The organism is Streptomyces sp. NPDC014006, assembly GCF_043088925.1.
In the GTDB taxonomy this organism is placed as follows: Bacteria; Actinomycetota; Actinomycetes; order Streptomycetales; family Streptomycetaceae; genus Streptomyces.
On record NZ_JBICAJ010000005.1, the window covers coordinates 333,605 to 418,255 of the forward strand.

73 protein-coding genes (1 of these 73 running past the window's edge) are annotated in these 84,651 nt (G+C 72.9%); 42 read left to right on the forward strand and 31 right to left on the reverse strand.

The window, feature by feature from the left end:
- Both ACF1GV_RS19760 and ACF1GV_RS19765 read right to left on the reverse strand, forming a co-directional pair.
- Positions 1-1,541 carry the 5' portion of an HAD-IC family P-type ATPase gene (locus ACF1GV_RS19760; protein WP_391682385.1) on the reverse strand. It extends 2,758 nt beyond the left edge of the window, so the window shows 1,541 of its 4,299 coding nt (coding positions 1-1,541); the start codon lies at positions 1,539-1,541; its stop codon lies off the left edge, out of view.
- A 7-nt stretch (positions 1,542-1,548) separates the two neighbouring features.
- The gene (locus tag ACF1GV_RS19765) at positions 1,549-2,328 is read right to left on the reverse strand and encodes a hypothetical protein (protein WP_391682387.1); all 780 of its coding nucleotides are present in this window, start codon (positions 2,326-2,328) and stop codon (positions 1,549-1,551) included.
- 355 nt (positions 2,329-2,683) lie between these two features.
- On the opposite strand from ACF1GV_RS19765, the gene ACF1GV_RS19770 reads away from it, so the two are divergent.
- Together ACF1GV_RS19770 and ACF1GV_RS19775 are read left to right on the forward strand one after the other, a co-directional pair.
- A complete protein-coding gene (locus tag ACF1GV_RS19770; protein WP_391682390.1) occupies positions 2,684-3,661 on the forward strand; it encodes a polysaccharide lyase family 1 protein in 978 nt (325 codons plus the stop codon).
- A 49-nt stretch (positions 3,662-3,710) separates the two neighbouring features.
- Positions 3,711-4,517, forward strand: a complete 807-nt coding sequence (locus ACF1GV_RS19775; RefSeq protein ID WP_391682394.1) for a pectate lyase — start codon at positions 3,711-3,713, stop codon at positions 4,515-4,517.
- A 66-nt stretch (positions 4,518-4,583) separates the two neighbouring features.
- Here ACF1GV_RS19775 and ACF1GV_RS19780 read toward each other — a convergent pair whose 3' ends face one another.
- Complete coding sequence (locus tag ACF1GV_RS19780; RefSeq protein ID WP_391682397.1) at positions 4,584-5,348, reverse strand: PaaX family transcriptional regulator C-terminal domain-containing protein; 765 nt, start codon at positions 5,346-5,348, stop codon at positions 4,584-4,586.
- A 74-nt stretch (positions 5,349-5,422) separates the two neighbouring features.
- Here ACF1GV_RS19780 and ACF1GV_RS19785 point away from each other — a divergent pair, with 74 nt between their 5' ends.
- Positions 5,423-7,087 carry an acyl-CoA dehydrogenase family protein gene (locus ACF1GV_RS19785; RefSeq protein ID WP_391682400.1) on the forward strand — a complete coding sequence of 555 codons (1,665 nt, stop codon included), beginning with the start codon at positions 5,423-5,425 and terminating at the stop codon, positions 7,085-7,087.
- A 158-nt stretch (positions 7,088-7,245) separates the two neighbouring features.
- Here ACF1GV_RS19785 and ACF1GV_RS19790 read toward each other — a convergent pair whose 3' ends face one another.
- Entirely contained in the window at positions 7,246-7,815 is a 570-nt protein-coding gene (locus ACF1GV_RS19790; protein ID WP_391682402.1) for a hypothetical protein, read from the reverse strand.
- Between the two features lie 210 nt (positions 7,816-8,025).
- Between ACF1GV_RS19790 and ACF1GV_RS19795 the strand changes: the two genes are divergently transcribed.
- The 4 genes from ACF1GV_RS19795 to ACF1GV_RS19810 all read left to right on the forward strand — a co-directional run bounded on the left by ACF1GV_RS19795 (position 8,026) and on the right by ACF1GV_RS19810 (position 12,290).
- Positions 8,026-9,168 (forward strand): WD40/YVTN/BNR-like repeat-containing protein, encoded by a 1,143-nt coding sequence (locus ACF1GV_RS19795; protein ID WP_391682404.1) that lies wholly within the window; start codon positions 8,026-8,028, stop codon positions 9,166-9,168.
- Positions 9,169-9,279: 111 nt separating this feature from the next.
- Positions 9,280-9,957 carry a uracil-DNA glycosylase gene (locus tag ACF1GV_RS19800; RefSeq protein ID WP_391682406.1) on the forward strand — a complete coding sequence of 226 codons (678 nt, stop codon included), beginning with the start codon at positions 9,280-9,282 and terminating at the stop codon, positions 9,955-9,957.
- 251 nt (positions 9,958-10,208) lie between these two features.
- Positions 10,209-11,213: an N-acetylglucosamine kinase gene (locus ACF1GV_RS19805; RefSeq protein WP_391682956.1), complete on the forward strand. Its 1,005-nt coding sequence runs from the start codon at positions 10,209-10,211 to the stop codon at positions 11,211-11,213.
- A gap of 153 nt (positions 11,214-11,366) precedes the next feature.
- Positions 11,367-12,290 carry a sirohydrochlorin chelatase gene (locus ACF1GV_RS19810; RefSeq protein WP_391682408.1) on the forward strand — a complete coding sequence of 308 codons (924 nt, stop codon included), beginning with the start codon at positions 11,367-11,369 and terminating at the stop codon, positions 12,288-12,290.
- A 103-nt stretch (positions 12,291-12,393) separates the two neighbouring features.
- Here the strand turns inward: ACF1GV_RS19810 and ACF1GV_RS19815 are convergent, their stop codons facing one another.
- Together ACF1GV_RS19815 and ACF1GV_RS19820 are read right to left on the reverse strand one after the other, a co-directional pair.
- Positions 12,394-13,422 (reverse strand): lactonase family protein, encoded by a 1,029-nt coding sequence (locus tag ACF1GV_RS19815; RefSeq protein WP_391682411.1) that lies wholly within the window; start codon positions 13,420-13,422, stop codon positions 12,394-12,396.
- Between the two features lie 191 nt (positions 13,423-13,613).
- Positions 13,614-15,110: an FUSC family protein gene (locus tag ACF1GV_RS19820; RefSeq protein WP_391682413.1), complete on the reverse strand. Its 1,497-nt coding sequence runs from the start codon at positions 15,108-15,110 to the stop codon at positions 13,614-13,616.
- A gap of 263 nt (positions 15,111-15,373) precedes the next feature.
- Here ACF1GV_RS19820 and ACF1GV_RS19825 point away from each other — a divergent pair, with 263 nt between their 5' ends.
- From ACF1GV_RS19825 to ACF1GV_RS19845, 5 genes are all read left to right on the forward strand, one after another.
- Positions 15,374-15,850, forward strand: a complete 477-nt coding sequence (locus ACF1GV_RS19825; RefSeq protein ID WP_391682416.1) for an Lrp/AsnC family transcriptional regulator — start codon at positions 15,374-15,376, stop codon at positions 15,848-15,850.
- 311 nt (positions 15,851-16,161) lie between these two features.
- A complete protein-coding gene (locus ACF1GV_RS19830) occupies positions 16,162-16,308 on the forward strand; it encodes a hypothetical protein (protein ID WP_391682419.1) in 147 nt (48 codons plus the stop codon).
- A gap of 333 nt (positions 16,309-16,641) precedes the next feature.
- Complete coding sequence (locus tag ACF1GV_RS19835; RefSeq protein WP_391682421.1) at positions 16,642-18,456, forward strand: biotin carboxylase N-terminal domain-containing protein; 1,815 nt, start codon at positions 16,642-16,644, stop codon at positions 18,454-18,456.
- Between the two features lie 23 nt (positions 18,457-18,479).
- Positions 18,480-19,778, forward strand: coding sequence for an acyl-CoA carboxylase subunit beta (locus ACF1GV_RS19840; RefSeq protein WP_391682424.1), 1,299 nt, complete (start codon positions 18,480-18,482; stop codon positions 19,776-19,778).
- A 128-nt stretch (positions 19,779-19,906) separates the two neighbouring features.
- The gene (locus ACF1GV_RS19845) at positions 19,907-22,693 is read left to right on the forward strand and encodes a beta-L-arabinofuranosidase domain-containing protein (protein ID WP_391682426.1); all 2,787 of its coding nucleotides are present in this window, start codon (positions 19,907-19,909) and stop codon (positions 22,691-22,693) included.
- Between the two features lie 43 nt (positions 22,694-22,736).
- On the opposite strand, the gene ACF1GV_RS19850 is transcribed toward ACF1GV_RS19845, so the two are convergent.
- On the reverse strand, positions 22,737-23,537 hold the full coding sequence (locus ACF1GV_RS19850) for a LysR substrate-binding domain-containing protein (RefSeq protein WP_391682428.1): 801 nt from the start codon (positions 23,535-23,537) through the stop codon (positions 22,737-22,739).
- 59 nt (positions 23,538-23,596) lie between these two features.
- Between ACF1GV_RS19850 and ACF1GV_RS19855 the strand changes: the two genes are divergently transcribed.
- Positions 23,597-23,989 carry a DUF5997 family protein gene (locus tag ACF1GV_RS19855; protein WP_391682431.1) on the forward strand — a complete coding sequence of 131 codons (393 nt, stop codon included), beginning with the start codon at positions 23,597-23,599 and terminating at the stop codon, positions 23,987-23,989.
- Between the two features lie 157 nt (positions 23,990-24,146).
- Here ACF1GV_RS19855 and ACF1GV_RS19860 read toward each other — a convergent pair whose 3' ends face one another.
- The 3 genes from ACF1GV_RS19860 to ACF1GV_RS19870 all read right to left on the reverse strand — a co-directional run bounded on the left by ACF1GV_RS19860 (position 24,147) and on the right by ACF1GV_RS19870 (position 30,064).
- The gene (locus tag ACF1GV_RS19860; RefSeq protein ID WP_391682433.1) at positions 24,147-27,521 is read right to left on the reverse strand and encodes a pyruvate carboxylase; all 3,375 of its coding nucleotides are present in this window, start codon (positions 27,519-27,521) and stop codon (positions 24,147-24,149) included.
- Between the two features lie 78 nt (positions 27,522-27,599).
- Entirely contained in the window at positions 27,600-29,153 is a 1,554-nt protein-coding gene (locus ACF1GV_RS19865) for an MFS transporter (RefSeq protein WP_391682436.1), read from the reverse strand.
- Between the two features lie 143 nt (positions 29,154-29,296).
- Entirely contained in the window at positions 29,297-30,064 is a 768-nt protein-coding gene (locus ACF1GV_RS19870) for a GntR family transcriptional regulator (RefSeq protein ID WP_391682439.1), read from the reverse strand.
- Between the two features lie 308 nt (positions 30,065-30,372).
- Here ACF1GV_RS19870 and ACF1GV_RS19875 point away from each other — a divergent pair, with 308 nt between their 5' ends.
- The 4 genes from ACF1GV_RS19875 (at position 30,373) to ACF1GV_RS19890 (ending at position 35,213) form a co-directional block, all read left to right on the forward strand.
- Entirely contained in the window at positions 30,373-31,650 is a 1,278-nt protein-coding gene (locus tag ACF1GV_RS19875; RefSeq protein ID WP_391682442.1) for an extracellular solute-binding protein, read from the forward strand.
- A gap of 210 nt (positions 31,651-31,860) precedes the next feature.
- On the forward strand, positions 31,861-32,862 hold the full coding sequence (locus ACF1GV_RS19880; protein WP_391682444.1) for a carbohydrate ABC transporter permease: 1,002 nt from the start codon (positions 31,861-31,863) through the stop codon (positions 32,860-32,862).
- Positions 32,859-33,689 carry a carbohydrate ABC transporter permease gene (locus ACF1GV_RS19885; RefSeq protein WP_391682446.1) on the forward strand — a complete coding sequence of 277 codons (831 nt, stop codon included), beginning with the start codon at positions 32,859-32,861 and terminating at the stop codon, positions 33,687-33,689. The genes ACF1GV_RS19880 and ACF1GV_RS19885 overlap by 4 nt, the downstream gene beginning before the upstream one ends.
- A gap of 6 nt (positions 33,690-33,695) precedes the next feature.
- Positions 33,696-35,213: a glycoside hydrolase family 3 protein gene (locus ACF1GV_RS19890; protein WP_391682449.1), complete on the forward strand. Its 1,518-nt coding sequence runs from the start codon at positions 33,696-33,698 to the stop codon at positions 35,211-35,213.
- A gap of 74 nt (positions 35,214-35,287) precedes the next feature.
- On the opposite strand, the gene ACF1GV_RS19895 is transcribed toward ACF1GV_RS19890, so the two are convergent.
- From ACF1GV_RS19895 to ACF1GV_RS19910, 4 genes are read right to left on the reverse strand one after another with little or no spacing between them, the layout of a single operon-like run.
- Positions 35,288-36,448: an XdhC family protein gene (locus ACF1GV_RS19895; protein ID WP_391682451.1), complete on the reverse strand. Its 1,161-nt coding sequence runs from the start codon at positions 36,446-36,448 to the stop codon at positions 35,288-35,290.
- Positions 36,441-38,558, reverse strand: coding sequence for a xanthine dehydrogenase family protein molybdopterin-binding subunit (locus tag ACF1GV_RS19900; protein ID WP_391682454.1), 2,118 nt, complete (start codon positions 38,556-38,558; stop codon positions 36,441-36,443). The genes ACF1GV_RS19895 and ACF1GV_RS19900 overlap by 8 nt, the downstream gene beginning before the upstream one ends.
- Positions 38,555-39,547, reverse strand: coding sequence for an FAD binding domain-containing protein (locus tag ACF1GV_RS19905; protein WP_391682457.1), 993 nt, complete (start codon positions 39,545-39,547; stop codon positions 38,555-38,557). Before ACF1GV_RS19905 ends, ACF1GV_RS19900 begins: the two co-directional genes overlap by 4 nt.
- Positions 39,544-40,110 carry a (2Fe-2S)-binding protein gene (locus tag ACF1GV_RS19910; RefSeq protein ID WP_391682460.1) on the reverse strand — a complete coding sequence of 189 codons (567 nt, stop codon included), beginning with the start codon at positions 40,108-40,110 and terminating at the stop codon, positions 39,544-39,546. The genes ACF1GV_RS19905 and ACF1GV_RS19910 overlap by 4 nt, the downstream gene beginning before the upstream one ends.
- A 197-nt stretch (positions 40,111-40,307) precedes the next feature.
- Between ACF1GV_RS19910 and ACF1GV_RS19915 the strand changes: the two genes are divergently transcribed.
- The 3 genes from ACF1GV_RS19915 to ACF1GV_RS19925 all read left to right on the forward strand — a co-directional run bounded on the left by ACF1GV_RS19915 (position 40,308) and on the right by ACF1GV_RS19925 (position 42,152).
- A complete protein-coding gene (locus ACF1GV_RS19915) occupies positions 40,308-40,907 on the forward strand; it encodes a TetR/AcrR family transcriptional regulator (protein ID WP_391682462.1) in 600 nt (199 codons plus the stop codon).
- A 180-nt stretch (positions 40,908-41,087) separates the two neighbouring features.
- The gene (locus tag ACF1GV_RS19920) at positions 41,088-41,291 is read left to right on the forward strand and encodes a cold-shock protein (RefSeq protein ID WP_361626142.1); all 204 of its coding nucleotides are present in this window, start codon (positions 41,088-41,090) and stop codon (positions 41,289-41,291) included.
- 186 nt (positions 41,292-41,477) lie between these two features.
- Positions 41,478-42,152, forward strand: a complete 675-nt coding sequence (locus tag ACF1GV_RS19925; RefSeq protein ID WP_391682464.1) for an esterase/lipase family protein — start codon at positions 41,478-41,480, stop codon at positions 42,150-42,152.
- Between the two features lie 58 nt (positions 42,153-42,210).
- On the opposite strand, the gene ACF1GV_RS19930 is transcribed toward ACF1GV_RS19925, so the two are convergent.
- Both ACF1GV_RS19930 and ACF1GV_RS19935 read right to left on the reverse strand, forming a co-directional pair.
- Positions 42,211-43,521 carry a glycoside hydrolase family 3 N-terminal domain-containing protein gene (locus tag ACF1GV_RS19930; RefSeq protein WP_391682466.1) on the reverse strand — a complete coding sequence of 437 codons (1,311 nt, stop codon included), beginning with the start codon at positions 43,519-43,521 and terminating at the stop codon, positions 42,211-42,213.
- 151 nt (positions 43,522-43,672) lie between these two features.
- Complete coding sequence (locus ACF1GV_RS19935) at positions 43,673-44,095, reverse strand: YjbQ family protein (protein ID WP_391682468.1); 423 nt, start codon at positions 44,093-44,095, stop codon at positions 43,673-43,675.
- Between the two features lie 123 nt (positions 44,096-44,218).
- Between ACF1GV_RS19935 and ACF1GV_RS19940 the strand changes: the two genes are divergently transcribed.
- From ACF1GV_RS19940 to ACF1GV_RS19965, 6 genes are all read left to right on the forward strand, one after another.
- Positions 44,219-44,302 (forward strand): putative leader peptide, encoded by an 84-nt coding sequence (locus tag ACF1GV_RS19940; RefSeq protein WP_363265707.1) that lies wholly within the window; start codon positions 44,219-44,221, stop codon positions 44,300-44,302.
- Positions 44,303-44,414: 112 nt separating this feature from the next.
- Positions 44,415-45,290 (forward strand): ABC transporter permease, encoded by an 876-nt coding sequence (locus tag ACF1GV_RS19945; RefSeq protein ID WP_391682470.1) that lies wholly within the window; start codon positions 44,415-44,417, stop codon positions 45,288-45,290.
- Complete coding sequence (locus ACF1GV_RS19950; protein ID WP_391682472.1) at positions 45,263-46,024, forward strand: ABC transporter ATP-binding protein; 762 nt, start codon at positions 45,263-45,265, stop codon at positions 46,022-46,024. Before ACF1GV_RS19945 ends, ACF1GV_RS19950 begins: the two co-directional genes overlap by 28 nt.
- Positions 46,025-46,038: 14 nt before the next feature.
- The gene (locus ACF1GV_RS19955; protein WP_391682474.1) at positions 46,039-47,067 is read left to right on the forward strand and encodes an ABC transporter substrate-binding protein; all 1,029 of its coding nucleotides are present in this window, start codon (positions 46,039-46,041) and stop codon (positions 47,065-47,067) included.
- A 1-nt stretch (position 47,068) separates the two neighbouring features.
- Positions 47,069-48,217 carry an LLM class flavin-dependent oxidoreductase gene (locus tag ACF1GV_RS19960; RefSeq protein ID WP_391682477.1) on the forward strand — a complete coding sequence of 383 codons (1,149 nt, stop codon included), beginning with the start codon at positions 47,069-47,071 and terminating at the stop codon, positions 48,215-48,217.
- A gap of 97 nt (positions 48,218-48,314) precedes the next feature.
- A complete protein-coding gene (locus ACF1GV_RS19965; protein WP_391682480.1) occupies positions 48,315-49,400 on the forward strand; it encodes an NAD(P)-binding domain-containing protein in 1,086 nt (361 codons plus the stop codon).
- A gap of 24 nt (positions 49,401-49,424) precedes the next feature.
- On the opposite strand, the gene mltG is transcribed toward ACF1GV_RS19965, so the two are convergent.
- Together mltG and ACF1GV_RS19975 are read right to left on the reverse strand one after the other, a co-directional pair.
- Complete coding sequence (gene mltG, locus ACF1GV_RS19970) at positions 49,425-50,348, reverse strand: endolytic transglycosylase MltG (protein ID WP_391682482.1); 924 nt, start codon at positions 50,346-50,348, stop codon at positions 49,425-49,427.
- A gap of 65 nt (positions 50,349-50,413) precedes the next feature.
- A complete protein-coding gene (locus tag ACF1GV_RS19975) occupies positions 50,414-52,225 on the reverse strand; it encodes an ABC transporter ATP-binding protein (RefSeq protein ID WP_391682484.1) in 1,812 nt (603 codons plus the stop codon).
- Positions 52,226-52,342: 117 nt separating this feature from the next.
- Here ACF1GV_RS19975 and ACF1GV_RS19980 point away from each other — a divergent pair, with 117 nt between their 5' ends.
- Positions 52,343-52,792 (forward strand): MarR family transcriptional regulator, encoded by a 450-nt coding sequence (locus tag ACF1GV_RS19980; protein WP_363265521.1) that lies wholly within the window; start codon positions 52,343-52,345, stop codon positions 52,790-52,792.
- A gap of 15 nt (positions 52,793-52,807) precedes the next feature.
- Here ACF1GV_RS19980 and ACF1GV_RS19985 read toward each other — a convergent pair whose 3' ends face one another.
- Positions 52,808-54,526 carry a peptide-N4-asparagine amidase gene (locus ACF1GV_RS19985; RefSeq protein WP_391682487.1) on the reverse strand — a complete coding sequence of 573 codons (1,719 nt, stop codon included), beginning with the start codon at positions 54,524-54,526 and terminating at the stop codon, positions 52,808-52,810.
- A gap of 65 nt (positions 54,527-54,591) precedes the next feature.
- Complete coding sequence (locus tag ACF1GV_RS19990; protein ID WP_391682490.1) at positions 54,592-55,332, reverse strand: L,D-transpeptidase family protein; 741 nt, start codon at positions 55,330-55,332, stop codon at positions 54,592-54,594.
- A 215-nt stretch (positions 55,333-55,547) separates the two neighbouring features.
- Here ACF1GV_RS19990 and ACF1GV_RS19995 point away from each other — a divergent pair, with 215 nt between their 5' ends.
- The 4 genes from ACF1GV_RS19995 to ACF1GV_RS20010 all read left to right on the forward strand — a co-directional run bounded on the left by ACF1GV_RS19995 (position 55,548) and on the right by ACF1GV_RS20010 (position 60,298).
- Positions 55,548-57,368, forward strand: a complete 1,821-nt coding sequence (locus tag ACF1GV_RS19995) for an ABC transporter transmembrane domain-containing protein (protein WP_391682493.1) — start codon at positions 55,548-55,550, stop codon at positions 57,366-57,368.
- Positions 57,365-59,146, forward strand: a complete 1,782-nt coding sequence (locus ACF1GV_RS20000) for an ABC transporter ATP-binding protein (RefSeq protein WP_391682496.1) — start codon at positions 57,365-57,367, stop codon at positions 59,144-59,146. Before ACF1GV_RS19995 ends, ACF1GV_RS20000 begins: the two co-directional genes overlap by 4 nt.
- Positions 59,147-59,512: 366 nt before the next feature.
- Positions 59,513-59,983 carry a DUF5709 domain-containing protein gene (locus tag ACF1GV_RS20005; protein WP_391682499.1) on the forward strand — a complete coding sequence of 157 codons (471 nt, stop codon included), beginning with the start codon at positions 59,513-59,515 and terminating at the stop codon, positions 59,981-59,983.
- A 60-nt stretch (positions 59,984-60,043) separates the two neighbouring features.
- A complete protein-coding gene (locus ACF1GV_RS20010; protein WP_363265526.1) occupies positions 60,044-60,298 on the forward strand; it encodes a type B 50S ribosomal protein L31 in 255 nt (84 codons plus the stop codon).
- A gap of 71 nt (positions 60,299-60,369) precedes the next feature.
- Here ACF1GV_RS20010 and ACF1GV_RS20015 read toward each other — a convergent pair whose 3' ends face one another.
- On the reverse strand, positions 60,370-61,164 hold the full coding sequence (locus tag ACF1GV_RS20015; RefSeq protein WP_391682502.1) for a metal-dependent hydrolase: 795 nt from the start codon (positions 61,162-61,164) through the stop codon (positions 60,370-60,372).
- 145 nt (positions 61,165-61,309) lie between these two features.
- Between ACF1GV_RS20015 and ACF1GV_RS20020 the strand changes: the two genes are divergently transcribed.
- Positions 61,310-63,823 carry a DEAD/DEAH box helicase gene (locus ACF1GV_RS20020; RefSeq protein ID WP_391682504.1) on the forward strand — a complete coding sequence of 838 codons (2,514 nt, stop codon included), beginning with the start codon at positions 61,310-61,312 and terminating at the stop codon, positions 63,821-63,823.
- Between the two features lie 19 nt (positions 63,824-63,842).
- Entirely contained in the window at positions 63,843-64,709 is an 867-nt protein-coding gene (locus ACF1GV_RS20025) for an acyl-CoA thioesterase (RefSeq protein ID WP_391682506.1), read from the forward strand.
- A gap of 1 nt (position 64,710) precedes the next feature.
- On the opposite strand, the gene ACF1GV_RS20030 is transcribed toward ACF1GV_RS20025, so the two are convergent.
- Positions 64,711-65,754 carry a DUF6397 family protein gene (locus ACF1GV_RS20030; RefSeq protein WP_391682509.1) on the reverse strand — a complete coding sequence of 348 codons (1,044 nt, stop codon included), beginning with the start codon at positions 65,752-65,754 and terminating at the stop codon, positions 64,711-64,713.
- 137 nt (positions 65,755-65,891) lie between these two features.
- Positions 65,892-66,305, reverse strand: a complete 414-nt coding sequence (locus ACF1GV_RS20035) for a roadblock/LC7 domain-containing protein (RefSeq protein ID WP_391682511.1) — start codon at positions 66,303-66,305, stop codon at positions 65,892-65,894.
- A 93-nt stretch (positions 66,306-66,398) separates the two neighbouring features.
- Here ACF1GV_RS20035 and ACF1GV_RS20040 point away from each other — a divergent pair, with 93 nt between their 5' ends.
- Positions 66,399-66,827: a PPOX class F420-dependent oxidoreductase gene (locus ACF1GV_RS20040; protein WP_391682514.1), complete on the forward strand. Its 429-nt coding sequence runs from the start codon at positions 66,399-66,401 to the stop codon at positions 66,825-66,827.
- Positions 66,828-66,950: 123 nt separating this feature from the next.
- Here ACF1GV_RS20040 and ACF1GV_RS20045 read toward each other — a convergent pair whose 3' ends face one another.
- The 5 genes from ACF1GV_RS20045 to ACF1GV_RS20065 all read right to left on the reverse strand — a co-directional run bounded on the left by ACF1GV_RS20045 (position 66,951) and on the right by ACF1GV_RS20065 (position 71,878).
- Positions 66,951-67,550 carry an ATP/GTP-binding protein gene (locus tag ACF1GV_RS20045; protein ID WP_391682516.1) on the reverse strand — a complete coding sequence of 200 codons (600 nt, stop codon included), beginning with the start codon at positions 67,548-67,550 and terminating at the stop codon, positions 66,951-66,953.
- Between the two features lie 62 nt (positions 67,551-67,612).
- The gene (locus ACF1GV_RS20050) at positions 67,613-68,023 is read right to left on the reverse strand and encodes a DUF742 domain-containing protein (protein WP_391682519.1); all 411 of its coding nucleotides are present in this window, start codon (positions 68,021-68,023) and stop codon (positions 67,613-67,615) included.
- Positions 68,024-68,045: 22 nt separating this feature from the next.
- Positions 68,046-68,471, reverse strand: coding sequence for a roadblock/LC7 domain-containing protein (locus ACF1GV_RS20055; protein WP_391682522.1), 426 nt, complete (start codon positions 68,469-68,471; stop codon positions 68,046-68,048).
- On the reverse strand, positions 68,468-71,044 hold the full coding sequence (locus ACF1GV_RS20060) for a nitrate- and nitrite sensing domain-containing protein (protein WP_391682525.1): 2,577 nt from the start codon (positions 71,042-71,044) through the stop codon (positions 68,468-68,470). Before ACF1GV_RS20060 ends, ACF1GV_RS20055 begins: the two co-directional genes overlap by 4 nt.
- Before the next feature lie 60 nt (positions 71,045-71,104).
- Positions 71,105-71,878 (reverse strand): MHYT domain-containing protein, encoded by a 774-nt coding sequence (locus tag ACF1GV_RS20065; protein ID WP_391682528.1) that lies wholly within the window; start codon positions 71,876-71,878, stop codon positions 71,105-71,107.
- A gap of 161 nt (positions 71,879-72,039) precedes the next feature.
- Here ACF1GV_RS20065 and ACF1GV_RS20070 point away from each other — a divergent pair, with 161 nt between their 5' ends.
- Positions 72,040-72,639 carry a class I SAM-dependent methyltransferase gene (locus tag ACF1GV_RS20070; protein ID WP_391682531.1) on the forward strand — a complete coding sequence of 200 codons (600 nt, stop codon included), beginning with the start codon at positions 72,040-72,042 and terminating at the stop codon, positions 72,637-72,639.
- A 4-nt stretch (positions 72,640-72,643) separates the two neighbouring features.
- Here the strand turns inward: ACF1GV_RS20070 and ACF1GV_RS20075 are convergent, their stop codons facing one another.
- On the reverse strand, positions 72,644-73,399 hold the full coding sequence (locus ACF1GV_RS20075; RefSeq protein WP_391682533.1) for an alpha/beta fold hydrolase: 756 nt from the start codon (positions 73,397-73,399) through the stop codon (positions 72,644-72,646).
- Between the two features lie 119 nt (positions 73,400-73,518).
- Here ACF1GV_RS20075 and ACF1GV_RS20080 point away from each other — a divergent pair, with 119 nt between their 5' ends.
- Positions 73,519-74,043, forward strand: a complete 525-nt coding sequence (locus ACF1GV_RS20080; RefSeq protein ID WP_391682536.1) for a PadR family transcriptional regulator — start codon at positions 73,519-73,521, stop codon at positions 74,041-74,043.
- Here the strand turns inward: ACF1GV_RS20080 and ACF1GV_RS20085 are convergent.
- On the reverse strand, positions 74,029-74,925 hold the full coding sequence (locus ACF1GV_RS20085; protein WP_391682538.1) for an oxygenase MpaB family protein: 897 nt from the start codon (positions 74,923-74,925) through the stop codon (positions 74,029-74,031). The two genes, ACF1GV_RS20080 and ACF1GV_RS20085, sit on opposite strands and share 15 nt — an antisense overlap.
- 124 nt (positions 74,926-75,049) lie before the next feature.
- On the opposite strand from ACF1GV_RS20085, the gene ACF1GV_RS20090 reads away from it, so the two are divergent.
- The 3 genes from ACF1GV_RS20090 to ACF1GV_RS20100 all read left to right on the forward strand — a co-directional run bounded on the left by ACF1GV_RS20090 (position 75,050) and on the right by ACF1GV_RS20100 (position 78,096).
- On the forward strand, positions 75,050-75,346 hold the full coding sequence (locus ACF1GV_RS20090; protein WP_391682540.1) for a hypothetical protein: 297 nt from the start codon (positions 75,050-75,052) through the stop codon (positions 75,344-75,346).
- A gap of 146 nt (positions 75,347-75,492) precedes the next feature.
- Positions 75,493-76,440: a hypothetical protein gene (locus ACF1GV_RS20095; RefSeq protein ID WP_391682542.1), complete on the forward strand. Its 948-nt coding sequence runs from the start codon at positions 75,493-75,495 to the stop codon at positions 76,438-76,440.
- A gap of 270 nt (positions 76,441-76,710) precedes the next feature.
- Positions 76,711-78,096 (forward strand): tannase/feruloyl esterase family alpha/beta hydrolase, encoded by a 1,386-nt coding sequence (locus ACF1GV_RS20100; protein WP_391682545.1) that lies wholly within the window; start codon positions 76,711-76,713, stop codon positions 78,094-78,096.
- A gap of 4 nt (positions 78,097-78,100) precedes the next feature.
- On the opposite strand, the gene ACF1GV_RS20105 is transcribed toward ACF1GV_RS20100, so the two are convergent.
- Positions 78,101-78,283, reverse strand: a complete 183-nt coding sequence (locus tag ACF1GV_RS20105; RefSeq protein ID WP_030316648.1) for a hypothetical protein — start codon at positions 78,281-78,283, stop codon at positions 78,101-78,103.
- 240 nt (positions 78,284-78,523) lie between these two features.
- Here ACF1GV_RS20105 and ACF1GV_RS20110 point away from each other — a divergent pair, with 240 nt between their 5' ends.
- From ACF1GV_RS20110 to ACF1GV_RS20120, 3 genes are all read left to right on the forward strand, one after another.
- Entirely contained in the window at positions 78,524-81,607 is a 3,084-nt protein-coding gene (locus ACF1GV_RS20110; RefSeq protein WP_391682548.1) for an SNF2-related protein, read from the forward strand.
- Positions 81,604-82,851, forward strand: coding sequence for an SWF or SNF family helicase (locus tag ACF1GV_RS20115; protein WP_391682551.1), 1,248 nt, complete (start codon positions 81,604-81,606; stop codon positions 82,849-82,851). Before ACF1GV_RS20110 ends, ACF1GV_RS20115 begins: the two co-directional genes overlap by 4 nt.
- A 340-nt stretch (positions 82,852-83,191) precedes the next feature.
- Complete coding sequence (locus ACF1GV_RS20120; protein ID WP_391682554.1) at positions 83,192-84,532, forward strand: esterase-like activity of phytase family protein; 1,341 nt, start codon at positions 83,192-83,194, stop codon at positions 84,530-84,532.
- The last annotated feature ends 119 nt before the right edge of the window (positions 84,533-84,651 follow it).

The window sequence follows — 84,651 nt, forward strand, 5'->3', positions numbered from 1 at the left end:
CGCGCCACGGGCACGGCCCGCAGCAGCCGCCACAGGTCGGGCAGGCCGCCCGGGGCCACCAGGTCCGCGCCCCACACCACCGCGGCGTCGCCGTCGGCCAGCGCCACGGCCACATCGCCGGCGAGCAGCCCGGTCAGCACATCGTGGTCCTCGGCCGCGGCCGCGCGGGCCACGGTGAGCACCGCGCCGCGTTCCCGCAACCGGTCCACGGCCTCCCCGAGCGGCCGGTCGGCGGGCACCAGGTGGTCGGCGAGTCCGGTGAAGTCCGCGAGCGCGGGGTCGTCGACCATCACCACCCGCAGGCCGGCGGCGCGCGCGGCGTCCAGCACGGCCTCGGCCCACGGGTCGGCTCCTGCGCCCCGGGTGCGCAGCGCGCTCGGGTGCAGCAGCACCGACTCGACCGTCTCCAGCTGCCGCAGCCGCTCGCTGTCCCGTACGAGGACACCGGTGCGGGCGAGGGCCAGGCCCAGGACGGCGTTGAAGGCGGCGGGGCCGTAACGGGCGGCCTTGGGGGAGCCGGCGAGGACCGCCTCGGCCGCCTCGTTCACATCGTGTTTGACGAGCAGGGTCGCCACGGCGCCCAGCACACTGCCGGTGCCCGCGTGTGCGGCGTAGTCCTGGGCCGGGGTGCCGCGCAGCGGGGGGCGCGGCCGGGCGCTCGCGTGCACACCGGTGCGGTCGGGCGTGCACAGGCGGTCGTGGACCGTGTCGAACGCCGCCGAACGCGCCACCGTCTCCGCCAGCTGGCAGGAGCGCAGCGTGCCGTCGAGCAGCAGCGCGGTCGGCGTCTGCCCGGCGCCGTGCGCGGCCGCGTTGGCGGCGGCCAGCAGCAGGTCCATCCGGGAGCGGCCGAAGCGGCGGTGCAGCCAGGCTCGGACGCGTGGGTTCTCGCGCAGCAGGGTCACGCCCGCCGTCACCAGGCGCGGCGAGGGAGGAAGGTGCAGCGCGTACGCGGCCAGCGCGGCTCCGGTTCCGGCCGCGTCGGTCAGCAGCGCCGCCATGGCGGTGCGCACGCCGGCCGGGTCACCCGGGTGCGGGAACTCCTCGATGTCCACGTCGGAGGCGTCCGCGGTGCCCAGGCCATGGCGTTCGGCCAGGGCGGTGGCGTGCTCGACGACCCGGTCGGTCAGGGCGTCCTCGGTCGCCGTCACCACCAGCCGGGCCAGTCCGCCGTCCCAGTACGCGAAGGCGACGTCGGGCCGTTCGGCGAGGGTGCGCGCCACGCGTCGTGCCGCTTCCTCCAGCCCGCCCGCACGACGTACGTGGTCCTCGGCGGCCGGCCGCAACGCGAGGTGCGCCCGGCGGCCGGACCGCCAGTGGCTGCCCGCGCCCGGCAGCGCGGCGCGGGTGACACGGCCGACCCGGACCGCGGTGTCCGCGCTGCGCACCCCTGCCCGGGCCGCCCCGGCGACCGCGCCCGCGGCCAGGCCGACGGCGCCGGCGGCCAGGTCGGCAGCCGGTGCGACACCGCGGGCGAGCAGCCGGGGTCCGGCCAGGACGGCGGCGGCCGCCGCGGGGAGCTTCAGCAAGCCCAACGCCATGGAATCCTCACTCTTCGCCGTGTCGCGGCCGGACGTCCTGGGTGGACGTACCCGTCCTGGTCCTCGTGGGTGACGCCGTGGTGCGCCGCGCCCGGGTGCCGGAGTGGTGCGCGGTCGATGCCCTGGACGCGCTGAGCGCCGCGTTCTTCGCCACCTGCTTGGCGGCGCTCTTGGCCACCGCCGCCTCGTGCCGCGAGGCGGTGGGACCGGGTCCGGGAGGGCCGGTACGCGGGGGTCCGGACGACTCCGGCGGCGCGTGCCGGGGCGAGGCGGCGGCGCCCTCGGGCGCCGGCGTACCACCCGTCGCATACGTGGCCCCACCGCCCGCCGCGTGCCCCGCACCGCCCGGGACCTGCCCCGGCTGACTGCCCGTGGCGGGCGCCGACATGCCGCCCGTGGCGTGGACCGACGTACCGTCCGCCTCGTCCGCCCCGTCAGCCTTGTCTGCGTCGTCCGCCTTCGGTGCGGCCCGGCCCGCCGCCTCGGGTCGCGGCGCGCCGGAGGTCGCCGCGGCGCCTTGCTGTTCCCCGGACCATGGCTGGGTCAGCCAGGCCACCGCCGCTCCGGTGAGGGCGACGGGCCACTCCACCACCCCCGTGACGCCGAGCACCCCGGCGCCGGTGTACACCGCCAGCCGTCGGCCACGCGGCGACACGGCCCCGATTCTGTCCAGCGCCCCGCCGGCCGCCCGGCCCACAAGCCCCGCGCCGGGCACCCTCCGCAGCGCCGACGCAGCGGCGCGCAGCGGTTGCGGGGGCGTCGCCGTGGGCGACTGCTGCGTTGCCATGACTGTCCTCACCTCGCCGTGACCTCGCCTTCCGGACTGCCGGGTTCCCGCAAAATGCCTAGTCATCACGTGGTCCCCGGACGAGTCGGGACGGGGACATCCGGGCGCAAGGAGCATGCCCGTCCGCGGAAGCCGCAGACTCCTGTGGAAGCGCTCCCATCGCCTGACCAGCGACGCTCGCCGAGTGGCCGAATCCCGCCCCCGCGAGGCGTTGACCAGAAAGCGCTTGCCCTCTACGGTCCGTTCAGCGATGCGACCGATCGACGCCTCAAGAGGCGGAGAACCCAGCACTACATCCACAAGGATGAACGACATTCACATAGTCGAACCGCCATCCCCCTGAAGGGACACCCGCATGCGCACTCTCCCCCCACGTTTGCCGCGACGATCGGCTCCGGCGGCTGCCGCGGCGGTCGCCCTCACCACGGCCGCCCTGCTCGCCCTGTCCCAGCCCGCCGGGGCCGCGGACGCCTCCCCCGTCGGCTTCGGTGCCGGCACGACCGGCGGCGGCAGTGCCACGGCGGTCACCGTCTCCTCGCTCGACGCCTTCAAGGCGGCCGTGAGCGGCAGCACCGCGAAGGTCGTGAAGGTCAAGGGCCTGATCTCGCTCAGCGGCCAGGTCGATGTCGGCTCCAACACCACGGTCCTCGGCGTGGGCCCGTCGTCCGGGTTCACGGGCGGCGGGCTGCGGCTGAAGAAGGTGACGAACGTCGTCATCCGCAACCTGAACATCAGCAAGCCCGTCGCCCCCGCCGACGGCATCACCGTGCAGGCGTCGACGAAGGTCTGGATCGACCACAACTCCTTCTCGTCCGACCGCGGCCACGACAAGGACTACTACGACGGCCTGCTCGACATCACCCACGCCTCCGACTTCGTCAGCGTGTCCTGGAACACCTTCAAGGACCACTTCAAGGGCTCCCTGGTCGGGCACAGCGACAACAACGCCGACGAGGACACCGGGCACCTGCGGGTGACGTACCACCACAACTGGTTCAACAACGTCAACTCGCGTATCCCCAGCCTGCGCTTCGGCACCGGGCACTTCTACGACAATTACGTCGTCGGCGCCGAGACCGCCGTGCACTCGCGGATGGGCGCGCAGATGCTCGTCGAGAACAACGTCTTCCGCTCGACGAAGGTCGCCGTCACCACCACCCGGGACAGCGACGTCGACGGATACGCCAATCTGCGCGGCAACGACCTCGGCGGAGCCGCGACCGAGGTCTCGCAGGTCGGCACGTTCGCCACTGCGCCCTACGGCTACACCGCCGAGCCGGCCTCCTCCGTCGTCGCCTCGGTGACGTCCGGGGCGGGCGCCGGAAAGCTCTGACCCGCTCCCGCAACAGGACACCTCCCACCGAAAGGAAGGCATTCGGGACATGACCTCAGCGACCCGTCCACGCGCCCGCCGGCGCCCGGCGACCGGCGCCCTGGCCGCCACCGGCCTCGCGATTGGCATGCTCATGGCTAGCGGCGTGCTCTCCCCGGCGAGCGCGGCCACCTGGCCCACCGCCAACGGCAGCCAGGCCGTCTCCTCCACCATCCAGCTGTCCGGCACCAAGGACTACGGGATGAAGCGCCTGTACGGCACCGGGGACCTGGGCTCCAGCAGCCAGGACGAGGACCAGGGCCCCATCCTGGAACTCTCCCCCGGCACCGTCCTGAAGAACGTCATCATCGGCTCCCCCGCCGCGGACGGCATCCACTGCCTGGGCAGCTGCACGCTGCAGAACGTCTGGTGGGAGGACGTGGGCGAGGACGCGGCGACCTTCCTCGGCTCGTCGTCGTCCAACGTCTACACCGTCTCGGGCGGCGGGGCGAAGGAGGCCAGTGACAAGGTCTTCCAGTTCAACGGCGCCGGGACGCTCAACGTCTCGGACTTCGCCGTGAAGAACTTCGGCAAGCTCGTGCGCAGCTGCGGCAACTGCAAGACGCAGCACAAGCGGACGATCAACCTCAACACCATCGAGGCGACCTACAAGGGCACCGCGCTCGTCGGCATCAACACCAACTACGGCGACAGCGCGACACTGCGGAACATCACCATCGTCGGCGACACCAGCAAGAAGATCGTCCCGTGCCAGAAGTACATCGGCAACAACACGGGCAAGGAACCGACCACCAACGGCTCCGACCCCGACGGCACCTACTGCAAGTACTCCGCGTCCGACATCACGTACAAGTGAGCGATGCGGGGTGAACGGCGGCCGTACGGGGAGGTGTCCGACCTCCCCGTACGGCCGTCGGTGCCGTCACCCGGTGCGGCCGTGGCCCACCGAGGCGGCCAGCTCCTCCTGGTACGCGGCGTACGCGGTGCGCAGGGCGAGGGCCGGCCAGTCCGCGGGGAGCAGCTCGGGCGGCAGTACCGGGTCGGCGAGCAGGTGCCGTACGAGCGCGGCGAAGGCGGTGAGCCGGTCGGCCGGGCACTCGGCCTCGTCCGCGTGCGCGAGCAGGGCCCGTGCGGTGGTGGACCAGGCGTCCAACGGCCAGAGGTCGGCGGCCAGTTCGGGTGCGGGCCGGTCCGGGCGGGCGGTGTAGGTCTGGGCGACCTCGGCGAGTCCTGCGGGCAGCGGTCGGTCCAGATTGGCCGGGCGCAGCCAGACGCCCTCGCGCAGCTCGGCCAGGCGCAGGGCGGTCAGCCGGGTACGCAGGTCGGCTCGTTCGGCGGGGCCGCGGCCGGTCGCGGTGATCACGAACATCTCCCAGTCGCCGTGCCACGCGCGCGTGCGGGGCCGGACCGCCTCGTCCTGGCGGCGCTGGCGTTGCAGGAGGCGGTCGCCGATCCGGTAGCCGGTGCCGGTGCGCCGCAGATCGCCGGCGGACGTCATCCGGCTGAGCGCGGCCCGCAGCGTGGAGCCGCCGACACCGAACGGCTCGAGCGCGCGGGTCAGCTCCCTGACGGGCAGCTCCGGCGGATGCGCGCCGAGCAGCAGGCTCAGGACGACCGAACGCGCGGACAGCGGACGCAGGCCGAGGCCACCGCCGGGCGGATCTTGCGAGACGTGCCTGCTGCGCATGGGAACGTACTGTAACCGCGCCCTAGGGTGTTGCACTATTGCTGCGATCGCAGAGTAAGTGCAACATGACGCGTATGACTTCGCTCCCGGGCTCCGCATGGCCGCAGCCGTACCGCACGCACGACGTCACCAACCAGCCGCCGCCGCTCGCGCCGTACGACGCCTCCGACGACGCCGCACTGCTCGAGGGCCTGCGCCGGGAGGGCGCCGGCTGGGCCGAGGCGGACATCAGACGGCTCGGCGAGCGGGCGGGCGGTGTGCAGGCCCAGGAGTGGGGCGAGCTGGCCAACCGGCACGAGCCCGAGCTGCGCACGCACGACCGGTACGGCGACCGGATCGACGAGGTCGAGTTCCATCCGGCGTGGCACGAACTGATGCGGGTCGCGGTCGCCGAGGGTCTGGCCGGGGCGCCGTGGGCGGACGGGCGTCCCGGCGCGCACGTGGCGCGGAGCGCGGGCGGCCTGGTGTGGGGGCACAGCGAGGCCGGTCACGGCTGCCCGACGTCGATGACCTACGCCGCCGTGCCCGCGCTGCGCCGCGAGCCGGAGCTGGCCAAGGTGTACGAACCGCTGCTGACCAGCCGCGTGTACGAGCCCGGGCTGCAGGTGCCGACCGAGAAGCGCGGGCTGCTCGCGGGCATGGGCATGACGGAGAAGCAGGGCGGCTCCGACGTCCGGACGAACACGACGACGGCCACGCCGACCGCCGAGCCGGGCGTGTACACGCTGCTTGGGCACAAGTGGTTCACCTCGGCGCCGATGTGCGACGTGTTCCTGGTGCTGGCCCAGGCTCCGGAGGGGCTGTCGTGCTTCCTGGTGCCCCGGATCCTGCCCGACGGCAGCCGCAACCCGTTCCGGGTGCAGCGGCTGAAGGACAAGCTCGGGAACCGGTCCAACGCGTCCTCGGAACCGGAGTTCGACGGGACCGTGGCCTGGCTGGTCGGGCCGGAGGGCCAGGGCGTGAAGACGATCATCGAGATGGTCAACTGCACGCGGCTCGACTGTGTGATGGCCTCCGCGACACTGATGCGCAAGACCCTGGTGGAGGCCGGTCACCATGTCCGGCACCGGAGCGCCTTCGGGGCGCGGCTGCTGGACCAGCCGCTGATGCGCAACGTGCTGGCCGACCTGGCGCTGGAGTCCGAGGCGGCGACGACACTGACACTGCGGCTGGCCGGGGCGGCCGACCGGGCGGTGCGCGGTGCCGAGGGCGAGCGGGCGTTCCGCCGGATCGCCACGGCCGTCGGCAAGTACTGGGTGACCAAGCGGGGTCCGGCCTTCACCGCGGAGGCGCTGGAGTGCCTCGGCGGCAACGGCTACGTGGAGGACTCGGGCATGCCGCGGCACTACCGTGAGGCGCCGCTGCTGTCGATCTGGGAGGGGTCCGGAAACGTCAACGCGCTCGACGTGCTGCGCGCCCTGGTCCGCGAACCGGAGACCGCGGAGGCCCTGTTCGCCGAGTTCGCCCTGGCCCGGGGCGCGGACGCCCGTCTGGACGCGGCCGTGACACGGCTGCGGGACGACCTGCGGGACGCGTCACCGGTCCGGGCCCGCCGCCTGGTGGAGCGGATGGCGCTCACCCTCCAGGCGTCCCTCCTGGTCCGACACGCCCCGCCCGCGGTGGCCGACGCCTTCTGCGCGACCCGCCTGGGCGGCGACTGGGGGCACGCCTTCGGCACCCTGCCGGACACGGCGGACCTCGACGGGATCCTGCGCCGGGGGCTGCCGGGCGACGCGTGAGGTCGGCGTGCCGCGTCGGGAGCGGGGCGTGTGGATCGGTCCGGGCGTCACGGCGGTGCAGATCCGTCGGGGTGTGACGGCGGGGGTGGATCGGTCACCGGCGGTCGGACGGACGCAGCCGGTCCCGGACGGTCGGACGCGGGCCGGTTCCGCTGTCGTCAGCCCGTCCTGCCCCTCCCCCACAGCGGGCCGAAGCGGGCCCACTCCGCCTCCCACTGATCCAGTCGGCGCTGCTCCAGGCGGATGCGCAGGGCGCGGCCGGCGACGAAGGGGACGATCGCGGTGCTCAGCCCCGCCAGGGCGCCGAGCAGCACGGCGCGCAGGTGGGCCTGTCCGGCGGTTGCGGGCCGGGAGACGAGGCGGCCCCGTTGGTCGGTCCACACCGTGACCTGACCGCCCGTCGCGCTGCCCGGCCGCACCCGGACCTGACCGGTGTGCGCGGAGCCGTCCGCCGCACGCCAGGACACCTCCGCCCACACGCGGTCGCTGCCGGTGCCGGCCGTGGGCGCCCGCTGGGTCAGGCGGGCGACGACGGGACGCCACTCGTCGCGCTCGCGGGCCAGTCCCTGTTCGACCGACCGGGAGGCGCCCAGCCCGGCGAGCACCCCGGCCACGACGGTGCACATCCACACCACGAGCACCACCCAGGCCTCCACCTTGTCGGCGCGGCGCCTGAGCGGATTGCGCCGCCAGCGCCACAACCAGACCTCGGGACCACGGACCGCCATCGACGGCACCCTCCTCATCAGCGCGAGCATCCCCGGCGCCCACCAGTACGGCGGACGATCGCCCGATGCTCAGGACGAGCCCTGCGCTTCGACGGTCCCACGGCCGTCCACGCCCCGCACGCGTTGCCGGGAAACACCCCGCGCATCGCCCGCATCTGCCACAATCGCCGCTCTGACCTGCGGCGACACAGTCCGGAGAGGCCGCTGTCAGTGGTGGGGTGCACACTGGCCGATGTCTGGGACAAAGACGTCGCGGAGGTGTTCGGCATGACCGAGGTACTACTGGCCGTGGGGACCCGCAAGGGCCTGTTCATCGGGCGCGGGCGGAACGGCGGCTGGCAATTCGACGAGAGCCCGTACTTCAACGCACAGGCCGTGTACTCGGTCGCGATCGACACGCGCGGCGGCACTCCGCGGCTGCTGGCCGGGGGCGACAGCGCGCACTGGGGGCCGTCGGTGTTCCACTCCGACGACCTGGGTCGCACCTGGAAGGAGCCGTCCAAGCCGGCGGTCAAGTTCCCCAAGGACACGGGCGCTTCACTGGAGCGGGTGTGGCAGCTGCATCCGGCGGCGGCCGAGGACGCCGTGGTGTACGCGGGCACGGAACCGGCGGCGCTGTACCGCTCGGAGGACCGCGGGGAGACCTTCGAACTGGTACGCCCGCTGTGGGAGCACCCCACGCGGTCGAAGTGGGTGCCCGGCGGCGGCGGGGAGGGGCTGCACACGGTGCTCACCGACCGGCGGGACGCACGGGCGGTGACGGTGGCCGTGTCGACGGCCGGCGTGTTCCGCACCACCGACGGCGGCGCCAGCTGGGTCCCGTCCAACTCCGGTGTCTCCGCGGTGTTCCTGCCGGATCCGAACCCCGAGTTCGGCCAGTGCGTGCACAAGGTGACGCGGGACGCGGGCAATCCGGACCGGCTGTACCTGCAGAACCACTGGGGGGTGTACCGCAGCGACGACGCGGGCGCCCACTGGACGGACATCGGTGAGGGCCTGCCGTCGACGTTCGGATTCGCCGTGGCCGCCCATCCGCACCGCGGTGACACGGCGTACGTGTTTCCGATCAACGCCGACTCCGACCGGGTCCCGGCCGGCCGGCGCTGCCGGGTCTACCGCACGGCGGACGCGGGCAAGAGCTGGGAGCCGCTCACGGCGGGCCTGCCGCAGGAGGACCACTACGGCACGGTGTTGCGGGACGCGCTGTGCACCGACGACGCCGATCCGGCGGGCGTCTACTTCGGCAACCGCAACGGCGAGGTGTTCGCCTCGGCCGACGACGGCGACAGCTGGCGCCAGTTGGCGTCGCATCTGCCGGACGTGCTGTGCGTTCGGGCGGCCGTGATCGGATGAGGCCCACGGGGGACGGGGGAACGGGGGGGACAGGACAGTGAACACGGTGTGGCAGGCGGGTGTTGGCCACCGGTTGATCGTCACCTTGTGTACGGCAGTAGGGTGACGCCCGTGGCACCACGACCGTTGCATGAAATCGTCGAAGCAGGCTGGGCGAAGGCCCTGGAACCCGTGGCCGGGCGCATCGCCGCGATGGGTGACTTCCTCCGGGGGGAGATCGCCGCGGGGCGCACCTACCTCCCCGCGGGCGCGAACGTCCTGCGGGCCTTCCAGCAGCCGTTCGACGAGGTCCGCGTCCTGATCGTCGGGCAGGACCCCTATCCGACCCCGGGGCATGCGGTGGGGCTGTCGTTCTCGGTCGCGCCGGACGTGCGGCCGCTGCCCGGCAGCCTCATCAACATCTACCGCGAACTGCAGGCCGACCTGGGGCTGCCTGCCCCGTCCAACGGCGACCTGACGCCGTGGACGCGGCAGGGGGTGCTGCTGCTGAACAGGGCGCTCACCACGGCCCCGCGCAAGCCGGCCGCGCATCGCGGCAAGGGCTGGGAGGAGGTCACCGAGCAGGCGATCCGGGCGCTGGCGGCCCGGGGCAAGCCCCTGGTGTCGATCCTGTGGGGCCGGGACGCGCGCAATCTGCGTCCGCTGCTCGGGGACCTGCCGAGCGTGGAGTCTGCGCACCCCTCCCCCATGTCCGCGGACCGCGGCTTCTTCGGCTCCCGTCCCTTCAGCCGGGCCAACGACCTGCTGATGCGCCAGGGCGGCCAGCCGGTGGACTGGCGCCTGCCGTGACCACGGCCGACGCGGCGCCCGGCGCCCGCGGCGCGGCGGTGCCGGAAGCTCCCGCCGGGGACCGGCGGCGAGCCGGGATCGGCGGGAGCCCGGAGCGGGCCACCGGGCCCGCGGGACGTGCCCCGCAGCCGGCCGGGGCCACCGGCGCGGCGGTGCCGCACGGTGCGCCTGGTGCCGGCACCGCCGACCCCGCCGGCCCCGGCGCGCGCGAGGCCCCGCACGGAGCCGTCGACGCGGTGGGACACCACCGGGTGGGCGGTGTCACAACGGACCGGGGCGGCGCCGATCCCGTCGTCCTGGCCGTCGACTCCGGTGGTTCCGGGCTGCGCGTGGCCGTCGGCACGGTGGCGCGCGGGGTGCTGGGGCAGCGGGCCTCGCGGGAACCGGTGCGCACCGGTGACCGGGGCATCGACGCGGACCATCTGCTGGCGCAACTGCTGCCGCTCACCAGGGCGTTGCTCGCCGAGACCGGGCTGCCGGCGCCGGTCGCGGCGACGGTCGGGGCGGCGGGGCTCGCCACCCTGGGGGACGCGTTGCGCGCCGAACTGCCCGGCGCGCTGCGGCGGGAGCTGGGGACGGGGCGGCTGGCGCTGGCCGCGGACGCCGTCACGGCGTACACCGGCGCGCTGGGCCCGCGCCCCGGCGCGGTGATCGCGGCCGGTACGGGTCTGATCGCCATCGGCACGGATCTGACCGGCTGGCGACGGGCCGACGGCTGGGGTCATCTGCTCGGCGACTGCGGTTCGGGCGCGTGGATCGGGCGGGCCGGCCTGGAGGCCGCGCTGCGCGCCCACGACGGCCGGCCCGGCGGGTCGGCGGCGCTGCTGGCCTGCGCCGAGAAGGCGTTCGGTCCGGTCGCCGGGCTGCCCGGCGCGCTGTACCCGCGCCCCGACCGCCCGGCCGTCCTCGCCTCCTTCGCACCGCAGGTGGGGGCGTGCGCGGCCGACGGCGACCCGGTGGCCGTGGCGGTCCTGCGCGAGGCGGCCCGGCACATCGCCGACTCCGCGGCCGCCGTGTGCCCCCCTTCGGGGGAACCGTGGGTGGCCCTCACCGGTGGTCTGTTCAAGGTGGGCGAGCCCCTGCTCGTCCCCCTGGAGGAGGAACTGGCCGCACGGCTGCCGCACGCACGCCGGGTGCCCGCCGAGGGCGACCCGCTGCACGGCGCGGTCCGTGTCGCCACCGCCCTCGCCACGGGCACCCTGCTCCTGCCCACCGACGGCACGATGCTGCAGGTGGTGGACACGGCGGGGACATGAGGCGGCATTCCCGCCCGCACGGGGCAAGTCGCCCGGAACAGAAGCCGATCACTTCCAAAGCGTACGTAACTCATCAGACAAAACCGGACGGATACCGCTCACCTGCACCCTCCCCGAACAGGGGAGCCCCGGAAGCCAGTAACATGCGGCGCCATGAGCTCCCCCACTGGGCCCGCGTCCGGCCTGCCAGTACGAATGCCGCGCCCCCGCCAGCCCGGGCGGCACCGCCGACCCGAGCCCCTGGCGGCTCCCGAGGGCGCGCCCGCGCTCGTCCTCGCGGTTCCGGGCACGACCGGCGCCGCCACACGCAGCCTCGCCGAGGAGGTCGTGAGCATCGCTCGCTCCGAGCTGCCCGGCCTGGACGCGCGGATCGGGTACGTGGACGGGGACGACGCGGAGTTCCCGACGGTGCAGTCGGTGCTCGTGCACGCCGCAGAGGAGCGCACCGCCCGCTACGAGCAGGCGCTCGCCGCGGGTGTCGAGGTCCAGGAGCCCGAGGGTCCCGTCGCGGTCGTCGTGCCGCTGCTGGCCGGTCCGGACAACGCGCTGCTGCGCCGCATCCGTCAGGCCCTGATGGACAGCCGGGTCGCCGCCGAGCTGACCGACGTCCTCGGCCCGCACCCGCTGCTCGCCGAGGCGCTGCACGTGCGCCTGTCGGAGGCCGGTCTGGCCCGCGCCGACCGTGCCCGCCTGTTCACCGTGGCGACGGCCGCGGACGGCATCATCCTCGCGGCCGTGGGCGGCGAGGAGGCCGTGCAGGCGGCCGGGATCACGGGCATGCTGCTCGCCGCGCGCCTCGCCGTGCCGGTGATGGCGGCCGCGCTCGACCAGGAGGGTTCGATCGCGAACGTCGCCGAGCAGCTGCGGTCCTCCGGCTCCCAGCAGCTGGCCCTCGCGCCGTACCTGATCGGTCCGGAGATCGACGCCTCGCTGGTCGAGGGGGCGGCCAAGGAGGCGGGCTGCCCGGCGGCCGAGGCGCTCGGCGCCTACCCGGCGATCGGCAAGCTGGCCCTGGCCAAGTACACGACGGCGCTGGGCATCGCCCCGCAGCAGGCCCAGGGCGCCCCGGTCCGCTGACCCGCACCGCACCACCCCGCAGACACCCGGATCGAAGCCAAGGGCCCGCTTCCCACGAGGGAGCGGGCCCTTCGGTATGGCGTCCGACGGCCGGGCGGGGCGGTCAGGCGAGGACCACGCAGGACGCCGCCGTGACCGCGAGGGAGCCGCCGCGCCGGGGCAGGCCGGTGGCCGGCTCCACCGTGAACCAGGTGACGTCGCCGGAGCGCTCGTTGGCGACGTACAGAACGCCGCCGGCCTCGGTGAGCGCCCGCGGCCAGCGGCCGCCGCACGGCACCGTCCCGACGAGCCGCAGGACCTCGCCGCCGGCCTCCACCGCGAACACGGACAGCACGTCCTCGCCGCGGGTCGCGATCCACAGGAAGCGGCCGTCGGGCGAGGCGACGATCCCGGACGGGTAGGCGTCGCCGGCCGGGGCGTGCGGCAGCACGGGCGTCTCGGCGAGCGGGGTGAGGGCGCCCCCGGTGGCGTCCCAGCGGCAGACGGTGACCGTGGGCGTCAGTTCGTTGACGACGTAGGCGTACCCGCCGGACGGGTGGAACGCCAGGTGGCGCGGGCCGGAGCCGGGCCGCAGCGCGAACTCCCCGTGCACGCGGGGGCCGCCGTCGACGAGGGTGCACACCCGCACCGAGTCCGTGCCGAGGTCGACGCTGACCGCCCAGCGGCCGCTCGGGTCGGGCTGCACCTGGTGGGCGTGCGGGGCCCGCTGGCGCTTGCTGTGCGGACCGGAGCCGGTGTGCCGCAGCACACCGGAGGCGGCGGGCGCGAGGGTGCCGTCGGAGCGGACGGGGACGGCGGTGACGCTGCCGGAGCCGTAGTCGGCGGTCAGGACGTGGCCGTCGTACAGGCTGAGGTGTGTGGGGCCGCCGCCGACCGCGACGCGGTGGCCGGCCGGCTCGGGCTTGTCGCCGTCCACCCGGAACGCTGCGACCCCGCCCTGTGAGGTCTCGCTGACCGCGTAGAGCGTGCGGCCGTCGGGCGACAGGGCCAGGTAGGAGGGGTCGGACAGGCCGTCGACGCTGCCCAGAAGCGTCAGCGCGCCGCTGTCGGCCGCTACGGCCGCCGTGAGGATGCCGGGGCCGCCGGCCGCCGTGAACGACCCGATGAACGCCCGCCGCACGCTGTCTGCCACCGCTGTCCCCTCTCGTCACCCAGTACGGGGCCCGACGCTAGCAGCCGACGGGACCGGTCTAGACCAAGGGCGACCGGACCCGCCGTGGAGGAGGAAGGGAAGGTTGCGGGCGGACGCGGACAACCGGCCCTGCCGGGTCCCCGGGGCTCCGCCTCCGTGCGGGAGCGCCCCCGCGCTCCCGTCGGCCACCCTCACGCGCCGACCAGCGGTGAGCCCGACGGGGTCCGCAGCGGGGTGGCCAGTTCGGCGAGGGCGCGCTCCAGGCCGTGCAGGTGGGCGAGGGCGGCCGGTTCGGTGGCCGGCGGGTGGGCGAAGACCGTGAGTTCGCGGGCCTCGCCCTCGGTCAGCGCCTCCACCGCGGCCTGCACCCGCCAGCACGCGGCGGCCAGGCGGGCGTCGTGGGAGGCCTCGGGATCGGCGGCGACGGCGACCAGGCCGCGGACCTCGCGGGCGCAGTCGTCGAGCAGGGCGAGCACGGTCCGGGCCCGCTGCTTACGGCCGCGCATGGGGTTCAGCGGGTGCACAAGCGGCGCGATGGACAGCCGGACCCGGCCGAGCAGCTGCTCCAGCTCGGCCACCCGCGGCGCCGGGTCGGCGTCGGGCGTGCCGGCGAGGCGCGCCGCGGCCTCGGCGGTGCACGCGTGGACGCAGCGCAGGGCGCGCTGGATCCACGCGTCGGTGACGGCGTGGGTGGTCACCGGCAGCACGAACAGCACCGCGAGCACGGCGCCGAGCGCCCCCACGGCGGTCTCCGTCAGCCGCAGCGCCAGCAGCCCGGGGGTGAGGACGCCGAGAAGGCCGTAGAGCAGCTCGGCCAGCAGCGTCACGCACAGCATCATCCAGGTGTAGGAGACGGCCGCCGAGTAGAAGATGCCGAAGACGCACGCCGCGACGAGCAAGGCCGTGGGGACGGGCGCCCCGTGCACGGGTACGGCTACGAGCAGGCCGAGCCCGATGCCGATGACGGTGCCCAGCACCCGGCGGAAGCCGCGCACCAGAGTCTCGCCGCGGGAGGCGGTGTTGACGAAGACCCACCAGGTGGCGCCGACGGCCCAGTACCAGCGCTGTCCGCTGACCAGCTGGCCGACGACCAGGGCGAAGCCGGCGCCGGTGAACGCCTGGACGGCCTGCCGGGTGGTCACCCGGGCCAGCCCGCTGCCGCCGGGCGGGGCGGGCGCGGCCGCCGGGGGCAGGCGGCGCTCATAGCACCACAGGCCGAAGCGGACGGCGGCCGCGGACGCCACGGACAGCAGCAGCGCCACGAACAGCTCGGGCAGCTGCTCGGGGCCGGCGTGCAGGAACTGTGCGATGAAGAACATCATGAACGCGAACACGCCGAGGCTGTGCCCGCGCGGCCCCCACCGGCGCGCGTACACGCCAGCACCGACGACGGCGAGGAAGGTGACGTCGCGCAGGACGGGCAGGTCGTGCAGCGCGGCCGCGGCCGCGAGCACCGGCAGTCCGACGACGGGCAGCAGGGCCGTGGTGACGGCCTGCCGGGGCACGGTGGCGTCGGCGACGGTGAACAGGGCGAGCAGCGCGGCGAGTCCGCCGGTGACGGCGCCGGGGAGGGAGTGTCCGGCCAGGCCGCACACGAGGACGGCCAGCCCGATACCGAGCACCGCCCGCGTCGCGAAGCGCAGCCGCACCCGTCCCGGGTCCGGTGCCACGAACACCCTCTTCAGCACTGCCTACCGCCCCCTTGGCTCACTCGCACGAAAAAGGCGCCGCGGGGTTCCGCAGCGCCATCGACCCGACCATGAGAGCATCAACGCCACCCCTGGCTCAAGTCAGCCCGATCCACCTGAGCCATTGGCTCAGAAAAAGGGGGCAGTCATCGGCCGATGCCGGACCAACGGACCAGCCTCCGTGGTACGCCCCGCCGCCAGGCAGCTGAGCCATTGGTACAGTCGATGTCGATCAACGCACGACCTGGAAGACCGGTGGCACCATGACCGTGGACGAGCTCGACACCCGCATCCTGCGGTTGCTGCTCGAGCAGCCGCGCACGAGCGTGCGCGAGTACGCCCGGATCCTCGGCGTGGCCCGCGGCACGCTCCAGGCGCGGCTGGACCGCCTCGAGCGGGACGGCGTCATCACCGGCACCGGCCCCGCCCTCTCCCCCGCCGCGCTGGGCCACCCGGTCCTGGCGTTCGTGCACATCGAGGTCACCCAGGGGCACCTCGACGACGTGGGCGACGCCCTGGCGGCCGTACCGGAGATCGTCGAGGCGTTCTCGATCACCGGCGGCGGGGACATGCTGACCCGGGTCGTGGCGCGCGACAACGCCCACCTGGAGGACGTGATCCAGAAGGTGATCAGCCTGCCCGGCGTGGTGCGCACCCGCACCGAGGTCGCCCTGCGCGAACGCGTCCCGCACCGCCTGCTGCCCCTGGTGGAGTCGATCGGGCGCCAGAGCGCGCCCTGACGGTCACGGCAGCCTGCGACCGGCCCGTACGCTCAGCCCCGTTCCATGACGTCGGTGATACAGGCCGATACGGGTGAAACCGGGATGCCTCGACGGGCATCGGTCGGGTAGCGTGCGGGCCATGTCGAGTCCTGAGTCGGACAAGGCGGGGGCTTTCGGTCACGCCGTCAGCCCCCTGAGTCACTGAACTGAGTCACTGAACCCGTAGCCCTGTCGTCGCGCCGCATTCCGCGGTGGGACGAGTGTGCGCTGGGGCTGGCCGCGGTGACGAGATGTCCTTCTCGTGCTTCTCCTCACCTCGGAGCCACTCGATGCCTTTCCCGCTGCACCTGCTTTCCATGGCCGTCTTCGCCATGGGCGCCTCGAAGTTCATGCTCGCCGGCCTCTTGCCGAACGCGGCGACGGATTCCCGGGCGACGGCGCGCACGTCGCCGGTGTCCACGCCGGGCACCTCCTGAGAGGAGAGGAAGGCGTCCCGTACTGGGGCCGCGAGGACACGGAAGACGTCCTCCTCGGACGCGACGCACACGTAGAAGCCGGCCCGGGAGACCTCGGCCTCGGCGGTGAGGTCGGCGACGGTGGCGGGGCCGTAGCCGAGCGGGGCGGAGGCCGCCTCTGCGGCGTCGAGCAGCCGGGCCCGAAAGGGGCCTCGGTGCGGTCACGGGCGGTGCGGACCGCCCAGGTCTTCTGAGTGCGCGCCACGCCGCCGGCGTATGGACGTTGATGTTGACGTCAATGTCAACATCAATGAGCATGGCACGGCCGGTCGTCCGCGCGCTCAGGGAGCTGCCATGGGTTCTGCCGCCGTCCTCGTCGCCAACCGTGGGGAGATCGCCGTCCGCGTGCTGCGGGCCGCGCAGGAGGCGGGGCTGCGCACGGTCGCGGTGTACGCCGACGGCGACGACGCCCATGTGGGGCTCGCGGACGAGGCCGTGCCGCTCGCCGGCGGCTACCTGGACGCCGGCGCGCTGATCGAGGCGGCCCTCCGCACCGGCTGCGGCTGTCTGCACCCGGGGTACGGCTTCCTGAGCGAGGACGCGGACTTCGCCGGCCGCTGCGCCGAGGCCGGTGTCCGGTTCGTGGGCCCTTCGGCGAAGACCCTGCGCCTGCTCGGCGACAAGGTGCGCGCCCGTGAACTGGCCGCGCGGGCGGGGGTGCCGGTGCTCGACGGCGCCTCGGGCCTCGCCGAGGCTCGCGCGCTGCTGGCCGGCGGGCCGCTGATGGTGAAGGCGGTCGGCGGGGGCGGCGGCCGCGGGATGCGTGTGGTGCGCTCGGCCGGGGAGCTGGCGGAGGCCTGGGAGCGGTGCCGTTCGGAGGCACGGCAGGCCTTCGCACGGGACGAGGTGTACGCGGAGCGGCTGCTGGAGGGTGCCCGGCACATCGAGGTGCAGATCGTCGGCGACACCACCGGCGCGGTGACGCATCTGTGGGACCGCGACTGCAGCGCCCAGCGCCGCCACCAGAAGCTGATCGAGATCGCACCCGCACCCGAACTTCCCGATTCTCTCAGGGAGAAGGTCCTCGACAGCGCGCTGCGACTGGCGCGCGCCGCGGGCGTCACCAGTCTCACCACGGTCGAATTCCTGCTGCATGGCGGGGAGTTCCGCTTCATCGAGGCCAATCCCCGGCTCCAGGTGGAGCACACGGTCACCGAGGAGGTGACCGGCGTCGACCTGGTCGCCGTCCAGTTGCGGCTCGCGGCCGGGGACACGCTGGCCGACGTGGGGCTCGCGGGCCCGCCCCCGGCGCCGCGCGGGGTGGCGGTGCAGGCCCGTGTCAACGCGGAGGTGACGGCGGGCGACGGCAGCGTGCTGCCGCAGTCGGGCCGGATCACTCGGTTCGACGTGCCCACGGGTCCGGGCATCCGGGTCGACACGGCCCTGCGCGCCGGGAGGGAGGTCGGCACCCGCTACGACGCCCTGCTGGCGAAGGTGATCGCGCACGCCCCGCACGGCGGGGTGGAGGCGGCCTGCGCCCGGGCCCGGCGGGCGCTGGCGGAGTTCGCCGTGGACGGCGTGCGCACCGGCATCCCCCTGCTGCGCGAGGTCCTGGACCGCCCCCGGTTCTGGGCGCACACCGGCGTGGTCGCCGAACACGTCCGCGCGACGGAGCCCGGGGCCCCCACGTGGCAGGACGGATCGGTCACCGCGCCGATGAGCGGCACGGTCGTCTCCGTGGACGTGGCACTCGGCGAACCGGTCCGCGCCGGGCAGCAGGTGCTGGTGATCGAGGCGATGAAGATGGAGCACGTGGTGCGCGCGCCCGCCTCCGGTGTCGTACGGCGGCTGCACGCGCGCGTGGGCGGGACGGTCACCGCTGGAGCGCTGCTCGCGGAGCTGGACGAGGTCGCCGGCGCGGATCCGTCCGAACCCGAGGACGCGCGGGCCGACCTGGACGCCGTCCGTGCCGACCTGGCCGAGACCGAGCGCCGGCACGGTTTCACGCTGGACGCGAACCGGCCCGAGGCCGTGGCCAAGCGGCACGCCCTGGGCCGTCGTACCGCCCGGGAGAACATCGACGACCTGTGCGACAAGGACTCGTTCACCGAGTTCGGCGCGCTCGCGATCGCCGCGCAGCGGCGGCGCGCCGGCCCCTGGACGAGCTGATCCGCTCGACCCCGGCCGACGGCATGGTCACCGGCACCGGGCGGATCGACGGCAGGGCGTGCGTGGTGATGTCGTACGACTACACGGTCCTGGCGGGCACGCAGGGGCTCAACAACCACCGCAAGACCGACCGGATGCTGGAGCTCGCGGAGCAGCGGCGGCTGCCGGTGGTGCTGTTCGCGGAGGGCGGCGGGGGCCGTCCCGGGGACACGGACACCACGTCGGTCGCGGGCCTGGACGTCACCACCTTCCATCGCATGGGGCGGCTCAGCGGCCGGGTGCCGCTGGTCGGCATCGCCTCCGGCCGTTGCTTCGCCGGGAACGCCGCACTGCTGGGCTGCTGCGACGTCGTGATCGCCACACCGGAGGCGAGCATCGGCATGGGCGGGCCGGCGATGATCGAGGGCGGCGGGCTCGGCGTGTACCGGCCGGAGGAGGTCGGCCCGCTGTCGGTGCAGCTCCCGAACGGCGTGGTGGACCTGGCGGTGGCCGACGAGGCGGAGGCGGTACGCGTCGCCAGACGCTATCTGTCGTACTTCCGCGGGCCGCAGGGCGACTGGCAGGAGCCGGACGCGCGGCTGCTGCGGCACGTCGTGCCCGAGAACCGGCGGCGGGCCTACGACATGCGGGCGGCCGTGCGCGCCTTGGCCGATGTCGGCTCGGTGCTGGAGCTGCGCCCCGCCTTCGGGGTGGGCGTACTGGCCTTCCTGGTGCGCATCGAGGGCCGGCCGCTCGGTCTGATCGCCAGCAACCCGGCGCATCTCGGCGGGGCCGTCGACCGGGACGCCGCCGACAAGGCGGCCCGTTTCCTGCAGTTGTGCGACGCGTTCGGCCTGCCGGTGGTCTCCCTGTGCGACACGCCGGGTTTCATGGTCGGCCCGGACGCCGAACGCACTGCGACGGTACGGCACTTCGCCCGGCTCTTCGTCATCGGCGCCAACCTGCGCGTGCCGCTGGTGAGTCTGGTGCTGCGCAAGGCGTACGGTCTCGGGGCGATGGCGATGATGGGCGGTTCGACCCGCGCCCCGCTGGCCACCGCGGCCTGGCCCAGCGGTGAGTTCGGCGGCATGGGCCTGGAAGGCGCGGTCCGCCTCGGCTACCGCAGGGAACTTGAGGCCATCGCCGACCCGGCACAGCGGCAGGCCGCGTTCGAGGCGCGGGTCGCCGAACTGTACGAGCGCGGCAAGGCGGTGAACGCGGCGGCGGCGCTGGAGATCGACGCGGTGATCGATCCGGCTCGGTCCCGGGCGTGGATCTGCGCGGCCCTGGCGGACTGGACCGAACCGGCCGAGGAGCGACGGACGTTCGTCGACACCTGGTGAGACGGCGCGGCGGACCGAGCCGTCGGGCGCGAACTCGTCGGTACCGTTGACGCCCTGCTTCAGCGCCTCTACCGTCTGGTCGACGTGCCGTACGTCGTTCGTCATATCGAACATTCGTGGAGGAGCACATGACCCCGCCCCTCACCCGAAGGACCCTTCTGCGCTCTGCCGTCCTCGCCGCCTCCGCGTCCGGGCTGGCGGCCGGGACGACCGGTGAGGCGCGGGCGGCCCCGCTGCCCACGCCCGGCACCTGGGCGCTGCATCCCTTCGCGCTCGACGAGGTCGCCCTCGGCCCCGGACTCTTCGCCGAGAAAAGGGAGTTGATGCTGCGGCACGCCCGCGGTTACGACGTGGACCGGCTGCTGCAGGTCTTCCGCGCGAACGCCGGGCTGTCCACGCGCGGCGCGGTCGCCCCCGGCGGGTGGGAGGGCCTGGACGGGGAGGCCAACGGGAATCTGCGCGGGCACTACACCGGGCACTTCCTGACCATGCTGGCGCAGGCGTACGCGAGCACGGGCGAGCAGGTGTTCGCGGAGAAGATCCGCACCATGGTCGGCGCGCTGGGCGAGGCGCGCGAGGCGCTGCGGCACGATCCCGCGGTGCTGAGCGTGGAGGGCCGCTTCGGGCCCGCCGCGGAGAACGTCCGCGGGTCCTGCCGGTACGTCGACCTGCCGCCGCAAGTCCTCGGCGGCGCCGCCGAACTCACCCTGGCCGCCTGGGTGAAGCCCACCCACGACGCCGCCTGGGCCCGCGTCCTGGACTGCGGCGACGACACCACCCGCTATCTGTATCTGGCCGCCCGCAACGCCGACGGTGTGCCCCGGTTCGCGATCACCACCGCGGGGCCGGGCGGTGAGCAGGCGCTGAACGGCACGGCGCCCTTGCCGCTGAACCAGTGGAGCCATGTGGCGGTCACTCTCGGCGCGGGCACGGGAACGCTGTACGTCGACGGCACCGCCGTGGCCCGGAACACGGCCATGCCCCTCACCCCCGCCGCCCTCGGCGCGCTCGCCCACCACTGGCTCGGGCGCTCCGCCTTCGCCGCCGACCCCGTGTTCGCCGGCGCCCTCGGCGGCTTCGACGTGTGGTCGCGGGCGCTCCGCCCGGACGAGATCGCCGCCCTGCAGCACCGCCGCGGCTCCGGCGACCTCGCCTCGTACGCCTTCGACGAGCAGACGCGCGGGACCTTCGCCGACGCCTCCGGACGCGGACTCACCGCCACCCTGCGGCGCACCTGGGGCGGTCCCAGCCACCCCGGGTTCCTCGCGGCCTACCCCGAGACGCAGTTCATCCAGCTGGAGTCGATGACCAGAAGCGACTACACCACGGTGTGGGCGCCCTACTACACCGCGCACAAGATCCTGCGCGGGCTGCTCGACGCGCATCTCGCCACCGGCGACGCCCGCGCGCTCGACCTCGCCGCCGGAATGGGCGACTGGATGCACAGCCGTCTGTCGAAGCTGCCCGCCGCCACGCTCCAGCGCATGTGGGGCATCTTCTCCAGCGGCGAGTTCGGCGGCATCGTCGAGGCGATCTGCGATCTGCACGACCTCACCGGACGGCCCGAACACCTCGCGCTGGCCCGGCTGTTCGACCTGGACCGGCTCATCGACGCGTGCGCGGCGGACACCGACGTCCTCGACGGACTGCACGCCAACCAGCACATCCCGATCTTCACCGGTTACCTCCGGCTGTACGACGCGACCGGCGAGGAGCGCTACCTGAAGGCCGCGCGCAACTTCTGGCGGATGGTCGTACCGCACCGCATGTACGCGATCGGCGGCACCAGCACGGGCGAGTTCTTCAGGGGCCGGGACGTCATCGCGGGCTCGATCGGCGCCACCACCGCCGAGACGTGCTGCGCGTACAACATGCTGAAGCTCAGCCGGGCCCTGTTCCTGCACGAGCAGGACCCGGCCTACCTGGACTACTACGAGCGCGCCCTGTACAACCAGGTACTCGGCTCCAAGCAGGACCGGCCGGACGCCGAGAAGCCGCTCGTCACCTACTTCATCGGGCTGACACCCGGCCATGTCCGGGACTACACCCCGAAGCAGGGCACCACCTGCTGCGAGGGCACCGGCATGGAGAGCGCCACCAAGTACCAGGACACGGTGTACTTCGCGCGGGCCGACGGCAGCGCCCTGTACGTGAACCTCTACAGCCCCTCCACCCTGACCTGGGCGGCGCACGGTGTGACCGTCACGCAGGTCACCGGCTTCCCGCGGGAGCAGGGCAGCACACTGACCGTGCGGGGCCGCACCGCCGCCTTCGCGCTGCGGCTGCGGGTGCCGGCGTGGGCGACGGCCGGTTTCCGGGTGACGGTCAACGGCCGCCCGGTGGGCGGCGCTGCGGCCCCGGGCAGCCACCTCACCGTGGAGCGGACCTGGAGGGACGGGGACGTCGTCCGCGTGGCGATGCCGTTCCGGCTGCGGGTGGAGAAGGCCCCCGATGACCCGTCCCTGCAAGCGCTGTTCCACGGCCCGGTCAACCTCGTCGCACGCAACCCGGCCACGTCCACCCTGGAGTTCGGGCTGTACCGCAACGCCGCACTCTCCGGCGATCTGCTGCCCACGCTCACGCCCGTGCCCGGCGAGCCGCTGCACTTCACCCTCGACGGCACACGGTTCGCGCCGTTCTTCGAGGGCACCGAGGACCCGACGCACGCCTACCTGCGGCGCGTCGAGCCGCGAGTGGTGTTCGGCGGCGTCGACTCGGGCGTGGCCAACCCGGCGCGGGCGGACGGCACCACCCTGCTCGACGCGGTGTGGGCCGGGGCACCCTTCGCCGGGAAGGAGGCACTGGTCGCGCGGGTGCGGTCGGTGGTGGACGCCTGGGTCGCCGACGGACTGCTCGGGCGGGCCGACGGCGAGGCCGTGGTGCGTACGGCGCGGTCGGCGTCGTACGCACGCTGAACAGGCCGTGTCCGCAATGCGGGGATGATCCCGTCGGCCGGGTCTAGGAGCGGCGGCGGGGCTTGCCTCCGCTGCCGCGCCGGCCGCCGGTCTTGGCGCCGGCGCCGCGGGAGCCGGCCGCGCGCGAGCCGCCGCCACGGGCTGCACCCCCGCTCTTTCGCTCACCGCCCCCGGAGGTCTTGCGTCGCTCCCCCTTGGCCGGCGTCTGCTGCTCGGCCTGCTGGGTCCGGCCGCGCCCCCGGGTGCTGTTGACCGTGCGGCCACGCACGATGCCGATGAACTCCTCGACCAGGTCGGTCGTGGTCTCCTCCGGCCAGGACAGGACGACGCTGGACTGCGGCGCGTCGGTGACCGGCCGGTAGGTGAGGTCCCGCCGGTGGTACAGCCGGGCCAGCGACTGCGGCACGAGCAGGACGCCGATCCCGGCCGCCACCAGCTCGATCGCGTCCTCGGTGGTCTCCGGGCGCTGGAAAGCGGGCTCCCCGGGCGGGGCGTCGTCCCAGCCGAGGACGTCGTCGAGGGGGTGCAGGACGACCTCGTCGGCGAGATCGCCGAGGGTGACCTCGTCGGCCGCGGTCACCACGTGGTCCTTGGGGACCACGACGACCGTCGTCTCGGTGTAGAGGGGGATCGCGCTGAAGAACGTCCGGTCCACCGGCAGCCGCAGCAGACCGATGTCGGCGCCCTGCTCGCGCAGCACGCCCGGAGCCTCGGCGGCCGGGACCTGCCGCAGGGTGAGGGGGACGTCGGGCAGGCGCTCGTTCCAGACCCGCGCCCACTTCGCGGGCGTCACCCCGGGGACGTAGGCGAGCCGGAACGACGGGGAGTCTTCGGAGCCTGTCACGCCCGCAAGGCTACCGGCTGTGGTCGGAGCTCTCCGCCCGGGCGGATAGTCTGGACTGCATGAAGTCGCAGCAGAACACCCAGACGATGAAGCCGGCCACGGCGGCGAAGAAGCTGGGTGTGTACCTCCCCGCCACCCCCAAGGAGTTCCAGGAGGGTGTCGTCTCGCGTGCCGAGCTCGACGAGCTCCAGGCCAGCCCGCCGGAGTGGCTGCGCGAGCTGCGACGCACCGGCCCGCACCCGCGTCCCGTGATCGCGGCGAAGCTCGGCGTGTCCAACGCGGGTCTCCTCCGTGCCGGGATCACCGGCGCCCTCACCACCGAGGAGATCGAGGCGCTCAGGCAGGAGATGCCGGAGTGGCTGGTGAAGGAGCGCGCCACCCAGGCCGAGGTGCGCAAGGAGGCGGCCCGGCTGAAGGAGCGCGACGCGGAGCGGGCGCAGCAGGCGAAGTGACCCCCGGGGCGACAGCCCCGGAACCCGGTGCGGCGGCTCGCAGGGTGAAGGGGCTTCCTTCTGCGAACCTCCTCGAATAAGCCCTTTCGCTTCCCTCGCCCTCGACGTCGGCCCCCTGACACCTGTCCGGTGCCGGGGGGCCGTGGTCATTGCCGGGTCAGCCGATCACGACGAGCAGGTCGCCGCCCTCCACCTGCTGAACCCGGTTGATCGCCAGCCGGGACACGGTGCCCGCCTTCGCCGCGGTGATCGAGGCCTCCATCTTCATCGCCTCGATGGTGGCGACCGTGGCGCCCGCCTCCACCTGGTCGCCCTCGGCGACGGAGAGCGTGACCACACCGGCGAAGGGTGCCGCGACATGGCCGGGGTTGGCGCGGTCCGCCTTCTCCGTGGCCGGGATGTCGGCGGACGCGGCCGCGTCGCGGACCTGGATCGGCCGCAGCTGGCCGTTGAGCGTCGACATCACGGTGCGCAGGCCACGCTCGTCGGCCTCGCCGATCGCCTCCAGGCCGATGAGCAGCCGCACACCGGGCTCCAGGTCGACGGCGTACTCCTTGCCCGGGCGCAGGCCGTAGAAGAAGGCCTTGCTGTCGAGGATGCTGGTGTCGCCGTAGGACTGGCGGTGCGTTTCGAACTCGCGGGTCGGGGCGGGGAAGAGGAGCCGGTTGAGGGTGGCGCGGCGGTCCTTCTCCAGGCCCTCGCGGTCCTCGCCGCCCAGTTCCGGCGCCGGCTTGGCCTCCGCGCGGCCCTTGAGGGCCTTGGTGCGGAACGGCTCCGGCCAGCCGCCGGGCGGGGTGCCCAGCTCGCCGCGCAGGAAGCCGATCACCGAGTCCGGGATGTCGAAGCGGTCCGGGTTCTCCTCGAAGTCCTTCGGGTCCACACCGGCGCCGACCAGGTGCAGGGCGAGGTCGCCGACCACCTTGGACGACGGGGTGACCTTGACCAGGCGGCCCAGGATGCGGTCGGCGGCGGCGTACATCGCTTCGATGTCCTCGAAGCGGTCGCCGAGGCCGAGGGCCACGGCCTGGGTGCGCAGGTTGGACAGCTGACCGCCGGGGATCTCGTGGTCGTAGACGCGCCCGGTCGGGGAGGCGAGGCCCGCCTCGAAGGGGGCGTAGATCTTGCGGACGCTCTCCCAGTACGGCTCCAGGTCGCCGACCGCCTTCAGGTCGAGCCCGGTGGGCCGCTCGGAGTGGTCGGTGGCGGCGACGATCGCCGACAGCGACGGCTGCGAGGTGGTGCCCGCCATGGACGCCACCGCCCCGTCGACCGCGTCCGCGCCCGCCTGGATCGCGGCGAGGTAGGTGGCGAGCTGGCCGCCCGCGGTGTCGTGGGTGTGCAGATGGACCGGCAGGTCGAACTCGCGGCGCAGCGCGGAGACGAGCTGCCCGGCGGCCGGGGCGCGCAGCAGGCCCGCCATGTCCTTGACGGCCAGGACGTGCGCGCCGGCGTCGACGATCTGCTCGGCGAGGCGCAGGTAGTAGTCGAGGGTGTAGAGGCGCTCGCCCGGGTCGCTGAGGTCGCCGGTGTAGCAGAGGGCGACCTCGGCGATCGCGGTGCCCGTCTCGCGGACGGCCTCGATGGCCGGGCGCATCTGGCCGACGTCGTTGAGGGCGTCGAAGATGCGGAAGATGTCGATGCCGGTGGCCGCGGCCTCCTGCACGAAGGCGTCGGTGACCTCGGTCGGGTACGGGGTGTAGCCGACGGTGTTGCGGCCGCGCAACAGCATCTGCAGACAGAGGTTGGGCACGGCCTCGCGCAGAGCGGCCAGCCGCTCCCAGGGGTCCTCGGCGAGGAAGCGCAGCGCGACGTCGTAGGTGGCGCCGCCCCAGCACTCGAGCGACAGCAGCTCGGGCAGGGTTCGGGCGACGACCGGGGCGACGGCGAGGAGGTCCTTGGTGCGCACGCGGGTGGCGAGCAGCGACTGGTGGGCGTCGCGGAAGGTGGTGTCGGTGACGCCGATGGTCGGCGACTCGCGCAGCCAGCGGGCGAAGCCCTCCGGACCCAGTTCGGTGAGCTTCTGCTTGGAGCCGGCGGGCGGCTCCCCGGCGGGCAGCGCGGGCAGCTTGCTCACCGGGTCGATCAGCTCGGGGCGCTCGCCGTGCGGCTTGTTGACGGTGACGTCGGCGAGGTAGGTGAGCAGCTTGGTGCCGCGGTCCGCGGAGTGGCGCGAGGTGAGCAGGTGCGGGCGCTGCTCGATGAACGACGTGGTGACGTTGCCGTTCTGGAAGTCCGGGTCGTCGAGGACGGCCTGCAGGAAGGGGATGTTGGTGGCCACACCGCGGATGCGGAACTCGGCGACCGCGCGCCGGGCCCGGTTGACGGCGGTGGTGAAGTCGCGGCCCCGGCAGGTCAGCTTGACCAGCATGGAGTCGAAGTGGGCGCTGATGTCCGTACCGGCGTGGGTGGTGCCGCCGTCGAGACGGATGCCGGAGCCGCCGGGCGAGCGGTAGGCGCTGATCCGGCCGGTGTCGGGGCGGAAGCCGTTGGCGGGGTCCTCGGTGGTGATACGGCACTGCAGCGCCGCGCCGCGCAGGGTGACCGTGTCCTGGGACAGGCCGAGGTCGGCGAGGGTCTGCCCGGCGGCGATGCGCAGCTGGGACTGGACGAGGTCGACGTCGGTGACCTCCTCGGTGACCGTGTGCTCGACCTGGATGCGCGGGTTCATCTCGATGAAGACGTGCCTGCCCTGGCGGTCGAGGAGGAACTCCACGGTGCCGGCGTTGCGGTAGCCGATGTGCCGGGCGAACTTCACGGCGTCTTCGCAGATCCGCTCGCGCAGCGCCGGGTCCAGGTTGGGCGCGGGCGCCAGCTCGATGACCTTCTGGTGGCGGCGCTGCACCGAGCAGTCGCGTTCGAAGAGGTGGATGACGTTGCCCTCGCCGTCGGCGAGGATCTGCACCTCGATGTGGCGGGGCTCGACGACCGCCTGCTCCAGGAAGACCGTCGGGTCGCCGAACGCGGAGGCGGCCTCGCGGGAGGCGGCCTCGATGGCCTCGCGCAGCTGGGCGGGGTCCTCGACCCGGCGCATGCCTCGCCCGCCGCCGCCCGCGACGGCCTTGACGAAGACGGGGAAGCCGATGCCCTCGGCGGCGCGCACGAGGTCGTCGACGTCGTTGGAGGGCTGCGAGGAGCCCAGCACGGGCACGCCCGCCTCGCGGGCGGCGGCCACGGCGCGGGCCTTGTTGCCGGTCAGTTCGAGGATCTGCGCGCTCGGACCGACGAAGGTGATGCCCGCTTCCTCGCACGCGCGGGCCAGCTCGGGATTCTCGGACAGAAAGCCGTAGCCGGGGTAGACGGCGTCGGCGCCGGCCAGCCGGGCGGCGCGGATGATCTCGTCGACGGAGAGATAGGCGCGCACCGGATGCCCGGGTTCACCGATCTCATAGGCTTCGTCGGCCTTGAGCCGGTGCAGCGAGTTGCGGTCCTCGTGCGGGAAGACGGCCACGGTACGCGCGCCGAGCTCATATCCGGCTCGGAAGGCGCGAATCGCGATCTCGCCACGGTTGGCGACCAGTACCTTGCGGAGCATCCCCGATCCCTTCGGCCTGCGGGTGATTCCCACCATGGTCGCGGCAACCTCCCCGGCTGGCCATGAGACGCGGGTCACTCATCCCGGCGGCAGCCCCGTCTGGCCCTGCAGCCGTTCCAGGTCGGCGGGGCGGACCTGGATCGCGATGAGGGCGATCAGCGCGGCGAGCACCGTGAAGACGGCGGCGACGACGAACGCGGCCGACACTCCCGCGGTGAGGACCTCGTCGGCGAAGGGCTTGGGCAGCTGCCCGGTGTGCTGGAAGCGCAGCCGCTCCAGGGGCGTGGCCTGGGACAGGAAGCGCGGGATCTGCTTGCGCGCCTCGTCGGTGCTGGCCGTGCCGAACATCGTGACCAGGATCGACAGCCCGAGGGAGCCGCCGACCTGCTGGGTGGCGTTGAGCAGTCCGGAGGCCGCGCCGGTCTCCCGGGGGGACACGTTGGACAGGGCCATCAGGGTCAGCGACACGAACTCCATGCCCATGCCGAGGCTGAAGACGAGCATCGGGCCGAGGATGCTGCCCGCGTACGTGGAGTGCACATCGGTCAGGGTGAGCCAGGCGAGACCCGCGGCCGCGAGGATCGCGCCGGTCACCATGAACGGCTTGGGTCCGAAACGGGGCAGGAACCGCGAGGCGAGCCCGGCGCCGATCGCGATGACCGCGCTGACCGGCAGGAAGGCGAGTCCCGCCTGCAGCGGGCTGAAGTCCAGGACGTCCTGCACGAACAGGGTCAGGAAGAAGAACATCCCGAAGATCGCCGCGGCCAGGCACAGCATGATCCCGTAGGTGCCGGCCCGGTTGCGGTCGGCGAACATGTGCAGCGGCGTGATCGGTTGCTTGGAACGCCGCTCGATCAGCACGAATGTCACGAGCACCACGACCGCGGCGGCGAACGAGGCCAGTGTCAGCGCGTCCCGCCAGCCCTCCTGTGCGGCCCGGATGAACCCGTACACCAGCAGCACCATGCCGACGGTGGAGGTCAGCGCGCCGGCGATGTCGAAGTGGCCGGGATGGCGTTCGGACTCGCGGATGAAGCGGGGGGTGGCGAGGATGATGAGCACGCCGATGGGCACGTTGACGAACAGCACCCAGCGCCAGTTCAGCCACTCCACGAGGATGCCGCCCATGAGCAGGCCGATGGCGCCGCCGCCGGCGGAGACCGCGGCGAACACGCCGAAGGCCCGGTTGCGCTCGGGCCCCTCCTTGAAGGTGGTGCTGACCAGCGAAAGCGCGGTGGGGGAGGCGATGGCTCCGCCGACGCCCTGCAGGGCGCGGGCGGCGAGCAGCTCGCCGGGGTTCTGGGCGAGGCCGCCAAGCAGGGAGGCGACGGCGAAGAGGGCGACGCCGAACATGAAGACGCGCCGTCTGCCGAGGATGTCACCGGTGCGCCCGCCGAGCAGCAGCAGACCGCCGAAGGTGAGGGTGTAGGCGTTGACCACCCAGGCGAGGCTGGTGGTGGAGAAGTCCAGCGCGCTCTGGATGTGCGGCAGGGCGATGTTCACGATGGTGATGTCGAGGACCACCATCAGCTGGCAGGAGGCGATGACCAGCAGGGCCATCGCGTTCCCGCCACCGCTTCGCCGGCCGGTGGCGGGCTGCGTCGTGGAGATCGGTTGCGGACTGGTGCTCATGTCTGCCCCAGGGTGCCGGGTCCGTCGTCGACGCTACGCCCGCCGGTGCGGGGCCACCACTCGATCAGGCGCGTCGCGTCAGGCGGTGACGCGCACCGCACGCAGGGTGTTCCCAGGCACCGGAACGCTGTGCCGGGCGGGCTTCAGTGCGCGGGGCGCGTCAGTGTGGCCGTGAACTTGTAGCGGGAGCCGCGGTAGACCGAGCGCACCCACTCCACCGGCCTGCCCTGCGCGTCGCGGGAGTGGCGGGAAAGCAGCAGCATCGGCAGGCCGACGTCCGTGCCGAGCAGCCCGGCCTCGCGCGGGGTCGCGAGCGAGGTCTCGATCGTCTCGTCGGCCTCCACGAGCCGTACGCCGTACTGCTCGGCGAGGGCCGTGTAGAGGGAGGTGTACTTCGCCAGGTTGCGGCGCAGCCCCGGAAAGCGGCGGTCCGGCAGGTGGGTCGCCTCGATCGCCATCGGCTCGCCGCTCGCCAGGCGCAGCCGCTCCACCCGCAGCACACGCTCACCGGCCGTCACGTCGAGCAGTCCGGCCAGCACGGCGTCGGCGCTGACATAGCCGATGTCCAGCACCCGGGAGGCGGGGCGCATGCCCTGGGCCTCCATGTCCTCCGTGTAGGAGGTCAGGTCCAGCGTGCGCGACACCTTGGGGCGGGCGACGAACGTGCCCTTGCCCTGGACGCGGTCCAGCCTGCCCTCGCCGACCAGTTCCTGCAGGGCCTTGCGGACGGTGGTGCGGGAGGTGCGGAAATCCAGGGCGAGCAGCCGTTCCGCCGGCATGGGCGCGCCGGGCTGGCGCGCCTCGGTCATCTCCAGCAACCGCTTCTTGATCCGGTAGTACTTGGGCACCCGTGCGACGCGCCCGGGTTCACCCCGTCGCTCCCTCTGGGCATTGCTGACGTCGGTGCTCATGACCCGCCTTCCCGGCTCCGTTGGCCCGATACGGCCGACGGCAGCGGGCCGCTCGGCGGTTCTCCGTTATAGCGACGGAACCGACACTTGGTCTAGTCCAACCCCGTCAGGGCGCACGGCGCCGCGGCCGGTGACGTTCCGGTCACGACGGACATCACCTCCTGGAACACCCCTTGACAGCCCCATAGGTCTAGGCCAAGCTCGCGGTGCTGGTCTACACCATTGGGGCCAGGTTCCCCAGCCCACCGTGCAGGAGCGCAGGTCACCGCCGAGGGCGTGGGTGAGAGGTATTCCTTAGGAGGGGTGGCGTGAAGCGCAAGCTGGTTGCCGCGATCGGTATCGCGGGCATGATGATGTCCATCGCGGCGTGTGGGGGCGACAGCGACGACAACGGCAAGGACGCCGGGCAGGACAGCTCCAAGGGCCAGACGCTGGTCGTGTGGACGATGGACGGCTCGGCCCCGGCCCAGTGGACCAAGGACGTGCAGACGGCGTTCGAGGCCAAGACCGGCGCCAAGGTCAAGTTCGAGATCCAGAAGTGGGACGGGATCCAGCAGAAGATCACCACCGCCCTGTCGGAGTCCACCCCGCCGGACGTCATCGAGGTCGGCAACACCCAGACCCCGGCCTACGCCGCCACCGGTGGACTCGCCGAACTCGGCGACCTGAAGCAGGAGATCGGCGCCGACTGGACCCCGGCCGTGTCCGCCTCCTCCGTCTACGAGGGCAAGCAGTACGCCGCCCCCTGGTACTTCGCCAACCGCATCGTCGTCTACAACAAGAAGATCTGGGCCCAGGCCGGGATCAAGGACACGCCCAAGACGCGGGACGAGTTCTTCAAGGACCTGGAGACCATCGGTAAGAAGACCGACGCCGAGCCGATCTACATGCCCGGCCAGAACTGGTACTTCCTCGACGGCCTGATCATCGGCCAGGGCGCCGACCTGGTGAAGAAGGACGGCGACAAGTACGTCTCCAACCTCGGCGACCCGAAGGTCTCCGCGGCCATGGAGATCTACAAGAAGTACGCCTCCTACTCCAAGGCCCCCAAGGACAAGGACGAGGCCACCCCGCAGCAGGCCGAGGTGTTCGCCAAGGGCAAGACCGGCGCGTTCATCGGCATGGGCTGGGAGGCCGGCACCGCGGTCACGGCCAACAAGGCCATCGAGAAGGACCTCGGTTACTTCACCATCCCCGGCGCCACCGCCGGCAAGCCCGAGAGCGTCTTCCTCGGCGGCTCCAACTTCGCCGTCGCCGCAGGCAGCAAGAAGCAGTCGCTGGCCAAGGAGTTCCTGAAGATCGCCCTGTCGGACAAGTTCGAGGGTGAGCTGGCCAAGCTCAACGGCATCGTGCCGAACAAGCAGTCCCTGCAGAGCAACCTCCAGGGCAACGCCGTCGCCGAGGCCGCCGCACCGGCCGCCGCGGCCGGTGGCACCACGCCGCTGATCCCGGAGTGGGCCGCGGTGGAGAACACCCCGAACCCGATCAAGAGCTACATGACGGCGGTCCTGAACGGCAAGACGCCCGCGGAAGCGGCCAAGGACGTCGAGCCCGAGATCAACAAGCGCCTGTCGCAGAAGAACTGACGGGCGGTGGAGGGGGCGGGGGCCACGCCGTCCCGCGCGGAGCCGATGGCTCCCCGCCCGCACGTGCGGGGTCTCGGGGCCCCGCACGCCGGAGGACCGCCTCGGCCCCACCCGCGCCGGGACGGCCCCGGCCTCCCCTCGCCGGGGGCGCACGCCCCGCCCCCTTTCCCACTTGTGTTGCTCGTACGGCCACGGAAGAGACGGCAAGCCATGCCAGTGCAGACCGAAGGCACGGACACGGCCGGGGGGCCCGGTGTCCGCAAGGCCCAGGCTCCCTCGCCCCCGCGTGACGGGACACGCACCACCAGCGCGCCCGCACGCGGCCGACGCAAGGCCGCCCCCTACCTGCTCCTGCTGCCCGCGCTGCTCGCCACCCTGGTCCTGCTCGGCGTGCCCCTGGTGAAGAACGGCATGCTGTCGTTCCAGAACCTCAACCCGCGCCAGCTCATCCTCCACCTGACCGAGTGGAACGGCATCGACAACTACCGTGACGTTCTCACCGGTTCGGACTTCTGGCGCGTCGTCAAGCGCTCGGTGCTGTTCACGCTCGCCAACGTCGTGCTGATCATGCTGCTGGGCACCCTGACCGGGCTGCTGCTGGCCCGGCTCGGCAAGAGGATGCGGCTGCTGCTCCTGCTGGGTCTGGTGCTCGCGTGGGCGATGCCCGTCATCGCCGCGACCACCGTCTACCAGTGGTTGTTCGCCCAGCGCTTCGGTGTCGTCAACTGGGTGCTGGACAAGCTCGGCTGGCACTCGATGGCCGACTACAACTGGCTCGGCACCCAGTTCTCGACGTTCTCCGTGATCACGCTGCTGATCGTGTGGCAGTCCATCCCGTTCGTGGCGATCAACCTCTACGCCGCCACGACCACCATCCCGCGCGAGCTGTACGAGGCGGCCTCCCTGGACGGCGCCGGCACCTGGCAGAGCTTCACCTCGGTGACGTTCCCGTTCCTGCGGCCGTTCCTGTACTCCACGACGTTCCTCGAGGTCATCTGGGTCTTCAAGGCCTTCCCGCAGGTCTTCGCGATGAACGAGGGCGGCCCTGACCGGCTCACCGAGACCCTTCCGGTGTACGCGTTCGTCGAGGGTGTGGGCAACCAGCACTTCGGCATGGGCGCCGCCATCTCGTTCCTGACCGTCCTGGTCCTGCTCGCCCTCACCTCGTACTACCTGCGCATGGTGCTCAAGCAAGAGGAGGACGAGCTGTGAAGCGCTCGATCTTCGGCCGCATCTGGCCCAACGCGACCGCCGTCATCCTCTTCGTGGCCTTCGCGTTCCCCGTCTACTGGATGTTCGCCACGGCCCTGAAGCCGACGGGCGACATCATCGCCGAGGACCCGGTGTGGTTCCCCACCGACGTCACCTTCGCGCACTTCGACAAGGCGGTGCACGCCGACCACTTCTGGACGCTGGTGCGCAACTCCGTCACCGTGACGGTGCTTGCGGTGCTGATGTCGCTGGCCATCGCCCTGTTCGCGTCGTTCGCCCTGGCGCGGATGCGGTTCAAGGGGCGCGGGGTGTTCGTGGTGACCTTCATGCTGGCGCAGATGGCGCCCTGGGAAGTCATGATCATCGCCAACTACATGCTGGTCCGCGACAGCGACATGCTCGACAGCCTCGTGCCGCTGACCGTCTTCTACATGATGATGGTGCTGCCGTTCACGATCCTGACGCTGCGCGGCTATGTGGCCGCCGTGCCGAGGGAGCTGGAGGAGTCCGCGATGGTTGACGGCTGCACCCGCGCCCAGGCCTTCGTCAAGGTGATCTTCCCGTTGCTCGCGCCCGGTCTGATGGCCACCTCGCTGTTCGGCTTCATCACCGCCTGGAACGAGTTCCCGCTGGTGCTGATCCTCAACAAGAGCATCGAGAAGCAGACGCTCCCGCTGTGGATCTCCCAGTTCCGTACCGCCTTCGGTGACGACTGGGGCGCCACCATGGCCGCCTCGACGCTGTTCGCCCTCCCGATCCTGGTCCTCTTCGTCTTCCTGCAGCGCAAGGCCGTCAGCGGCCTCACCGACGGCGCCGTGAAGGGATAACGCCCGATGACGACATTCACCAGCACCGCGTCCGGCAGCGGCTCCGCCGCGGGTGACGCCGTCACCCGTGACGCGCTCGCCGTGCTGCAACCGGGCTTCGCCGGCACGACCGCGCCGGACTGGGTGCGCCGCCGGCTCGGCGAGGGCCTGGTCTCCGTCGGCCTGTTCGGCCGCAACGTCGCAAGCGCCGAGCAGGTCGCGGAGCTGACCGCGCAGCTGCGGGCGGAGCGGGACGACGTGCTGGTCGCGATCGACGAGGAGAGCGGCGACGTCACCCGCCTGGAGGTGCACACCGGTTCCTCCTTCCCCGGCAACAACGCCCTCGGCACGGTCGACGACACCGAGCTGACCCGGCGCGTGGCCCGGGAGCTGGGCCGCCGGCTCGCCGCGTGCGGCGTCACCTTCAACTGGGCGCCGTCCGCCGACGTCAACGCCAACCCCGACAACCCGGTGATCGGCGTGCGCTCCTTCGGCGCCGATCCCGCTCTGGTGGCCCGGCACACCGCGGCCTACGTCGAGGGCCTGCAGTCGGTGGGGATCGCCGCGTGCACCAAGCACTTCCCCGGCCACGGCGACACCGGTGTCGACTCCCACCTCGCCCTGCCGCGCATCGACGTCGGCACGGCCACGCTGCACGCACGGGAACTGGCGCCCTTCCGGGCGGCGATCGCGGCCGGCACGCGCGCGGTGATGAGCGCGCACATCCTGGTGCCCGCGCTTGATCCGGAGCACCCGGCCACCCTGTCCCGCCCCATCCTGACCGACCTGCTGCGCGGTGAACTCGGCTACCAGGGCCTGATCGTCACGGACGGCATGGAGATGCGCGCCATCTCCGGTACGTACGGCATCGAGCGGGGCACCGTGCTGGCCCTCGCGGCGGGCGCGGACGCGATCTGTGTCGGCGGCGGGCTGTGCGACGAGGACATCGTGCTGCGGCTGCGGGACGCGCTCGTCGCCGCCGTCCGCTCCGGCGAACTGCCCGAGGAGCGGCTGGCCGACGCGGCCGCCCGGGTGCGGGAGCTGGCCGCGTGGACCGCGAGGGCGGCCCGCGGGGCGGACCCGGGTGCGGCGTCCGACCCGGAGGTCGGCCTCACCGCCGCCCGTCGCGCGGTGACCGTGACCCGGTGTACGGCCGAGGCGGGTGCGGTGACCGAGCCCGTGTACGTGGCCACGTTCAGCCCGACGCCCAACATCGCCGTCGGCGACGAGACGCCGTGGGGCGTGGGCGCCGAACTGGCCCGCCTTCTGCCGGGCACCGCGACCGGCGTGTTCACCGGCGACGGGGCGGGCGAGGCGGCGCTCGCCGCGGCGCGCGGCCGGCGACTGGTCGCCGTGGTGCGCGACGAGCACCGGCACCCGTGGATGGGGTCCGCCCTGGACACCCTGCTCACCGCCCGTCCCGACACGGTGGTGGTGGAGATGGGCGTCGCCCAGGCCACCCCGCGTGGCGCCCTGCACCTCGCCACGCACGGCGCGGCCCGGGTGTGCGCGATCGCGGCGGCGGAACGGATCGCCGGGGCCTGACCGTTCGGGCGAGGCAGCTGCCGGCATCCGGCGACGGTCCGCCCGAAGAGCACGGCCGTACGGCGGCGGGGCGCTCAGGCCGCCGCCGTACGGCCGTCCGATGCGCTCGCCCGGTGGATCGGCGTGTCGGTCGCCGTCAGCGGCAGCCCCGTGCCGCCGCGGCGCTCGGCGACGATCTCCGCCGCGATGGACAGCGCGGTCTCCTCGGGCGTACGGGCGCCGAGGTCGAGGCCGATCGGAGAGCGCAGCCGGGCCAGCTCCCGCTCGCTCAGCCCGGCCTCGCGCAGCCGCTTGTCGCGGTCGTCGTGGGTGCGGCGCGAGCCCATCGCTCCGACGAAGGCAACCGGCATCCGCAGCGCCACGGTCAGCAGCGGTACGTCGAAACGGGGATCGTGGGTGAGCACGCACAGCACCGTGCGCGCGTCGGTGCGGGTGGACTGCAGATAGCGGTGCGGCCAGTCGACGACGACCTCGTCCGCGCCGGGGAACCGGGCAGCGGTGGCGAAGACCGGGCGCGCGTCGCACACGGTGACGTGGTAGCCGAGGAACTTCCCGGCCCGGACCAGGGCGGCGGCGAAGTCGATGGCGCCGAAGACGATCATCCGGGGCGGCGGCACGGTCGACTCGACGAGCAGGGTGAGCCCGCCCGGGCAGTGGGTGCCGTCCTCGGCGAGCTCGACGGTGCCGGTGCGGCCGGCCTCCAGCAGGGCGTGGGCCTGGGCGGCGGCCGTACGGTCCAGTTCCGGGTGACCGCCGAGGGTGCCGCGGGCCGTGCCGTCGCTGCGGACCAGCAGGGCGTGGCCGAGCAGCGCGGCCGGGCCGCGCGCGACCCGGGCCAGGGCGACCGGCTCGCCACGGCCGGCGGCGGCGAGGGCGGCCCCCAGCACCGCTCGCTGCGCGTCGTGCGCACGGACCGGGGTGACCAGGATGTCGATCACCCCACCGCAGGTCAGCCCAGCCGCGAAGGCGTCCTCGTCGCTGTATCCGAAGCGTTCGAGGACGCTTTCGCCGTCGGCGCCGTCGGCGCCGTCTGCGAGTGCCTGCACGCACAGCTCGTACACCGCGCTCTCGACGCAGCCGCCGGAGACCGAGCCGATCACCGTGCCCTCGCCGTCGACCGCGAGCGCGGCGCCGGGTCCGCGCGGGGCGCTGCCGCCGACGGCGACGACCGTGGCGACGGCGAAGTCGCGGCCCTCCTCGGCCCAGCGCTGCAGGTCGGCGGCGATGTCAAGCATGCGGCGACTCCGCGCGGATGACACGGTCGGGCCGGATCGGCAGCCGGCGGTGGCGCACGCCGGTTGCGTGCCAGACCGCGTTGGCGACCGCGGCCGCGGCTCCGACGATGCCGATCTCGCCGACGCCCCGGATGCCGATCGGATCGTCGGGGTCGACGTCCTCGATCCAGTCGGCCTCGACCTGGGGAACGTCGGCATGGGTGGCGACGTGGTAGCCGGCGAGGTCCGCGCCGACGACCCCGCCGGAGGCCCGGTCACGGGCGGCCTCCTCGTGCAGGGCCATGGACAGGCCCCAGATCATGCCGCCGACGAGCTGGTTGCGCGCGGTGAGCGGGTTGACGATCCGGCCCGCCGAGAAGATCCCGAGCATGCGCCGCACGCGCACCTCGCCCGTGGCGACGTCCACGGCCACCTCTGCGAACTGGGCGCCGAAGGAGTGCCGTTCACGCGGGGGCAGGGCGCCGACGGCATCGGTGATGTCGGAGCGCACGGTGATGCCCTCCGGCGGGACGCCGGTGCCGAGGGCGAGCCGTTCGCGCAGTTCGGCGGCCGCGGCGGTGACCGCCCACGACCAGGAGCGGGTGCCCATGGACCCTCCGGCGATCCACGCGCGTCCGAAGTCGCTGTCGGCGATGAGCACCCGGACGCGCTCCGGCGCCACCTGGAGCGCGTCGGCGGCGACCAGGGTCAGCGCGGTACGGGCTCCGGTGCCGATGTCCGCGGCGTTGACCCGCACGGTGAAGGTGCCGTCGGCCTCGGCGGTCACGGCAGCCGTGGAGGGGGCGGACCCGGCCGGGAAGGAGGCGGCCGCGGTTCCGGTGCCGAGCAGCCAGCGTCCCTCGCGGCGCAGGCCGGGTCGCGGGTCGCGGTCGTCCCAGCCGAACCGGCGGGCGCCTTCGCGGAAGCAGTCGATCAGATGGCGGCTGGCGAACGGCAGCCCGGACACCGGACCGGCCTCGGGTTCGTTGCGTATCCGCAGTTCGATGGGGTCCAGGCCCAGTTGCTCGGCGAGTTCGTCGAACGCCGACTCCAGCGCGAACGACCCGGGCGCCTCGCCGGGTGCGCGCATCCAGGTCGGGGTCGGCACGTCGAGCCGTACGATCCGGTTGGCCGTGTGGTGGGCGTCGGCGTCGTACATCACCTGGGACGGTCCGGCGCCCGGCTCGACGAACTCGTGCACCGTCGAGGTGACGCTGAGGCAGCTGTGCTCCAGCGCGCGCAGCCGCCCGTCGGCGTCCGCGCCGAGCCGGACGCGCTGCCGGGTCGGGCTGCGGTAGCCGGCCAGCGAGAACATCTGACGCCTGGTCAGGACGACCCGGACGGGCCGGTGCAACGTGGTGGCGGCGAGCGCGGCGGCCACCTGGTGGGCACGCGGTCCCTTGCTGCCGAAGCCGCCGCCGACGTGCTCGGAGCGCACGTGCACGGAGGCGGGGTCGAGCGAGAACAGACGCGCCAGCTCCTGCGCGACCCACATGGTGCTCTGGTTGGAGTCGACGACCTCCAGCCGGCCGTCGTCCCAGCGCGCCGTGGCCGCGTGCGGTTCCATCATCGCGTGGTGTTCCTCGGGCGTGGTGTACTCGGCGTCCACGACCGTGGCGGAGGCGGCGAGTTCCGCCGTCAGGTCGCCCTTCTCGGCGGGTGCGTGCCGCTCCGCGGTGTAGGCGTCCTGGCCCGCGCTCGCGAAGTCGACGTCGTGAGGCTGCTGTTCGTAGTGCACGACGAGGGCGTCGGCGGCCTCCCTGGCCTGCTCGGAGGTCTCGGCGACGACGAGTGCCACCGGCCAGCCCAGGTGCGGCACCCGGTCGTGCTGGAACAGGGCGTGCGTCGGATCCGGTGCGCCGAGCAGTCCGGCGTAGTCGGTCTCCAGGCGCGGGGCGTTGCCGTGGTGCAGGACGGCGAGCACGCCGGGCATCGCCAGGACGGGCTCGGTGTCGATGCCGGCGATACGGCCGCGCGCGACGGACGACGTGACGAGCCAGCCGTGCGCGAGGTCGGCGAAGGGGATCTCGCCGGCGTAGCGGGCGGCGCCGGTGACCTTGGCACGGCCCTCGACGCGGGGGTGGGCCCGGCCGACGGAGCGCGCGGTGCCGGCGGTGGTGGTCGTGGTCATCGGGCCGCCTCCTCGGCGAGTTCGGTGAGCACCGCCACGACGAGGTTGCGCATGAGGGTCACCTTGTATCCGTTGTCGGGCAGCGGGGTGGCCGCCGCCAGTTCGGCGTCGGCGGCCGCGGCGAAGGCATCCGGCCCGGCCGGTGCGCCGGTCAGCGCGCGTTCGGCGGTGCGGGCCCGCCAGGGCCGGGAGGCGACGGCGCCGAGGGCGATCCGTACGTCGTGCACGACGCCGCCCTGGACGTCGAGCGCGGCGGCGATCGAGCCGATCGCGAAGGCGTATGAGGCCCGCTCGCGCACCTTGCGGTAGCGGGAGTGGGCGGTGATCTGCGCGGGCGGCAGGGTGACGGCGGTGATCAGCGCGCCGGGCGGCAGGGCGGTCTCGCGGTGCGGGGTGTCGCCGACGGGGAGATAGAAGTCGGCGAGCGGCACCTCGCCGGCCCCGTCGGCGGTCTCGTAGGACACGACGGCGTCGAAGGCGGCCAGGGCCACGGCCATGTCCGAGGGGTGGACGGCGACGCAGTGCTCGGAGGCGCCGAGGACGGCGTGGTTGTGGTGCTCTCCGGTGCGGGCGGGACAGCCACTGCCCGGAAGGCGCTTGTTGCAGGGCTGGGTGACGTCGGTGAAGTAGGCGCAGCGGGTGCGCTGGAGCAGGTTCCCGCCGACCGTCGCCATGTTGCGCAGCTGGCCGGAGGCGCCGGCCAGCACGGCCTGGGCGAGGGCAGGGTAGCGGCGGCGGACCTCGGGGTGGGCGGCGAGGTCGCTGTTGGTGACCGTGGCGCCGATGCGCAGCCCGCCGTCGGGAGTCGACTCGACCCGGTCCAGGGGGAGTTCGCGCACGTCGATGAGACGGGCGGGCCGTTCGACGCCGGTCTTCATCAGGTCGACGAGGTTGGTGCCGCCGCCGAGGTAGCGGGCGTCCGGGTCGGCGCCGAGCAGGGCGACGGCACCGGAGACGTCCGCGGCGCGCTGGTAGCCGAACTCCTTCATGCCGCCGCCTCCTCGTCGCCGGCGGACTGCTCCTGCGCGGCGCGGGTGATCGCCTGGACGATCGAGACGTAGGCGGCGCAGCGGCACAGGTTGCCGCTCATCCGCTCTCGGATCTCCTCGGGGGTGAGCGGTGGCGGCCCCGCCTCGGGCCGCACGTCGTCGGTGGCGGCGCTGGGCCAGCCGCGGGCGTGTTCGTCGATCATCGCGACGGCGGAGCAGATCTGGCCGGGGGTGCAGTAGCCGCACTGGTAGCCGTCGAGGTCGAGGAAGGCCTGCTGCACCGGGTGCAGGTGCTCGCCGTCGGCCAGCCCCTCGATCGTGGTGATCTCCCGGCCTTCGGCCGCCACCGCGAGCTGGAGGCAGGCCACGGTGCGCCGCCCGTCGACGAGGACGGTGCAGGCGCCGCACTGTCCCTGGTCGCAGCCCTTCTTCGTGCCGGTGAGATCGAGGCGCTCGCGCAGGGCGTCGAGCAGGGTGGTGCGGTGGTCGACGGTCAGTGTGTGCTTCTCGCCGTTGATGTGCAGGGTCACGCCGCTGTGGGTGGGCGACGGGGCTGTGGCCATGGTCAGCCTTCTTTCACGAAGAGCAGGCCGGGGCTTCCCGGGGAGGGGGCGGAGTCCTTCGAGGAGACGTCGGTGCAGGCAGGCGCTATGGTGACGGTGGCGCTAACCGGACAGCTGTCCACTAGACCACGAAACCTAACGGACAGCTGTCCGCTTAGCAAGGCCGAGTTCGCGCCACGGACCCGTGAGGAGGACCAGTGCAGCCGAAGAGGGACGCGTCCGGCGCACCCCGCCGCTCGGACGCCCAGCGCAATCGCGAGCGCATCCTGGAGGTCGCCCTGGCCGAACTCACCCGCGACGCCGACGCCCCACTGAGCCGGATCGCCAAGAAGGCGGGCGTCGGACAGGGCACCTTCTACCGCAACTTCCCGAGCCGGGAGGCGCTCGTACTGGAGGTCTACCGGCACGAGATGCAGCAGGTCGCCGACGGTGCGGACGAACTGCTGCGCGCGTACGACCCGGAGCGGGCACTGCGCGCCTGGATGGACCGTCTGGCGCGGTTCGCGATGACCAAGGCGGGCCTCGCGGACGCCCTGCGCCAGGCCACCAGCGCACCGGGCGCCCCGGAGAAACCGGCACCCACGCCCGTGGCCGAGGCGGCCGGACGCCTGCTGCGCGCCAACGAGCAGGCCGGGACCATCCGCCCCGGCGTGAGCGCGGACGACTTCCTGCTCGCCATCGCCGGCCTGTGGCAGGTCGGCCCCCACGAGGAGGGCCACGCCCGAGCCACCCGCCTGCTGGACCTCGTCATGGACGGACTGCGCTCCGGGGCGCCCGGCAGACCTGTGCTAGGCTGATCACGTTGCAGTTTTGGTACCCATGACTTTGTGCGCGCCTGACGGTCTGTGACCATCAGGCGCGTTGTGTTGCCGGGGGTTTCTCCGGTGTCCGGGTTTCTCCGGATGGGGTCATTGCGGCGACCGGGCCCTCCGCACGGTGTGGAGCGCCCGTCACTACCCCATACAGAGGAGAAAAACATGGCCAGCGGCACCGTGAAGTGGTTCAACTCGGAAAAGGGCTTCGGCTTCATCCAGCAGGACGGCGGCGGCCCGGACGTGTTCGCGCACTACTCGAACATCGCCACCCAGGGCTTCCGTGAGCTCCAGGAAGGCCAGCGCGTGACCTTCGAGGTCACGCAGGGCCAGAAGGGCCCGCAGGCGGAGAACATCCTCCCGGCCTGACGCCCACGCCTTTGAAGGGCCCGCACCCACTCCGGGTGCGGGCCCTTCGGCGTACCCGCACGAAACTTGGTGCACGCCCCTTGACCCCGAGCGGTTACCCGCCAGTACGCTCACGCCGCCACCCCCTCACACCGGTGTTCCTCCCCATACCGCTCCTGTGAGGCCCCCCCCGTGAACAGATCCTTCATGACCGCTGCCCTGGCTGCCGCCGTCGCCCTGCTCGCCGCCATGACAGCCGTCCCGGCCCAGGCGTCGAGCACCTCCGCCTTCACCTCCGCAAGCAACCCCGTCCTCTTCGTGCACGGCTACACCGGGGACGGCAGCAACTGGAACACCATGGCCGACCGCTTCCGCAACGACGGCTGGCCGTCCTCCTACCTCGACCAGTGGACCTACGACTGGCACCAGTCCAACACCACGACCGCCCAGCAGCTCTCCGCCGAGGTCGACCGCCTGCTCGCGGCCACCGGCGCCACCAAGGTGGACATCGTCAGCCACTCCATGGGCGGACTGTCCTCCCGCTCCTACCTGAAGAACCTCGGCGGGACCGCCAAGGTCGACGCCTGGGTGTCCCTGGGCGGCCCCAACCACGGGACCGACTCCGCGAACACCTGCCTCGACCCGTCCTGCACCGAGATGCGTATCGGCTCCGACTTCCTGGCCGCCCTGAACTCCGGCGACGAGACACCGGGCTCGGCCCGGTACGCGACCTGGTGGTCGCCCTGCGACACCGTGATCAACCCCGACAGCTCCGTCGCCCTCAGCGGAGCGGCCAACACCAAGACGGCCTGTCTGAGCCACACCGGCCTGCTCTCGGACGCCACCGTCTACGCCCAGACCCGGGACCTGATCAACTCCTGACGGCAGGCAGGGGCGGAAGGTGCCCTCGGCCACCTTCCGCCCTCCGCGCCCCAATGCCTCAGCGGCAGTCGAGCAAGCCCGCCTTGCGCTTGGCGTCGAGTATCCGGCGCACACCGGCGTCGACCTTGGCCCGGAACGAGGCGTCCTGCCCCATACGGGTCTGGATGGCCTCCGCCATCGGCGGTATGGTGCTCGGCCGGACCGTCAGGATCATGTCTCCCCCCGCCGCGATGAAGTTCACGGCCCGCTGAGCGGGGGTGAAGGCCCGGACCGCGACCGCGTTGCCGAGGTCGTCCGAGATGACCACGCCCCTGAATCCCAGTTGGCCGCGGAGCAGGTGATCGATGACCGTCGGTGAGAAGGCCGCCAGGTGCTGGGGGTCGATCTTGCTGTAGATGGCGGACGAGATCATCACGAAGGGTGCCCCGGCCTGGATCCCGGTCCGGAAGGGCGTGAGGCTGGAACTGGTGGGGGTCGTCACGGAGTCCACGACGTTCGCTGTGGTGTCGGTGTTCCCGATCACCCGGCCCAGCCCGGGGAAGTGCTTGAGCGTGGTCAAGACGCCCGACTGCGCGAAGCCGGCGGCGAAGGCACCGGTGTGGGACGTCACGGTGTCCGCGGTGTGGCCGTACTCCCGCTGGAAGGAGCCGATGGGGATGTTCCGGGTGCCCAGGGCGGCCGGGACCACGTCGGCGACCGGTGCCAGATTCAGATCGACTCCGGCGGCCTTCAGCTGCTGGGCCCATTCGGCGGCCCGGGTACGCAGCGTCCCGGTCGACCAGCTGCCCTGCGTCAGGCCGCTGGGCATGACCGAGAAGCCGGGACCCCTGAGGACCTGCACCTTGCCGCCCTCCTGGTCGGTCGAGACCAGGAGGCCGACCCGCCGGCCGGCGACCTGGTCGGCCTGCCCCCGGAAACCGTCGACGACCTGCCGGGTCGCCGTGGTACCGGCGGTGCTCCGGCCGGTCAGCATGACGGACCCCACATGGTGGGCCCGCAGCGTGGCCAGCTGGGCCTGGTCGGGGTGGGCGGCGGAGACGCCCCCCATGAGAAGCTGTCCGACTCGCTGGGCAGGGGTCATCCCGGACATGTAGCGGTCGGTGCAGGTGGTGGCAGACGGCGACGGGGCGGCCCTCGCGGTGGCCGGCGCGGTGCCGGTGCGGGTGGCGGTGCCGGGCCGTGCGCTGACGCCGGTCGGGTCGTGTGTGGTCTGGCCGGCGGCAACGGACCGGGGGGAGTCGGCCTTTGCCCCGGGCGTGGACGATGCCCCACAGCCCGTGACGGCGAGCGCCAGGGTGACCAGCGAAACCCCGGTACGCAGGGCTGTGCCACGGCGGCCCGTGGGCCGCTGCCGGACGCGTAGTGTCATGTGTCGTCTCCCGGCCTGGACTGGCCCGGGGCCGCCTTCGGCCGCGTGCTGCGCAGCCGCTTCCCTCACGGCGAGCCCGGCTTGCTGCCTCCGTCACACCGTACGCTGCGGGGCATGTGTCCGCTCCCCGGCGGGTGTGGGGACGGGGGAACTACCCGAGGAACGACAGCCGCACCTGCCGGTTCGGGTTGTCCTTGTTCGTGTCGACCAGGCACACCGACTGCCAGGTGCCCAGCTCCAGACGGCCGGCGACGACGGGGAACGTGGCGTGGGGCGGGACGAGGGCCGGCAGGACGTGGTCGCGGCCGTGGCCGGGGCTGCCGTGGCGGTGCTGCCAGCGGTCGTCGGCGGGCAGGAGCGTGTGCAGCGCGGCGAGGAGGTCGTCGTCGCTGCCGGCGCCCGTCTCGATCACGGCGATCCCGGCCGTCGCGTGCGGGACGAAGACATTGAGCAGGCCGTCGCGGCCGGCGGCCGCCTCGCGCAGGAAGGCCTCGCAGTCGCCGGTGAGGTCGACGACGGCCTCCCGGGAGCCGGAGGACAGGTTCAGCACTCGGGTGGTGAAGGCATCGGACATGGACCCATCCTCACCCATCGGTACGCTTTCATGCCGAACGAAACCGCCCGTCCGACGAAACCGCCGTCCAGCCGGCGAGACGCCCGTTGACCTCGGCAACGCCTGCTGGCTAGTTTCGAGCGCATGTTGCGTACAGCCCTGCTCACCACGCGCGGTCACATCGACCTGCTGCGGGTGGCCTCCGCCGCGTGTCACCGCGGCTGCTGACGCCTTCTCACTTCCTGATCCACGCCTGACGCACGGCTGAACCCGCGTTCGCCGCATCAGGCGCGCATGCGCGCACCTCCCTCTCCTCTCACCGCTCTTCTCTGGAGCACCCATGAGCATCAGCCATGCCCCACCCAGCTCCTCGCGGACGGCTATTTCCGGTATATCCGTCGCCAAGTCATCACCCGACCTCGTCCCTCTCGTCCCCTCCTCCTCCCGCCGCACCCGCGTCCCGCGCCGGCTGCGCCGCACCGCCGGACCACTCCTGCTGCTGGCGCTGTGGCAACTCCTCAGCGCGACCGGCGCGTTGCCCGCCGATGTGCTCGCCTCACCGGGGCGCATCGCGCAGGTCGGCCGGGAACTGATCGCCGACGGCTCGCTGTCCTCGGCGATGGGCACCTCCCTGCAGCGCGTCGCCGCCGGACTGCTGCTCGGCGCGATCGCCGGTACCGGACTCGCCCTGGTCTCCGGGCTGTTCCGGATCGGCGAGGACCTGGTGGACGCGCCGGTGCAGATGCTGCGGACGGTGCCGTTCGTCGGTCTCATCCCGCTGTTCATCATCTGGTTCGGCATCGGCGAGGCCCCGAAGATCGCCATCGTCACGCTCGGCGTGACGTTCCCGCTCTACATCAACGTGTACGCCGGAATCCGCGGGGTGGACGCCCAGTTGATCGAGGCCGGCGAGTCGCTCGGTCTCTCGCGGTGGGGGCTCGTGCGGCACGTCGTGCTGCCGGGCGCGCTGCCCGGGGCCATGACCGGACTGCGCTACTCCCTCGGCATCGCCTGGCTCGCCCTGGTCTTCGCCGAGCAGGTCAACGCCGACTCCGGCATCGGGTTCCTGATGGTGCAGGCGCGCGACTTCCTGCGCACCGACGTGATCGTGGTCTGCCTCATCGTCTACGCCTTCCTCGGCCTGCTCGCCGATTTCGTCGTCCGTACCCTCGAAAGGCTGCTGCTGCAATGGCGACCGACGTTCACGGGCCGCTGACCTCGCGCTCGGCGATCCGCGTCGAGGGGCTCACCCGCTCCTTCGACGGGCGCAAGGTCATCGACGACCTCCATCTCGACGTGGTGCCGGGCGAGTTCGTCGCTCTGCTCGGGCGCAGCGGCTGCGGCAAATCCACCCTGTTGCGCATCCTCGCCGGACTCGACCGCGACATCGAGGGGACGGTGCTGGTACCGCGCCGCAAGGCGGTCGCCTTCCAGTCGCCCCGGCTGATGCCGTGGAAGAAGGTGTGGCGCAACGTCCTGCTCGGGCTGCCCGGCAAGCCCGAACGCTCCGTCGCGCGGCAGGCATTGGAAGAGGTCGGCCTCGGCCACCGTTCCGACGCCTGGCCCAAGACCCTCTCCGGCGGCGAGGCCCAGCGCGCCTCACTCGCCCGTGCCCTGGTGCGCGAGCCTGATCTGCTGCTGCTGGACGAGCCGTTCGGCGCGCTCGACGCACTCACCCGCATCAAGGCGCAGCGCCTGGTCGGCGAGTTGTGGCAGCGGCGCGGCTGCGCGGTGCTGCTCGTCACGCACGATGTCGAGGAGGCCGTCCTGCTCGCCGACCGTGTCCTGGTCATGGACGACGGTGTCATCGCGCACGAGCACCGCGTCGACCTCGACCGTCCGCGCGACATCACCGACCCGCGCTTCGCCGCGCTGCGCGCCGCCCTCCTGGAGCGCCTCGGCGTCGACTCCGCCCGCCGAAGCGATCTGAACCAAGCCCCTCTTTTCTGAAGAACGGAACCCTGATGCGACGACGTCTCGTCCCCGCCGCGCTGCTCCTCCCCCTCGCACTCCTGCTCTCCGCCTGCGGTGGCAACTCCGCCGCGCAGACGGGCGGCGGCGGCACCGACGGCACGGGCTCCCTCACCCTGAACGTCGGTGACCAGAAGGGCGGTTCCGAGGCCGTCCTGCGTGCCGCCGGCGAACTCAAGGACCTCCACTACAAGATCAAGTGGTCCACCTTCACCTCCGGTCCGCCCCTGCTGGAGGCCGTCAACGCCCGGGCCGTCGACATCGGCGGGGTCGGCAACACCCCACCGGTCTTCGCGGCCGGCGCGGGCTCGAAGATCACGGTGGTGGCAGCCTGGCACGGCACGTCCAAGGGCGACACCATCCTCGTACCGAACGACTCGAGGCTGAGCAGCCCACGGCAGCTCAAGGGGCACTCCGTCGCCGTGGCGCAGGGCTCCTCGGCGCATTACCAGCTGGTCGCGTCCCTGCGGAAGGCCGGGCTCACGCTCCGCGACATCGAGGTCAAGTACCTCCAGCCCGCCGACGCGCTGGCCGCGTTCACCTCCGGCAAGGTGGACGCGTGGGCGGTGTGGGACCCGTACTCCTCGCAGGTGCTGCAAGAGAAGCAGGGGCGCGTGCTGACCACCGGGGACGGCATCACCAACGGGCTGACCTTCCAGGTGGCGGCGCCCGGCGCGCTGAAGGACGCGAAGAAGGCCGCCGCGATCAAGGACTACCTCGAGCGGCTGCGGCGCGCCCAGGACTGGGTGTACGCGCATCCCGAGGAGTGGGCCAAGGTGTGGGCGAAGGACACCAAACTGCCCTACGAGGTGGCGCTGGCCGCCGTGAAACGCACCTACGGCACCCGGGTCCCGGTCGCCGTCGACCAGCCGCTGATCGCCTCCGAGCAGCAGATCGTGGACACCTTCGCCGGCCTGAAGCTGATCCCGCGCAAGGTGGACTTCGGCGACTTCACCGACACCCGGTTCAACGGCACCCTGCCGGCGTCGACGTCGGCGCCCCGGCCCTCGAAGGAGTCCTGAGATGACGGTCCGACTGCACTGGTTCCTGCCGACGGGCGGGGACGGCCGGACCCTCGTGGACCGGCACGCCTACGGCCCGGACACGACCGGCAAGATCAGCGGGGTGCGCGCGCCCGACCTGGACTACCTCGTCCAGATCGCCAAGGCGGCCGAGCGCCTCGGCTTCGAGGCGGTGCTGACGCCGACCGGCACCTGGTGCGAGGACGCCTGGCTGACCACCGTGGCGCTCGCGCAGCACACCGAACGGCTGAAGTTCCTGGTGGCGTTCCGGCCGGGACTGCTGTCGCCGACGCTGGCCGCGCAGATGGCGTCCACCTACCAGCGCCTCACCGGCGGCCGGCTGCTGCTCAACGTGGTCACCGGTGGTGACTCGGCCGAGCAGCGGCGCTTCGGCGACCGGCTCGACCACGACCGGCGCTACGCACGCACCGACGAGTTCCTGTCCGTGGTGCGCGGGGTGTGGGGCGGTGGGCCGTACGACTTCCATGGCGAGCACTACCAGGTCGACGGCGCTGTCACCGCACTGCCGCCCGACCCGGTGCCGCAGCTGTTCTTCGGCGGGTCCTCGCCGGCCGCGGGGCCGGTCGCCGCCCGGCATGCGGACGTCTACCTGACGTGGGGCGAGCCGCCGGCGCTGGTGAAGGAGAAGATCGACTGGATCCGCGGTCTGGCCGAGCGGCAGGAGCGCACGGTCCGCTTCGGCATCCGGCTGCACACGATCTCCCGGGACTCCGCAGCGGAGGCGTGGGCGACGGCGAACCGGCTGCTCGACGATCTCGACGCGGACACCGTCGCGGCAGCGCAGGCCGCGCTGGGGCGCAGCGAGTCGGTCGGGCAGCAGCGGATGCTGGCGCTGCACGGCGGTTCGCGGGACAAGCTGGAGATCCATCCCAATCTGTGGGCGGGCGTCGGGCTGGTGCGCGGCGGTGCGGGGACCGCGCTGGTCGGCAGTCATGCGGAGGTCGCGGACCGGATCGAGGAGTACCACGCGCTGGGCATGGAGCACTTCGTGCTCTCCGGCTATCCGCATCTGGAGGAGGCGTACTGGTTCGGGGAGGGGGTGATTCCCGAGCTGGCGGCGCGGGGGCTGCTGGCGGGCGGGCGCGCGGCTGACGCGCGGGTGCCGCTGGCCGCCGCGAGCGGGCGGTAGCGCACCGGGTGCGTGGATCTCCTCCGAACCAGGTGCCGGTGGGATCCACGCACCGGGTGCGGGGAAGATCCACGGCCGCGCGACCGTTAGTAGAAACGTGAACGAACTGCGCGAGGTCGAGGTCGTCGTCGTGGGCGCCGGGCAGGCGGGTCTGTCCAGCGCCTACCACCTGCGCCGCACCGGTTTCACACCGGAGCGGGACTTCGTGGTGCTGGACCACTCCCCCGCCCCGGGCGGCGCGTGGCAGTTCCGGTGGCCGTCGCTGACGTACGGGAAAGTGCACGGAATGCATGCGCTGCCGGGCATGGAACTGACCGGCGCCGATCCGGCGCGGCCGTCGTCGCAGGTGATCGGCGAGTACTTCACAGCGTACGAGCGCGCCTTTGACCTGCGCGTTCGGCGCCCCGTCGAGGTGACGGCCGTGCGGGAGGGGGCGGACGGGCGGCTGCTCGTCGAGACCTCCGACGGCGTGTGGGCGACCCGCGCGCTGATCAACGCCACCGGCACCTGGGACCGGCCTTTCTGGCCGCGCTACCCCGGCCAGGAGACCTTCCGGGGGCAGCAGCTGCACACGGCGCAGTACCCGGGGCCTCAGTGGTTCGCGGGGCGACGCGTCGTGGTGGTGGGCGGGGGCGCCTCCGGCACCCAGCACCTGCTGGAGCTGGCCCCCTACGCGGCGGCCACAACCTGGGTCACCCGGCGGCCGCCGGTCTTCCGCGACGGTCCCTTCGACGAGAGCGCGGGCCGTGCGGCGGTCGCGCTGGTGGAGGAGCGGGTGCGGGAGGGCCTGCCGCCGCGCAGCGTCGTGTCGGTCACGGGCCTGCCGCTGAACGACGCGATACGGCAGGGCATCGCCGACGGAGTGCTGGACCGGCAGCCGATGTTCGACCGGATCACCCCGGAGGGGGTGGAGTGGCGGGACGGACGGCGGGTGGAGGCGGACGTCATCCTGTGGGCGACCGGTTTCCGGCCGGCGATCGACCATCTGACACCGCTGCGGCTGCGCGAGCCGGGCGGCGGGATCCGCGTCGAGGGCACCCGCGCCGTCGTCGATCCACGGATCCATCTCGTCGGCTACGGCCCTTCGGCCAGCACGATCGGCGCGAACCGGGCCGGGCGCGCTGCCGTACGGGACATCCGGCGGCTGCTGGCGGAGCGGGACGCTCAGCCGGTGGCGGCCTGAGACCTCGGGTGCGGGCCGGGTCGTTCAGTGGCCGCCGGTCCGCTGACCGCGGTTGAACTCGGCGACATTGCGCTGGTGTTCGGCGTAGTCCGCGGTGAAACGGGTGTCGCCGGGCTTGACCGTGACGAAGTACAGCCAGTCGCCCGGAGGCGGGTTGATCGCCGCCTGCATCGCGTCCGCACCGGGGTTGTCGATCGGCGTGGGCGGCAGACCCATGCGCTGATAGGAGTTGTAGGGGCTGTCCACGCGGGTGTCGGCGGTCGTCGTGCGCAGGGTGGAGCGGCCCAGCCCGTAGTTGAGGGTGGAGTCCATCTGCAGCGGCATGCCCCGCTCCAGCCGGTTGAAGACGACCCGGGCCACCTTGCCCATGTCCGCCTTCGTCGCGGCCTCTGCCTGCACGATGCTGGCGATGGTGACCGCCTGGTAGGCGTTCATCGCGTTGCGCTGGGCGCCGGCGGCGACGGGGGCGCCGTTGAACTTCCGATTCGCCGTGTCGACCATCGTCGCGAGCAGTTGTTCGGGCGTTGTCGTCCCCTTGCCGCCCAGTGGGTACGTCGCCGGGTAGAGGTAACCCTCCGGGTTGCCGCCGGCATCGCTCGGCAGTTTCAGATGGGCCTTGGCCAGGGACTTGCGGGTGGTGCCCGGCGGCAGGGCAAGCGCCTTGTCGACGGCGTCGTAGACCTGGGCGGCGCGCCAGCCCTCGGGGACGACCAGGGCCGGGGTCCGGTCCGCTCCGTCGCCCAGGATCAGCAGCGGCACCGCCACGACCGTCCCGGCGACGACGGCTCCGGCGGCGATGAGGACGAGACGGCCGCGGCGGGTCAGCCGGATCGCTCCGCCGGTGTTCCCCCCGCTTGCCCTCGCCGCGCGCCACCTGCCCCCGGCGGTCCCGGTGCCCTTCGCCGCCCTCGCGCTCCCCGTCCTGCGTCGCCGAGTGTTCATCTGCATGCGGGCACGGTAACCCGCATATCACCACAAATCCGGCAAACCCTCCCGAGGAGCCTTGCCGGACGTCAGCTCGTCGGCTCCAGACGGGCGTCCCGGCGGACGAGGGCCGCGTACCGGCCCTCCAGTGACAGCAGTTCGTCGTGCGTGCCGCGTTCGGCGACCCGGCCGGAGTCCAGCACCACGATCTGGTCGGCGCCGCGGACCGTGGAGAGCCGGTGGGCGATGGTGAGCGTGGTGCGGTCGGCGGACAGGGCGTCGATGGCCTGCTGCACGGCGGCCTCGGTACGGGTGTCCAGGGCGCTCGTCGCCTCGTCGAGGATGAGCACCGGAGGATCGCGCAGGATGGTGCGGGCGATGGCCAGGCGCTGCTTCTCGCCGCCGGAGAAACGGTGGCCGCGCTCGCCGACGACCGTGTCGTAGCTGTCGGGCAGGGACATGATGTGGTCGTGGATCTGGGCCGCGCGCGCGGCGGCGTACAGCTCGTCGTCGGTGGCGTCCGGCTTGGCGAAACGCAGGTTCTCGGCGACGGAGGCGTGGAAGAGGTACGTCTCCTGGGAGACGACGCCGACCGCGCGGGCGAGGGTGTCGAAGTCGAGGTCGCGCACGTCCACGCCGTCGAGGGTGACCCGGCCGCCGGTCACGTCGTACAGCCGGGGCACCAGGTAGCCGAGGGTGGACTTGCCGGCGCCGGTCGGTCCGACGACGGCGAGGCTGCCGCCGGCCGGGACGGTGAGGTCGACGCCGTCGAGGACGGGGCGGGCCGTGTCGCCCTTGCCGTCGTAGCGGAAGGTGACGTCCTCGAAGCGGACCTCGCCCTTGACCTGGTCGAGGTGGACGGGATTGTCCCGCTCGGTGATGTCGATGGGCAGGTCCAGGTACTCGAAGATGCGCTGGAAGAGCGCGAGGGAGGTCTGGATCTGCACGCCCGTGGACAGCAGGCTGACGGTCGGCCGGAACAGCCCCTGCTGGAGGGAGACGAAGGCGACGATGGTGCCGATGGAGACGTCGGGGCCGCCCGCCTGGAGGGCGAGACCGGCGGTCCAGTAGATGACGGCGGGCATCGCGGCCATGACGATCGTGATGACGGCCATGCGCCAGCGGCCGGCCATGTTGGACCGCACCTCGAGACCGACGAGAGCCTCGGACTCCTCGGCGAAGGACGCGGTCAGCGAGTCGGAGCGGCCCATGGTGCGGCCGAGCAGGATGCCGCTGACCGACAGGGACTCGGTGACCGTGGCGGCCATGGCGGCCATCTGCTTCTGACGCTGCGTGGTGATCTTCCGGCGCTCCCTGCCGACCCGGCGGCTGATCCAGACGAACACCGGCAGCAGGAGCAGGGAGACGGCGGTGAGCCGCCAGTCGAGGGCGATCATCGCGACGACGGTGGCGACGACGCTGGTGAAGTTGGAGACCAGGGAGGTGGCGGTGGAGGTGACGGTGGCCTGCATGCCGCCGATGTCGTTGGCGATGCGGGACTGCACCTCGCCGGTGCGAGTGCGGGTGAAGAAGGCGAGCGACATGCGCTGCAGGCGGCCGTAGACGGCGGTGCGCAGATCGTGCATGACGCGCTGGCCGACGGTGGTGGAGATCAGGGTCTGCAGCACACCGAAGACGCTGGTGAGGACGGCGCTGAGGATCATGCCGAGGGCGAGCAGGCTGAGCAGCCCGGTGCGCCCCTGGGGGATCGCGACGTCCAGGGTCTCCTTCAGCAGGAACGGCGTGGCGACCGAGACGAGCGAGGCGGCGCCCACGAGGAGGCCGACGACGGCGAGCCTGCCACGGTAGGGGCGGAACAGACGCAGGATCCGGCGGACCTGCCGGGGCTGCGAGGCCGCGTCGGCGGGTGGGGTCCAGGAGGGGGTGTGGTCGGGATGCATGGGCTCCTACGGAGTGTGGGGCGGGCGGGCCGGCGCGACGTGCGGCGCCGACCGGAAGGGACCATAGCTCATTGTTACCTAGACTCACAATGAACTACGTCCTGTTATTGTTCCCGCATGACCTCGCCCGACCCCGACGGCCTGCTCGCCGAGCAGTTGCTGCGGCTCACCCGCCGGGTGCACCGCATCCAGAAGCGGCATCTCCACACGCGCGATCTGGGGATCACCCCGGCCCAGTCCCGCCTGCTGCGCACCCTCGCGCACTACAGCGCGCCCCCGCGCATGGCCGACCTCGCCGAACGGCTGGAGGTCGTGCCCCGCGCGGTGACGACACTGGTGGACGGTCTGGAGGGCAGCGGCAAGGTGCGCCGGGTGCCGGATCCCGTCAATCGCCGGGTGACCCGTATCGAACTGACGGATGCGGGCCGCGCGACGCTCCGCGAACTCCACACGGCCCGCCGCTCGGCGGCCCAGGAGATCCTGGCCCCGCTGACGAAGGAGCAGCGGGAGGTGTTCGGGGAGCTGCTGGACCTGCTGATCGACGGGGGACCGGCAGAGCGCTGCTGACGACCGGGTCCCGGCTCAGCAGCCGTCGCCGTCCTCGACGAGCACCCCCTGACGGGTCGTGAGGGTCCGGTCGTAGCAGCCGTCCGAGCCGTACAGCCGGTAGCGTTCGCGGCTCGTCCCGACCGCGTGGCGCTGGTCGCGCGGCACGTTCATCGTGTACGCGGCGTCACCGGCCCAGGTGTCGTCGAACCGGGACCACGCCGTCCGCCGTCCGCCGCGCGTCTCGTCGACGGCGGCACGGTCGCCCATCGTGAGCACGGTGCGCAGCCGGTCGTCCGCGCCGATCGTGATGGTGCCGTTCATCGTGTACGTCCGCCGGGTGTGCGTGGTCCGGGAGGGGCCGCGTCCGTCCACGGTCGCCGTTTCGTCGTCCGTCCAGGTCGCGTCCAGGCCGTCCACGGTCTCGCCGTCGTTCCAGCGGTGCGCGGAGGTGTTCGCAAGGACGCGGTCGACGGTGGTCGTCACCCGGCCGTGCGAGGTGTCCAGATACCCGGCGACGGTGAGGCGGTGACCGCCCCGGGTGTCCACACGGTGCTCGGAACCGGGCGTGTACGCCGAGGAGTTGGCGAGCTCACCCACCCGGTGCACGGTGAGCCCGCCGCTGAGCCGCGCTTTCCCGGCGTCCTGCCAGACGAGGACGTTCACCGGCGTGCTCCAGCCGGCCTGCCCCGCGGGCACCCCGGCGACGGACACCTCCACGCGGTGCGGCCGCCCGTCGTCGAGCAGACCGGCGAACGGTGTCAGGTCGTACGTGATCGGCTTGACGTCGAAGGCGCGCGGGCCGGGGACGACGTACCAGAGGAACGGGTTGGACCAGCCACCGGTCCACACCGTCGGGAACGGGGCGGCGATCCCGGCCAGTTGTCCGTCCACGGAGATCTGCACCTCGCGGTACGGCCCCTCACCCGCCTTGCAGGAGTACGGCGCCGTGTCCGGCACCGTCAGATACCAGAACTCCTCGCAGCCGCCGCCCGAGCCGGTGGCGTACACCTCGGCGAGGACCCGCTCGCTGTTGCGCGGGGTGGTGAGCGTGGTGCCGTCGGTGAGGGTCAGGACGCGGTCGGGGGCGCGCTCCGCGGGAGCGCCGGTGAAGAAGGTGAGGGTCACCTTGACGTCGATGACGCCGGTGTAGGTGTCGTCGACGACGTTCCCGACGAGCATCTCGACGTCCTGCGCGCTGCGGAAGGTGTCGCTGTAGCGCGTGACGTCCTTCTCGACCGACCAGGAGATGCCCTCGGGCGACGGCTCCGGCGTCGAGGTGCGCAGGATCTCCACCCCGCCGAGGTGCAGATACCCCAGCCGGTCGAACTGCCGCCCCTTCACCTTGCCGTCGAGCCGCAGCACGACCTTGCTCCAGCGCTGCCCGCACCCGGCGGGCGGGGCGTACCGGCCCCGGTACGGGGTGAAGTCGCGGAACTGCGCCTCGGCGAGGGTGACCTGGCAGGACCGGGAGTGCGGCCGGGTGACGGGCGGGGCTGCGGTCACCGGGTCGTGCCAGTCGTTGCCGAACTCGGCGGGCACGTCGGCGGTCTGCGCGGGCCCGGAGTTCTGCGCGGTACCGGCGGTCCGCGCGGGCAGCCCGGAATTCTGCGCGGCGCGGGCCGGGGTTGCCGTGCCGGCGGGTTGCGCGGCGCCTGCGGGTTGCGCGGCGTCTGCGGGAGTGGCCGCCGAGAGGAGGGTGCTCGCCAGAAGGGTCGCTCCGGCGAGCATGGACATGATGATCCGGCTTCTCATGGCCGGTCTTTCTACGGGGTTGCGGGGCCACCCCGCAATGGGGCCTCGGTTCCTTTGGCGGATCCTCAGGCCAGCAGGTCCGCCTTGTCCCCCATCACCACCACGGGATGACGGGCCGGGTCGATCGTGCGCAGCAGGTACTCCATGGCCGGCCGGGACAGCGTGACGCACGCCGACGTACCGCTGCCGTGGTCCATGTGCAGCCAGATGCTGCCGCCCTTCTTCTCCCCCTGCGGCCGGGTCGGGTCGTTCGGCGAGGTGCCCTTGACGCGGTTGTAGTCGATGGCGATGACGTAGTCGAAGTCGTGCCAGGCGCTCTTGCCCCAGGTGTGCGGCGCGGCGAAGGAGGCCGAGCGGCTGTAGGGCAGCTTCGCCCCGGGGTCGGGCAGCACCCCTCCGGCGTCGCTCAGCGTGAACACACCCACCGGGGTGCGGTTGTCGCCCTCGTGGTGGTCGAGCGTCCAGCCGCTCTTGCCGTTGTGCGCCGGCCAACTGCGCACCCGCTCCCAGACGGAACCACGCCGGTCATAGAGGACGACCGTGGCGCCGGGCGCGTCCTTTCCGTCACCGTACACCGCAACCACCTGGCGGGATGCGGCCGGAATGCGGCGCTGCAGGCGGTCGCCGACTCCGGGGATGCGGGTCGGGTCCGCGCTCGGCCGGGCGGCCGGTGCGCCTGACTTCGCGTCATGGCCGCCACCTGCTCCCGAACCGCCGCACGCGGTCAGCGTTGCGAGGGTCAGGGCGCACACCGCGGCGGCCGCCGTCGTCGTACGCCGTATCACTCCATGGGCGCTGTCACGCATCGGTCCATGATGGCACCGCCGTGCCGCGGGCCCCTCGGCCGGGAGTGTTCGCCCGCGTGGAAAACCGTTTGATTCCGACCACGCTCCGGCGTCAACCTGTCACGGTTTGCTGCGCCGCACGCCGACCGCCCACCGACCGCCCGCGCGGCCTGCCGCACCGCCTCGTCACCGTCCGTCCGTGACCATCCGTCTCCGACACGAGCCACTGGGACGTCATGCAGATTCACGACCTTCCGTATTCCGACCCGGGCGTACCCGACGTACGCTCCGGGCCCCGCTTCCTGTGGTGGCTCGGCCGGAATCAGCTGGGCGGTCAGCTGACGTCGCTGGCCTGGGGGCTGCTGCATTTCCTGGCCGTCTCCGCGCTGCCCTTCTGCGTCGGGTTCACCGTCCAGGCCGTCGTCGACCGCTCCGGTGCGCGGCTGGCGCTGGCCGGTGGGGTGCTCGCCCTGTGCGGTGCGGCCACCGCGCTCGGCGACACCTTCCTGCACCGGTCCGCCGTCACCAACTGGATCACGGCCGCCGCCCGCGTCCAGCAGCTCCTGGCCCGCAAGGCCGCCGAACTGGGCGCGGCCCTGACCCGGCGTGTCGCCGCCGGCGAGGTCGTCACCGTGTCCACCGGGGACGTGGAGAAGATCGGCTGGTTCGTGGAGGCCGTCTCCCGGTTCACCGCGGCGGCGCTCACCGTGGTCGCGGTCTGCGTCGGCCTGGCCGTCTACCAGCCCACCCTCGGCGTGGTCGTCGCGGTCGGCCTGCCGGTGCTCGCGCTGGCCGTGCTTCCCTTGCTGCCCTCGGCCACACGGCGCGCGGACGAGCAACGTGAGAAGGCCGGGCGCGCCACCGAGCTGGCCTCGGACACCGTGGCCGGACTGCGCGTGCTGCGCGGCATCGGCGGCGAGGAGCTCTTCCTGCGCCGCTACCGCAGCGCCTCGCAGGAGGTGCGCCGCGCCGCCGTGCGCAGCGCCCGCATGTGGTCGCTGATCGCGGCCCTGCAGGTGCTGCTGCCCGGCCTGCTGCTCGTCGGCGTCGTCACCTACGGCGTCCACCTCGCCCGTCAGGGCCGGATCAGCGTCGGCGAACTCGTCACCGTCTACAGCTCGGTCATGGTCCTCGCCTACCCACTGCGGCACTTCGAGGAGATCGCCATGGCGTACTCCTTCTCCAAGCCGTCGGCGAAACGCGCCGCCCGTGTGCTGTCCCTGGAGCGGGCCGTCGGCGCCGGCGGATCGCGCGCGCCCGACCTGCCGGCCGGTGATCTGCACGACCCGGCCACCGGTCTGACCGTCCCCGCGGGCCGGCTCACCGCCGTGGTGTGCGGCGACCCGGACGCGGCGGGCCGGCTCGCCGAACGGCTCGGCGGGCACGCCACCGTGGAGGGCCCGTCGGTACGGCTGGGCGGCGTCCCGCTGGACGAACTTCCGCTCGCCGCCGCCCGTACGGCCGTCCTGGTGCAGGACAAGGACCCGGTGCTGCTGTCCGGTACCCTGCGCGAGCTGCTTGACGTGCCGTCCTCCGGTGCCGTCGCGGCGCGGGCGGCGCTGGCGGCCGCGCAGTGCGACGACGTGCTGCAGGCGCTGGCGCAGGGGTCGTTCGACGCGGCGGACCCGATGGACGCCCGCATCACCGAACGCGGCCGGTCCCTGTCCGGCGGCCAGCGCCAGCGCCTCGCCCTCGCCCGGTCCCTGATCACCGATCCCGACGTGCTCGTCCTGGACGAGCCGACCTCGGCCGTCGACTCGCACACCGAGGCACGGATCGCCGAGGGCGTGGGCCGGTTGCGCGCCGGCCGCACCACGGTGGTGTTCACCTCCTCTCCCCTGTTGCTGGACCGTGCCGACCAGGTCGTGCTGGTGCACGAGGGCCGGGTCGCGGCGGTCGGAAGGCACCGGGAGCTGGTGCGTTCCGAGCCGCGGTACCAGGCGGTGGTGACGCGGGAGACCGAGGACGAGGCGGAGAGGGTCGGTGCCCTCGGCACCACGCTCGAATGTGATCTGGACGTGCTGGAAGAACTGCGAGAGATCGAGGAGACCGCATGATCGGCGTGGCGCCACCGGCGTACGACCCGGCGGCCCCGACTACGGCGACCACCCTGCCCGTCGGCGCCCCCGCCACCGTCCGCGCCTACGTGGCCGAACTGTTCCGCCGGCACCGCCGCGCCTTCCTGCTGCTCATCGGGGTCAACACGGTCGCGGTCGTCGCCTCCATGGTGGGCCCGTGGCTGCTGGGCGACCTCGTCGAACGCGTCTCGCAGAAGGCGGCGGACCTCCCTCTCACCCGTGTCGCGGCCCTGTTCATACTGGCCCTGGCCGTGCAGGCCGTCTTCGTCCGGCAGGTACGGCTGCGGGGCGCGATGCTGGGCGAGCGGATGCTGGCCGACCTGCGCGAGGACTTCCTCGTCCGTTCGGTCGCCCTGCCGCCCGGCGTGCTGGAACGCGCCGGCACCGGCGACCTGCTCTCCCGCATCACCACCGACGTCGACCGGCTGGCCAACGCCATGCGCGAGGCCGTACCCCAGCTGGCGATCGGCGTGATGTGGACCGTGCTGCTGCTCGGCGGCCTCGTCGCCACCGCGCCGCCGCTGGCACCGGCCGTGCTGCTGGCCCTGCCGCTGCTGATCGTCGGCTGCCGCTGGTACTTCCGCCGGGCACCGTCGGCCTACCGCTCGGAGGCCGCCGGGTACGCCGCCGTCGCGGCCGCCCTGGCGGAGACGGTGGACGCCGGGCACACCGTCGAGGCGCACCGGCTGGGCGAGCGCCGCACCGCGCTGTCGGAGCAGCGGATCAAGGAGTGGACGGCCTGGGAGCGCTACACCCTCTGGCTGCGCTCGATCCTGTTCCCCGTGATCAACGCCGTGCACGTCACCGTGCTGGGGTCGGTCCTGATGATCGGCGGCGTGTTCGTGCTGCGGGGCTGGATCGGGGTGGGTCAGCTGACGACCGCCGCGCTGCTCGCCCAGATGCTCGTCGACCCGGTCAACCTGATCCTGCGCTGGTACGACGAGCTGCAGGTCGCCCAGGTGTCGCTGGCCCGGCTGGTCGGCGTCCGCGACATCGAACCGGACGCCGGCGACGCGTCGCTGCTCCCGGACGGCCGCGACGTGCACGCCGAACAAGTGCACTTCGGCTACCTGGAGGGCGTGGACGTGCTGCGCAAGGTGTCGCTGCGGGTGGCGCCCGGTACCCGGTTGGCCCTGGTCGGTCCCTCGGGCGCGGGCAAGTCCACCCTGGGCCGGTTGCTGGCCGGCATCTACGGACCCCGCGCCGGCCGGATCACCCTCGGCGGCGCCGAACTCTCCCGGATGCCCGCAGAGCAGGTCCGCTCCCACGTCGCCCTGGTCAACCAGGAGCACCATGTGTTCGTCGGCTCGCTGCGCGACAACCTGCTGCTGGCCCGCACCGACGCCGACGATGCCGAGCTGTGGGCCGCCCTGGCCGCGGTTGACGCCGACGAGTGGGCGCGCGCCCTGGACGACGGTCTGGACACCGAGGTCCGCTCCGGCGGGCTCACGCTCACCCCGGCACAGGCCCAGCAGATCGCGCTCGCCCGGCTGGTGCTGGCCGACCCGCACACGCTGGTCCTGGACGAGGCGACGTCCCTGCTCGACCCGCGTGCGGCCCGCCATCTGGAGCGGTCCCTGGCCCGGGTCCTGGACGGGCGCACCGTGGTCGCCATCGCGCACCGGCTGCACACCGCGCACGACGCCGATGTCATCGCCGTCGTCGACAACGGCCGTATCAGCGAGCTGGGCAGCCACGACGCCCTCGTCGCCGCCGACGGCGCATACGCGGCACTGTGGCGGTCGTGGCACGGCTGACCGAGGCGGTAGGGGCACCGCTGACCGCCTCAGTCGCGGTCCGGCCGGCCGGCGCGGGCCTGGCACGGCCGGCCGGCGCGGGCGGACGTCAGGTGACCGACCCACGGGTCGCCCTGTTGCCCCAGCGGACCGAGGGCCGTGGCGGGCCCCGGTCGGCACCCGGTCGGGGTCGCCCGCGCAGCCTGTCGTGAGGGCGTCTGCCGTTGCGCGGTGGCAAGCGGGGGTGGAACGCTGGATAGCGGCACCGGCTCGGGAAAGGCCCGGGGACCGTCCGGTTCGTGCCGTGCGCGGCCTGTGCCCCGCACCTCGGTCGGCCACGACCGGCCGCCGTGACAGCGGGCCCGTCCCCACCCCCAGGAGGTACCCGTGAACAGCGAGGATGGCTGGGGAGACGACGTCTACCAGCCCGATGCGTCCGACCAGCGGGAGGACACGGGCGTGCTCGACTCCGAGGACACCCTGGAGTACGACGGCGTCGACGATCCGCTGGACCGCGGCTGGTCCCCTCCGGAGCGGCCCTGGGCGGTGGAGCACACCGGTGTGACGGCCGCGGAGCGCCGTACGGGCGAGAGCCTCGACCAGCGTCTGGCGGAGGAGCTGCCGGATCCGCCCGTGCCCGACGGCGACGGCATCGGCGACACCGACGGCACCGACGGCGAGCTGCTGGACAACGAGGTCGGTGCCGTCCGCTCCGGCCGGCTCGTAGCCCCGGACGAGGGCGCGCACGAGGACGAGGAGGCCGCCCTGGTCGCCTCGGACGTCGGGATCGACGGCGCCGCCGCCTCCGCCGAGGAGGCCGCGATGCACATCGTCGACGAGGACGCCCTCTCCGGCTGACCCCTTCGCCGCCGTGCCGCGCCGTTCCCGACCCCCGCACGTCCCATCCGAGGAGCCGCCATGCAGCAGGACAAGCACCCCGACTACCACCCGGTCGTCTTCCGCGACCGCGCCGCCGGCTACGCCTTCCTGACCCGGTCCACCGCGACCAGCGACGAGACCATCGAGTGGGACGACGGGCAGAGCTACCCGGTGGTCGACGTGGAGATCTCCTCCGAGAGCCACCCCTTCTACACCGGCAAGGCCCGCACCGTGGACACCGAGGGCCGCATCGCCCGCTTCGAACGGCGCTACGGCGGCGGCGAGGCGTCGTAGCGACGTGCCGCCGGGCCGCGGAAGGGCAGGGCCGCGCGGTCGACGGCGCGAGCCCGATCGGTCGGGGCCGCTCAGATGAAGTTGAGGGCCGCCGCCCCGCCCACTCCCCCGAGCAGCATGAACGCCGGCATGAGCACCTTCAGCTCGACCCAGCTGCCGGCCCGGAACCGCATCATCCTGGGCGGCCCGATCGGGTACCAGCGCTTGCGGCCCACCGGGATCGGCCACAGGATCGGGCAGCCGGAGACGGTCAGCGCGTCCCCGATGTCGTGCACCAGCGCCCCGAGCACGATCGGCAGGCCCAGCCACAGGTACTGCTGGCCCGGCGCCGTGAACAGCCAGTCGGAGCCGTTGCCCGGCTTGTCCAGCCACCCGGCGATGATCCAGGCGCTGGCGGCGGCCAGCAGCCACACCAGCACGTCGCTGCTGGATCCGCGGGCCGCCCGCCACAGCAGCCCCTCGATCGCCAGCACCATGTGGACGAAGAGGATCGCCAGCACCGCCCAGCGGCCACCGGTGATCGCCAGCGCCGAGGTGCCCGCGCCGATAAGGACCGCCCACAGCCAGGTGTGGGTGAGGGTGCGGTGGCCGCCCGAGCGGCGCGCGTCCCCCTGCTTGCGGGTCGCCTTGTAGACGGCGTAGGACAGCTTGTCGACGATCTCGCACAGGCCGCGCGAGACCGGACCGAAGGCGCGGGAGATCGTGGCCGCCTTGTGGTCCAGATCCGGGGCGAGCGCGGCGCCGGCGCAGATCAGCGCACCCGAGAGCACCACCGGCCAGGGCATCGGATGCCCGGCAGCGGCGGCCGCCGCACCGACGCCGAGCCAGGCCGCGGCGCCCGACAGTGAGTGTGCTGGTCCCATCATGGCCGTTGCCCGCCCCATTCCTCGTGCCGCGCCGCCCTGTTGACCGGGCGCGATGACGTTCCGTCGGCGACACAGCGTAGCGGTCGTGATCTTGGCGGGGACATCCGATTCCCGCATCGGGTGGCAGGCCAGGCAAGATGGGGGCGTGACCCTCATCGATCAGCTGCCGAAGACCGCCGACCCCGACGCCCTGTACGACGCCTTCGAGTCCTGGGCCCAGGAGCGCGGTCTCACGCTCTATCCGCACCAGGAGGAAGCGCTGATCGAGGCGGTCTCCGGCGCGAACGTGATCGTGTCGACGCCCACCGGATCCGGCAAGAGCATGATCGCCGCCGGCGCGCACTTCGCGGCGCTGGCCCGCGACGAGGTCACCTTCTACACCGCTCCGATCAAGGCGCTGGTGTCGGAGAAGTTCTTCGAGCTGTGCAAGCTCTTCGGCACGGAGAACGTCGGCATGCTGACCGGCGACGCCTCCGTCAACGCCGACGCCCCCGTCATCTGCTGCACGGCCGAGGTGCTCGCCTCCATCGCGCTGCGCGACGGCAAGGACGCGGACATCGGCCAGGTCGTCATGGACGAGTTCCACTTCTACGCGGAGCCGGACCGCGGCTGGGCCTGGCAGATCCCGCTGCTGGAGCTGCCGCAGGCGCAGTTCATCCTGATGTCGGCCACGCTGGGCGACGTGTCCTTCTTCGAGAAGGACCTCACGCGCCGCACCGGCCGCCCCACGGCGGTGGTCCGCTCGGCGACCCGACCCGTGCCGCTCTCCTACGAGTACTGCTACACCCCGCTGACGGAGACACTCACCGACCTGCTCGAGACCAAGCAGGCGCCGGTGTACATCGTGCACTTCACGCAGGCGCAGGCGGTGGAGCGGGCGCAGGCGCTGATGAGCATCAACATGTGCACCCGCGAGGAGAAGGACCGGATCGCCGAGCTGATCGGCAACTTCCGCTTCACCACCAAGTTCGGCCGCAACCTCTCGCGGTACGTCCGGCACGGCATCGGCGTGCACCACGCCGGCATGCTGCCCAAGTACCGGCGCCTGGTGGAGAAGCTCGCGCAGGCCGGCCTGCTGAAGGTCATCTGCGGCACCGACACCCTCGGCGTCGGCGTCAACGTGCCCATCCGCACGGTGCTGTTCACCGCCCTGACCAAGTACGACGGCAGCCGGGTGCGCACACTGCGCGCGCGTGAGTTCCACCAGATCGCCGGCCGGGCGGGCCGGGCCGGTTTCGACACGGCGGGCTTCGTCGTCGCGCAGGCGCCGGAACACGTCATCGAGAACGAGAAGGCGCTCGCCAAGGCGGGCGACGACCCGAAGAAGCGCCGCAAGGTCGTGCGCAAGAAGGCGCCGGAGGGCTTCGTCGGCTGGACGGAGAACACGTTCGAAAAGCTCATCGCGTCCGAACCCGAGCCGCTGACCTCCCGCTTCCGGGTCACGCACACCATGCTGCTGTCGGTGATCGCCCGGCCCGGCAACGCCTTCGAGGCGATGCGCCGGCTGCTGGAGGACAACCACGAGCCGCGCAAGCAGCAGCTGCGGCACATCCGCCGGGCGATCGCGATCTACCGCTCGCTGCTGGACGGCGGCATCGTCGAGAAGCTGGACACCCCGGACGCCGAGGGCCGGATCGTCCGCCTCACCGTGGACCTGCAGCAGGACTTCGCGCTCAACCAGCCGCTGTCCACGTTCGCGCTGGCCGCGTTCGAACTCCTCGACCCCGAGTCGCCGTCGTACGCGCTGGACATGGTGTCCGTCGTGGAGTCCACGCTGGACGATCCGCGCCAGATCCTCGCCGCCCAGCAGAACAAGGCCCGCGGCGAGGCGGTGGCCGCCATGAAGGCGGACGGCGTGGAGTACGAGGAGCGCATGGAGCGCCTCCAGGACATCAGCTACCCCAAGCCGCTGGAGGAGCTGCTCTTCCACGCCTACGACACCTACCGCAAGAGCCACCCCTGGGTCGGCGACCACCCGCTGTCCCCGAAGTCCGTCGTGCGCGACATGTACGAACGGGCGATGTCCTTCACGGAACTGGTCTCCTACTACGAGCTGGCCCGCACCGAGGGCATCGTGCTGCGCTACCTCGCCGGCGCCTACAAGGCCCTCGACCACAACATCCCGGACGACCTGAAGTCCGAGGACCTCGAGGACCTCATCGAGTGGCTCGGCGAGATGGTGCGCCAGGTCGACTCCAGCCTGCTGGACGAGTGGGAGCAGCTCGCCAACCCGGCGGAGATGACCGCCGAGGAGGCCCAGGAGAAGGCCGACGAGGTCAAGCCGGTCACCACCAACGCCCGTGCCTTCCGCGTGCTCGTGCGCAACGCCCTGTTCCGCCGCGTCGAGCTGGCTGCCCTGGACCAGGTGGACGAACTCGGCGAGATGGACGCGGAGTCCGGCTGGGACGCCGACGCCTGGGGCGAGGCGATGGACAAGTACTGGGACGAGTACGACGACCTCGGCACCGGGCCCGACGCCCGCGGCCCCAAGCTGCTCGTCATCAACGAGGAGCCGGAGAACGGACTGTGGCGCGTCCGGCAGATCTTCGCCGACCCGAACGGCGACCACGACTGGGGCATCAGCGCCGAGGTCGACCTGACCGCCTCCGACGCCGAGGGCCGCGCCGTGATCCGTGTCACCGACGTCGGCCAGCTGTGACCACAGGAGAATCCCACCGATGACGAACCCGGCCGAGCGACTGGTCGACCTGCTGGACCTGGAGCAGATCGAGGTCAACATCTTCCGTGGCCTCAGCCCGCAGGAGTCCCTGCAGCGGGTCTTCGGCGGCCAGGTGGCCGGCCAGGCGCTGGTCGCCGCGGGCCGCACCACGGACGGCGACCGCCCGGTGCACTCGCTGCACGCGTACTTCCTGCGCCCGGGCCGGCCGGGCGTGCCGATCGTGTACCAGGTCGAGCGGGTCCGGGACGGGCGGTCCTTCACGACCCGCCGGGTCACCGCCGTGCAGCAGGGACGCACGATCTTCAATCTCACCGCCTCCTTTCACAAGCCTGAGGAAGGGCCCTTCGAGCACCAGCTGCCGCCGGCCCGCGAGGTGCCCGCTCCGGAGTCCCTGCCGACCGTGGCGCAGGAGATCCGGGAGCATCTGGGCGAGCTGCCCGAGCAGTGGGAGCGCTTCGAGCGCCGGCAGCCCTTCGACATCCGGTACGTGGACCGCCTGCGCTGGACGGATCAGGAGGTCAAGGACGCCGAGCCGCGCAGCGCGGTGTGGATGCGCGCGGTGGGACCGCTGGGCGACGACCCGCTGGTGCACACCTGCGCGCTGACCTACGCCAGCGACATGACCCTCCTGGACGCCGTGCGCCTGCCGGTCGAACCACTGTGGGGTGCGCGGAACTTCGACATGGCGTCCCTGGACCACGCCATGTGGTTCCACCGGCCGTTCCGGGCGGACGAGTGGTTCCTGTACGACCAGGAGTCGCCGATCGCGACCGGCGGGCGAGGTCTTGCCCGGGGGCGGATCTACGACCTGCGGGGCCGTCTGCTGGTGTCGGTCGTGCAGGAGGGGCTGTTCCGCGCGCTGTGACTCACTGCCCTCTGCGGAGCAGCCTGTCCAGCAGGCCGCGCTCGCCGGGCGGTTGTGGCGTGGGGGCCGCCTCGGGGTCGCGCTGCTCGGCGCCCCGCGGCTCTACCTGCCCTGCCTGCACGCCCCGCGGCTCGTTCACCCCTGCTTCCGCGCCCCGCGGCTCCGTCACCCCAACCTCCACACCCCTCGGCTCCGTCTCCCTTGCTTCCGCGCGCAGCGGCTTCGTGTCCCCTGACGCGGTGGCGGGCGGCTTCGGTGCGGGGCGGGGCGCCGGCCGGAGATCGCGGGCCTCGTCCATCGCCACGGTGAGGTCGTAGCGGAGCCAGCCGATCTCGTGCGGGTCGTCCGCGGTCATCAGGCGCTCCGCCAGCAGCACGGTGGGCGAGCCCGGCGCTCCGTGCACGGGCGGTCCCGGCCGGAAGCGGTACAGGTGGGCGCGCTCGTAGGGGTCCGGGACGATCTCCGCGATCTGCACCGGATCGAGCAGGGCGGCCACCGCTCCGGCTCGCTCCCAGGGGTGGTCGCCGGCCTGGCGGCGCAGGAAGCCCCCATGACGGCCCCGCCAGTTGCGGGCGCGCAGGTCGACGCCCTCCCTGAGGCGGGCGAGCAGGTCCGGGGGAAGCGTGCGTCCCTTCAGCAGCGGGGCGTTTGCCTCCTCAGCGGCGAACTGGCGCAGTTCTTCGGCGAGGTAGTGCCAGACGACAGCGCGGTATCGATTGAGGTAAAAGCGCACGGGCACGAGCAGGCCGGCCCGCGCCAGGCGCGTGAACCGGGTGGGCGCGATGCCCATGAGGGCCGCGCCCTCCGTGGTGCCGACCGTACGGACGGCCGCGGTGAGCGCGTCGGGAAAGCCCTCCTGGCGGCGCAGCCGCTCGATCTCCTCGGCCGCCACCCGCCGGCCCCCGCCTCCTTCGTCGGGCACGGTACGGATGCGGCCGAGGTGCACCGCCAGGTCGAACTCGCTCCGCTTGATTCCCAGTTCCCGCGCGGCTCGGCCGATGGTCAGGGTCTGCCGGTCCGCTGCGGCGAGAAGGGTGGCGGTCATGGTCGTCTCCCCCGTGGAGTCGGTGGCTCGCGCTCGGTGCGCTCGCCGTGAGAAAAACCGTAGCCGCCGGGACCGCCTTTCCGGCGAGCCTGTGGATAACTCCACGGGGTTCAAGGAACTCGCAGGTCAGAGCCGGGTCAGAGGTCTGTGACGGGCTTGCGTTCGGGTTGCCTGGCGTCGACGTCGAGATGTTCGCCGACCCGGTTGACGAGCAGGGTCATCTCGTAGGCGATCTGACCGAAGTCGGCCTCCGCGCCGCTGAGGACGCACAGGCAGCTGCCGCTGCCTGCGGCGGTGACGAACAGCACCGCGTCGTCGAACTCGATCATCGTCTGACGCACCTCGCCCGCGCCGAAGTGGCGTCCCGAGCCCTTGGCCAGGCTGTGCAGTGCCGACGAGACGGCGGCCAGGTGCTCAGCGTCCTCCCGCCGCAGCCCCGTGCTGGCCCCCGTGACCAGTCCGTCGTTGGACAGCACCAGCGCGTGGCGCACCTCGTCCACGCGCTCGGTGAGGTCGTCCAGCAGCCAGCCAAGTCCCTGGTTCTGCGCCATGTTCACTTCTCCCCGTGTGATGTCTCCCCCTGGCTGGGGGATCTGCCCGCCAGCCTTCCCCAGGACCGGCCGCCCGGCAAGCAGGATGGGGGCATGGCAGAGAAGATGACCGACGAGGAGTGGCGGACGTTCGTCTCCCACGGCACCCGCACCGGAAAACTGGCCACCGTCCGGGCCGACGGCAGCCCGCACACGACACCGGTCTGGTTCCTGCTGGACGGCGACGAGGTGGTGTTCACCACGCACCGGGACAGCGTGAAGGGACGCAGTCTGACGCGGGATGGCCGAGTCGCGCTGTGTGTCGACGACGACCGGCCGCCGTACGACTTCGTGGTGCTGCAGGGCCGGGCCCGGCTGTCGGAGGACCTCGACGAGGTGCGTGCGTGGGCGACCCGGCTCGCGGCGCGTTACATGGGCGAGGACCGTGCCGAGGAGTTCGGCGCGCGCAACGGCGTGCCGGGGGAACTCCTCGTGCGGGTCAGCGTCGACAAGGTGGTGGCGCAGAGGGCTGTGGCCGAATGAGAGGAGCCCTTGGGGTGCAGAGGGCCGTGGCCGAATGGGAGGGACGTCGGCGCTGAGGGCCGTGGCCGACTCAGCCGAACCGGCCACCGAGTGATCGATGTGGGGCCCCTGCCCGGGTCCCGCTCAGCCCACGGAATCGAGCAGCCGGGCGGTGTACATCCGCCCGGCGTACTCGACCAGCCGGATCAGCACCTCCTTGCCGGAGTCCCGCTCCCGGGCGTCGCAGAGCACCACGGGAACGCCCCGGTCCAGGTCGAGGGCGCGCGAGACGTCGTCGGATCCGTAGGCCCGCGCGCCGGTGAAGCAGTTGACGGCCACCACGAACGGGATGCCGCGGTGCTCGAAATAGTCCACGGCCGGGAAGCAGTCCTCCAGCCGCCGCGTGTCCGCGAGGACCACGGCACCGAGAGCGCCCTGGGACAGTTCGTCCCACAGGAACCAGAACCGGTTCTGGCCCGGGGTGCCGAAGAGGTACAGCGACAGCCCCGAGCGGATGGTGATGCGTCCGAAGTCCATGGCGACGGTCGTGGTCACCTTGCGGTCCACGCCGTCGGTGTCGTCGACCGACTGTCCTGCCTCGCTGAGCAGTTCCTCGGTGCGCAGCGGCCTGATCTCGCTGACCGCGCCGACCAGGGTGGTCTTGCCCACGCCGAAGCCGCCGGCGACCAGGATCTTCAATGCCAGGGCGGACTCGTCGGCGAGGTCGGGGTGTTCGGTGCCCATCGATCACTTCTCTCGGGAGGACCGGCAACGGTCGACGTTCGGGGTGGGTGGTGCGGGGACGGCTACAGCGCGCGCAGCCCTGCGATGACCTCGCGCAGAATCCGTTCGTCGGGCAGCTGCGCGGGCGGCACGGGTCGGTGGACGGTGACGCAGCCGAGTTCCAGCAGGTCGCCGAGGAGCACCCGGACCACGCCGACGGGCAGGTCGGCACCGGCGGCGAGTTCGGCGACGGACTGGGTCTCGATGCGGCACAGGTCGATCAGGGCCCCGTGCTCGGGGCCGAGCGGGGCGTCGTCGGGGCCCGGGCCCGCGGGGTCCAGGGTGACGAGGGCGATCAGGTCGAAAGGCACCCCGCTGGGGCCGGGCCGGGTGCGGCCGCCGGTCATCGCGTACGGCCGTACGAGGGGCCCGGCCTCGTTGTCGTACCACTGGCTGCCGGGTTCTCCCGGGACGCCGTGCCTGTCCTCGCTCATGGGTGGCGCTCGCCTTTCGGTCTCATCCGGCGGCCGGTGGGCGTGCGGTGACGCGCGGCGCCGTGTACAGGTGCTCGCCGACGCGTTTGACCAGCCGTGCCATCTCATAGGCGATCAGGCCGATGTCGGCGGTCACGGCGGTGAGGACGGCGAGGCAGGAGCCGTCGCCCGCGGCGGCCACGAACAGGAAGCCGTCGTCCATCTCCACCATCGTCTGGCGTACGCCGCCGGCGCCGAAGTGCCGGCCCGCGCCCTTGGCGAGACTGTGGAAGCCGGACGACACGGCGGCCAGGTGCTCGGCGTCCTCCCTGCTGAGGCCACTGGAGGCGCCGACGGCCAGGCCGTCGTTGGACAGCACCACGGCGTGCCGTACGTCGCCGGCGCGCATGACGAGATCGTCCAGCAGCCAGTCGAGTTGGCCGCTCGCGGTGGTCGGGTCCTGGATCATGCGCGGTCTCCTTCGCTGCTGTCGCTGCCCGGCGTGCGGCCGGGTTGCCTGCCGCCGCCGCGCGCCCATCCGGCGCGGTAGGCGGCCATGCGGTCCCGGACGAGTTCGGGGGTGCGTCGCTCGTCCTGCGGCGGCTCCTCCCCGGGCGGGTCCTGGCGCGGTCGCTCGCGCAGCTGGGGCGCGAGACTCGCCTGCCGTACCCGGCGCGGGAGGTCGTCGGTTGCGCCGGGCTGCTCGGAGGTGTCCCGTGGGCGGTGCAGGCGCAAGGTGGTCACTCCCAACGGCGGGGTGTCGTCGGCGGTCCGGCCGGCGAGCGGTTCGGGCGCGGTCAGAGCGGGCCGGGCAGCCGGGGTGACGGCCTCGTGATGTGCCTGCGTGTGCGGGGCGGCGTCGCTCACGCGCGCATGGTCGCGTGCGGTGGGCTGCTCGGGGTGCGCGGCCTGCCCGGGGGTGCGTTCCGCCGTGCCGTCGTGCAGGAGTGCCTTGGGCAGCAGGACCACCGCGGTGGTGCCGCCGTAGGGCGAGGTCCGCAGGTGCACCTGGATGTCGTGCCGGGCGGCGAGGCGGCTGACGACGAACAGGCCCAGCCGGTCGCTGTCGAACAGGTCGAGGTCCTCGGACTGCGCGATGCGCCGGTTGGCGTCGGCGAGCGTCTCCTTGCCCATGCCCAGGCCGCGGTCCTCCACCTCGACGGCGTACCCGTTGCCGACGGGTTCGCCGGTGACGCGCACGCGCGTGTGCGGCGGCGAGAACTGGGTCGCGTTCTCGATGAGTTCGGCGAGCAGATGGGTGAGGTCGGCGACCGCGGCACCGGCGACGGACGCCTCGGGGAGCCGGCGTACCTCCACGCGCGCGTAGTCCTCGACTTCGGAGACGGCCGCCCGGACCACGTTGGTCAGCGAGACGGGCATCCGCCAGGCTCGGCCCGGTGCGGCGCCGGAGAGGATGATCAGGCTCTCCGCGTGGCGTCGCATCCGGGTGGTGAGGTGGTCGAGCCGGAACAGGTCGCCCAGTTCGGTCGGGTCCTCGACACGCCGTTCCATGCTGTCGAGGAGAGCGAGCTGACGGTGGACCAGGATCTGGCTGCGGCGGGCGAGGTTGACGAAGACACCGGAGATGCCGCTGGCGAGCTCCGCGCGTTCGAGTGCGGCCCGCAGGGCGGCGCGGTGCACGGTGCCGAGCGCTTCGGCGACCTGCCCGACCTCGTCCTCGGCAGGGGGTCCGGGCGGGGCCTCGGCGCGGACGTCGATCTCCTCGCCGGCCCGCAGCCGGCGCATGGCTTCGGGGAGTTCTCGCCGGGCGATCCGCAGCGCGCCGTTGCGCAGGCTGACCAGTTCGACGACGAGGCCGCGGCCGATGCGCACGGAGATGACGAGGGAGGCGACCACGGCGAGCAGGCCGAGCAGGACGGCGGCCCCGGCCGGGGTGAGCAGTCCCCGGGTGAAGGGGTCGGCCCGGTCGGCGACCTCGCGGCCTGCCTGGATCTCCAGGGCGTGCATGCCGTCCTGCACGCGCGTGTGCGCGCTGCTCCAGGTTGCGGCGGACGGCAAGGTGCCGGCCCGGGCTCCGGGTTTCGCGGCGAGGACCCTCTCCTCGGCGGCGTTCAGTGCGGTGTAGGCGCTTCCTCCGGCGAGGGCGCGCCAGGCGGTGGCCTCGGAGCCGCGCAGGTCGCCCGCCGCGGACTCGGTGAGGGTACGGCGGTTGGCGGCGGCGCCGGTGAACAGCCGCAGCCGTTCCGCGTCGAGGCGGCCCGTGGTCCGGGCGCCGGTCAGGACGGCGTCCTCCTGGGCCAGTGCCTCGCCCGCGCGGGCGAACTCCAGCAGCACGCGCGCGTCGGAGCCGAGATCGGCGTCCTGGAAGCCGCTGAGGGCACCGCCCACGCCGAAGGCCGCGGTGATGGCGTCGGTGTACTGCTGGAAGGCGTCCCTCCAGCCGGTCCGCCCGTCGAGGACCTCGGTGCGCAGCGAGCGCAGCCCTTGGGCGCCGCGCACGAAGGTGTCGAGGCGGCGTGAGACGTCCGCGGGCAGGTCCTGGCCGTCGGCGACGGTGTTGTGGTCGCCGAGCCTGAGCTGCGCCACGGCCAGATCGGTGCGGGCGGCGAGGCCCTTGAGGGCGGCGGCGTCGCCGGCGGCGGGGTCCGTCGCGTAACGCACGGCCGCGGTGCGCTCGGCCTGGAGCGCGGTGACCGCCGCGGTGACGGGGGCGCGGACCTGGGCGTCGACGCGTTGCAGCTGGCGCAGCCGGGAGACGTCCTGGGCGGTGCTGACGGTGGCGTACGCCCACAGGGCGAGCAGGGAGACGACCGGCACCATCAGCAGGCAGACGATCTTGGCGCGCACGGTGCGCGGCCGGATCAGCCGGCGGCCGCCCCGCGCGGGTGCGTCGACCGTCGCGGCGGCGGGTGCGACGGGCGCCGCCGCGGCGGGTGCGACGGGCGCCGCCGCGGCGGGCGCCGTGGTGCCCGCGGGTGTGTCGGGGCGCTCGTCGGCGGGTGGCCCGGCGTGCGCGCGGCGGCCGCGCGCCCTGGGCGGCGCGGCGGTGCCGGCCGTGAGGGTCCTACGGGGTGTACGCATGGCCTCCTCGTTCGGGAGTGGGTCGGGCCGGCGGCGCGGCGTTTGTGGTGGAGGACACCCCTAGGGAGCGACGCTCTCGACCGGCCGCTGGGCGGAGGCGGAGGCCTCGCGCTCCCCCGCCGTCGGGGACAGCGCGACGAAGGCGGAGGTGATGAAGAGGTAGGACCCGAGGCCGACGGCGAGGGGGAAGATGAACTGCATCGCCGTGGCCCCGGGCAGCGCGGTGTCGGAGGGCGTGACATGCACGCTCACCGCGAACATCGCGGTGTAGTGCATGCTGGTGACGGCCGCGCCCATGACGAGGGAGGCCACGGAGACCGCGAGGGGTGACTTGATGTTGAGTCCCGCCCACAGGGCCGCGGTCGCCGCGACGACGGCGATCAGCACGGACAGGCCGACGCGCAGCGGGTCGTAGTGCACCTCGCCGTGCAGCCGTACGGCGGCCATGCCCAGGTAGTGCATGCTCGCGACGCCCAGTCCGGTGGTGAGCCCCCCGATCAGCAGGGCGCGGGTACGGTTACGGCTGTAGCCGACCGCGAACACGCCGCCGCAGACGACGAGCATGGCGATGAGCAGGCTGAGCACGGTCAGCGGCACGTCGTAGCGGATGTCGGTGCCGCTGACGGCGAAGCCGAGCATGGCCACGAAGTGCATGGTCCAGATGCCCGAGCCGATCGCCGAGGCGGCGGTGACGAGCCAGTTGCGCCGGGCGCGTCCGGTGGCGCCCAGCGCGCGGACGGTGCAGCGCAGCCCCAGGGCGGCGCCGAGGCAGGCCATCACGTACGACAGCACGGGGGTAAGCCAGCCGAAGGCGGCGTGGTCCAGGTGTCCCATGGCCCCGGGACGCTAGGGGGACACGGGCGCACAAAGGGGGCGCGTTTCGAAAGCTGCTGGAATATGACGCAGAGGTGTGCCGGAACGATCGCATCAGGCTCGAACATGCGCACAGCTGCGTCATCCGTGTCGGTGAGGGGCGATGCGGAATCATGCGGTGCATGAGCGATGACCACACGCATGTTCAGGAGTTCTTCACCGCACGTGCGGCCGACTGGGACAGCCGCTTCCCCGACGACGGCCCGGCCTACGCCGCCGCGGTCGCCGATCTCGGGCTGCGCCCGGGCGATCGGGTGCTGGACGCGGGGTGCGGCACCGGGCGTGCGCTGACCCCGCTGCGGGCTGCCGTGGGTCCCATGGGCGTCGTCGTCGGCGCCGATCTCACGCCGGCCATGCTGCGGGCCGCGGTACAGGCGGGGCGGGACCGGGACGGGCTGTTGGTGCTCGCCGACGTGTCGGCGCTGCCGCTGCGCTCGGCGTCCCTCGACGCGGTGTTCGCGGCGGGCCTCATCGCCCACCTGCCGCGGCCGGCCGACAATCTGCGGGAGCTGGCCCGCGTGGTGAGGCCCGGCGGGGTGCTGGCGTTGTTCCACCCCATCGGCCGGGCCGCGCTGGCGGCCCGCCAGGGCCGGCAGATCACCCCGGACGACCTGCGCGCAGAACCCAACCTGCGTGCGCTGCTGGCAGGCTCGGGCTGGCGCATGACGTCCTACGTCGACCGTGACGACCGCTTCCTGGCCCTGGCGGCCAAGGAGGGCTGAGCGGTCACAGCCGCCCGGCGATCGCGGCGGCGAAGGCGTCGGGGTTGTCGAACATGACGTTGTGGCCGGCGTCCGGCACGCTCACCACGCGAACGCCTGCGGCCTTCAGCCCTGCGGCGCCCGCCAGCTCTCCGCTGCGCTCGCCCTGGAGGTACACCCGCTCCATCGGCAGCTCTTCCAGGAGCGTGCGCATCACCGGGTCCGAGCCGCGCCGCAGACCGACCGCGCTGCGATGCAGCGCGCGCGGATCGGCCAGCCGCATGGTGGCGGCCCAGAGGGGCCCCACCCGCTCCAGCACGCGCGCGTGGCCGCCGTCGGCGAACTCGTCCTCCTCGTAGGAGGCGATGCCGCTGCTGCCCGCGGTGGGCGGCGGATCGCGGTCGAGGTTGGCCTCGGTGAGAACCAGCCGGGAGACCAGGTCCGGGCGGCGGTGGGCGAGCACCAGGGCGACCGAACCGCCCATGCTGTGCGCGATCAGCTCCGCGCCGGTGACGCCCGCCGCGTCGAGGGCGGCGGCGAGCGCGTCGGCGTGCTCCTCGAGGGTGTAGCCGAAGTGCTCCGGTCGATCGCTGATGCCGTGCCCGGGCAGGTCGACGAACAGGCTGCGCCTCCCCGCGAGTTCGGGCCGGGCCGCGATGTGTGCGTGATAGACGGACGAGACCGCGCCCAGCCCGTGCACATACACGCGCGCGGGCTCCGCACCCGGCGTCTCCGTCCAGCGGATCCGGCTGCCCTTGCCGTCGAACTCGGCCTGCCTCATCAAGTCCTCCCTCGGACGTCGGTGTCGGACGATCCCGCGACAATACATCGCTCTCGAGGTATGAAGAAGTCGAAGTACTGCGTTACCGATGTACCGCGTCCATGAGAGAGAATGCGGGCATGCTGGAGCTCGCCATCCTCGGATTCCTCTACGACGCCCCGCTGCACGGCTATGAACTGCGCAAGCGCATCACGGCCCTGACCGGGCACGTCCGCCCGGTGGCCGAGAGCACCCTGTATCCGGCGATCAAGCGCCTGGAGAAGGCGGGACTGCTGGCGCGCACCACGCAACCGGGGGCGGTCGCCGCGCCCCGGCACGTGCTGACCCTGACCGACGAGGGCAGGCGCGAACTGCGCCATCGCCTGGCGGAGCCGGGACCGCAGGACATCACCGACGAGAACCACTGGTTCACGGTGCTCGCCTTCCTGCGGCACCTCGACGACCCCACCGCCCAGGCGGCCGTCCTGCGGCGCCGGCTGACCTTCCTGGAGCAGCCTGCGAGCTTCTTCTACGACGGTGACCGGCCGGTGCGCGCCGAGGAACTGCCGGACCCCTTCCGGCGTGGTCTGCTCACCATCGCGCGCGCCACATCGCAGGCGGAACTCACCTGGCTGCGCGAGACGCTGGCGTCACTGGGAGGCTGAGTCACCCACGTGTCGTACGGGGCAGCCGCGCAGACCGGGAACCGGGTGGGTGCCCAGATCGTTCAACCGGTAGCCGTCGGGGTAGCCCTTGATCTCCCAGTTCTGGCGCGCGAAGTGCGGGGCGCGCCGCGGCGGCAGCAGCCGGACCAGGCGTCCCCGGGTGCGTACCGCGCGGCGCACCAGCGTCTGGGCGGCGGGGCCGGGCGGCGTGTAGCGGAAGGCGTGCAGCAGCGGCTCGTCGAGCAGGGCGAGCGTGGCGGTGCGCAGGAGGGGGGCGAGCGGACGTGGATACCAGGAGGCCATCAGGTCGAGCGTGGCGTCGGAGACCCGGCGCGCGGCCTCGTCCCAGCCGAAGTGGGCCTCTTCGTAGCCGTCGAGGCAGGCTTCGAACTCCTCGAAGTCCGCGGGGAGTTCCTTGATGCCCATGTGCCGGCCGAGGGTGCGGAAGTGCTCGCTGAAGGCGACGGTCTCGTGGTGGGACAGTCTGCGCCAGCCGTAGGCGTCGATCCAGCGGCGCGGCATCACGACGAAGGTGCAGAGCACATAGCGCATGTCCTCGTTGCTGATGTCGTAGCTGCGGTGCATCTGGTTGATGCGGCGGATCGCCGTGCGGCCCGGGGTGCCGGTGAAGCCGTGCTCGACGATCGCGTCGAGCAGGAGCGCGGTGTCGTCGTAGCGCTTCTGCGTGCGGTCCGTCAGTTCGGCCGTCTCCGCCAGGAGCCGGCCGATGCTCGGCACGGCGTAGGTGCGGTAGAGGGCGAGTTCCAGTGAGCGGGTGTAGTCCCAGGGGAACTCGTAGGCCGAGACCAGGCGGACGATCTCCGTGGCGTCCCGGTAGGGGTCCATCCGCCGGATCTGCCGAAGTCGTTCGTAGCGCTTCACCGCACCGTCCCTCTTCTGCCGCCGAGGCTCCAACTCTACGTTGGACAGCAGCAGATGAAGGGCATGAGCGGAACGGCCGGTCGGCCGGTCGGCCGGGAAACTTTCCCAGGGGAAGGACGTCACCATGTTCGGCAGGGTGCGCAAGGCCAGTGCCACACTCCTCGGCTCGGTGCGGACACGGACGCACACCGGGCGCGACGCCCGACCGCACAACCTGTTCGAGGCGGCCGCCGTGTACGTCTCGGCCAGGGCGGAGGACGACCAGGAGCGGGTGGACGAGGCGGCCGGCTGGGTGTCGCCGGAGGCACTGTCCTTCGGGGTGAGCGAGCTGGCGTACCGGGCGGTCGTGGCGCTGGCCCGGGAGCGCGGCGAATCGCCGCGGGAGGTGGCCCGGGCGCTGCTCGGGCTGCCGGCGTCCTGACGCGCCCGCGGGTGCTCGTCCGGGACGGTCGATTCGCCCCCGTCCAGGCGGAAAACTGCAGCTCCGGGTGCGTGGGGAGTCGTGACAAGCGACTCCGCGGCGCACTAGGGTGCGCGCCGTTGGACGAAACCGATGGGGAGGCTGGGATGGCCGGGACGGACGAGGACGCCGTCGCCGCCGAGGACGACGCGCTCTATGTGCTCACGGCGGTGCTGCTGACGCCGGCGCAGTTCCCGAGTGTGCTCGGCGACGACTATCCGGAGGCGTGCGCCGCGCTCGGCCTCGCACCGCTCGCCGACGGTTACGGCCTGGTGCTCGGCCAGGACGGCGCGGGCGCGCGCTGGACGGTCGTGACGGACGACGTGTCGCTGGTCGCCGTCGCCATCGCCTCATGGGACTGCGGCATGGAGTACGAGCTGTCGCCGGACGAGCGGTCGGTGGTCACCGCGCTCCCCGGCTGGCCGCTGTACGTCGCCGTCGCCGCCCCCGGCCTTCCCGAGCCGCACGATCCCGAGCGGGAGGACGGCGACGGACCGGTGCTCACCCCGCCGGACACGTCCTTCTGGGGTCCCGCACAGCGCCGGCTCGGTGCGGACGAGGTGGCCCTGCAGTGGGCGGCGTGGCGGGACCAGGTCGACGAGGGCAGCTTCGCCCGGCCCGCCGACGGCGGCGAGGACCCCGCGGAGCCGGCCGGCACGGCGCGGGACAGGGCGGACGGAGAGGAATCGAGGGGCGCGGGCTCCGTCGGCCCTTTGCGGACCGAAGGCGACGGGAAAGAGCAGCCGGACGCGCAGTCCGCGATGGAGGCGCCCGGGGACGGCTCCTCGCCCAGTGGCGTCCGCCGTGTGCTGGACGAGGTCCGCGCCTACGTCGACACTCCGCCGCCGCTCGGCAGGGTGAGGTCGTCGTTCGCCCCGGGTGACGCGCGGACCCTGCGCGCCGACGGGCCGGGGTGGTCGCTGGTGGCCCGGACCGACGACATCGCGTTCGTGCTGCTCGACGAGCGGCCGGGCGAGGTCGTACCGGTGGGCCGAGGGCCGGAATTGCCGGGTCTGCTGGAGGCCCTCGACAAGGTGGCCGTGCGTCCTCTCTGACGGCGTTCGCACGGCAGGAACGGTGGCCGCGGGGCTCTTGACGCCCGTCGGGACACCGCGGTGGCCCAGCGGCTTCCGAGCATGGTGGGGCGCCTCCTGCGGCAACCCTCCCCCAGCATGGTGGGCCGCCCCATGATGCGGGCCCTTTCCCTGGGGTGCCACACCATGGCTGATGGGTCACAGGACCACCACGATGGGGCAGCCGCGGGCCGGCCCGACAGCTGTTGCGCCCGCGCTGTCCCGCTGTCCCCCGCTGTCCAGGAGGCCGTGATGCGTCTGTCCCGAGGAATGCCACTCGTCGCCGCTCTGCTGGCGGCCACCGTCACCGGCCCCCTGCCCGCCGCACACGCGCAGCCACCCGGGCACTGCGCGAGGCTGGAGGCGGTCCAGGTGCCGGGCGCCGAACTCCAGCGCGCCGCCTGTCTGCCCGACCTCACCACCACGGCGCTCGCCGGCACCCCCTACACCGACACCGCCGACCAGGCCGGGCTCACGGCCGCGGCCACCCGGACGCCGTCCGGGGTGCCCGGGGCGCAGATCGACGGTTACTTCCCGGACTCGTCCCACTTCAACACCACGCACGGCTGGCGGCACGACGCGCAGTTCGTGATCCGGCTGCCGGACAGATGGAACGGCGGCCTGGTGGTCACGGGCGCGCCGGGCACACGCAAGCAGTACGCGACCGACAAGGCGATCTCCGACCAGGTCCTCGCCCTCGGGTACGCCTACGCCGCCACCGACAAGGGCAACGACGGGGCCGACTTCTACCGCGACGGTACCCGGCCCGGCGACGCGGTCGCCGAGTGGAACACACGGACCACGCAGCTCGCCCGCGCCGCCCGCCGGGTGGTCGCCCAGCGATACGGCCACGCGCCCCGGCGCATCTACGTCACGGGCATCTCCAACGGCGGCTATCTCACGCGCTGGCAGTTGGAGAACCATCCCGAGTTGTACGACGGAGGCGTGGACTGGGAGGGCGCGCTGTGGACCACACGCGGCCCCAGTCTGCTCACCTCCCTGCCGGCGGGCGTGGCCCGGACGCTGGGCGCGGCACGGGACGAGGACCTGTACGCGGCGGGCTTCGCGCGGGGCTCGGAGTTCCTGTGGCCGTTTCACGAGAAGGCCTACTGGGGCGTGACCCAGAAGATCTACCGCGCGGAGTTCGACCCCGCCTACGACCCCGGCTGCCCCGGTCCGTCGGCCGGGACCACCGCGGAGCAGATCCTCGCACCGTGCGCCTCGGACGCCACGTACGACTACGCCTCGCGTCCGGCCGCCGTACATCGCGCGGTGGCCCGCGTCGCGCTGACCGGCCGTATCGGCAGGCCGCTGATAACGCTGCACGGCGACCTGGACGCGCTGCTGCCCAAGGCCGCCGACTCGGACGTGTACGCGCGGATGGTGGACGGAAGCGGACGCGGCGCGCTGCACCGGTACTACACGATCGCGGGCGGTACGCACGTCGACGGGCTCTACGACAGCTATCCCGACCGCCTGCGGCCGATCCTGCCCTGCTATCGCTCGGCCTTCGACGCGTTGGTCTCCTGGGTGGATCGGGGTGCCGCACCGCCCGCGGATCACACGGTGACGAAGCCCGCGAGCGGTGACGTGGTCGGCTCCTGTGCGCTGGGCGGTGCGGACGCCGCGGCCCGATAGAACCTCAGCGGCCCAGCTCCTTGCGCGTGACCCGGCGCAGCCTGCGCCGCTGGGAGGGGTCGAGGGTCAGGTAGGCGGCGGTCGGGACGCCGAGGACTATCAGCAGCGCCGCCCACCAGGGCAGCCAGATCAGCAAGAGCAATCCGACCGCCACACCCCCTGCGGCGATCTTCGCGTTCTTCGACATGTGCGTCGCCTCCTTCGCGGCCGCTGCCGCTGTCTGTGGTGGAAACGGCCCGGCGTCTCCCGCAGTTCCGGCCACCGACCCTGACAAAGCCCTGAGAGGCATCCCCTACGGGTCGGCGGCCGGCCGGCCACCGTATTCATGGTGACCCGGCTCACATGGATCGGGCCACGGTCCGTCGTGGCCGTGCTGTACCCTCGGCGACTCCGCCCAGTAGTCAAATTTGAGGAGTGCGCTTCCGTCGTGCTGCGTCTTCCCTCGGCCGCCCCGCCGGCGCCCTCGCCCGACCCCACCGAACTGGCCCGGTGCAGCGCCGTGTTCGTGCCCGGAGACCCGCCCCGTACCGGCGCCGTCGCCTTCTGGCGGCCGGACCGTACCGCACCCCCGCCCCCGGCGTCGGTCTCCGTCACGGACCTGACCGTCGCGCTGCCCGGCGAGCACGGCGTGGAGCCGGTGACCGTACCCGCCCTGCTGCTGCCGGTGCGCGCCGCGCTGCCGGTCCTCGCCCACGCGCGTGCCGCCGGGCACGGACATCGCGCGGCCGCCTTCTGGGGCTCGGCCGCCGTCCTTGCCCTGCACTTCGCGGCGCGGGGCCTGTTCCTGCCGGGCCTGTCCGCGACCGATCACGACGCCTGGCGCTCGGGTCCGCACACCGCCCAGGACCTCGAGGGCATCCGCCGGCTCGCCGCTTCGATGCCCCCGGAGGCCCACGCCGTCCCCCTCGGCTCCGCACGGCCGCTGCGGCTGCCCGATCCGGAAGGGCTTCTGCGGGCCTTCCTGGACGCGGTCGCCGACACGCTGCCCCGCTCGCCTGCCGCTGCCTCGGTGACCGACGGCCCTGCCTTCGCCGTGTACGAGCCACAGCACATGCCCGAACTGCGCGCCTGGGCGGCCGACCTCGCCGCCGGCCACGACGCGGGGCTCCGGCTGTCCCTGCGCGTCGAGGTGCCGGGGCTCACCGAGGCGGCACAGGACGGCATCGAGGTGCCGCGCTCCACCTCGGCGCAGGCCGGCCAGGGGCTGGACGACGCGGGACCGGATGACGCGGGGCTGGCTGACGCGGGGCACGACGACAAAGGGCTGAGCGACAAGGCGCTGAGCGACAAGGGGCTGAGCGACAAGGGGCTGGACCAGGCGGCGCTGGGCGCGGAGGCGCTGCGCTTCCGGGCCGTGCCGCAGCTGCACAGCGTGCGTGATCCCGCGCGCGTGATCGACGCCGCCGACCTGTGGGCGGCTCCGGAGGACGCGGGCGAGGCGTTCGGTCCACGCGCGCGGATGGACGCCCTGGTCGCAGTGCGCCGCGCGACGCGTGCCTGGCCGCCGCTGGCTCCGCTGCTGTCCACGGCCGTACCGGATGCCGTGGAGCTGGCCGACGAGGAGGTGTCCGACCTGCTCGGCGCGGGTGCGCGCGCCCTCGCCCAGGCGGGGGTGGAGGTGCACTGGCCCCGGTCCCTGGCCCGCACGCTGACCACCCGGGCCGTCGTCGGGCCGCCCGACGACCCGGCAACGTCCGGCCACCGACCGCCCGACGACCCGGTCACGTCCGGCCACGGCTCCACGCGCGTGCCGTCGTTCCTGTCCGCCGACGCGACGCTGTCGTTCTCCTGGTGGTTCGGTCTGGGCGAGCAGCAGCTCACGCGTGACGAGCTGGACCGGCTCGCCGAGGCCGGCCGCCCTCTGGTACGGCTGCGCGACCAGTGGGTCCTGATCGACCCTCAGGAGGTGCGCCGGGCCCAAGCACGGCAGGAGCGCAAGGTCACAGCCGTCGACGCGCTCGGTGCCGCACTGACCGGCGCGACCGAGGTCGACGGCCACCGCGTCGAGGTCCGGGCCACCGGCTGGCTCGCCGCACTGCGCGACCGGCTCACGGATCCGGACGCCGCACAGGACATCGCCCAGCCCGCCGCGCTGGCCGCCACGCTGCGCGGCTACCAGCGGCGCGGGCTGACCTGGCTGGCCCGGACCGCCTCCCTTGGCCTCGGCTGCTGCCTCGCGGACGACATGGGGCTCGGCAAGACGATCACCCTGATCGCGCTGCACCTGCACCGGCAGACCGATCCGGCGAGCGCCGGTCCCACCCTGGTGGTCTGCCCGACGTCCCTGATGGGCAACTGGCAGCGCGAGATCGAGCGGTTCGCCCCGGGCACCGCCGTACGCCGCTTCCACGGGCCGCGACGCGATCTGGAGGACGTAGGCGAAGGCGAGTTCGTGCTCACCACCTACGGCACCCTGCGGCACGACGCCGCCCGCCTGGCCGCGGTTTCCTGGGGCCTGGTGGTCGCGGACGAGGCCCAGCATGTGAAGAACCCCCAGTCCGCCACGGCCCGCGCCCTGCGCACACTTGACGGGCACGCACGCGTGGCGCTCACCGGCACCCCCGTGGAGAACAACCTGTCGGAGCTGTGGGCGATCCTCGACTGGACCACCCCCGGTCTGCTCGGCCGCCTCGGCGCCTTCCGTACCCGCTACGCACAGGTGGTCGAAGGCGGCCGCGACCCCGCCGCCGCCCAGCGGCTGGCCCGGCTGGTGGGACCGTTTCTGCTGCGCCGGCGCAAGTCGGACCCGGGGATCGCGCCCGAGCTGCCGCCCAAGACGGAGACCGACCGCGCGGTCGCCCTCACCCCGGAGCAGGCTGGCCTGTACGAGGCCGTGGTGCGCGAGACCCTCGCGCGGATCTCCGGGGCGGACGACATGGTCCGGCGGGGGCTCATCGTGAAGCTGATGACGGCCCTGAAGCAGATCTGCAACCACCCGGCTCAGTTCCTGAAGGAGGAGAACCCGAGGATCGCCGGGCGGTCGGGGAAGCTGGAGCTGCTGGACGAACTGCTGGACACCATCCTGGCCGAGGGGGCGAGCGTCCTGGTCTTCACGCAGTACGTGGGCATGGCCCGGCTCGTCGAACGCCATCTGGCCGACCGTGGAGTGGCGACGCTGTTCCTGCACGGCGGGACCCCGGTCGCCCAGCGGGAGGCGATGGTGCGGCGCTTCCAGGACGGTGAGGTGCCGGTGTTCCTGCTGTCGCTGAAGGCGGCCGGCACGGGGCTGAACCTGACCCGGGCCGAACATGTCGTCCACGTCGACCGGTGGTGGAACCCGGCCGTCGAGGCGCAGGCCACCGACCGGGCGCACCGCATCGGCCAGACCCGGCCGGTGCAGGTGCACCGGCTGATCGCCGAGGGGACCATCGAGGACCGCATCGCGCAGATGCTCGACCGCAAGCGGGAACTGGCCGAGGCGGTCCTCGGTGCGGGCGAGTCGGCGGCCCTGACCGAGCTGACGGACGCGGAGCTGGCCGAACTGGTCGAGCTGCGGGGAGGAGAGCGATGAACCGGCAGGACGAGGCGACCGAGCGGGTCTTCGCGGCGCTGCCGCCGGTGCAGGGGCGGGCTTTCGCCCGCACCTGGTGGGGGCTGGCCTGGCTGAAGGCGCTGGAGGACACCGCCCTGGACACCGGGCAGGTCAAGACGGGGCGCAGGCTCGCGCGGGCGGGCGCCGTCGGCGCCGTGTCGGTCCGGCCGGGCCGGCTCACCGCCGTCGTACGGGACCGGGACGGCATCGGGTACCGGGCCGATGTGCTGCTGGCGCAGTTGGCCGAGGACGCGTGGGACCGGCTGCTCGCGATGGCGGTGGAACGCGCGGGTCACGTGGCGGCGCTGCTGGAGCGGGAGATGCCGCCGCATCTGGTCGAGGACGCGGCACACGCGGGTGTCGACCTGCTGCCGGGGATCGGTGACCTGGAGCCGCAGTGCGAGTGCGGCGCCTGGGACCACTGCGGGCACACGGCGGCCCTGTGCCATCAGGTGGCGCGGCTGCTCGACGAGGATCCCTTCGTGCTGCTGCTGATGCGCGGCCGGTCCGAGGGGGCCGTACTGGAGGCCCTCCAGTCCCGTGACACGGCGCCCGCGCGGGAGCCGGAGGGCGTGGACGCGGCGGAGGCGTTCGCCGCCGGCGCCGTTCTGCCGCCGTTGCCTGTCGCGCCCGAGCTTCCCGAGGAGCCGGGGCAGCCGCCTTCCCTGGACAGCGAGACGGCGGGTCCCGACCCGGCCGCGCTGGAGTTCCTGGCCGCCCGGGCCGCCGACGCCGCCCATCGGCTGCTGGCGCAGGCGCTGAGCTCCCCGCCGACGCCGGCGGATCCGGAGCTGACGGCCGCCGAGGACGCCGTACGGCTTGCGGCCGGTGAGCCGGGTCCGGAGGTGGCCCGGCGGCTGGCGGCCGCCTCGGGGAGGTCACCGCAGGCGCTGGACCGGGCCGCTCTCGCGTGGCGGCTGGGCGGGGCGGCCGGACTGTCCGCGCTGGAGGAGGAGTGGACGGTGCGGGGTGAGGCTCTGGCACGCGCGCGTGCCGCCCTGGACGCCGCGTGGGAGGACGACGAGCGCCCGCCGCTGAAGGCCGAGGGCAACCGCTGGACGGTGACCGACGCTCAGGTGCGTCTGGGCCGGGACGGCCGCTGGTGGCCGTTCCGCCGGGCACACGGGCACTGGGTACCAGCCGGACCGCCCGCCACGGACCCGGCCACCGCCCTCATGGCGGCACGATCCGACGGCCCGGCACAGGCTCACGGCTCGGCATGATCCGGCGGCCTGACATCGGCCCACGGCTCAGCACGATCCAGCCGGCCCGGAGCCAGTCCCCGCCCCGCCACGATCCAGCCGGGCCGCCACCACAGCGCCCGCCTCACCACGATCCAGTCGGCCCGCCGACAGCCCACGCCTCGCCACGATCCCGACGGCGTAGCGAGGAGCCCTCACCTCGGCACGATCCAGCCGACGGCCGGAAGGCGCCTTCGGGCGCAGACGCCCCCGGGCCGGTCCGACGAGCGGCCGACGCCCGGTGTTCACCCCGCCGTCGTGCGGCGTTCGGGGGCGGGCCCAACTCCGGCGGCAGTCAGTGAACGTGTCTCCAGGAGGCCCGATGTCCCCGTACGCCGCCGGCTGGCGCCGTGTCCACCGTTCCCTCGCGATCGGCGTTCCCTTCGCCGTGGTGGCCGCCCTCGCCGCGGCCCATCCGGCCGTGTCGGCTGCCTCGGCCGACGCCCACGTCACCCGTACGGCGACGCTCGGGGACCTGCCGCTCGGTGAGTTCAGCAACGCGCTGCTGCCGGGCAGGGTGGACGACGACCGGGGCGTGGACCTCGGCGGCATCGGGAGCGACATCTACCCGGCGGGCCGCAAGGGCGAGTTCTGGACGGTGACGGACCGCGGGCCCAACGGCCAGATCAAGGTGAACGGCAGCAAGCGCCGCACGTTCCCGGTGCCGGGGTTCGACCCGGCGATCGTGAAGATCCGCGTGCAGGGCGACACCGTGCGGGTGCTGAAGGCCGTCCCGATCACCACGGCGTCGGGCCGCCCGGTCACCGGTCTGCCGAACCAGCGGGGCCGCGACGAGGCGCCGTACTCCTATGACGCGAGGACGCCGCTGTCGTACGACCCGAACGGGCTGGACACCGAAGGGATCGTGCGCTCGGCGGACGGGAGTTTCTGGGTCGTCGACGAGTACGGGCCGTCACTGGTCCACGTCTCGGCGAGCGGCAGGGTCCTCACCCGTTACGTGCCCAAGGGCCTGAACCTGACCGGCGCGGACTACCCCGTGGTGGAAGCCCTGCCGTCCGTGCTGCTGCACCGGAAGATCAACCGCGGCTTCGAGGGGCTCGCCCAACTGCCCGGCGGTGACCTGGTGATGGCGCTGCAGAGCCCGCTGTCCCTGCCGGACACGGCCGCGGGCGAGGCCTCACGCACCACGCGGCTGCTGCGCTTCTCGCAGCGGAAACAGGCGGTCACGGCCGAGTACGCCTACCGCTTCGACCCGGTGGGCGTGGTGGACCCGGGCGAGGACGACACCTCGGAGCTGAAGATGTCCTCCGTTGTCGCGGTGGGCGGTGACCGGCTGCTGGTCGAGGAGCGCACCGACCGGACGGCCCGGCTGCAGCTGGTCCGTCTGGAGCGCTCGGCCGACATCCTCGGCGGCCGCTGGGACGACGACACGACGTCGCCCTCGCTGGAGCAGCTCGACGACCCGGCGCCCGCGGGCGTCCCGGTACTGCGCAAGCGACTTGTGGTGGACCTGGGCACGGTGGCCGGCGTGCCCGGGAAGATCGAGGGCGTCGCGCGCGTGGACCACGACACGCTCGCCCTGATCAACGACAACGACTTCGGGATGACCGACGGCACCGGCGCCTTCGACGCGCAGGGCCGGCTGGTGGACAGCGGGGTGGAGACGACCGTGGTCTACGTGCGCCTGCCGCACACGCTGTAGGCGGAGCGGTGGGGGGGGGGCCCCCCGGGGGGCGCCCCCCCCCCCCCGGCCCGGGGGGGGCCCCGGGCCCCCCCCCCGGGGGGCAATGCGCGGGTGGGGCGGTGGGGGAACGCCAAGCC

What these genes read in the sequence shown, in the direction of transcription:
- ACF1GV_RS20080 (WP_391682536.1), top strand. Translation starts at nt 73,519, where the DNA reads ATGCTGGAGCTCGCCATCCTCGGATTCCTCTACGACGCCCCGCTGCAC.
- ACF1GV_RS19890 (WP_391682449.1), top strand. Translation starts at nt 33,696, where the DNA reads ATGACGACATTCACCAGCACCGCGTCCGGCAGCGGCTCCGCCGCGGGT.
- ACF1GV_RS19845 (WP_391682426.1), top strand. Translation starts at nt 19,907, where the DNA reads ATGACCCCGCCCCTCACCCGAAGGACCCTTCTGCGCTCTGCCGTCCTC.
- ACF1GV_RS20095 (WP_391682542.1), top strand. Translation starts at nt 75,493, where the DNA reads ATGGCCGGGACGGACGAGGACGCCGTCGCCGCCGAGGACGACGCGCTC.
- ACF1GV_RS19770 (WP_391682390.1), top strand. Translation starts at nt 2,684, where the DNA reads ATGCGCACTCTCCCCCCACGTTTGCCGCGACGATCGGCTCCGGCGGCT.
- mltG (WP_391682482.1), bottom strand. Translation starts at nt 50,348, where the DNA reads ATGCAGATGAACACTCGGCGACGCAGGACGGGGAGCGCGAGGGCGGCG.
- ACF1GV_RS19895 (WP_391682451.1), bottom strand. Translation starts at nt 36,448, where the DNA reads ATGCTTGACATCGCCGCCGACCTGCAGCGCTGGGCCGAGGAGGGCCGC.
- ACF1GV_RS19905 (WP_391682457.1), bottom strand. Translation starts at nt 39,547, where the DNA reads ATGAAGGAGTTCGGCTACCAGCGCGCCGCGGACGTCTCCGGTGCCGTC.
- ACF1GV_RS20075 (WP_391682533.1), bottom strand. Translation starts at nt 73,399, where the DNA reads ATGAGGCAGGCCGAGTTCGACGGCAAGGGCAGCCGGATCCGCTGGACG.
- ACF1GV_RS19810 (WP_391682408.1), top strand. Translation starts at nt 11,367, where the DNA reads ATGAGCTCCCCCACTGGGCCCGCGTCCGGCCTGCCAGTACGAATGCCG.
- ACF1GV_RS20070 (WP_391682531.1), top strand. Translation starts at nt 72,040, where the DNA reads ATGAGCGATGACCACACGCATGTTCAGGAGTTCTTCACCGCACGTGCG.
- ACF1GV_RS20035 (WP_391682511.1), bottom strand. Translation starts at nt 66,305, where the DNA reads ATGGCGCAGAACCAGGGACTTGGCTGGCTGCTGGACGACCTCACCGAG.
- ACF1GV_RS19785 (WP_391682400.1), top strand. Translation starts at nt 5,423, where the DNA reads ATGACTTCGCTCCCGGGCTCCGCATGGCCGCAGCCGTACCGCACGCAC.
- ACF1GV_RS20030 (WP_391682509.1), bottom strand. Translation starts at nt 65,754, where the DNA reads ATGACCGCCACCCTTCTCGCCGCAGCGGACCGGCAGACCCTGACCATC.
- ACF1GV_RS20060 (WP_391682525.1), bottom strand. Translation starts at nt 71,044, where the DNA reads ATGCGTACACCCCGTAGGACCCTCACGGCCGGCACCGCCGCGCCGCCC.
- ACF1GV_RS19765 (WP_391682387.1), bottom strand. Translation starts at nt 2,328, where the DNA reads ATGGCAACGCAGCAGTCGCCCACGGCGACGCCCCCGCAACCGCTGCGC.
- ACF1GV_RS19790 (WP_391682402.1), bottom strand. Translation starts at nt 7,815, where the DNA reads ATGGCGGTCCGTGGTCCCGAGGTCTGGTTGTGGCGCTGGCGGCGCAAT.
- ACF1GV_RS19945 (WP_391682470.1), top strand. Translation starts at nt 44,415, where the DNA reads ATGAGCATCAGCCATGCCCCACCCAGCTCCTCGCGGACGGCTATTTCC.
- ACF1GV_RS20055 (WP_391682522.1), bottom strand. Translation starts at nt 68,471, where the DNA reads ATGATCCAGGACCCGACCACCGCGAGCGGCCAACTCGACTGGCTGCTG.
- ACF1GV_RS20115 (WP_391682551.1), top strand. Translation starts at nt 81,604, where the DNA reads ATGAACCGGCAGGACGAGGCGACCGAGCGGGTCTTCGCGGCGCTGCCG.
- ACF1GV_RS20010 (WP_363265526.1), top strand. Translation starts at nt 60,044, where the DNA reads ATGCAGCAGGACAAGCACCCCGACTACCACCCGGTCGTCTTCCGCGAC.
- ACF1GV_RS20120 (WP_391682554.1), top strand. Translation starts at nt 83,192, where the DNA reads ATGTCCCCGTACGCCGCCGGCTGGCGCCGTGTCCACCGTTCCCTCGCG.
- ACF1GV_RS19980 (WP_363265521.1), top strand. Translation starts at nt 52,343, where the DNA reads ATGACCTCGCCCGACCCCGACGGCCTGCTCGCCGAGCAGTTGCTGCGG.
- ACF1GV_RS19950 (WP_391682472.1), top strand. Translation starts at nt 45,263, where the DNA reads ATGGCGACCGACGTTCACGGGCCGCTGACCTCGCGCTCGGCGATCCGC.
- ACF1GV_RS19835 (WP_391682421.1), top strand. Translation starts at nt 16,642, where the DNA reads ATGGGTTCTGCCGCCGTCCTCGTCGCCAACCGTGGGGAGATCGCCGTC.
- ACF1GV_RS20045 (WP_391682516.1), bottom strand. Translation starts at nt 67,550, where the DNA reads ATGGGCACCGAACACCCCGACCTCGCCGACGAGTCCGCCCTGGCATTG.
- ACF1GV_RS19900 (WP_391682454.1), bottom strand. Translation starts at nt 38,558, where the DNA reads ATGACCACGACCACCACCGCCGGCACCGCGCGCTCCGTCGGCCGGGCC.
- ACF1GV_RS19860 (WP_391682433.1), bottom strand. Translation starts at nt 27,521, where the DNA reads ATGCTCCGCAAGGTACTGGTCGCCAACCGTGGCGAGATCGCGATTCGC.
- ACF1GV_RS19990 (WP_391682490.1), bottom strand. Translation starts at nt 55,332, where the DNA reads ATGCGTGACAGCGCCCATGGAGTGATACGGCGTACGACGACGGCGGCC.
- ACF1GV_RS19935 (WP_391682468.1), bottom strand. Translation starts at nt 44,095, where the DNA reads ATGTCCGATGCCTTCACCACCCGAGTGCTGAACCTGTCCTCCGGCTCC.
- ACF1GV_RS20100 (WP_391682545.1), top strand. Translation starts at nt 76,711, where the DNA reads ATGCGTCTGTCCCGAGGAATGCCACTCGTCGCCGCTCTGCTGGCGGCC.
- ACF1GV_RS19775 (WP_391682394.1), top strand. Translation starts at nt 3,711, where the DNA reads ATGACCTCAGCGACCCGTCCACGCGCCCGCCGGCGCCCGGCGACCGGC.
- ACF1GV_RS19995 (WP_391682493.1), top strand. Translation starts at nt 55,548, where the DNA reads ATGCAGATTCACGACCTTCCGTATTCCGACCCGGGCGTACCCGACGTA.
- ACF1GV_RS19920 (WP_361626142.1), top strand. Translation starts at nt 41,088, where the DNA reads ATGGCCAGCGGCACCGTGAAGTGGTTCAACTCGGAAAAGGGCTTCGGC.
- ACF1GV_RS19930 (WP_391682466.1), bottom strand. Translation starts at nt 43,521, where the DNA reads ATGACACTACGCGTCCGGCAGCGGCCCACGGGCCGCCGTGGCACAGCC.
- ACF1GV_RS19825 (WP_391682416.1), top strand. Translation starts at nt 15,374, where the DNA reads ATGACCGTGGACGAGCTCGACACCCGCATCCTGCGGTTGCTGCTCGAG.
- ACF1GV_RS20025 (WP_391682506.1), top strand. Translation starts at nt 63,843, where the DNA reads ATGACGAACCCGGCCGAGCGACTGGTCGACCTGCTGGACCTGGAGCAG.
- ACF1GV_RS19865 (WP_391682436.1), bottom strand. Translation starts at nt 29,153, where the DNA reads ATGAGCACCAGTCCGCAACCGATCTCCACGACGCAGCCCGCCACCGGC.
- ACF1GV_RS19840 (WP_391682424.1), top strand. Translation starts at nt 18,480, where the DNA reads ATGGTCACCGGCACCGGGCGGATCGACGGCAGGGCGTGCGTGGTGATG.
- ACF1GV_RS20050 (WP_391682519.1), bottom strand. Translation starts at nt 68,023, where the DNA reads ATGAGCGAGGACAGGCACGGCGTCCCGGGAGAACCCGGCAGCCAGTGG.
- ACF1GV_RS19925 (WP_391682464.1), top strand. Translation starts at nt 41,478, where the DNA reads ATGACCGCTGCCCTGGCTGCCGCCGTCGCCCTGCTCGCCGCCATGACA.
- ACF1GV_RS19910 (WP_391682460.1), bottom strand. Translation starts at nt 40,110, where the DNA reads ATGGCCACAGCCCCGTCGCCCACCCACAGCGGCGTGACCCTGCACATC.
- ACF1GV_RS19870 (WP_391682439.1), bottom strand. Translation starts at nt 30,064, where the DNA reads ATGAGCACCGACGTCAGCAATGCCCAGAGGGAGCGACGGGGTGAACCC.
- ACF1GV_RS19830 (WP_391682419.1), top strand. Translation starts at nt 16,162, where the DNA reads ATGCCTTTCCCGCTGCACCTGCTTTCCATGGCCGTCTTCGCCATGGGC.
- ACF1GV_RS20065 (WP_391682528.1), bottom strand. Translation starts at nt 71,878, where the DNA reads ATGGGACACCTGGACCACGCCGCCTTCGGCTGGCTTACCCCCGTGCTG.
- ACF1GV_RS20040 (WP_391682514.1), top strand. Translation starts at nt 66,399, where the DNA reads ATGGCAGAGAAGATGACCGACGAGGAGTGGCGGACGTTCGTCTCCCAC.
- ACF1GV_RS20090 (WP_391682540.1), top strand. Translation starts at nt 75,050, where the DNA reads ATGTTCGGCAGGGTGCGCAAGGCCAGTGCCACACTCCTCGGCTCGGTG.
- ACF1GV_RS19940 (WP_363265707.1), top strand. Translation starts at nt 44,219, where the DNA reads ATGTTGCGTACAGCCCTGCTCACCACGCGCGGTCACATCGACCTGCTG.
- ACF1GV_RS20105 (WP_030316648.1), bottom strand. Translation starts at nt 78,283, where the DNA reads ATGTCGAAGAACGCGAAGATCGCCGCAGGGGGTGTGGCGGTCGGATTG.
- ACF1GV_RS20000 (WP_391682496.1), top strand. Translation starts at nt 57,365, where the DNA reads ATGATCGGCGTGGCGCCACCGGCGTACGACCCGGCGGCCCCGACTACG.
- ACF1GV_RS19880 (WP_391682444.1), top strand. Translation starts at nt 31,861, where the DNA reads ATGCCAGTGCAGACCGAAGGCACGGACACGGCCGGGGGGCCCGGTGTC.
- ACF1GV_RS19780 (WP_391682397.1), bottom strand. Translation starts at nt 5,348, where the DNA reads ATGCGCAGCAGGCACGTCTCGCAAGATCCGCCCGGCGGTGGCCTCGGC.
- ACF1GV_RS19960 (WP_391682477.1), top strand. Translation starts at nt 47,069, where the DNA reads ATGACGGTCCGACTGCACTGGTTCCTGCCGACGGGCGGGGACGGCCGG.
- ACF1GV_RS19975 (WP_391682484.1), bottom strand. Translation starts at nt 52,225, where the DNA reads ATGCATCCCGACCACACCCCCTCCTGGACCCCACCCGCCGACGCGGCC.
- ACF1GV_RS19985 (WP_391682487.1), bottom strand. Translation starts at nt 54,526, where the DNA reads ATGAGAAGCCGGATCATCATGTCCATGCTCGCCGGAGCGACCCTTCTG.
- ACF1GV_RS19955 (WP_391682474.1), top strand. Translation starts at nt 46,039, where the DNA reads ATGCGACGACGTCTCGTCCCCGCCGCGCTGCTCCTCCCCCTCGCACTC.
- ACF1GV_RS19855 (WP_391682431.1), top strand. Translation starts at nt 23,597, where the DNA reads ATGAAGTCGCAGCAGAACACCCAGACGATGAAGCCGGCCACGGCGGCG.
- ACF1GV_RS20015 (WP_391682502.1), bottom strand. Translation starts at nt 61,164, where the DNA reads ATGATGGGACCAGCACACTCACTGTCGGGCGCCGCGGCCTGGCTCGGC.